The organism is Listeria sp. ILCC792, from assembly GCF_900186135.1.
Taxonomy (GTDB): Bacteria; Bacillota; Bacilli; order Lactobacillales; family Listeriaceae; genus Listeria; species Listeria goaensis.
The window spans coordinates 1-115343 of record NZ_FYBO01000006.1; the positions used below are offsets into that span (position 1 = coordinate 1).

The 115343-nt window shown below is 39.2% G+C and carries 125 protein-coding genes, 1 other RNA gene, 2 pseudogenes and 1 riboswitch (1 of these 129 running past the window's edge); of the genes and pseudogenes, 105 read left to right on the forward strand and 23 right to left on the reverse strand.

Translation table 11 applies throughout. The annotated features are described in order from the left end of the window. Positions 1-599 (forward strand): immunoglobulin-like domain-containing protein (locus tag CFS60_RS07695; RefSeq protein WP_369823188.1); only part of this gene is annotated, 599 nt, incomplete at its 5' end. Between the two features lie 390 nt (positions 600-989). Here the strand turns inward: CFS60_RS07695 and CFS60_RS07700 are convergent. Continuing rightward, the gene (locus tag CFS60_RS07700; protein WP_159458298.1) at positions 990-2678 is read right to left on the reverse strand and encodes a leucine-rich repeat domain-containing protein; all 1689 of its coding nucleotides are present in this window, start codon (positions 2676-2678) and stop codon (positions 990-992) included. Positions 2679-2698: 20 nt separating this feature from the next. Then, positions 2699-3379 (reverse strand): Crp/Fnr family transcriptional regulator, encoded by a 681-nt coding sequence (locus CFS60_RS07705; RefSeq protein WP_088810187.1) that lies wholly within the window; start codon positions 3377-3379, stop codon positions 2699-2701. A gap of 409 nt (positions 3380-3788) precedes the next feature. Between CFS60_RS07705 and CFS60_RS07710 the strand changes: the two genes are divergently transcribed. From CFS60_RS07710 to CFS60_RS07755, 10 genes are all read left to right on the forward strand, one after another. Beyond that, positions 3789-4142: an iron chaperone gene (locus tag CFS60_RS07710; RefSeq protein WP_088810188.1), complete on the forward strand. Its 354-nt coding sequence runs from the start codon at positions 3789-3791 to the stop codon at positions 4140-4142. 66 nt (positions 4143-4208) lie between these two features. After that, positions 4209-4640, forward strand: coding sequence for a universal stress protein (locus tag CFS60_RS07715; RefSeq protein WP_088839047.1), 432 nt, complete (start codon positions 4209-4211; stop codon positions 4638-4640). Between the two features lie 123 nt (positions 4641-4763). Further along, positions 4764-5165 (forward strand): DUF4064 domain-containing protein, encoded by a 402-nt coding sequence (locus tag CFS60_RS07720; RefSeq protein ID WP_088810384.1) that lies wholly within the window; start codon positions 4764-4766, stop codon positions 5163-5165. A gap of 5 nt (positions 5166-5170) precedes the next feature. Beyond that, entirely contained in the window at positions 5171-5581 is a 411-nt protein-coding gene (locus CFS60_RS07725) for a peptidase (protein ID WP_088810190.1), read from the forward strand. A 99-nt stretch (positions 5582-5680) separates the two neighbouring features. Next, complete coding sequence (locus tag CFS60_RS07730; RefSeq protein ID WP_088839048.1) at positions 5681-6685, forward strand: inorganic phosphate transporter; 1005 nt, start codon at positions 5681-5683, stop codon at positions 6683-6685. Positions 6686-6729: 44 nt separating this feature from the next. Further along, positions 6730-7929: a multidrug effflux MFS transporter gene (locus CFS60_RS07735; RefSeq protein ID WP_088815717.1), complete on the forward strand. Its 1200-nt coding sequence runs from the start codon at positions 6730-6732 to the stop codon at positions 7927-7929. Then, positions 7919-8299, forward strand: a complete 381-nt coding sequence (locus CFS60_RS07740; protein ID WP_088815716.1) for a VOC family protein — start codon at positions 7919-7921, stop codon at positions 8297-8299. Before CFS60_RS07735 ends, CFS60_RS07740 begins: the two co-directional genes overlap by 11 nt. A 17-nt stretch (positions 8300-8316) precedes the next feature. Next, positions 8317-8700: a DUF1149 family protein gene (locus CFS60_RS07745; RefSeq protein WP_088810194.1), complete on the forward strand. Its 384-nt coding sequence runs from the start codon at positions 8317-8319 to the stop codon at positions 8698-8700. A gap of 93 nt (positions 8701-8793) precedes the next feature. Next, positions 8794-9021, forward strand: coding sequence for a hypothetical protein (locus CFS60_RS07750; protein WP_088810195.1), 228 nt, complete (start codon positions 8794-8796; stop codon positions 9019-9021). Positions 9022-9084: 63 nt separating this feature from the next. Continuing rightward, positions 9085-9894, forward strand: a complete 810-nt coding sequence (locus CFS60_RS07755) for a ZIP family metal transporter (RefSeq protein ID WP_088810196.1) — start codon at positions 9085-9087, stop codon at positions 9892-9894. 146 nt (positions 9895-10040) lie between these two features. Here the strand turns inward: CFS60_RS07755 and CFS60_RS07760 are convergent, their stop codons facing one another. Further along, the gene (locus CFS60_RS07760; RefSeq protein ID WP_088839049.1) at positions 10041-11291 is read right to left on the reverse strand and encodes a condensation domain-containing protein; all 1251 of its coding nucleotides are present in this window, start codon (positions 11289-11291) and stop codon (positions 10041-10043) included. A gap of 131 nt (positions 11292-11422) precedes the next feature. On the opposite strand from CFS60_RS07760, the gene CFS60_RS07765 reads away from it, so the two are divergent. The 4 genes from CFS60_RS07765 to CFS60_RS07780 all read left to right on the forward strand — a co-directional run bounded on the left by CFS60_RS07765 (position 11423) and on the right by CFS60_RS07780 (position 13642). Next, positions 11423-11785, forward strand: a complete 363-nt coding sequence (locus CFS60_RS07765; RefSeq protein ID WP_088810198.1) for a PadR family transcriptional regulator — start codon at positions 11423-11425, stop codon at positions 11783-11785. After that, complete coding sequence (locus CFS60_RS07770; protein WP_088810199.1) at positions 11782-12192, forward strand: permease prefix domain 1-containing protein; 411 nt, start codon at positions 11782-11784, stop codon at positions 12190-12192. Before CFS60_RS07765 ends, CFS60_RS07770 begins: the two co-directional genes overlap by 4 nt. Then, positions 12192-12980 (forward strand): hypothetical protein, encoded by a 789-nt coding sequence (locus CFS60_RS07775; protein ID WP_088839050.1) that lies wholly within the window; start codon positions 12192-12194, stop codon positions 12978-12980. Before CFS60_RS07770 ends, CFS60_RS07775 begins: the two co-directional genes overlap by 1 nt. A 137-nt stretch (positions 12981-13117) precedes the next feature. Continuing rightward, entirely contained in the window at positions 13118-13642 is a 525-nt protein-coding gene (locus CFS60_RS07780) for a VanZ family protein (protein ID WP_088839051.1), read from the forward strand. 200 nt (positions 13643-13842) lie between these two features. Here CFS60_RS07780 and CFS60_RS07785 read toward each other — a convergent pair whose 3' ends face one another. After that, the gene (locus tag CFS60_RS07785) at positions 13843-15855 is read right to left on the reverse strand and encodes a penicillin-binding transpeptidase domain-containing protein (protein WP_088839052.1); all 2013 of its coding nucleotides are present in this window, start codon (positions 15853-15855) and stop codon (positions 13843-13845) included. 107 nt (positions 15856-15962) lie between these two features. Between CFS60_RS07785 and CFS60_RS07790 the strand changes: the two genes are divergently transcribed. The 7 genes from CFS60_RS07790 to mscL all read left to right on the forward strand — a co-directional run bounded on the left by CFS60_RS07790 (position 15963) and on the right by mscL (position 20934). Continuing rightward, entirely contained in the window at positions 15963-16277 is a 315-nt protein-coding gene (locus CFS60_RS07790) for a hypothetical protein (protein ID WP_088810203.1), read from the forward strand. A gap of 141 nt (positions 16278-16418) precedes the next feature. Further along, complete coding sequence (locus CFS60_RS07795; RefSeq protein WP_088810205.1) at positions 16419-17345, forward strand: LCP family protein; 927 nt, start codon at positions 16419-16421, stop codon at positions 17343-17345. A 9-nt stretch (positions 17346-17354) separates the two neighbouring features. Further along, positions 17355-17837: an ATPase gene (locus CFS60_RS07800; protein ID WP_088815706.1), complete on the forward strand. Its 483-nt coding sequence runs from the start codon at positions 17355-17357 to the stop codon at positions 17835-17837. A gap of 137 nt (positions 17838-17974) precedes the next feature. Then, positions 17975-18679, forward strand: coding sequence for a hypothetical protein (locus CFS60_RS07805; RefSeq protein ID WP_244169936.1), 705 nt, complete (start codon positions 17975-17977; stop codon positions 18677-18679). Positions 18680-18831: 152 nt separating this feature from the next. Continuing rightward, positions 18832-19827, forward strand: coding sequence for an NADP-dependent oxidoreductase (locus tag CFS60_RS07810; RefSeq protein WP_088815705.1), 996 nt, complete (start codon positions 18832-18834; stop codon positions 19825-19827). A gap of 32 nt (positions 19828-19859) precedes the next feature. Then, a complete protein-coding gene (locus tag CFS60_RS07815; RefSeq protein WP_088839053.1) occupies positions 19860-20471 on the forward strand; it encodes a cyclase family protein in 612 nt (203 codons plus the stop codon). Positions 20472-20538: 67 nt separating this feature from the next. Next, complete coding sequence (gene mscL / locus CFS60_RS07820; protein WP_088810213.1) at positions 20539-20934, forward strand: large-conductance mechanosensitive channel protein MscL; 396 nt, start codon at positions 20539-20541, stop codon at positions 20932-20934. A gap of 23 nt (positions 20935-20957) precedes the next feature. Here the strand turns inward: mscL and CFS60_RS07825 are convergent, their stop codons facing one another. The 3 genes from CFS60_RS07825 to CFS60_RS07835 are packed head-to-tail and all read right to left on the reverse strand — an operon-like array spanning position 20958 to position 25184. Beyond that, positions 20958-23108, reverse strand: coding sequence for a transglutaminase domain-containing protein (locus tag CFS60_RS07825; RefSeq protein WP_088839054.1), 2151 nt, complete (start codon positions 23106-23108; stop codon positions 20958-20960). Next, positions 23108-24235, reverse strand: coding sequence for a DUF58 domain-containing protein (locus tag CFS60_RS07830; RefSeq protein ID WP_088815701.1), 1128 nt, complete (start codon positions 24233-24235; stop codon positions 23108-23110). The genes CFS60_RS07825 and CFS60_RS07830 overlap by 1 nt, the downstream gene beginning before the upstream one ends. Further along, entirely contained in the window at positions 24228-25184 is a 957-nt protein-coding gene (locus CFS60_RS07835; protein WP_088810218.1) for a MoxR family ATPase, read from the reverse strand. Before CFS60_RS07835 ends, CFS60_RS07830 begins: the two co-directional genes overlap by 8 nt. 178 nt (positions 25185-25362) lie before the next feature. On the opposite strand from CFS60_RS07835, the gene rlmN reads away from it, so the two are divergent. The 27 genes from rlmN to ssrA all read left to right on the forward strand — a co-directional run bounded on the left by rlmN (position 25363) and on the right by ssrA (position 47421). Continuing rightward, the gene (rlmN, locus tag CFS60_RS07840) at positions 25363-26466 is read left to right on the forward strand and encodes a 23S rRNA (adenine(2503)-C(2))-methyltransferase RlmN (RefSeq protein ID WP_088810220.1); all 1104 of its coding nucleotides are present in this window, start codon (positions 25363-25365) and stop codon (positions 26464-26466) included. Positions 26467-26787: 321 nt separating this feature from the next. Beyond that, positions 26788-27039, forward strand: coding sequence for a hypothetical protein (locus CFS60_RS07845; RefSeq protein WP_088815699.1), 252 nt, complete (start codon positions 26788-26790; stop codon positions 27037-27039). Between the two features lie 13 nt (positions 27040-27052). Then, on the forward strand, positions 27053-27415 hold the full coding sequence (locus tag CFS60_RS07850) for a hypothetical protein (protein ID WP_088815698.1): 363 nt from the start codon (positions 27053-27055) through the stop codon (positions 27413-27415). After that, positions 27406-27900: an LXG domain-containing protein gene (locus tag CFS60_RS13960; RefSeq protein WP_220387235.1), complete on the forward strand. Its 495-nt coding sequence runs from the start codon at positions 27406-27408 to the stop codon at positions 27898-27900. Before CFS60_RS07850 ends, CFS60_RS13960 begins: the two co-directional genes overlap by 10 nt. A 70-nt stretch (positions 27901-27970) precedes the next feature. Then, on the forward strand, positions 27971-29059 hold the full coding sequence (locus tag CFS60_RS07855) for a hypothetical protein (protein ID WP_220387236.1): 1089 nt from the start codon (positions 27971-27973) through the stop codon (positions 29057-29059). Continuing rightward, complete coding sequence (locus CFS60_RS07860) at positions 29056-29880, forward strand: hypothetical protein (RefSeq protein ID WP_088815694.1); 825 nt, start codon at positions 29056-29058, stop codon at positions 29878-29880. Before CFS60_RS07855 ends, CFS60_RS07860 begins: the two co-directional genes overlap by 4 nt. An 80-nt stretch (positions 29881-29960) precedes the next feature. Further along, positions 29961-30824 carry a hypothetical protein gene (locus tag CFS60_RS07865; protein ID WP_088815692.1) on the forward strand — a complete coding sequence of 288 codons (864 nt, stop codon included), beginning with the start codon at positions 29961-29963 and terminating at the stop codon, positions 30822-30824. 904 nt (positions 30825-31728) lie between these two features. Continuing rightward, entirely contained in the window at positions 31729-31893 is a 165-nt protein-coding gene (locus CFS60_RS13845; protein WP_159458299.1) for a hypothetical protein, read from the forward strand. Between the two features lie 14 nt (positions 31894-31907). Beyond that, a complete protein-coding gene (locus CFS60_RS07880; RefSeq protein ID WP_088839057.1) occupies positions 31908-32435 on the forward strand; it encodes a hypothetical protein in 528 nt (175 codons plus the stop codon). A 154-nt stretch (positions 32436-32589) separates the two neighbouring features. Continuing rightward, positions 32590-33009, forward strand: coding sequence for an Imm48 family immunity protein (gene imm48 / locus CFS60_RS07885; protein WP_088810222.1), 420 nt, complete (start codon positions 32590-32592; stop codon positions 33007-33009). 41 nt (positions 33010-33050) lie between these two features. Continuing rightward, on the forward strand, positions 33051-33407 hold the full coding sequence (locus tag CFS60_RS07890) for a DUF488 domain-containing protein (protein WP_088839058.1): 357 nt from the start codon (positions 33051-33053) through the stop codon (positions 33405-33407). Positions 33408-33473: 66 nt separating this feature from the next. Beyond that, entirely contained in the window at positions 33474-33839 is a 366-nt protein-coding gene (gene isdG / locus CFS60_RS07895; protein WP_088825335.1) for a heme oxygenase IsdG, read from the forward strand. An 11-nt stretch (positions 33840-33850) separates the two neighbouring features. Further along, positions 33851-34405 (forward strand): nitroreductase, encoded by a 555-nt coding sequence (locus tag CFS60_RS07900; RefSeq protein ID WP_088815684.1) that lies wholly within the window; start codon positions 33851-33853, stop codon positions 34403-34405. A gap of 17 nt (positions 34406-34422) precedes the next feature. Beyond that, a complete protein-coding gene (gene rpmF, locus CFS60_RS07905; RefSeq protein ID WP_088810228.1) occupies positions 34423-34587 on the forward strand; it encodes a 50S ribosomal protein L32 in 165 nt (54 codons plus the stop codon). A 125-nt stretch (positions 34588-34712) separates the two neighbouring features. Beyond that, entirely contained in the window at positions 34713-35432 is a 720-nt protein-coding gene (locus CFS60_RS07910) for an NUDIX hydrolase (protein ID WP_088810230.1), read from the forward strand. Between the two features lie 12 nt (positions 35433-35444). Continuing rightward, positions 35445-36224 (forward strand): type I 3-dehydroquinate dehydratase, encoded by a 780-nt coding sequence (aroD, locus tag CFS60_RS07915; RefSeq protein WP_088810232.1) that lies wholly within the window; start codon positions 35445-35447, stop codon positions 36222-36224. Between the two features lie 91 nt (positions 36225-36315). Beyond that, the gene (gene secG, locus CFS60_RS07920) at positions 36316-36549 is read left to right on the forward strand and encodes a preprotein translocase subunit SecG (RefSeq protein WP_088810233.1); all 234 of its coding nucleotides are present in this window, start codon (positions 36316-36318) and stop codon (positions 36547-36549) included. A 229-nt stretch (positions 36550-36778) separates the two neighbouring features. Further along, on the forward strand, positions 36779-37525 hold the full coding sequence (locus tag CFS60_RS07925) for a carboxylesterase (RefSeq protein WP_088839059.1): 747 nt from the start codon (positions 36779-36781) through the stop codon (positions 37523-37525). 20 nt (positions 37526-37545) lie between these two features. Then, positions 37546-39915: a ribonuclease R gene (gene rnr, locus CFS60_RS07930; protein ID WP_088810237.1), complete on the forward strand. Its 2370-nt coding sequence runs from the start codon at positions 37546-37548 to the stop codon at positions 39913-39915. 15 nt (positions 39916-39930) lie between these two features. Beyond that, complete coding sequence (gene smpB / locus CFS60_RS07935) at positions 39931-40398, forward strand: SsrA-binding protein SmpB (protein ID WP_088810238.1); 468 nt, start codon at positions 39931-39933, stop codon at positions 40396-40398. Between the two features lie 217 nt (positions 40399-40615). After that, complete coding sequence (locus tag CFS60_RS07940; protein ID WP_088810239.1) at positions 40616-41035, forward strand: PTS sugar transporter subunit IIA; 420 nt, start codon at positions 40616-40618, stop codon at positions 41033-41035. Beyond that, the gene (locus CFS60_RS07945) at positions 41028-41498 is read left to right on the forward strand and encodes a PTS sugar transporter subunit IIB (RefSeq protein WP_088810241.1); all 471 of its coding nucleotides are present in this window, start codon (positions 41028-41030) and stop codon (positions 41496-41498) included. Before CFS60_RS07940 ends, CFS60_RS07945 begins: the two co-directional genes overlap by 8 nt. 21 nt (positions 41499-41519) lie before the next feature. Further along, positions 41520-42272: a PTS sugar transporter subunit IIC gene (locus CFS60_RS07950; protein ID WP_088810243.1), complete on the forward strand. Its 753-nt coding sequence runs from the start codon at positions 41520-41522 to the stop codon at positions 42270-42272. 17 nt (positions 42273-42289) lie between these two features. Next, positions 42290-43111 (forward strand): PTS system mannose/fructose/sorbose family transporter subunit IID, encoded by an 822-nt coding sequence (locus CFS60_RS07955; RefSeq protein ID WP_088839060.1) that lies wholly within the window; start codon positions 42290-42292, stop codon positions 43109-43111. 17 nt (positions 43112-43128) lie between these two features. Then, positions 43129-44097, forward strand: coding sequence for an SIS domain-containing protein (locus tag CFS60_RS07960; RefSeq protein WP_088810246.1), 969 nt, complete (start codon positions 43129-43131; stop codon positions 44095-44097). A gap of 179 nt (positions 44098-44276) precedes the next feature. Further along, entirely contained in the window at positions 44277-46985 is a 2709-nt protein-coding gene (locus CFS60_RS07965) for a sigma 54-interacting transcriptional regulator (protein ID WP_088839061.1), read from the forward strand. Positions 46986-47055: 70 nt separating this feature from the next. Next, positions 47056-47421, forward strand: a transfer-messenger RNA (tmRNA) gene (ssrA, locus tag CFS60_RS07970). 191 nt (positions 47422-47612) lie between these two features. Here the strand turns inward: ssrA and CFS60_RS07975 are convergent. The 7 genes from CFS60_RS07975 to CFS60_RS13850 all read right to left on the reverse strand — a co-directional run bounded on the left by CFS60_RS07975 (position 47613) and on the right by CFS60_RS13850 (position 56160). After that, positions 47613-48344 (reverse strand): hypothetical protein, encoded by a 732-nt coding sequence (locus tag CFS60_RS07975; protein ID WP_088815641.1) that lies wholly within the window; start codon positions 48342-48344, stop codon positions 47613-47615. 616 nt (positions 48345-48960) lie between these two features. Next, the gene (locus CFS60_RS07980) at positions 48961-50286 is read right to left on the reverse strand and encodes an APC family permease (protein ID WP_088839062.1); all 1326 of its coding nucleotides are present in this window, start codon (positions 50284-50286) and stop codon (positions 48961-48963) included. A gap of 87 nt (positions 50287-50373) precedes the next feature. Then, positions 50374-51339, reverse strand: coding sequence for an L-threonine 3-dehydrogenase (locus CFS60_RS07985; RefSeq protein ID WP_088810254.1), 966 nt, complete (start codon positions 51337-51339; stop codon positions 50374-50376). 147 nt (positions 51340-51486) lie between these two features. Next, positions 51487-52677, reverse strand: a complete 1191-nt coding sequence (locus tag CFS60_RS07990; protein ID WP_088839086.1) for a glycine C-acetyltransferase — start codon at positions 52675-52677, stop codon at positions 51487-51489. 84 nt (positions 52678-52761) lie between these two features. Further along, the gene (locus tag CFS60_RS07995) at positions 52762-54870 is read right to left on the reverse strand and encodes a transcription antiterminator (protein WP_088810256.1); all 2109 of its coding nucleotides are present in this window, start codon (positions 54868-54870) and stop codon (positions 52762-52764) included. 659 nt (positions 54871-55529) lie between these two features. Continuing rightward, positions 55530-55934 carry a VOC family protein gene (locus CFS60_RS08000; RefSeq protein ID WP_088810258.1) on the reverse strand — a complete coding sequence of 135 codons (405 nt, stop codon included), beginning with the start codon at positions 55932-55934 and terminating at the stop codon, positions 55530-55532. 58 nt (positions 55935-55992) lie between these two features. After that, positions 55993-56160, reverse strand: a complete 168-nt coding sequence (locus CFS60_RS13850; protein ID WP_159457892.1) for a hypothetical protein — start codon at positions 56158-56160, stop codon at positions 55993-55995. A 300-nt stretch (positions 56161-56460) separates the two neighbouring features. Here CFS60_RS13850 and licT point away from each other — a divergent pair, with 300 nt between their 5' ends. Further along, a complete protein-coding gene (gene licT, locus CFS60_RS08005) occupies positions 56461-57303 on the forward strand; it encodes a BglG family transcription antiterminator LicT (protein WP_088825344.1) in 843 nt (280 codons plus the stop codon). 63 nt (positions 57304-57366) lie between these two features. On the opposite strand, the gene CFS60_RS08010 is transcribed toward licT, so the two are convergent. Beyond that, entirely contained in the window at positions 57367-57690 is a 324-nt protein-coding gene (locus CFS60_RS08010) for a DUF3116 family protein (protein ID WP_159457891.1), read from the reverse strand. 158 nt (positions 57691-57848) lie between these two features. Between CFS60_RS08010 and CFS60_RS08015 the strand changes: the two are divergent. From CFS60_RS08015 to CFS60_RS08120, 19 genes and pseudogenes are all read left to right on the forward strand, one after another. Continuing rightward, positions 57849-59666, forward strand: a pseudogene (locus CFS60_RS08015) (RHS repeat-associated core domain-containing protein); the annotation flags it as partial. A 1786-nt stretch (positions 59667-61452) separates the two neighbouring features. Beyond that, positions 61453-61988, forward strand: a pseudogene (locus CFS60_RS14140) (hypothetical protein); the annotation flags it as partial. Further along, positions 61978-62553, forward strand: coding sequence for a hypothetical protein (locus CFS60_RS08035; RefSeq protein ID WP_088839065.1), 576 nt, complete (start codon positions 61978-61980; stop codon positions 62551-62553). The pseudogene CFS60_RS14140 and the gene CFS60_RS08035, both read left to right, overlap by 11 nt. 79 nt (positions 62554-62632) lie before the next feature. Then, on the forward strand, positions 62633-63055 hold the full coding sequence (locus tag CFS60_RS08040; RefSeq protein ID WP_159458300.1) for a hypothetical protein: 423 nt from the start codon (positions 62633-62635) through the stop codon (positions 63053-63055). 336 nt (positions 63056-63391) lie between these two features. Then, positions 63392-63601 (forward strand): hypothetical protein, encoded by a 210-nt coding sequence (locus CFS60_RS08050; RefSeq protein ID WP_088810278.1) that lies wholly within the window; start codon positions 63392-63394, stop codon positions 63599-63601. A 154-nt stretch (positions 63602-63755) separates the two neighbouring features. After that, positions 63756-63944 carry a hypothetical protein gene (locus tag CFS60_RS08055; protein ID WP_088810279.1) on the forward strand — a complete coding sequence of 63 codons (189 nt, stop codon included), beginning with the start codon at positions 63756-63758 and terminating at the stop codon, positions 63942-63944. 189 nt (positions 63945-64133) lie between these two features. After that, positions 64134-64616: a hypothetical protein gene (locus tag CFS60_RS08060; protein ID WP_088810281.1), complete on the forward strand. Its 483-nt coding sequence runs from the start codon at positions 64134-64136 to the stop codon at positions 64614-64616. Then, positions 64609-65616: a hypothetical protein gene (locus CFS60_RS08065; RefSeq protein WP_088815627.1), complete on the forward strand. Its 1008-nt coding sequence runs from the start codon at positions 64609-64611 to the stop codon at positions 65614-65616. The genes CFS60_RS08060 and CFS60_RS08065 overlap by 8 nt, the downstream gene beginning before the upstream one ends. A 146-nt stretch (positions 65617-65762) precedes the next feature. Continuing rightward, a complete protein-coding gene (locus CFS60_RS08070; RefSeq protein ID WP_244169934.1) occupies positions 65763-66539 on the forward strand; it encodes a Crp/Fnr family transcriptional regulator in 777 nt (258 codons plus the stop codon). Positions 66540-66616: 77 nt separating this feature from the next. Further along, entirely contained in the window at positions 66617-69397 is a 2781-nt protein-coding gene (locus CFS60_RS08075; protein WP_159458301.1) for an immunoglobulin-like domain-containing protein, read from the forward strand. A gap of 610 nt (positions 69398-70007) precedes the next feature. Then, the gene (locus CFS60_RS08080) at positions 70008-70730 is read left to right on the forward strand and encodes a Crp/Fnr family transcriptional regulator (RefSeq protein WP_179946385.1); all 723 of its coding nucleotides are present in this window, start codon (positions 70008-70010) and stop codon (positions 70728-70730) included. Positions 70731-70935: 205 nt separating this feature from the next. Continuing rightward, complete coding sequence (locus CFS60_RS08085; RefSeq protein ID WP_088815624.1) at positions 70936-71433, forward strand: DUF4352 domain-containing protein; 498 nt, start codon at positions 70936-70938, stop codon at positions 71431-71433. Positions 71434-71459: 26 nt separating this feature from the next. After that, positions 71460-72746 carry a nucleotide sugar dehydrogenase gene (locus CFS60_RS08090; protein ID WP_088815623.1) on the forward strand — a complete coding sequence of 429 codons (1287 nt, stop codon included), beginning with the start codon at positions 71460-71462 and terminating at the stop codon, positions 72744-72746. 15 nt (positions 72747-72761) lie between these two features. Continuing rightward, positions 72762-73490, forward strand: coding sequence for a YveK family protein (locus CFS60_RS08095; protein ID WP_088810288.1), 729 nt, complete (start codon positions 72762-72764; stop codon positions 73488-73490). Positions 73491-73496: 6 nt separating this feature from the next. Then, entirely contained in the window at positions 73497-74174 is a 678-nt protein-coding gene (locus CFS60_RS08100) for a CpsD/CapB family tyrosine-protein kinase (RefSeq protein ID WP_088810290.1), read from the forward strand. Between the two features lie 14 nt (positions 74175-74188). Next, positions 74189-74842 carry a sugar transferase gene (locus CFS60_RS08105; protein ID WP_088810292.1) on the forward strand — a complete coding sequence of 218 codons (654 nt, stop codon included), beginning with the start codon at positions 74189-74191 and terminating at the stop codon, positions 74840-74842. Between the two features lie 23 nt (positions 74843-74865). Beyond that, positions 74866-75600 (forward strand): WecB/TagA/CpsF family glycosyltransferase, encoded by a 735-nt coding sequence (locus CFS60_RS08110; protein WP_088810294.1) that lies wholly within the window; start codon positions 74866-74868, stop codon positions 75598-75600. Beyond that, on the forward strand, positions 75600-76109 hold the full coding sequence (locus CFS60_RS08115; RefSeq protein ID WP_088815621.1) for a DapH/DapD/GlmU-related protein: 510 nt from the start codon (positions 75600-75602) through the stop codon (positions 76107-76109). The genes CFS60_RS08110 and CFS60_RS08115 overlap by 1 nt, the downstream gene beginning before the upstream one ends. Before the next feature lie 131 nt (positions 76110-76240). Beyond that, a complete protein-coding gene (locus tag CFS60_RS08120; RefSeq protein ID WP_088810297.1) occupies positions 76241-77317 on the forward strand; it encodes a glycosyltransferase in 1077 nt (358 codons plus the stop codon). Between the two features lie 84 nt (positions 77318-77401). Here CFS60_RS08120 and CFS60_RS08125 read toward each other — a convergent pair whose 3' ends face one another. The 3 genes from CFS60_RS08125 to CFS60_RS08135 form a co-directional block, all read right to left on the reverse strand. Continuing rightward, the gene (locus CFS60_RS08125) at positions 77402-77620 is read right to left on the reverse strand and encodes a helix-turn-helix transcriptional regulator (RefSeq protein ID WP_088810299.1); all 219 of its coding nucleotides are present in this window, start codon (positions 77618-77620) and stop codon (positions 77402-77404) included. Between the two features lie 9 nt (positions 77621-77629). Continuing rightward, positions 77630-78109, reverse strand: coding sequence for a DUF2975 domain-containing protein (locus CFS60_RS08130; protein WP_088810301.1), 480 nt, complete (start codon positions 78107-78109; stop codon positions 77630-77632). 69 nt (positions 78110-78178) lie between these two features. After that, a complete protein-coding gene (locus CFS60_RS08135; protein ID WP_088810303.1) occupies positions 78179-78490 on the reverse strand; it encodes an SdpI family protein in 312 nt (103 codons plus the stop codon). A 101-nt stretch (positions 78491-78591) separates the two neighbouring features. On the opposite strand from CFS60_RS08135, the gene CFS60_RS08140 reads away from it, so the two are divergent. The 22 genes from CFS60_RS08140 to CFS60_RS08240 all read left to right on the forward strand — a co-directional run bounded on the left by CFS60_RS08140 (position 78592) and on the right by CFS60_RS08240 (position 96535). Then, complete coding sequence (locus CFS60_RS08140) at positions 78592-79560, forward strand: ABC transporter substrate-binding protein (RefSeq protein WP_088839068.1); 969 nt, start codon at positions 78592-78594, stop codon at positions 79558-79560. Next, complete coding sequence (locus tag CFS60_RS08145) at positions 79557-80561, forward strand: iron ABC transporter permease (RefSeq protein ID WP_088825361.1); 1005 nt, start codon at positions 79557-79559, stop codon at positions 80559-80561. The genes CFS60_RS08140 and CFS60_RS08145 overlap by 4 nt, the downstream gene beginning before the upstream one ends. Beyond that, entirely contained in the window at positions 80558-81346 is a 789-nt protein-coding gene (locus CFS60_RS08150) for an ABC transporter ATP-binding protein (RefSeq protein ID WP_088825362.1), read from the forward strand. Before CFS60_RS08145 ends, CFS60_RS08150 begins: the two co-directional genes overlap by 4 nt. 160 nt (positions 81347-81506) lie before the next feature. Further along, positions 81507-82679, forward strand: coding sequence for a rod shape-determining protein RodA (gene rodA / locus CFS60_RS08155; protein WP_088810310.1), 1173 nt, complete (start codon positions 81507-81509; stop codon positions 82677-82679). Between the two features lie 59 nt (positions 82680-82738). Then, positions 82739-83137, forward strand: coding sequence for a GFA family protein (locus CFS60_RS08160; RefSeq protein ID WP_088839069.1), 399 nt, complete (start codon positions 82739-82741; stop codon positions 83135-83137). A 136-nt stretch (positions 83138-83273) separates the two neighbouring features. Further along, positions 83274-83627, forward strand: a complete 354-nt coding sequence (locus tag CFS60_RS08165) for an arsenate reductase family protein (protein WP_088810388.1) — start codon at positions 83274-83276, stop codon at positions 83625-83627. 36 nt (positions 83628-83663) lie between these two features. Then, complete coding sequence (gene gcvH / locus CFS60_RS08170) at positions 83664-84044, forward strand: glycine cleavage system protein GcvH (RefSeq protein ID WP_088839070.1); 381 nt, start codon at positions 83664-83666, stop codon at positions 84042-84044. Positions 84045-84090: 46 nt separating this feature from the next. Next, positions 84091-84399 carry a thioredoxin family protein gene (locus CFS60_RS08175; RefSeq protein WP_088825364.1) on the forward strand — a complete coding sequence of 103 codons (309 nt, stop codon included), beginning with the start codon at positions 84091-84093 and terminating at the stop codon, positions 84397-84399. Positions 84400-84520: 121 nt separating this feature from the next. Further along, positions 84521-85399 (forward strand): cation diffusion facilitator family transporter, encoded by an 879-nt coding sequence (locus CFS60_RS08180; RefSeq protein WP_088839071.1) that lies wholly within the window; start codon positions 84521-84523, stop codon positions 85397-85399. Between the two features lie 78 nt (positions 85400-85477). Continuing rightward, complete coding sequence (locus CFS60_RS08185; RefSeq protein ID WP_088810319.1) at positions 85478-86170, forward strand: response regulator transcription factor; 693 nt, start codon at positions 85478-85480, stop codon at positions 86168-86170. After that, positions 86154-87296 carry a cell wall metabolism sensor histidine kinase WalK gene (locus CFS60_RS08190; RefSeq protein WP_240310311.1) on the forward strand — a complete coding sequence of 381 codons (1143 nt, stop codon included), beginning with the start codon at positions 86154-86156 and terminating at the stop codon, positions 87294-87296. The genes CFS60_RS08185 and CFS60_RS08190 overlap by 17 nt, the downstream gene beginning before the upstream one ends. Before the next feature lie 106 nt (positions 87297-87402). Further along, positions 87403-87537: a hypothetical protein gene (locus tag CFS60_RS14055; protein WP_255377318.1), complete on the forward strand. Its 135-nt coding sequence runs from the start codon at positions 87403-87405 to the stop codon at positions 87535-87537. Positions 87538-87604: 67 nt separating this feature from the next. Continuing rightward, positions 87605-87710: riboswitch (SAM riboswitch) on the forward strand. Positions 87711-87789: 79 nt separating this feature from the next. Then, a complete protein-coding gene (locus tag CFS60_RS08195) occupies positions 87790-88812 on the forward strand; it encodes a methionine ABC transporter ATP-binding protein (RefSeq protein WP_088810323.1) in 1023 nt (340 codons plus the stop codon). Beyond that, positions 88809-89474, forward strand: a complete 666-nt coding sequence (locus CFS60_RS08200) for a methionine ABC transporter permease (protein WP_088810325.1) — start codon at positions 88809-88811, stop codon at positions 89472-89474. The genes CFS60_RS08195 and CFS60_RS08200 overlap by 4 nt, the downstream gene beginning before the upstream one ends. A 17-nt stretch (positions 89475-89491) precedes the next feature. Then, the gene (locus tag CFS60_RS08205) at positions 89492-90325 is read left to right on the forward strand and encodes a MetQ/NlpA family ABC transporter substrate-binding protein (protein WP_088810326.1); all 834 of its coding nucleotides are present in this window, start codon (positions 89492-89494) and stop codon (positions 90323-90325) included. 208 nt (positions 90326-90533) lie between these two features. After that, entirely contained in the window at positions 90534-91244 is a 711-nt protein-coding gene (locus tag CFS60_RS08210; protein WP_088815614.1) for an N-acetylmannosamine-6-phosphate 2-epimerase, read from the forward strand. Between the two features lies 1 nt (position 91245). Then, on the forward strand, positions 91246-92247 hold the full coding sequence (locus CFS60_RS08215) for a Gfo/Idh/MocA family protein (protein ID WP_088810330.1): 1002 nt from the start codon (positions 91246-91248) through the stop codon (positions 92245-92247). A gap of 29 nt (positions 92248-92276) precedes the next feature. After that, positions 92277-93683 (forward strand): PTS mannitol transporter subunit IICB, encoded by a 1407-nt coding sequence (locus CFS60_RS08220; RefSeq protein WP_088839072.1) that lies wholly within the window; start codon positions 92277-92279, stop codon positions 93681-93683. Positions 93684-93743: 60 nt separating this feature from the next. Next, positions 93744-94412: an HAD family phosphatase gene (locus CFS60_RS08225; protein ID WP_088839073.1), complete on the forward strand. Its 669-nt coding sequence runs from the start codon at positions 93744-93746 to the stop codon at positions 94410-94412. Beyond that, positions 94399-94842: a PTS sugar transporter subunit IIA gene (locus CFS60_RS08230; RefSeq protein WP_088815610.1), complete on the forward strand. Its 444-nt coding sequence runs from the start codon at positions 94399-94401 to the stop codon at positions 94840-94842. The genes CFS60_RS08225 and CFS60_RS08230 overlap by 14 nt, the downstream gene beginning before the upstream one ends. Before the next feature lie 5 nt (positions 94843-94847). Next, a complete protein-coding gene (locus tag CFS60_RS08235; RefSeq protein ID WP_088810389.1) occupies positions 94848-95729 on the forward strand; it encodes an ROK family protein in 882 nt (293 codons plus the stop codon). Beyond that, on the forward strand, positions 95729-96535 hold the full coding sequence (locus CFS60_RS08240) for a MurR/RpiR family transcriptional regulator (RefSeq protein WP_088810336.1): 807 nt from the start codon (positions 95729-95731) through the stop codon (positions 96533-96535). The genes CFS60_RS08235 and CFS60_RS08240 overlap by 1 nt, the downstream gene beginning before the upstream one ends. Before the next feature lie 43 nt (positions 96536-96578). On the opposite strand, the gene CFS60_RS08245 is transcribed toward CFS60_RS08240, so the two are convergent. Then, positions 96579-97637, reverse strand: coding sequence for a hypothetical protein (locus tag CFS60_RS08245; protein ID WP_088815608.1), 1059 nt, complete (start codon positions 97635-97637; stop codon positions 96579-96581). Positions 97638-97986: 349 nt separating this feature from the next. On the opposite strand from CFS60_RS08245, the gene sufC reads away from it, so the two are divergent. The 12 genes from sufC to CFS60_RS08305 all read left to right on the forward strand — a co-directional run bounded on the left by sufC (position 97987) and on the right by CFS60_RS08305 (position 110737). Beyond that, positions 97987-98772 carry a Fe-S cluster assembly ATPase SufC gene (gene sufC, locus CFS60_RS08250; protein WP_088815607.1) on the forward strand — a complete coding sequence of 262 codons (786 nt, stop codon included), beginning with the start codon at positions 97987-97989 and terminating at the stop codon, positions 98770-98772. Positions 98773-98791: 19 nt separating this feature from the next. Next, complete coding sequence (gene sufD, locus CFS60_RS08255) at positions 98792-100093, forward strand: Fe-S cluster assembly protein SufD (protein ID WP_088810339.1); 1302 nt, start codon at positions 98792-98794, stop codon at positions 100091-100093. Next, positions 100094-101320: a cysteine desulfurase gene (locus tag CFS60_RS08260; protein ID WP_088825366.1), complete on the forward strand. Its 1227-nt coding sequence runs from the start codon at positions 100094-100096 to the stop codon at positions 101318-101320. Beyond that, positions 101317-101757, forward strand: a complete 441-nt coding sequence (gene sufU, locus CFS60_RS08265) for a Fe-S cluster assembly sulfur transfer protein SufU (protein WP_088810341.1) — start codon at positions 101317-101319, stop codon at positions 101755-101757. Before CFS60_RS08260 ends, sufU begins: the two co-directional genes overlap by 4 nt. Before the next feature lie 14 nt (positions 101758-101771). Continuing rightward, the gene (sufB, locus tag CFS60_RS08270) at positions 101772-103166 is read left to right on the forward strand and encodes a Fe-S cluster assembly protein SufB (RefSeq protein ID WP_088810342.1); all 1395 of its coding nucleotides are present in this window, start codon (positions 101772-101774) and stop codon (positions 103164-103166) included. A gap of 166 nt (positions 103167-103332) precedes the next feature. Then, positions 103333-105444 carry a DUF262 domain-containing protein gene (locus tag CFS60_RS08275; protein WP_088839074.1) on the forward strand — a complete coding sequence of 704 codons (2112 nt, stop codon included), beginning with the start codon at positions 103333-103335 and terminating at the stop codon, positions 105442-105444. A 142-nt stretch (positions 105445-105586) separates the two neighbouring features. After that, entirely contained in the window at positions 105587-106966 is a 1380-nt protein-coding gene (locus CFS60_RS08280; protein WP_088839075.1) for a glycosyl hydrolase family 28-related protein, read from the forward strand. A 3-nt stretch (positions 106967-106969) separates the two neighbouring features. Next, complete coding sequence (locus tag CFS60_RS08285) at positions 106970-107509, forward strand: hypothetical protein (protein WP_088839076.1); 540 nt, start codon at positions 106970-106972, stop codon at positions 107507-107509. 114 nt (positions 107510-107623) lie between these two features. Next, positions 107624-108382, forward strand: a complete 759-nt coding sequence (locus CFS60_RS08290) for a polysaccharide deacetylase family protein (RefSeq protein ID WP_088810345.1) — start codon at positions 107624-107626, stop codon at positions 108380-108382. Further along, the gene (locus tag CFS60_RS08295; protein WP_088810346.1) at positions 108379-109332 is read left to right on the forward strand and encodes an ABC transporter substrate-binding protein; all 954 of its coding nucleotides are present in this window, start codon (positions 108379-108381) and stop codon (positions 109330-109332) included. The genes CFS60_RS08290 and CFS60_RS08295 overlap by 4 nt, the downstream gene beginning before the upstream one ends. Before the next feature lie 79 nt (positions 109333-109411). After that, positions 109412-110221: a Cof-type HAD-IIB family hydrolase gene (locus tag CFS60_RS08300; protein ID WP_088810347.1), complete on the forward strand. Its 810-nt coding sequence runs from the start codon at positions 109412-109414 to the stop codon at positions 110219-110221. Positions 110222-110233: 12 nt separating this feature from the next. Beyond that, positions 110234-110737, forward strand: a complete 504-nt coding sequence (locus CFS60_RS08305; RefSeq protein ID WP_088810348.1) for a hypothetical protein — start codon at positions 110234-110236, stop codon at positions 110735-110737. Positions 110738-110744: 7 nt separating this feature from the next. On the opposite strand, the gene CFS60_RS08310 is transcribed toward CFS60_RS08305, so the two are convergent. The 3 genes from CFS60_RS08310 to CFS60_RS08320 all read right to left on the reverse strand — a co-directional run bounded on the left by CFS60_RS08310 (position 110745) and on the right by CFS60_RS08320 (position 112930). Continuing rightward, positions 110745-111470, reverse strand: coding sequence for an ABC transporter permease (locus tag CFS60_RS08310; protein WP_088810349.1), 726 nt, complete (start codon positions 111468-111470; stop codon positions 110745-110747). Beyond that, positions 111467-112207, reverse strand: coding sequence for an ABC transporter ATP-binding protein (locus tag CFS60_RS08315; RefSeq protein ID WP_088839077.1), 741 nt, complete (start codon positions 112205-112207; stop codon positions 111467-111469). Before CFS60_RS08315 ends, CFS60_RS08310 begins: the two co-directional genes overlap by 4 nt. 84 nt (positions 112208-112291) lie before the next feature. Further along, positions 112292-112930 carry a lytic polysaccharide monooxygenase gene (locus CFS60_RS08320; protein WP_088810351.1) on the reverse strand — a complete coding sequence of 213 codons (639 nt, stop codon included), beginning with the start codon at positions 112928-112930 and terminating at the stop codon, positions 112292-112294. 313 nt (positions 112931-113243) lie between these two features. Between CFS60_RS08320 and CFS60_RS08325 the strand changes: the two genes are divergently transcribed. Next, positions 113244-113795 carry a bifunctional transcriptional activator/DNA repair enzyme AdaA gene (locus tag CFS60_RS08325; protein WP_088810352.1) on the forward strand — a complete coding sequence of 184 codons (552 nt, stop codon included), beginning with the start codon at positions 113244-113246 and terminating at the stop codon, positions 113793-113795. Continuing rightward, the gene (locus CFS60_RS08330) at positions 113792-114274 is read left to right on the forward strand and encodes a methylated-DNA--[protein]-cysteine S-methyltransferase (RefSeq protein ID WP_088810353.1); all 483 of its coding nucleotides are present in this window, start codon (positions 113792-113794) and stop codon (positions 114272-114274) included. The genes CFS60_RS08325 and CFS60_RS08330 overlap by 4 nt, the downstream gene beginning before the upstream one ends. Positions 114275-114304: 30 nt before the next feature. Here the strand turns inward: CFS60_RS08330 and CFS60_RS08335 are convergent, their stop codons facing one another. After that, positions 114305-115343, reverse strand: partial view of a lectin like domain-containing protein gene (locus CFS60_RS08335; protein WP_088839078.1) — the 3' portion only. 443 nt of this gene lie beyond the right edge of the window; the window shows 1039 of its 1482 coding nt (coding positions 444-1482); its start codon lies beyond the right edge, outside the window; the stop codon is at positions 114305-114307.

Below are 115343 nucleotides of genomic sequence, written 5' to 3' on the forward strand. Positions count from 1 at the left end.
TCACAAGTGATACAGATCGAATTGTAATGAAAGCCTACAATTCAAGAAATGAAGTTGGAGACACTGTTCAAGTAACCATCAATCCAAGTGGTCCATCAGCGATTACTGCACAGACTTACAACCTTGGTGATAGTTCAGTAGTCGGCACGTATTCTGGAAATGTGAAATATATTTCCGCAACTGTGAATGACACAGAACTATCTAGAATCCCAGTAGACGGTTCAGGCACATATGAATACTATATTCGCCGTTATGTCACAAGTGACCAGGATACTATCGTAATGAAAGCTTACACTGCAGGTGGAGCTGAGGTGGCTTCTAATAGAGTGACGATCCCACCAACTGCTCCAGCAACGTTAACAACAGATATCTTTACGATTGGAACTTCAAGGGAGGTCACAGGAACATCAACAAATGGTGTGAAATATATTGCGCTTAAAGTTGAAGGTGTCGTTAAATCTAAAATTCCAGTAAATGCAGATGGTTCGTTTACGTATTATGCGAAAGCCTTACTGAAAACACCAGGTATGGAAGTTTCGATGATAGGTTATGACGGGGCGAACAATCAGGTTATTGAAACACCGGTAACGGTTCGATAAAATTTAACGTAATAAAGAAAGAGGCTAGGACATAAATTCTTAGCTGAACATGAAAACCGGGTAGAAAATCGAAAAAAGATTTTCTGCCCGGTTTTTTATTGAATAGACGTGTATGGGGGATATTTTTGCCATAATGGGAAGAGGAGAGAAATCATATAGCCATCTTGTTCTCATATAGCTAAACGAGAAAAATTGGTAACACGTTTTTTCTTCTGCAAACTTGTTTTGGAAAATATTCCTAACAACTATGTATTGAAGAATGCATTTTTGGTTTTTCCTCCGAACGCAATATATCAATTTATACAAAAAATCACCGGTTAATTCTAAAGGGGTGAGCAAAATAAAAAAGGTGATGGGAAGGCATATTAGGTGTGGCTTTCCCATCATCTTTTATTTGTTTTTACGAATTAATATGAGTCCGGATAATGTGGTGATAAGTAGTCCAATTAATTGTATTTTTTGTGGTGATTTGTCACCTGTTTTTGGTAGGGGACTAGTTGAAGGTACGGGGACTGGTTTTTGGCTTGCAGTCGGCGGCGTACTATTTTTTGTTGTTTCTTCAAAAGAAGTGTTTGGAATAATGGTTATTTTTAGTGTTAACGGGGAAGCGTTGTTGCCGTTCGGGTCGGTGCTGCTTACAGTGACTTCATAAGTTCCAACTGTGTTCCAATCTACTTGATTTAAGCCAGTGATTGTTAGTTCAGAGCCATCATCTGTATGTATATTTGCCAGTTCTTCGTATTCTGAGATAGTAAGCGGGGGATGACCTGCAACTATACGAATATCAGTACCGCTAATGATTGGAGCATTGCTATCTACTGCTGGCTTGGTCAGGAAAGTGACAGAATATACGAAATTAGGATATGATTTTTTGTAAGTTATGCTGACTTTGTCTGGGATAGAAGTTGAGGTATCCCAAGTATGATTGCCATTTGTGAAAGAATATGTATCACTTGGATAGGGTATGTTTTCAGTTAATGGTTCTTTGTAAAAATCATAAGCGATTGTTTTGGAAGCTGGAAGAGTGACTTTGTTCTGATTGATTTCTGTATTTGATAAATTTATAGTTTGATAGGTTAGTTTAAGTGAGCATCCTGCATCAAAAATATTTTTTAAAGGTGAGATATCACGAATATGGTTAGAACCTAAATCGAGATAAGTTAAGTGGGAGAAGTTTGTAAGCGTTGTGACATCAATAAGGTCATTTGAGACCGCGAATAATTGTTTAAGGTTTGTTGAATTTTTAATATCACTTAGAGAAGACACTCCATTTTCTGAAAAATCGAGATAAAGTAAGTCTTCCATGTTCCTTAGAGCGGACAAATTTGTTACTTGATTAGCGGCAAAGTTCAAGTCAATTAGATTTGTTAATGTTTTAATAGCCGATAAATCAGTAATTTTGTTAGTATGCATCGACAAATCTGTCAACTGTGTTAAATTTTTAAAAACCGAAATATCTGAAATCTTATTGTCCCCGATAAATAAGATTTCTAAGTCATGCATATTTTGAAGAAAGGAGATATCAACAATTTGATTACCTTCAATATTTAAAGTTTTAAGTTTTGTTAGACCAGCTAGAGCAGAAATATTAGTAACCATATTCTGCCCTAAATCCAAGTACTCTAAATTGGTAAGGTATTGAAGGGCTGAAATATCGGATAGTTCAAAGTTACCTTGAAGATTTAAAGAAGTTAAAGCGTTTAAATGAGCTAATGGTGAAATGTCTGTGATGGAATTGACGCTTATATTTAGATCCACTAAATTATTTAAGTACTCGGCGCCTTGAATGGAACGGATGTTACAAAAGTTAGCATATATATCTGTTATTCGATTGAGCTCTTCTTGTGTCACAATGTCTGTACTTGAACTTGCTCCGGTTTCTTCCATGATAACTTCGCGGAAATGAACGTCTGGGAAGATAGATTCATAGGTGGAGTTTGGCAGCAAGTTTGTTGCATTCAAATCATTAGTAGGTTGAGAATCAAATGTTTGTGGGAGATTCTCGTCTGCTGCAAAAACAATGTATGTTGCACATAAATTTGTTGTTACAATAATGAAAGACGCTAATAAACATTTCAACAATTTTAAACACTATTTATTTACTTTAAATAAGATGGGATAGTTGCGGGGTGCAATTCGCGCATTTTAGTAATATCTACAACAATATTTGCGCCATCTTTAAAAATAATTTGATCTTTGTAAAGTAAATCAAGATGTTTATAAAAGCCACCTTGTGATAGCGTGGAATATTCCATCAGGCGTGTATGGGTATATTCTTTTGGAAGTTTAACGAAATGTGCACTTTCAACATTAGAATCCAACAAGTAGCTAAGGTTGAACATACATTGGACGAGTACATTTTCTTTGCTTCGAATGCTTAATAAAGATTTAAGATAGTAGTGCGACGAGAGACGCTTCATGATGTAATAAATGAAGGGAGCGTTATGCGGAAAAGAAAGTAGATACTCTAAATCTTCTTTTTTTATGGCATAGACTTTTGTTGTTGTCAAAGTCTCAAATATCATTCCTTTAAAATCATCAAAAATTTGACCGAATCCGACAATATCTCCTTCTGTGAAAAAGGAGTATACTTGGTCGCTTTTTGTTTCCATTGTTCTTTTAATATATCCCTCTACGATGCCTGATATAATAATGTAACAAACATCCATTTCATCAAAGGAAACAATTGTTCTCGCTGGAACTTCGAGTTCTTTAATTGCTTCCGGAAGTTCAACTTTGATGGCGCGGACGAATTCATTTGTACTAAAGAGAGTATTCATAATTTCACACCTTTCAATTAGCATAATACCATGTGAAACATAAAAGTGCACCCCACTTTAGTGCTGATTTAACCTATAATTTGTCTATTCTGTGAATTTTCTTTCATTAACTTTGAAAATGTGAACAAATTTCGAAAAAATGCATTTAGATAAGTAGAACTAACAACCGTTGTCAAATACTACTACGAAACGAAAACAATAAGATAGAAGAAAGCGAATGGAAATTTAAAAATAGGACTTCAATATAGGACTAAAAAGGATGGCTGGGAATGCTGTTGTATGGAATTAAATGGATAATCAAACTAGGAGGAGCTAATAGATGGGACTTGGACGATATTCGAAAGCGTTATCATGATATTATTGTATTTTCTGCGGGGGAAATGGTATTCTAAAACAAGAGGTGAAGGAAATGGAAGCATATCAAAATATTGATGAGTACATCGCGCAGTTTTCAGGGGAAACGAAAGAACGTCTTGAAAAGATTCGTGCTCTAGTTCATGAGATGGCGCCAGAAGCAACTGAGAAAATTAGTTACGGCATTCCAACATTTTATTTAAATGGTAATTTAGTTCATTTTGCCGGGTACAAAACGCATATTGGCTTTTATCCAGGGGCAAAAGGGGTAGCGACATTTTTAGCTGATGTAGAAGGAAAGTACAAATATTCAAAAGGGACTATTCAATTTCCGCTAAAAGAAGATTTACCTGTAGAATTAATTGAAAAAATTGTCAAATTCCGAACAGAAGAAAATCGCGCAAAATAAGGTTTTAACGAAAGTGAGTACAGGTATAGAAGAGTATAGTCCAAGTTTGAAATTGGAGGAATTAACATGACAAATTATAAACGTATTTTAGTTGCGGTAGATGGTTCAGACCAGTCAGAGGCGGCGTTTTATGAAGCAGTTAATCTAGCCAAAGCATTTGGTTCATCGCTTTCGCTCGCAAGTGTCATTGATGTTCGATCATTCCCAACATTTACAGCAGAAGGCAGGACATGGGAAGCTGAGTTAAGAGCTGATGTGGAAGAAATTCTTGCTAAGTATGTGCAAATCGCAAAAGAAAAAGGTGTAGAATCAGTCGGGACTTTTTTGGAAGTCGGTAACCCGAAAAAACTTTTAACAGAAGAAATTCCTGATTTATATGGTGCAGATTTAATTGTTTGCGGGGCGACGGGACTTAGTCGTTTGGAAAAAGTTTTAATGGGAAGCATTTCATCTTATATTGTGAAACACGCAAAATGCAATGTTTTAATTGCTAGATAATATAAAAAAGAAGGAGATCAGGGCTGATTTCCTTCTTTTTTGTATTTTTTTCATAGAAATTAGAGCATTTTCTTGGAAACCATGCTAAACTATAAAAAGGCGATGAAAAAAGAGGAGGGCGTTATGAACAGACAAGCTGAGTTTATTTTAACCATCATTGGCGCAGCATTTAGTATAGTGACAACTATTTTTATCGTAATCTATGCATTGTTTATGGGAATGGGTATTGCGGCAAGCTTAGAATTCGCGAGTGGAAATACTACAGCATGGTTTTTAGGAATATTTGTTGTCATTTTTGGCATGATTATTCTAATTTCAATTGCATCGGCAGTTTTTGGTTTTATTGCTGCATTTAAAATAAAGGAAGATGTTCCGAAAGTGCAAACGTATGCGATTATGTTAATTGTTCTAGGGGGCTTGCAAATTTCAAGCATTCAAGGGATTTTATTTTTAGTAGCTGGTATTTTAACAGTGACGAAAAAAACGCCGAAAGTCCCTTCTATTGAAAACGAGAGTGAGGAATAGACAGAATGGGTATGATGTTTTTATTTACGATTGGTTTATTATTTTTAGCGTTAGTGTCGCTTGCAGCACGCGCGATTGTAGCGGTCTGGATTTATAAAGATGCAGAAAGACGTGGGATGAATTCATTGCTTTGGTGTTTACTTATCGTATTCACAAGTGTGATTATCGTCTTGCTGGTTTATTTGTTTGTGAAGAAACCTAGCTTTGAACCCAAAAAAGGGTTGGGGCTTTTGATTACGGGTTGTGTTATGACAGGTATAAGCTTCGTTTTGAGCATTTTTGTTATCATTGGCTTTTTCGGTATGTTTGGGATGATGATGGATGGATTTGACGATGGTTATAACTACGATTACGACATGCATGACAATATGTTTGATGATTACGATTATGATTATGACGACGAGTATGATTTTTAAAACAGATGCTGCATCAAAGAACCCCTGCAAATAGTAGGGGTTTTTGTTTTTACTGAAACAGGGTAGGTAGAGAAAAAAGCGTTGTTAGGAGAAATTGTTATGGACACGGTTATTTTGATTACGATATTAATTGTCCTTGTGGGACTTACTTTCGATTTTATTAATGGATTTCATGATATTGCAAACGCTGTTGCGACGTGTATTTCAACGCGAGCTTTGAAGCCGCGCGTCGCGATTTCAATGGCCGCTGTGATGAATTTTTTAGGGGCAATTTCTTTTACAGGTGTGGCAGAAAGTTTGACGAAAAGTATTGTGGATCCTTTCGCATTGCAGCACGGGGAATTTGTTGTTTTGTGCGGGTTAATTGCGGCCGTCATTTGGAATTTGCTTACTTGGCTAATTGGTATGCCGAGCAGTTCCTCTCACGCACTAATTGGGGCGATTGCGGGCGCTTCAGTTGCATCGGCAGGATTTAGCGTTATTAATTTTGGCGGTTTTACGACAATTATTATTGCGCTCATCATTTCGCCAATTATTGGTTTTTCGGTCGGCTATTTGATTTATTCGGCGTTTAAATGGATTTTCAGAAACCGGAAGCGCGCGAAAACAAATCAGCGTTTTAAAGTCGCGCAAATTTTTACAGCGGCCATTCAGGCGTATGCCCACGGGACAAATGATGCGCAAAAAACGATGGGAGTCATTACACTTGCTCTTATTGCAGGAGGGCTCCTAAAAGAAACGGCGGGCGTTCCGTTTTGGGTTCAACTGTCCTGTGCGCTAGCGATGGCGATTGGCTCGTCAGTTGGTGGTTTTCGGATTATCAAAACCGTCGGCACGAAAATCATGCGTATTGAGCCTGTGACAGGCGTGGCAGCCGATATAAGCTCGCTTTCCGTTATCATGACAGCAACGCTCACGCACCTTCCCGTTAGCACGACGCAAGTTATCGATAGCTCGATTATGGGCGTCGGCACCGCGAATCACAAGAAAGAAGTGAACTGGCGGACGGGCAAAAACATGCTTGTTACATGGGTGATTACGCTTCCTATTGCAGGGGTACTCGCAGCGCTCGTTTACTGGGTGGCGGCTTTTCTTTTCTTATAAAAGGGAGTGTCTGCCATATTTTTGATGGACTTAAAGGAGATTCTATGCAGAAAAAAGACAAAATTGTTTTTTCATTAGTGATTATTTTAGGCTTGCTTTCCGCGTTTGGCCCGCTGTCGCTCGACATGTACTTGCCAGCGCTACCAGACATTGCAAACGACATGGGGATTGCAGCATCTATGGCACAGCTTAGCTTGACGGCCTGCATGATTGGACTTGCAACCGGCCAGCTCGTCATCGGCGCGCTTAGTGATGCTGTCGGTCGCCGAAAACCACTTCTCATTGGCGTATTTACATACTTTATCATTTCCTTTCTTTGTATTTTTACAGGCAATATCATTTTATTTATCCTACTCCGTTTTATCCAAGGATTTGCTGGTGGGGCTGGAAGTGTGCTGTCCCGGGCAATTGCGCGCGACTATTACGAAGGGAAAAATTTAACGCGGTTTTTCAGCTTTTTAATGTTAATTAATGGGCTTGGCCCGATTTTAGCGCCGATAATTGGGAGCGGCATGCTGCTTGTGACAGACTGGCATGGGATTTTTATATTATTAACTGCAATCGGACTTGTCCTTTTCGCGTTATCGTTTTTCATGATTAAGGAATCGCTACCGCAAGCAGAACGCGAACAGGGCGGGCTAAAAGGAACGTTAGTGACGTTTGGCAAATTAATTCGCAGCGCTGATTTCATGCAGTTTGCCTTACCACAAGGCCTTTTAACGGGCATGATGTTTGCCTATATTGCGGCCTCGCCATTCGTTTTACAAAGCATTTATGGTTTATCGCCGCAAATGTTCAGCTTATGCTTCGCTTTAAACGGATTAGGTCTTGTTATCGCTTCCCAATTAGCGGGAATGTTCAGCATGCGGTATACTGAAGTTAGCGTTTACAAATTCGGCATCACACTCGCTGTTTTGGCTAGTCTAGCCTTGCTATTTTTACTCGCTTTTTTAGCCCCCGTAATGGTTGTTATTGTCGTGTTGTTCCTTGCAATCTCAAGCGTTGGGATTATTAACACGGTCGGAACCTCGCTCGCAATGCAAAGCCAAACAAAAAATGCAGGGAGTGCATCCGCGCTAATCGGTCTAATGGGTTTCCTTTTCGGCGGGATTGTTTCACCACTTGTAGGGCTTGGTAGTGGGAAAACAGGCCTTCCAATGGGACTTGTTATGCTAGGTTGCGCGCTCGCAGCCGTCTTCGTTTTCCTATTTTATCAGAAGGGACGAATCAAACATGAAAATTGAACACGTTGCAATTTGGGTGAAAGATTTAGAAGTTATGCGCCAATTTTATGAAAAATACTTCGAGGCCACTTCATCTGAAAAATACGTCAATGAAACGAAAGGCTTCGCATCTTATTTTCTGACAATGGCGTCTGATTGCCGAATCGAACTGATGACCCGTCGCGATATTGTTTCAGAAAAAGAAGGGGAACAATTTGGCTACGCACATCTAGCCATCTCACTAGGCAGCAAGGAAAAGGTCGATCAATTTACCGAGATTTTTCAAAACGACGGATTTAAAATTGCAGGCCTGGCCCGAACAACAGGAGATGGTTACTATGAAAGTGTGATTTTGGATCCAGAAGGAAATACGATTGAATTAACGATATAAATTTCGAGGTGAAGAAAATGGAAATTAAAACAAATCCAATTGTTGTTGAAAAGTATAATTTTGAAACGAACGTGACAGAACAGACTAGCGGAGAAAACCAAATTAATGTGCAGCTAAATGAAGTTGAACCAGTTGGCGATGATAAATCGATTTTAGAAGCAGGTAAGATGTTTAAAATTGATGTGCCCTTTATATTAACACTCGACCGCTTCAAAATTGATGGACATATTAGCCGGATTATTCAAATTGTCGACTTTTTTGGTGCGGCAGAAGAGCTTGAAAAGCATTTAATGGCGGAACTTTCTGCGCCTTTAGTTGACTATATTAAACGCTTAACGTATGAAGTGACTGAAATCGCCTTTGATGAACCAGGCTTCCAACTTAAATTTGAATCGAACTGAGCCCGAGCAGGGGTTCAGTTTTTTTAGGAATTGGACTTGAATGTTAAACGTATTTTCGCTATGATGAAGGAAAGACAAGAACGGAGGGATAGTATGACAGAGAACGAAGAGCAAAAATTGTTTGATAAAGAAAAAGTCAAAGAAATTTCTGAAAAAGTCGGAGGAGCAGCAACAGATGCTGCTGGAAAAGCTGGCGAAGTTCTTGGAGATGCTGCCAAAATCGCAGTTTACGGGTCGCTTGAAGCGGCAAAAGTAATCGGTAAAACAAGTGGTTCCTTTCTAAAAGGCGTGAAACGTGGTTTTCAGAAAGATAAAGAATAAACAAGTCATTATGAGGTTTGGGAAATCCTAAACCTCATCGATTTTATTTAGGGAGTTTTTTGTGTGATAGCTTATTTTTCAAGTTTAAATCCTGTCTTATTAGCTCTTTTAGCAGGTTTATTTACATGGGGGTGTACGGCGCTCGGAGCCGCACTCGTTTTTTTCTTTAAAGATCTTAATCAAAAAATGACAAATGTTATGCTCGGTTTTGCTGCTGGTGTCATGCTTGCTGCAAGTTTTTGGTCACTTTTAAGCCCTGCGATTGAACAAAGTGCGGATATGGGACGGTTTTCATTTGTTCCAGCACTTGTCGGTTTTGTTTTAGGTGGCGTATTTTTAAGATTAGTTGACCGCATCATTCCGCATCTCCATCTAGGCTTTCCAGAAACGAGTAAAGAGGGTCCGAAAACAAAACTGCGTAAAAGCATTTTGCTCGTTTTATCGATAACGATACACAATATTCCAGAAGGAGCGGCAGTGGGAGTCGCTTTTGGAGCCGTTTTAGTCGGTGACACAGAAACTTTTGTTACGGCTGTTGTATTAGCTTTAGGAATAGGAATTCAAAATTTCCCAGAAGGAGCAGCTGTGTCTATTCCACTGCGCGGTGAAGGTTTAAGTCGCGCTAAAAGTTTCTGGTATGGACAACTTTCTGCTGTAGTGGAACCAATTTTCGCTGTTATCGGCGCATTGTTAGTCGTTTTTGTGACGCCAATTTTGCCATACGCGTTAGCTTTCGCTGCTGGAGCAATGATTTTTGTTGTGATTGAAGAATTAATTCCAGAGTCGCAAGTGGAAGGTTCAACGGATTTAGCCACTGCAGCAACAATGGCTGGCTTTGCGGTGATGATGGTTTTAGACGTTGCACTCGGATAAAAAAGTTTAAATTAATACTTTTAAAGAAAAATATGGTATACTTAATGATAGTGAACTTGTTCACAAACTATATAGATAGTTTTTTTGGAAACTTTGCTTTCCAATAACTATAAAAACACGAAAAAGCTCCCACTTTTCGTGTTTTTTTATTTGTGTGGCAAAACTGCCTTTAGCTCCTCTAAAATGGCCAATTGGAAACGATAATCTTCTTCAGTGCCGTGCAAGTTTGTCGAAAGTGACAGTTCACCGCGAAAAGTTGTAACCGCAACTTGGAAATAAGGCGCAAATTTGAGTGAACCCGAAATAAAAACGTCAGAAACCGTGATACCCCCAAAATCAAGCAATTTATCATCTATAATTCCCATATTGGTTAAACTCGTTTGTGGAATATTGTACCGCTTTTGCACTTGTTTTTTAAACACACGGTAGGGGAGAAACTTATAAATAAGTTCGAGTAGGTAAAATTTATGGAGTGGTTGCAAATCGCTTTTTTTCGCTTTGAAAATTTCTTTTTTCTTGAGTAAAGTAGTTTCCAAGCTTTCAAAATCGCTACCGCGAAATGAAAAAGTTAAATTGGCCGTTAAATTTGTGATGTCAGGCGTTTTTTTGGTAAACTTTCGCAAATCAATTGGGCAGTCGATGTCAAGTTCTGCGGTGTGCAACTTGTTGTGCAAGGCGATGCTAAACGCGGTGACTAGACAGTCGTTTATTGTCACCCCGTGGTTTTTGGCGTAGGCTTTTAACCGAGAAAATGATTCGTTTGAAACTTTAACGCGTAAAATATATGGGTGCGAATCGTCACCTTTTAGCGGGTAATTTGGATTTTTTGAAGGGCTTGGAGTGATTTTATCTGTTAAAAAATGCCATTTTTGAGCAAGCGAGAAGTTTTGAAAAACTTGATTCAAACTTCTGGACGGGGCTTCTTTTTTTATGGTGAAATCTGGATTTTGAACTAGTTTTGTGTAAAATTCGGCGAGTAAATATAAAAGCTGTTTAAAGCCGGCGCCGTCAGCGAGCATATGATTTAAAATGACGACAAGATTATCTTTTTGTGAAGTACGAATGACCGTCACCCGAATTTGTGGGCCCGTTAAAATATTTAATTTTTTAGTTAGCGCCTGTTGAATGACAGGGTTAGAGTCTTCTGTTTCGATAAGCGAAATGAAATTTTGGGCAGAAAAATCAGCTTCTACCCACTTGGCGCTAGTTTTAGTCTGTTGAAACTTACAAAATAAATGTGGCAATTTATTCCCCAATAAGCGGATTGTTTTTTCAAGAAGCATCAAATCTAGGTGCCCCTCCACTTCTAAATAAGCATGTAAATGATGATCATTTTTATGGTTTTCGCTTGAAATAAGATGTTTAATATCGGAACTTTCCGCTTTGTAATGTGGCATAAATGATTCCCCCTTGTTTGCCAATTTTCCCATTATAGCAAGGCTTTAAACGTTTTTTATAAAATTACTTTGACGCATAGAGTAATTCATGTTAAACTAAGTTTATCAAATTAACTCTATGTGATAGAGTAATGCGTGGTAGAGTAATTTTGGAGGTGTTCAAAATACGAAGCGACATTTTGCGTGGCCACGTGGATTCGATTATTTTACGTATATTAATGGATGGTGATTCTTACGGTTATGAAATCTCAAAAGAAATTAGTGACCGAACGCGTGAGAAATTTCAAATTAAAGAAGCCACTTTATACGCAGTTTTTCAAAGGCTGGAGAAAAAGGGGTTCATCAAAAGTTATTATGGCGATCGAAGTCACGGCGGAAAAAGAAAGTATTACACAATTACAGCTCGTGGAAAAATGTATTTAGACGAAATGATAGTGGAATGGAAAGAAATCAAGGAAATTATGGCAGTATTTTTGGAGGAGAGTGCAAATTGAGAAGAATTTATGAGTTTGTAGACAAGATTTTTGATGACGTACCGAACAGCGACCGAGCTTTACAAGTAAAAGAAGAGATTTTACTAGACATGGAAGAAAAAGTATATGATTTAATGGAGCAAGGAAAATCGCAAGAAGATGCCATCAACAAAGTATTAGTGGACTTTGGCGATATTGATGAAATCAAAGCAGAACTTAAGATCGGCGGCAGTAAAAAGCTAGCTTATGCAAGACTGAACTTAGATTTCGCCATTTGGGGAAGCATTTTATTCATCGCATTATTTATCTTTATTAACGTTTACTATACGCCAAACACAATTTGGTTTGTATACCCGACATTTGGCATTTTATGGTGGCCGCTATCGATGTTTTATTACTGGCACCGTAAGAAGGAGGAATTAAAATAATGGACAAAAGCACAAGAGGCTTCTTATTTATAAGTTGCTGCTTTATCATCGGTTTTCTGATTTTACTAAATTTTCTAGTATTTCCGGGAGAAAACTGGTCAATTTATACAGCCGTTTTACTACTTTCACCAGCATATTTCTTTTTAGCAGACGGAAGCAAGCATTTGAGAAGCTATTCGCTCGTCACGAGTGTACTCATCATTGCCGTTTTAGCACTAACAAACTACTTTGAATCACCCGAATATGCTTGGATTTTATTCGCGATTCCTGCGATTCTCGCGTGGCCAATCATTATTTTTGGAGGAAAATATAGCGCCAAATTTGGTTACTCCTTCCTAATGAGTACGCTACTCGTCTTATGTTACATTGGCTTAAACATTTATTTCGAGCCGCGGTTCCCGTTTAGCATCTTCACCACTTTCGCGATTTACTGGTGGCCGCTATCTGTCGCACTCGCAAGATTCCCGCGTGCCTTTTCAGTTATTGGAACGATTTGGCTAACATTATTTTTTATCGTAACCAATTTTGTGACAACCGATGTGATTTGGTGTGTCTATCCTGTTTTCGCCGTATTATTTTGGCCACTATCGATGTTTTTCGCGCGCCACATCTTTACCTATTCCATTTTATGCACGATGTTAGTTAGCGCGTTCTTCATTGTTGTAAATTGGCTAACTACGCCAGAAGTAATTTGGGCTATTTATCCCATTTTTGCAGTCATCTGGTGGCCGCTATCGATATACTTCTTTGTATATCGGCGCCGAAATGTGAAACAGAAATTTTCATAAGCTACCTAAGAACCGTCCCTTTGGATGGTTTTTATTTTGAAATATCGTGATAAATGAAAAAAACGTTTTTTTTCATTTTCTTCTAATCTTTGAGTGATATACTCAAACGGTAACTATCATGAGAAAGTGAGAAAATTATGTTTAAAAATAAAAAAATTTGGATTGGGATTAGTTTTTTATGTGCGCTCTTTATTATGGCTATTTTATTTAAATCATCATCTGAAACTTACGAACAACAAACGCTTATTCCTTTGTTAGATCAGATTCTAGCAAGGCGACCGTTTGAAAATATTTTATCGCATATTTCATTTACATATGCGGGATCAGAAGTAAGTATTGCTGTAAAAGGCTACAGTGGATTCATTGAGTTTTTCCTTCGAAAAGGGGCTCACTTCTTTACTTATTTTATTATGGGAGGGGCTTTATTTCTCGGCGTGCGCGGCGTGACAAAGCAAAACAAATGGGCTTTTCCAGCTGGTCTCATTATTCCGCTCATTTTTGCCTCAACTGATGAGTACCATCAATATTTAACAGGCGGGCGAACACCGCTTTTGCAAGATGTAATGCTTGATTTTGTAGGGGCAACAATTGGAGTTGTGACCACCTTTTTTGTATCAAAACAATTGGAACATAAACGAAATTTAAAGAAAGAGGCCAACTAAGTTGACCTCACAAACTCTAAATTTAAGTAAAACAAAACGCAATCACACCATACCTGGACTGAGGACAAATGGTAAGATTTTAGGCAAAGCCGAGTACCGCACCGGAGCGTATTTGTATACGTGAGGAGTGGAACGCAGGTTTTAACGACGAAGATTGCCGTTTGTCCTCAGTCAAGAGGCCAACTAAGTTGGCCTCTTTTTTAATACATAGATTCGATGACAGGTTTTAATTTATCGATGACCAAACTGCTGCCACCACGACCTTTAACATCTTCTATCATGCCCAGGATTAAATAGTTGGGATTTTCTGCGTCGAAGGCATATAAAAAGCCGTTTTCAAGGCCATCTTCGCCTTGTTTTTGTTTTAATTCGGCTGTGCCCGTTTTAGCAGCAATTTTATGACTGGAATTTAATTTGTGGGCGGTGCCATTTGGATCCGATACTGTTTTAATAAGCGCATCTTTTACAAGATTTGCCGATTCTGCTTTGATGGCTTGTTTAGATTCAGCTTGTTTTGCATCGCTGGCTAATTTTGGATAGACCATTTTACCGCCATTCGCAATGGCCGTGTAGGCGACCGCTTGTTGAACAGGACTCATGAGCAATTCGCCTTGCCCGTATGAGGTGTCGGCTAATAAAATGTCGGAGTTTAATCCATCATTTGAAATTTGTGCGGGCTCCATTGAAAACGGTAAATCAAATTCTTGGTCAAAATCAAACTTTTTGAGACCAGTCGTCAAGCGATCCTTACCAATTTCAAGGCCTTCTTGCGCAAAATAAATGTTGTCCGAATAGACGAGGGCGTCTGTCATGTTGACCGATGGCTTTTCATGAACGCGTGTCACAAAATAATTGCCCCATGAAGCGTCTTTTTGCCACTTAAGGCCATCAATTTGGCGTGTTTTATCTGGTGTTGTGACACCTAAGTCTAAGCCGATTCCCGCCGTAATCGTTTTAAACGTAGAACCGGGAGCGTAACGTGTCGCATAGCGCGCTAAAAACGGCGTGCGCTTGTCTTCGCTATATTTTTTGTAGTCGCTAGCGGAAATTCCAGCTGCCATTTTGTTTGCATCATATGAAGGTGTGCTAACGAGCGCTAATAAATCGCCACTTTGAGGGTTAATCATCGTGACCGCGCCAGCTTCATTTCCAAGGCTATCAAACGCTTTTTTCTGAATATCAGCGTCGATTGTTAGGTGAACGGGTTCACCGTCTTTACGTGCTACTTTTTGCAGTGTAGATTCTTGTTTGGTGCGGTCGTTAATAATTTTAATTTCGCCACCGTTTTTACCGCGGAGCTTTTTATCATAATAGCGTTCAAGACCCGTTTTTCCAATGATATCGCCAACATTTAACTGCGGATTTTTCTCAATATCTTCGGCGCTCACTTCACCGACGTAACCAATTAGATGGGCAGTCGCTTGGTTTAGCGGATAAGTTCGGAGCTCTTTTTGGGCGTAGGCAAGGCCGGTTGATTCGGGTAAGTTGCCACTCAAAATGGTCTTGATGGGAACGAAACTATCAGCTTTAACCCATTTTTGTTCCAAAGCGTGGTTAATCTCTTCTGCTGGAACGTCAAGTTTTTGGCTAATGGCCATGATATTTTGCGTTTTTTCATCGCCTTCCCCAAGCTTTTCAGGGACCACACCTGCTTCATTGAAGTTGCCGATCGTCGCCAGTTTTTTCTGATTTCGGTCGAGAATATCGCCGCGTTTCGCTTCATCTGTCACGAGTCTAACTTTGTCATCTTTCACCATTCCAGGAAAAACAAGAGCGGGCACCCAGTCCACTTTCCATTCCTCATCTTCCTTAGAAATAGTCGATTTATAACTTTGGGTTTTGAGTTTTCCGAGGCTTGTTTGCATGTTTAAATCATAGGTCAAGTCATAAGTACGACTGTTCTCGCCTGGTGTAACTTGCAAGTTGTCCACTTGAACATCTTTGACCCCAAGACCACCAAAAATCGTGGTGTACTTTGTTTCCAAATCTTTTTTTGTGAAGTCTACGGCTTTTAATGATTTGGAAGTTACATATGTATCAAGCTTCGCATAGTTTTCCCGCGCAATTTGATTGGTGAACGCCACTGCCGCGTCTTTCGCTTTTTTATCCGCTGATTTATTTAACACGATAAAAAATGTGATTCCTCCGGCAATAAGTAACACGGCAAGAGCCGAAATGCCAATTATCCACCATTTCTTTCTACTAGTATTCATTTTTTTATCACCTCTATGAAAATTATTTTACATTTTATTCTTGCTCATGTCATACTTTTTTCTTATTTTATTGATAAATTGGAAGAATAAGAAAGGATGATGACTTTATGGAAGAACAAAATCAGATTACGTACTCTACAAAAACGCCGCAAAACAAATGGAAGATAGCGACGATTATTATTAGTGTATGTTCCATTATTGTAATTGCAATTTTAAGTTATATGCTCGTAACAACAAATACAGGAAATGATATGAACGGAACAATGCAACAACAAAATGGTGGTCCAGGCAACTTTGGTCAACAAAATGGAACGAGCCAAGAAGGCATGACACCGCCTGATGCGAATTCTGGTGCGACGCAAGACGGAGGAAGTTCAGACTCAGGAAATTCGAGTGATAGTAGCGATTCGTCCACATTTTAATATAGCAGAATTGTGCATGAAAAAAGTAGTATTTTCCTAATCTTTAACAATTCTTATATGTTTTCAGTCTCTTTTTTTGATAATTTATTGTAAGATAAGGGTATCAAAGGATACTTGGAGTTAAAAATAGAGGTGAAAAATATGGCAAGACATGCTGAGCATAAGAAAGTTAGGAAAGGTCGCGTTTTTGGCACAATTCTGCTTTTGCTCGTTTTAGTACTATTAGTTTTTGGAGTTGTAGGCTTTTTTCAATATAAATCTAGCTTAAAAGAAGCGGAAGCAGACAATGCGTTAAAGGAATTTACATTTAATGGTGAGAAGCCTTCTGGTGATAGTGTAAACATTCTATTTATCGGTAGTGACTCGCGAGGTGAGGATCAAGGTCGTTCAGATTCACTAATGATTGCGCATTATGACAAAAAGAAGAAAGAGCCTAAAATTGTTTCGCTTATGCGCGATACATATGTAGATATTCCAGGACACGGCAAAAATAAAATCAACGCGGCTTATTCCTACGGTGGGCCAGAACTTGTGCGTCAAACGGTTAAGGAAAACTTCGGAATTGATTGCAATTACTACGTTGTGACAAGTTTTGAAAGCTTCCCGAAAGTCATTGATACGCTTGCGCCAGATGGGATTGAAATTGACGCGGAAAAAGATATGTCGCAAAATATTGACGCTAACATAAAAGCCGGCAAGCAAAAAATGGACGGTCATACACTCCTTCAATATGCTCGCTTTAGAAAAGATGAAGAGGGCGATTTTGGACGGGTAAGACGCCAACAACAAGTGCTTGCGGCTGTGAAAGATCAGGCGATTACGGCAACGAGCGTGTTTAAATTACCGAGCGTGCTCGGCACCGTGCAAGGCTACACTACAACGGATTTACCAACTTCTCTTGTGCTTAAAACGGGGCTGGACTTCGCACTTGGCAGAACGTCTGACTTGGAGACACTCACAGTTCCTGTGAAGGGCACTTGGGAAAATCAGCGCATTTCGGGCGCTGGGGCGGTGCTGCGAATTGATATTGCGAAAAACGCAGCCGCGATTCAAGATTTCATCAAATAGGAGGTTATCATGAAACCTGAAATTGTCAAACAAGGGGATAAATTGATTTTTCGTGCGATGCAAACAATTGATGCGCCGATGACTTCTTGCTTTGAGCTAGTATCTACGACGGAAGGTCTCGGAAAATGGTTTGCTGAACTCGAAATGGGGCAGCTTTCAGCGGACGGCTATTTGCTTTTTAAAATGACGGAAACCGAAAAAATTGAAATGCCTATTTTAGAATTCGAGGAAAATGTGGCGCTTGGTTTTGCTTGGGATAACGATGCGGTCTACTTTCGTTTTGCCCCGTTAAGCGAAAATGAAACGCAGCTTATTTTCACCGAAGAAATCGTACAAGTAACCGATCATACGCCGCGCGACTTGGCTGGCTGGACAATCTGTCTTGATGCGTTCAAAAAAGCGCTTGAAGGTGAAGAATTTACGTTTGATAAAGCCTATTCTGACGTTTTGTATGAAGAATATCGAAAAAAATTAGTGGAGTGGCTTAATTAAGTCGCTTCACTCTTTTTTATTCCCAATCGTTCTCTTCCTATTAGGCGTGTTTATTTTGCAAAGTCCTGCAAAAAATTTAAAAAAGTATTTAAGTTCATGTATAATGGGTAAAGACAACATGAAAGGGAGTGGAAATTTTGAAAAAATGGAACTGGACTAGGATATTAGCCATTTTCGTACTTGTAACTTTATTAGTGTCAATTGTCTACGCTACGGTTAACTTAATTTTAACACCAGCCGACGCTTATCTTGGCGAAGGAGAAAAAACGCGCGGAGATTACACATTAATGATTTTACAATGTATTCTTGGTGTTGTCGTGCTCTTTTTACCATCTATGTTAAGTAAAAGAATGAAGTTCGAAATACCTGATGCGATGTATATTGTCTTTATAATTTTCCTTTATTGCGCTATTTATTTAGGTGAGGTACAAAGTTTTTATTACTTAATTCCAAATTGGGACACGATTTTACACACGTTTAGTGGTGCGATGCTCGGGGGACTTGGTTTTTCTATCGTCAACTTGCTAAACAATAACGAAAATGTTTCGTTAAACATGAGCCCGTTTTTCGTGGCACTGTTCGCGCTTAGTTTTGCAGTATTCCTTGGTGTTTTATGGGAATTCTATGAGTTCGGAGCCGATTCATTAGGCATGAACATGCAAAAAACAATGCTTGAAAATGGGACGCCGCTTGAAGGACATGCTGCAGTTGCGGATACAATGGGTGACCTATTTGTAGACTTCTTAGGTGCGCTCGTCATTTCGATAATTGGCTATATTTCGATACGCAAGAAAAAAGGCTGGATGTCGAAATTTGAATTTAAAAAAGTAGTCAAAAAATAACGGTTAGATGGCAAATGGTGAACTTCAAAATCTCTGAAGTTTACCATTTGCCTATTTTATAATGGGCACCTTTTTATCCGCTTTGCGAAGGATTTTGTTTAGAAATCTTGTTCACGTGGTAGTGATGCAAATAACGAGGGAAGGTGACCAAAATGAAACAAATCGTATTAAAAGCTAGACCTACAGGCAAACTGAGCGCAGATTTATTTGAGACAAAAGAAGTTCGTTTAAATGGCCTGCATGACGGGGAGTTACACTTGCAACTTGTTTACCTTTCTGTTGACCCCTATTTGCGCGGCAGAATGAATGCGGACTCGTCGAATATGCCACCATTTAAAATTGGGCAGCCTATGAAAAGCAGCGGCGTTTTGCGTGTGGTTCGCTCCGCTAGTCGCGATTTTGCGGAAGGCGATTTTGTGGTGGGGCAAGTTCCGTGGCAAGAGGAAGTCATTCTTTCTGAGGGGAAAGTGCGCAAAATTGATACGGGCGTTATTTCGGCGAAAGCGTATCTAGGCGTAATAGGAATGACTGGGCTAACGGCTTATTTTGGCTTACTCGATATTGGACAGCCAGAGAAAGATGAAACGGTTGTTGTGAGTGCGGCGGCGGGGGCAGTTGGGTCTACGGTCGGTCAAATTGCTCAAATTAAGGGCGCTCACGTAATTGGTATTACCGGTACGGACGATAAAGCGCGCTATTTAGTCAAAGAGATTGGGTTTAATGCGGCGGTGAATTATCGTGATCCGAATTTTGCCGAAAACTTGAAGCGGGCGTGTCCGAACGGAATTGATGTTTATTTTGAGAATGTTGGCGGCGAAATTAGTGACACTGTCTGGCCGCTCCTCAACAATTTTGCGCGTATTCCGGTGTGTGGTACGATTTCGAATTACAATTTGCCGGCAGAAGATGATGTGGGGCCTCGCATTCAGCGCTATTTGATTCAAGCGAATGCGCGTATGCAAGCTTTTTCCGTGACAAATTATCAGGCGGATTATAAAGAGGCGACGAAACAGCTTGTTAAGTGGCTTGAGGAAGGGAAACTCACGCATAAGGAAACGGTTTTAAAAGGCTTTGACCAAATTGTTCCGGCATTTCTTTCATTATTTGAAGGGAAAAATATCGGGAAAATCATTGTGGAAATGGCCTAGCGCTTGCTGGGCTTATTTTTAAGGAGGAAATTATGGCTTACGTTGATTTATCGCATACAATTGGGGGGCGCTCGCCTGTTTATCCGGGGGACAGTGCGACAAACATTGTGCAAACTCGTTTTTTTGAAAAAGATGGTTATGTGATTCATGAAGTGGAAACGAATTTGCATGTTGGAACGCATGTTGATATGCCGATGCACCTTGTGCCGGATGCTCGTTTTGCAGCGGCTTTTCCGGTCGAAGCATTTACTGGGAAGGCCGTCTTATTTGATGTGCGCGGGCTGTCAGAAATTGACTGGCAGACTCAATTTGAGTGCGTGAAACCGGGCGACATCGTTTTGTTTTACACGGGATTTGATGCTTATTACGGCGAAGAAAAATATTATACGCAGCATCCGATTTTAACGGAAAATTTGGCGAAGATGCTTGTGGAAAAGCAAATCAAGATGGTCGGAATCGACACCCCCTCGCCTGATTTTGCCCCGTTTATCGTGCATCAAACGCTACTTGCGGCAGGCATTTTTATTTTGGAGAACCTAACAAATTTACACGCCTTACTTTCAGCTCCCGAAGTCGAATTGCATGCGGTCCCGCTCAAAATTGAGGCTGAGGCAAGCATCGTTCGCGCGTACGCAAAAATCTAGTTTTAATCCAAATATATGACAAACCTAAAAATTGATAGTATGCTTTTTAAGAAGGGGGGATGTCAACATGAAGAAATTCGCACAGGAATTTAAAGATTTTGCACTGAAAGGAAATGTGCTCGATTTGGCAGTCGGTGTTGTAATCGGGGCTGCGTTCGGAAAAATTGTGGCTTCGCTTGTCGACAACATTATTATGCCACTTGTTGGGATGATTTTAGGCGGTGTCAGCTTTGAAGACTTGCACGTTGTTGTAGGCTCTGCGGACTTAAAATACGGGTTGTTCATTCAATCTGTTGTTGATTTTGTCATCATTGCGCTCTCACTATTTATTTTTATCAAAGTCCTGATTGGTCTCTCGAAGCGTCGCGGCGAAGAAGAGGCAGAAGCACCAGTAGAAATTACCAAATCGGAAGAATATTTAAAAGAAATTCGCGATTTGTTGCAAAATAAGAAAGAGGTTTAACTTACATAAACGAGGTCACTCCTTTAGGAATGACCTCGTTTTTTAGATTGAATTACATGAATCACACGTTCAAAGTCTTTTTTCGCTACTGGCGTATTTTGGTTGCCGTAAAGCCAATTTTCATAGGTTGTTGTTAGTTCTTGGAAGCCGTCAAGTTTTGTGCGTGCTGCAAAGGCAGATAATGTTTCGCTCGGTTCGCGAATGTATCCGTAATTTTTAAGCAGGTGTAGCAATTTGAGGTAGCTCGTTTCGAAAGTCCATTTTTCTTTTTGAATAGCACGCTTGAACCAGAAAAGCTGAATTTGTTTGCGGAAGATGAAAATCATCAAGGCAATCAAAACGGTTGTGCCAAAAATGCTCCAGAAAATCAGTCGCGGGTTGATGGCTGTTTTTTCAGTAGAAGTCGTATCTTTTTTTGTTTGAGTTTGTCCCGTATCCGTTCCTTGCTCGGCGTTTTTACGTTGTTCAGTGGTTTCTTCTTGAGCGCCTTTTTGCGTGTCCTCAGAACTACTTGGTGCGTCGCTTGTCACTTGACGCTCTTCAGTTGAATCAATGAATTCTTCTGGGTTTTGGAAAGTTGCTGTCGGTTCAAATGGTACCCAGCCTGTTCCCGGGAAATAGACTTCTGGCCAAGAATGGGCGTTATTATTTTTGACGGAATAGAGCGTTTTATTGTTTTCGCTACGAATTTCATCACCAGAAGTAAACCCTTTTGAAAAACGTGCTGGAATGCCGATCGTACGTAGCATAACGACCATTGAGGTAGAAAAATTATCACAGTAACCGACTTTCGTTTCAAACAAAAACTGATCGACATAATCCGCATCTTGCGGTGTTGTTTTGGCATCTTCCGTACTGTATCTGAATCCACCTGTGAAACTTAAATAGTTTTCAATTGCTTTCACTTGGTCATACGTTGTGTCCGCGTTTTTTGTTACTTTTTCCGCTAGATTGCCCACACGTTTTGGCAATTCAGTTGGAAGTTGCGTATAAGCCGCCAAAAATTGGTCGGAAAGCTCGTTGAATTTCGCCGCTTTCATGAATTTTAGATCGTAAACGGGCTCAGCCACGCTCATCGAATAGCTCCTAATTTTCGCCGCAGGAGTCACTTTTTCGGTACTATCGGAAAGGGCAAAAGTCACTTCTTTACTGTTAAAAAAGGAATGTGTTCCATATGTGTAGACGAGATAATCGTTCGCGTTATCAAATTGGACGTCGAGCGTACTTTCCTTTGATTGATACTTGTCCGCTAACGCTAACGGGAAAGCTTCGGCGTCTTTGAAGTTTTCTACGTCAGTACGATTAGAAGTTGCCCAACCACGTCCAGTGTAGGCGCGTTTCGTCTCCACGCGGTAATAATGTTCTTTTTCAGCCCATACTTGGAAAACTTGCGAATGATCAGGCTTTAAAGCGCCGCCAAGTTCGGAGTCGTCCTCACTATAGCCGACCGTCCGTGTTGTATTCATACCAAGTGATTCGCGAATATAGGGAACCGGATCATTAAAAACTGGTTTTTGCTGTGGGAACAGCAAGGCGCTACCTAAAAATACCCCTAAAAGTGCAATAAGGGCCACGTGATAAAATATCGGACGCTTTTTGTCTGTCAATCCGCTTAATCGATTCGGCGTCTCCAGTCGTTTGGACAGCGCAAAATGAAGCAGCAAGAAGCCAATAATGACGGTTCGCACTAAAGCCATTTGACCGGCGTATTCAGTAAATGTGTTGACGACGGCGATGTAGGCCACGGTTAACGCAAGCACGCTCATAATCCGCTGTTTTTTTAAAAGTGTAAAGCTTGTAATGTAGTTAAGAAGCCAAATGGCGACAAAGAAAATGAGTGTGATGAACGCCATGCTAATATCGTAGGCGTTGAAAGCAAATAGGTCGCGGAAGCCAGACTGAATAATTTGCACGAACGTGCCTAAAAAGCCGAGTTCAAATGGATGTCCGTCATTGAAGTAAATCCCCATCAAGAAGTAAATGAGCAAAAGATGGAGCGGCAAGGTCGCATAAAAGCGCCAGCCGAGGAAAAACATGCCAAGTGAAAGCGCGACGTAAATAATCATGTAGAGCGGGTTGGTTAAATTTGTAAGGAAAATGAACGGATAAACCCATTCTGAAATGAGCAAGATGGACAAAATGTAGAGGATAATCGTCAGCAACTTTGCACGCATCACACGCCACCCCCCGACTCAAGCGAATCTTTCCGCAAGTAAATAGCGTTTTGGGAGAGCTCTTGTTTGTCTAAAATGGAGATTAGCGTCATTCGCCAATTGGACTTACTTGCCACCTGAAGTAGCGCATTTGAAATGACTGGCGCAAAAATAAACGCGTCCTTCTGCCATTTTAGTAGCGCCTGCAATTCTTGCATTAAAACCGCTTCATCAAGCGGCTCCAATTCAGCAAACACATGCGACATCTCAGCGATGCGATTTTTATCACGGCTAAAGTCAAACGAACGGCCATTTTCGCCTAAGATGGTGATGCGCACTTCAGCGCCGTCTTCGAGCATTTTACGCGAAAAAGAATAAGCCGCACGTAAGGCGTGTTCAAAATTTTCATGGACGCTACCGAAAAAAATAATTTGCATTTTATGCGCGCTACTATTTTCAAATTCACGTGTCATCATCGTGTTTGTTTTGGCCGTACTTTTCCAGTCAATCCATGTCATTCTGTCACCGGGAATGAATTCGCGCAAACTGTGAAGAGAGTCGTTCTTATGCAAAGTCCAGTACGGCGCGTTTGCATCTCGGTCAGGATTCGCCGCACCAAGTTTTTGCAAAATATTCGGAAAGTAAGTTGGATAAATCGTCACATGCTCTTCCTCACCAATTTGCGAGCTCCGTTCAATTAAACCAAATGCGTCACTTGTTTCAGCTGTGATGGTCGAAAAAGTGTGACGTCCTCGTGTTGCACGAAATGGTTTAATGGCGACTTCAACATTTTTTTTGAAAAAAGGATAGAGGGTTTGTTGGCGCGCATGATGGGCACCAAAAGAAGCTGGTATTTTCTGTTCAATAAGCAAATAGCCAACCGGAAATCGACTTTTACGACTAAAATGAAGCTTCATTTGCACAAAATCCCCGTCAAAATATTCCTTTTTTGGAAAAACACGATGAACGTGCCAATTTTTAAGACGATACACCGCCGAAAAAATTAAAAAGAGCATGACAATTGAAAAGAAATATGTTAAAAACCAGCTCGCTGTATCACCTTGAAATAAAGTGTATGTAATAAGCGTCGCATAGAGGAGGAGAAGCATCAACCACCTAGAAAAAAGCAGCAGCCTAGTTCTAAGCATGAGAAGACCTCTTTTCAACTGGAATTGGAACGGAATTTAGCACATCTTGAATGACATCAGCTTGCTTGACAGCTTGATAAGTCGCTTCAGGCGTGAGTAACAACCGATGTTCAAAAACAAATGGCGCCAAATATTTAATATCATCAGGCATGACAAATTCGCGTCCTTTAAGAAAGGCATAACTTTTAGCTGCCATCATCATCGCAATCGTTCCACGCGGACTAACGCCAAGCGAAACCGCAAAATGAGCACGAGTCGCATGGACCAAATCCACAATATATTGCTTCAATTCCGTACTAATTTGTGTCGCTTGACTTGCTTTTTTTAAACTTAAAAGATCGGTTAAATGAATCACTGCTTCCGCTTCCAGCAGAGTGTCCTCGCTTTGTTTCTCAGAAAGAAGCGCAAGTTCTTCCTCAGCGCTTGGGTAGCCCATTTCAATTTTCAAAAGAAAACGGTCGAGCTGTGCTTCAGGTAGCGTATACGTTCCTTCATATTCAATCGGATTTTGTGTGGCCATAACAAAAAACGGGTCAGCAAGTGGTCTTGTAACCCCATCAACCGTAACGCTTTTTTCAGCCATGCCTTCTAATAGGGCGGCTTGCGTTCTAGGCGCGGTGCGATTAATTTCATCAGCTAAAATGATGTTCCCCGTAATCGGTCCCGGACGAAATTCAAATTCGCGTGTTTCGGGATTAAATACGGAAATACCTGTCACGTCAGAAGGCAACAAATCAGGCGTAAACTGGATGCGCTTGAAATTCACATCTACTGATTTAGCAAGCGTGCGCACAAGCATTGTTTTTCCAACGCCTGGAACATCTTCAATTAAAACATGCCCGCCAGCAAAAAGTGCCGTTAAACTTAATTCAATAACGTGGCGTTTTCCCACGATAACTTTTTCAACTTCGGAAATAATTTGCTCAATTTGATTAAATGGTGAAGTCATTACAAAGGCCCCCATTTCATTTTTACTAATAAAATAAGTATATGCTACTATGATATTGATGTAAAAGAATTTTAATTTAATTTTTTCTAAAGATTTTTTTAAAAAGAATAGGTGTTGCTTGTACGCTTAAAAACCTTTAAAATGGTATAGAAGAAAATGAATGAGAAGAGGCTGAATAATGACGAAGAAATCCATTTACGGATTAACGTTTGATGATTTAACGGAATGGTTTTTAGACAAAGGACAAAAGAAATTCAGAGCGACACAAGTGTGGGAATGGCTTTATCGTAAACGTGTAGGCTCATTTGATGAAATGACGAATGTCCCGAAAGAAAGCATTGAAATTTTGAAAGAAAACTTTGTCTTAAATAATCTAGAAGAACAAATTGTGCAAAAATCAAATGATGGCACAATCAAATATTTATTTAAATTAGAAGATGGCAACTTAATTGAAACGGTGCTTATGAGTCATGAATACGGCTTATCGGTCTGTGTTACGACACAAGTCGGCTGTAATATCGGCTGTACGTTTTGTGCAAGCGGACTTTTAAAGAAGCAACGCGACCTAGACGCAGGGGAAATCGTATCGCAAATTATGAATGTGCAGCGCTACTTAGACGAGCGTGATAATGACGCCCGCGTAAGTCATGTCGTCGTGATGGGAATCGGCGAACCGTTCGATAACTACGACAATGTCATGAGCTTTTTGCGCGTTGTGAATCACGACAAAGGGCTTGCAATTGGCGCGCGCCACATCACCGTTTCAACCAGTGGACTCGCACCGCGCATTAAAGATTTCGCAAACGAGGACTTCCAAGTCAACCTGGCCGTTTCCTTACATGCACCGAACAACGATATTCGGACGAAAATCATGCGAATTAATCGGACGTTCTCGATTGAAACGCTCATGGAAGCAATCGAATATTATATCGAGAAAACCAATCGCAGGGTAACCTACGAGTATATTATGTTGCGTGATGTCAATGACTCCAGACAAGAAGCGCAAGAACTCGCCAATTTACTCAAAAACCATAAAAAGCTCGCCTATGTCAATTTAATCCCGTACAACCCAGTCGATGAGCACAATCAATACGAACGAAGCAAAAAAGAAGACGTCCTCGCTTTCTATGACGTCCTGAAAAAGAACGGCATTAATTGCGTTATCCGCCGTGAACACGGCACCGATATTGATGCTGCATGCGGTCAACTTCGCAGCAAACAAATTAAACGCGTCGGCATTCGCGAACGTATGCGCGAGAAAAAGGCGCTTGAAAACCAATAATTAAGATTACCACCCTTTAAAAGTTGAATTTTGAAGGGTGGTTTTGTTTTGGAGCGGAAGTGACCAACAATTTAAAGTTCATTGTACACCATTTTTAAAAATTCACGAAAAAGACACATTTTAAGTGTTGAAGTATGGTACACTGAACAAGAAAAAAAGGTGGAAAAGTTGTCAAAGTACATTAAAATGAGTACCAATCCAATCAATTAAAGATAAAGTTGACGGATACTGAGAAGAATGCAAGTAACCGATTTCTTGGGGTTTTGTGTGCTTATATTGAAAAGAGTTGTATATAAATAAAAAGAGGAGAATCGATTGAAGATGAGTAAAATTGCTTCCAATACTAGTTCAGCGCAATCAGCAGTATCTGATGTTAAAAATGTTTCGATTGATAAAGGAGACCAAGTTTCTTTCGGGAAAAGTAACTTGGTCAGTATGAAAGCGGGTAAAAACGTTAGTAACCAATTGTTAACAGATTTAGTAGATTTAGTGGAGTGTGTCCAAGAACAAAGTGAAAAATTTCCTAAAATTGCCGAATTGATGGCCTTGCAGGACAGTCATATTAATTTTTAAAGGGTGGGGAAAGTTGAAGGAAACTAGCAATGCTTACGAACGAGTAACGTATAATCAATGCATTATGCAAAAAGAAAATCAGATTGACCTGCTAGGAGAGAACCAAAAAGAAGTAGAAGACTTACTTTATCGATTAGATGAAGATTTACAAACGGGTTTTCGCCGTTTGAGAGATTTAAATGATTCACAGTTGAAAGAGGTACAGAGCGTATTTTATCAGGTTCAACAAAGAAATGAAGACCTAGAGAGAAGATTTCGCCAACAAGTACGAGATACGCAGGAACAATTTACATACCTATTTATAAAAGAGATTCAAAAAATGAATGATGAACGAGAAGCACTATATAAAAAGAGGAGTGAAATCCCTTGGGACTGACTTATTCAAGCGATGATTCAGGGAAACTAATCCGAGCCTTGTCTAAAAATTTGGCAAGTGGGAAAGAAGCCATTACACAATTAAAAGCGGGTAGCCAAATAATTATTCAAGCTATAGATGGACATACATTATCAGGTGCAGCGTATACAGCTGGTAAAGGTTTGTTTACAGATTTAATCCTGCCTACGATTGAAAAAGTAACTGTTGCTTGTGATAGAATTGAAGAAGAGGCTCAAAAATATCAAGTAGCAGATCGGATTGTTGCAAGTGAAGGCTTCTTAGATGAAGACAACTTAACCCAACAATTAGAGATAAAGAAAGGTATGAAGGCATCAATAGATAACGCGGCAAATGTTATGAGTGTCCTGCCGAATACTTATTCGGTACAAGACTTGCTAGATACTGCACAAAGCCGAAAAAGAGAGTTAAATCAGATGTCTGAAACCCTTCAGCAAGATATTGAAGAGCTTCAGAAAAAAAATTAAAAAGTTATATGAATTTGATGGTCAGACGAAAAATCTTTTTAGTAATAGCTTAGATGAGATGAAGTTAGCGATGCAAGGAGTTACGGTTTTAAATAGTACGAAGGTTAATAGTGATGGTACGTATACATTACCTGCTGGGGTGGATAAAAGCTGGTTTTCTGAACTGAAAAGTAAAGATAAACAAGAAGAAATGGCACGCAAGGCAAAAAATGCAGCAATTAAAGAATTAAATAATTTATTTGAGAAAAATCCAATGGCTGCGATAGAGAAAGTTAAAAACAATGATCGTTTATTTAATTATGTAATTGGAGCTTTAGATAAGTTTCCAGAAGGGATTCAAAATGCAGCTTTAGGAGTCTTTATTGCACAAGAAAGCTGGGATAAGTTGCCCAAAAATGTGGCGACAAAAGTATTAAACAGTCCTAAATTTGCAACCTATTTGAGTGAGTCTTCAGTCGCGACACAGGCTCTTGTTTATGGTGGGCTAATCAAACTTAGTGAAAAAGGGTGGAGTGTTTTAGCACCGGTCGGTTACACGACTAAAATTTTATCTCAAACCAGTGAAGGGGCTAAAATCATTGCTGAAACTAAAGTAGGGTTGGAAATGTTTAAGAAACTGAAGCCCGTTTCTGAATTTATTAAAACCCATAAAGTAACGGCTGAAGGTATTGGTTATGTGGGCGATACCTTAAGTGTGACAGCTTACGCATATGATGAATATATTAATCCGCAAAGTCCAGCATACGGAGATACGAGTAAAGCTGTGTATGGAGGAATCAATCTATTTGTATTAAATACTGGTCCAATCGAAGGTGTACAATATGGAGGACCTGTAGGTGCTGGAATAGGAGCAATTAATTATTTTCTACAAGGTGGAGGAGTATCGGATATTCCAATTCTAAATAAAATAAAAGTTATAAAAAACAGTGATAACTGGCATACAACTTTTACTGAAAAAGATAAGAGGAAATGGTTAAATAAACAATATAAAAATTACGGGAAGCATGAAGCGAGTACACCAGATAAAGATTATAGAATCGGCGTACAGCCTTCAAGCGGCAGTATAAATTTTAATCCTGAAACATATGGAAAATCAAAACAAAATATTAGTGGAGTTAATCCTAATAAAGCTCCAAATGAAAGTTGGAATTTGAAATGAGTAAGAAGGATATAGTTGTTACTGGTGTTTCTTTTGAGCAGGCAAGTCGTGTCATCAAAAAGAAAGATATTTATGAGTTAATCCATGGAACTTCTGAGGCGAAATTTTCGATGGGATTAAAGAAGTTTTTATTTCTTATCGTAGGGCTATTCATGCCGATTATGATGTTTGTGACATACTTGCAAGGGCGTGATAATATGCTGGTAACTACTTTTTCTCGTACTATAGCAATTATCGTGTCACTGCTATTTATGGCAGAGATAATCTATTTTTATTTTAAAAGAAATAGCATCTTTGAATATTTTCGATATAAATCGTTTATTTACACAAGTATTAAGACGCTTTTCTTGTCATATGCATGTGGTTCGATAGGACAGGTTGATGAAGGTTATCTTTCAACCTTACTTACCATTGGTATGTTTATACCTGTTTGCTTAGTGTTATATGCACTTGTTGAAAGGAATATGGTCAAAAAAGTCATGAATCAATTACTACAAACAAATTATAAAGTTTCAAAAATTTTATCGATTTTTCTGAAACTTTCAGGAGTAGTGCTTGTTGTTGGGCTTTTCGCTGTAGTATTATACCGATTAAATAAGTGGTGGCTTATGGGAATGAGTTTTAACGGAGATGCGCTAAATATAAATGCTGCAGTATTAGTCATCGCAGGTGTTTTAATAATGCTATTAATTGCCTTGATTCCAACTTACGGCTGTTTTCGTGCAGAATTGTATGTAAAAACCCAATTAATTGAGAAATATTCAGAAGAATTCCGTGGAAAATATGGGTTTAGTGAAGAAGAATGGTATGGAGAAAAATAGTTGAAGTTGTTTTGGAAATTTAAAGGCTATAAGGAATAAATCTATTTTATGGAATACCGATTCATTAGAAGGTTTAAAACATGGTGGACTTGTTGGGGTGTAAAATGAAACTAACACAAATTTTGTTTAATAAACAAATACAAGATATTATTCAAAAGATTGATTTTGATCAAGCAAGTCAAGGATTAAATAGTAAGTATATAAAAAGAATCCTGAAACAAAAGTTGTTATTTGCACGATACACAATTTTTGCTATCGTCATTATCATTGAAATCTTATTAGCAAGTACTTTATCAGGATGGATAGTTAGCAACCCTATATCTGCTCTAGTCGAATGGTTAGTAGTTATATTTACGATTATCTATTTTTTAAAAATTAATTTAAAAAGCTTTTCTGAGAACTACTTAACAAGATTTTATTCTTGCTGTTCAATTATATTTAGCATCATCTCATTGATTTTTTCAGTGGGATTATGGATTGTATTAACGGCTTTTTCCGGGGGATTAAAGGATATTTACATGAACCAAATTTTAATTCAAACAGGCAGTGCTATAGTTGGTGCTGTTCTGGTCTGCTATGCAATTTATAAGTATCTCCTTTATCTAGAAATGAAGGAGCTGGCCGTTTTTGATAAAGGAGTAAAGATTCCTTTAATGGGGAGGATTATCGATAAGTTCATCTTTTATGGAATTATTATTGTAATCCTCGGAATGCAACTTTATCGAATGAATAAATTTTGGTTGTTAAATGACTCATCTTGGGTTTCTACGCTCGTCATACCCATAGGTCAAGTCCTTTTATGGGTTATTATCGCAGTTTTATTGATTGCGCTTCCCCTTCGATTTTTTTATCCAGAATTTGTGAAAAGCTACTTACTTCAGAAGTATAGTGAAAAATTCCGTGTTAAAACTGAGATGACAGAAAAATATTGGTATAGTGAGTGAAAACTAGAAGGGCTACCCAAATTTAGGCATCAGAGAAATGAGCGTGTGAATGGAAATTTAATTCACTAGTTTGGAATTATAGGCAAATATCAAAAAAGAAGATTCATAAGAACGTAAAGGCATTTCCAACTAGTTGGAAATGCCTTTACACTCTATAAATTTTGCATATTAAGAAAGATGAAATTATTGAAGCCGTAAAAATAAATAATAAAATTGGAAATGTTGCTTCTGGATTTATGAAAGGATTAGGCAGTATTTTTTGAATAAGAAAGGATAAAATGATGAAATCACCATGGATACCAGTATTTTATTATGAGGAAGAAAATAAAAATTATTTCTATAATACTCAGCGCAGAGTAATTTTACAACAATTCTTTCTGGGACAGTAAGAGTTGTTTTGTATGCACTTTTCGGATTGTTCATTATAAAAATATCAACACAGTATTTAGTAATTTTAAGTACTGTGCTAGGCATAGCAATTAGTATATTGTTAGTTATCTTGATTGACTTTGCTAGTAAAAAAAGTTTCTTTGGAGAGATAGCTCCGATAGATAAAATAGCTTTCTATTTTAAAGAAGGGGAGAAGCAGTTTTAAAAAATTATGTGGCTTAGCTTTTGGACACTTATGCTGGCCATAGGAAGTACTATAGTTCTTTACGTTTCTAATGGTGAGACCATTATATTTTTTGCTACATCTCTTTTTTGGATGTTACCACTTCCGTTGTTTGTTTTACAAAGACCTTTCAAACGCAGAAAAATATACGAACTTTATAAAAAAATAAATTACCTATTATTGATTAAAGCAGGAGGACACTAGTGCAGGCTTAACGGGAAGTGCGATAGAAACGGCAATAGCTGGACCAATTGGTACAGGGGTTAGATTTGTAATTGGAGTGATGGTTCAATGTTGTTTAATTTTGTGTATGACAACAAAGATGCAATAGTAGATACGGTAAAAGATATTGGGAATTCAATATCCGAAACAGTTGGTGACAGGATAGAAGCTATAAAAAATGCGAGAGGCTCAATTACAGGCTTTTTTGGAAATTTGGGTTCTGCATTTAATTAAAGAGGAAGTGTACTATGAAACATTTTGTTTTTCTATATCGTGAGAAAGAACTTTATTCGATATTTTTTGATGAGGAAAAAAAACAGTTTGTCAAATTAATTCACAAGAAGCGCAACTACTGGGTTTATACGATTCTATTTCTTATAGTGCTTTATGGCAGTCAATATATTAGCTCCATTTATAATTATGAAGATAATCTAGTTATGAAATTACTACTACTCGTTTTAACTCTAGTACTCTCTTTTTTTGTTGCTCGAGTATACTATAAAAATTACTATGATATTACCAGTAAACGTGAAATGAGCTATTCTGATAATAGCATTAAAGACCTTATGAATGATGCCAAGAATCAAAGTGAGAAAGAATGGATAGTTTTAATTACGATAATAGTGATGTCTATCATAGTGAGCCTTTTATTCTTATATTTTGGATATATCATGGCATTAATATTTGATTTTTTATTGTTTTTTTTAGTTTGTACAGGTGTTTTTATGAAACCATTAAAGAAAAGAAAGATTGTATCGAATCATTTAAAGAAATGAGGCAAGAAGATGGAGATTTGGAAGCGTTGTGAGATTGCACAATGGATATATTAAATTGATGATCTTGAATCGAGCAAAATTAACTCTTGAAAGCTGCTGATAAAGTGTTATAATGGATATATTTCAAAAGCAAGTTAATAAGGGAGTGCCAAAAGTGGAAGTAACTTTTTTTGAAGCAGCGAGGAATTGTGCAAGTAAGGTTGCTGAGGTTATTAAATTTGATAAAAATGATGCGTTTGAAGCTAAAGTTGTGACATCTTATTTATTTGGGATGCTTACGATGCTTGGCTCGGAGATGGATGCCGATGGAAGTGAAATTCAGGCGAGCTTAGTCGCGGCGTTAGTTCATAATTTTCATTTTAGCGAGCAAGAAGCAGCTAAATTATCGAGTCACGCGATTCACTGTACAGAGAAAGCGAAACACCCAACGCAGTTTACGGTGATTGGACGCGGTTTAGAGGGTTACGTTGATTACTACAAAACGGGTGAATATAAAGAAATTCAAGAAGATGTTTCAAGCATCTTTGACATCGTGCGAGAGTGTCAACGAGAAAATATACAACAAGCTAGGTGAGGCAATCATCTAGCTTTTTTTGTTTAAAAGGAGCAGGTTTTATGCTGAAATTAAAACGGCTTTATGAACCAGCGGAAACAGAAGATGGTTACCGCATTTTAGTTGACCGACTATGGCCGAGAGGGGTTTCAAAGGAAAAGGCGAAACTAGATGAGTGGGCGAGAAATATGGCGCCGTCAAATGAAATCCGGACAGACTTTCATCATCAGAAGATGGATTTTCAAGCGTTTAAGGAAGGCTATTTGGCGGAGCTTTCAGGGAATCAATTCCGGATGGCTTTTTTAGACAAAGTGAGAAAAGAACTTGAAAAAGGAAATGTGACTTTTTTATTTGCAGCGAAAAGTGAAGAGGAGAACCATGCACGGGTGCTTTTAGAATGGGTTTCTGAAAATCTATAATTGACAATGAGAATCATTATCACTATAATCGAAGTAATGAATCGGCAAATTATAGGAGGAAAATGGATGATTATTGTTACTAACACAATTAAAGTGGAAAAAGGCTACGGGGATCAAGTGATTAAGCAATTTACTGGAGCTGATGGTTCTGGACACCCAACAAAAGATATTGCAGAAGTAGAAGGCTTTTTAGGTTTTGAATTGTGGAAGACGCATCTACCAGGGAGCGATTTTGAAGAGGTTGTGGTGACAAGTAAATGGGTGAGTGAAGCGGCGCAAAAAGTGTGGGTTAAAAGTGATGCTTTCAAAAAAACGCATGGTCGAACAAAAGATTCGCGCGAACAAAAACGTGACCGTAAAGGCATTTTAGGTAATGAGGTTGTCCAATATGAAGTTGTCCACATCCAAGAACCAGCTGCTCAAGTAGAATAGGAGGGCTCGGTATGGGGAAAGTAGCGGAAACCATTCGTGCGCGCCGTTCCATTAAGCAAGCAATTGAGGAACCAATTTCAAAACAATTTGTGCACAGTCTGATTGAAACGGCTTCCTTTGCACCGTTCCACAGCAAGCTTGAACCGTGGGAAGTTTATGTGGTGGAAAGTCCAGCGCAGAAGGAAAAATATGTAGAGGCTGTCGTACGGGCGACTTGTGAAAAACCAGAAGAGGCCCATAAAATTCGCGAAAGTACGATTAAAAAGATTGGAAAAGCACCAATAACACTCATTATTACGTCAAAAATCACGAGTGATGCGAAGAAAGACTTTGAAGCCATTGCGGCGACAAGTGCATTTATTCAAAATCTACAACTACTCGGTTGGGAAGAAAATATTGGCATGATTTGGCGAACGAATAAGTACATTTTCAACCCAACGTTTCAAGAGGTGTTAGGGATAAAACCAGACGAAAAAATCATTGGAACGCTACATTTAACTAAATTTGTTGAGGTTCCAAAGGCGAAAGCAAGGCGAGAAATAGCGTCTTATGTGCATGAATTGTAATTTAGGAGGTGATGAATGTGGCTGTACCTGCTAGAAGAACGTCGAAAGCGAAGAAAAATAAACGACGGACGCATAAAGGTTTAAGCGTACCAGGTTTGACTAAGAATCCTACGACAGGTGAATATCAAATGTCCCACCGGATTGCGCCGGACGGTACGTATAAAAATAAGCAAGTCTTATAAGAGTTCCCATTTTTGCGAAAAAGACGTTTTTTTCTTCGCAAAGATGGGTATTTTTTTTGTGTACGGCATGCTAAAATGGATTTTATAGGAATAGGACAATTCATGTAGAAATGAGGCCAATTGGAATGACAGATAATTTTGTGAAGCAAGAAGAGGCGCTGGAATCCTATGATGCAAAAAAATTTCGGACGCCAGACGGCTATACGAGCGATATTTTACTTTTTACGGTACAGGAGAGCAAATTGCATGTGCTTTTAATTGAAAGAAGCCGTTTGAATGCGGAAGGAAAGCCTAATATTGAAGGCGGAAAATGGGCGTTCCCGGGTGGATTTGTTGATCCGAATGAAGATGCGCATCAAGCGGGCATTCGCGAATTGGAAGAAGAAACGGGTTTAACCGATATTCCACTTACGGCGTTCGGTGTTTATGATAAACCTGGACGCGACCCGCGCGGTTGGATTATTACGCGTGCACATTATGCTTTTGTTCCGAAAGAAGCCCTTTTAAAACGAACTGCTCTAGATGATGCGGCAAACGTGGCGCTCGTTTCGGTAGACGAAGCATTCAAATTACCGCTTGCGTTTGATCATTTGGATATTTTGCGTGATGCCACTCATAAAATCAATCAGGAAATGCTTCTTTCCACGAAGGTCAGCGATTTTTTACCTGAATTTTTTACATCAGAGGAGTTGTATGAAGCTCTTCAGGGGTGTACTTTGAAAGATGCGATGCCGTCTTTTGAGGAATTTAATCATTATATTGAGCTTTTGCCTTTTCTTGAGCAAAGCGAAGATGGAAAATACTTTTTTAGCTCGGAAGCGAATGCGCATAGTATTTTCTTTTAAGGGGGATGCACGATGAACCTTGTAACAATAAATGATGTTGTAATTGGCGAAGGGACGCCCAAAATTTGCGTTTCTCTAATGGGGAAGACGATTGCAGATTTAAAACGCGAAGTGGCGCTTATTAATGAGTTTGACGTGGATATCATTGAATGGCGCGCAGACTATTTTGGTAAGGTGCATGACCTTGAAACGGTCAAATGGGCTCTCCGCGAAATTCGACCTCTTATCAAAACAAAACCGCTTCTTTTTACTTTTAGAACAAAAGGAGAGGGCGGCGAACTGGAAATGAAAGACGATTTCTATTTCGAGTTAAACCGTGTGATGGTGCGTACCGGCGAAGTGGACTTGCTCGATGTGGAACTATTTCATGATGAAACCGCTGTGGCAGAATTAGTAAGTCATGCACATGCGTCAAATGTGAAAGTGCTAATGAGTAGCCATGACTTTGAAAAAACGCCCCCAAGATCAGAAATCCTAGCTCGTTTTGCGCGCATGGAAGCCTTACAAGCTGACATTACAAAAATTGCCGTCATGCCTGAAAACGGAGCCGATGCACTTGTTCTACTAGATGCGATGAATACGCTGAAAAATGAAGCCACAAAACCGTTTGTTGCTATCTCAATGGGAACGCTCGGCGTCATTTCGCGCCTATCTGGCGGCTTTTTCGGTTCAGCGATTACGTATGGAAGCATCGGAAAAGCTTCTGCGCCTGGACAAGTTCCTGTTCAAAATTTACGGCTAATTTTAGATGCTTTAGAAGCGAAATCAAGCGAGGCATTCACAGAATTGTAACAAACAAATTTAGCTACATCTATTGTACGGCGCGCCGTATTATGGTAAGATTATCTTTAGTCAAAATGGACGGTTTTTAGGAGGAAAAAGAATGAGTACATTTTTAACAGCTACGCTAGTTGTTGTGTCTATACTGCTCGTTATCGTAATTATTCTTCAACCAGGTAAAAGCAATGGCCTTTCAGGCGCCATTTCTGGTGGAGCAGAGCAATTATTCGGCAAACAAAAAGCACGTGGCCTTGAATTATATTTGCACCGCGCAACAATCGTATTATCCATCATTTTCTTTGCAATACTCATTGCATTAGGCTTTTTCATTAATTAAGCCGATGATGATAAACCACCTACAACCGTGGGTGGTTTTTGTTTGGGTTCATACAACATATCAGCAACTGTCTAATATAGCGCCTCCTTTTTTTAGCAACTTCCCCCTTCATATTGCGAATACATATCCCATACATTTCAAGTCTCCTCACAAAATTTTTTAATTGCTTGAAACCGTAATTTCACGTACACTAGAGTAGAATCAAAAGTTGCGTGAGGAGCGTTTTAAAATGAAATTTACACCACCAAAACCTTTTTTATTTGAAACAGGGAAAAGAGCGGTTTTGTTACTTCATGGGTTTACGGGAAGTTCGGCGGATGTGCGAATGTTGGGGCGGTTTTTGCAAGACCATCATTATACGTGTTATGCGCCGCAATATAAAGGGCACGGCGTGTCGCCGGATTTGTTGCTTCAGACGGAACCAAGTGATTGGTGGCAAGATGTATTAGATGCTTATGCGCATTTAGAGGAACTAGGCTACAAGGAAATTGCGGTTGCTGGGCTGTCACTAGGCACATTATTTTCTTTAAAACTCGGATTTTCAAAACCTGTGAAAGGGATTGTTTCGATGAGTGCGCCGACGAAAATGGATAGTTCATCGCCGATTATTTCGGGGTATATGGATTATGTACGGAATTATAAGCGGCTTGAGGGCAAGACTCCAGAAGAAATTGATGCGGAAATGGTGCATTACGAAGGGGCATCGATGAGTCAAATTGCCAAATTGAAAGACGAAATTAATGCGGTGGCGAGTGAAATCGATATGATTTATGCACCGATTTTCGTTGTCCAAGGCAAACTTGATGATATGGTGGACGTGGACGGTGCCCAGTGGATTTATGATACAGTCGAATCTGCGGATAAATCGCTTAAGTGGTATGAAAATTCTGGTCACGTCATTACGATAGATAAGGAACGAAAAGAGTTACAAAACGATATTTTAAACTTTTTAGACCGTTTAGATTGGCAAGAATAAATAGTAAGGAGGGATGAATGATGGAAGAACATCAAATGGAGGCGCACATATTAGACGTTTTGCGCGCACAAAAGGATCAAACTTTTTCATTAGATGATTTAGAAGCGGCAACAGGCTTAGCTGACGCAGATGCGTTTAAAGAAATGGTGAAAGCGCTCGTTCGCTTGGAAGATAAAGGGGACATTATTCGGACGAAAAAAAATCGGTATGCGCTACCTGAAAAGATGGATTATATTAAGGGGACTTTCCGGGCGCACGAACGCGGATTTGGTTTCGTTTTACCAGAAGAGAAAGACTTGGACGATATTTTTATCCCCCCGACAGAAGTCAATGACGCAATGAATGGCGACTTAGTGCTCGCGAACATTACGAAACGAAAAGGCGACAACTTGGCCGAAGGTACCATCAGTAAAATTGTGGAGCGAAAAACAACGCAATTAGTTGGTACATACATGGAGGATTTAGTTGGCGACGGAATTGTTATTCCGGACGATAAACGTGTATTTGGTGAAGTGCATGTTGACTTGGCGGATGGCTTAAAACCGGTTGACGGACATAAAGTCATTGTCGAGCTCACGCAGTACGCACATTCGCATAACCGGGCGCGTGGTGTTGTGAAAATGATTATTGGGCATAAAAACGATCCAGGCGTTGATATTTTATCGATTATTCATAAACATGGAATTGAAATGACTTTTTCAGACGCGGTCATGAAAGAAGCGAATGCGGCAGACGATGTTGTGAATCCTGATGAAATTGGTTCGCGGCGCGACTTACGCGATGAAGTCATCATCACAATTGACGGAGCCGATGCGAAGGATTTAGATGACGCGGTTACTGTTTCAAAACTTGAAAATGGGAACTTTAAACTTGGCGTGCATATTGCAGACGTCACACATTATGTGAAGGAAGGTTCTGAACTTGATAAGGAAGCGGCTCTTAGGGCCACGAGTGTTTACTTAGTAGACCGTGTGATTCCGATGTTGCCCCACCGCCTATCAAACGGGATTTGTTCTTTAAACCCGAAAGTGGACCGGTTTACGATGAGCTGTGAAATGGAAATCGATGAAACTGGGCACGTGGTCAGCCATGAGATTTTTGAAAGTATCATCAAAACGACGGAGCGGATGACGTACACGGACGTGAATGCGATTTTAGTGGACGAAGATGCCGAACTGCGCGAAAAATACGCGCATATTGTACCGATGCTAGAAGACATGTTTGCGCTCTCGAAACATCTCCACGAAAAGCGAGAAGCACGAGGAGCCATTGACTTTGATGCAAAAGAAGCGCGGGTTTTTGTGGACGAAAAGGGGCACCCAGAGAAGGTTGTCTTGCGAGAAAGGTCGGCAGGTGAACGCCTGATTGAGGAATTTATGTTGGCGGCAAACGAAACTGTTGCGGAACATTTCCACTGGATGGACGTGCCGTTCATTTATCGTATTCACGAAGATCCAAAAGAGGATAAGCTGGCGCGTTTCTTTGAGTTCATTACGAATTTCGGCTTGGTCGTGAAAGGCACTTCCAATCAAGTCCATCCAGCAGCATTGCAACAAGTTTTGGATGAGGTGAAAGGCAAACCAGAAGAAATGGTCATTTCAACGGTGATGCTACGCTCGATGCAGCAAGCGAAATACGATACGGTTTCAGCAGGCCACTTCGGTCTTGCTACCGATTTTTATACGCACTTCACATCGCCCATTCGCCGTTACCCGGATTTAATGGTCCACCGCCTAATTCGGCAGTACTTCATAAATGGTGACGTATCAGAAGAAACGCTCGCAAAACGTGCAGAAGAGCTACCTGAAATTGCGGATCATTCTTCTAAAATGGAGCGCCGCGCAATTGAAGCCGAACGTGAAACAGACGAGCTTAAGAAAACAGAGTTTATGGTCGACAAAGTTGGCGAGAAATTTATCGGCATCATTAGTTCGGTTACGAATTTTGGCTTATTTGTTGAACTGGAAAACACGATTGAAGGCTTAGTCCATGTGAGTGCGATGAAAGGTGATTATTACCAGTTCCACCAAAACATTTTAGCCATGATTGGCGAGCGTACTGGGCTAGTTTACCGAATCGGGGACGAGGTCGAAGTAGAAGTAACAAAAGTCGACGTTGACGCACGCGAAATTGACTTCACATTAATTAGTGAGGGCAAAGAGGGTGGCAAAGCGAAATTCCAAAAACAAAAACCGGTAAATAAAACCCGCGCTTTTAAAGAAAAAGGAAATCGTAATCAGAAGCGGCGTAAGCCTCATTCGAATAAAGAGGAGAAGCAATCTGACGGCGATTGGTATACGAAACCGAAGAAGAAAAAGAAAAAAGCATTCTATGAGAGTGTGGCCAAAAAAGGCCAGCCTAAAAATAGTAAGAAGAAAAAACGCCGTTAAGGAAGGAGGATAAAGATGCCAAAAGGTGAAGGAAAGCTTATCGCGCAAAACAAAAAGGCGCGTCACGATTTTGCAATCGAAGAAACTTTTGAAGCGGGCATTGTCCTCCAAGGTACGGAAATCAAGTCTGTGCGAGGTGCTCGCGTGAATTTGAAGGACGCTTATGCGCGCGTGGATAAAGGTGAAGTTTTTTTACACAACATGCATATTAGTCCTTATGAACAAGGAAATCGTTATAACCACGACCCGCTTAGAACGCGAAAGCTTTTGCTGCATAAAAAGCAAATCAGTCGTCTAATTGGGGAAACGAAGGAAGCCGGATATTCGATAGTCCCGCTTAAAATGTACTTGAAAGATGGCTACGCGAAAGTTTTAATTGGCGTCGCTAAAGGGAAGAAAAAGTACGATAAGCGCGAAGATTTAAAACGAAAAGAGGCCAAACGAGATATTGAAAGGGCGTTTAAAGAGCGCCAAAAAATGTAATGAATGTGATGTATGAATTTTGTGAATAAAGAAGGACGTAGGCTTGGATTAGTTAATAATCCAAGCTTTTTTTTGTGGGGAAAATGAAATAACACAATTTATCCAGCGCGAAGTTGTGTTATTTGAAAGGGATAAAGCATGTAGTAGAGCCGTTTGTGAGCTGTAACAATTGTTTGGCACGATTATTGCAACTGTAAAAAAAGAAGGGAGGTCAGTTATGAATAGAATTATTTTAGTCAGCCATGGCAAACTTGCGCTTGGAATGAAAGATACACTTGATATGATTATTGGCGAAAAGAATGAGGTTATTGCGTTTGCAGCTTACTCAGATGATGAACCGTTTGAAGAGAAAATCAGAGAAAAAGTTCATGCAGAATATCAGCAAAAAAGTATCATCATTGTTACCGACATTTTAGGTGGAAGCGTAAATAATGAAATGTTAAAACTTATGCAAACATTTCCGAATATTCACTTGCTTGCTGGGATGAATTTACCATTAATTATCGAACTCGCTACATATCCAAACGCTTTTTCTAAACTAGAAATGGCGGAAGTAGTCGCGGCAAGTAAAGCGGCCATTGTTGACTGTCAGGCATTATTAAAAGCTACTCGGAAAGGAGGCGAAGGATTTGATTAAGTTTTCAAGGATTGATCATCGTTTATTACATGGACAAGTGATCTTTTCATGGAGTAAAGCAATGAATATTACGCGAATTATTGTAATTGATAATGCGACAGCAAAAGACGATTTTAAAAAAATGTCTTTGAATCTTTCTAAACCGCCAGATATTACTTTAAATATTTTTTCAGTAGCAGAAGCACTTCAAAAAGTTGAGCAAATTGAGGCTTTAGAGGACCAGATTATGCTTATTTTCGGCGGGACAAAAGATGCGTTAGCGTTTTCTAAAGGGTATCCGAAAATACAAGAAATTAATTATGGTGGAATTGCGAATAAAGAGGGTTCGAAAGCATTTAGTAACGCAATTTATCTAACAGAAGAAGAGGTTACTGAGAGTAAAGAAATGGCGGATGCAGGGATACGACTTTATATGCAACAAGTACCGACTTCGAAATTGGAAGAATTAAACCCTAAATTATAACAGCAGAAGGGAGAGTTTGAGATGTTACTTAAATCCATTCTTTTAGGGCTTGTCGGCGTCATTGGGATTCTCGATTCAAGATTACTTGGGCGATTGAATTTAGAAAGGCCACTCGTGATGAGCACACTGACAGGCATTGTTTTGGGAGATATGACAAAAGGGCTTATGATTGGAGCGGCCTTAGAATTAATCTCGCTTGGATTAGTAAATGTAGGGGCAGCAGCTCCGCCAGATATGACGCTTGGTTCTGTCATTGCTACTGCGTTTGCCGTTCTATCAAATACAGACGCACAGACCGCATTAACAATTGCAATACCAATTGCTGTGCTTGGGCAAATGCTAGGTATCTTTTTACGAACGTTACTTTCACAATTCAGTCATACGGCAGATAAACATATTGAAGCAGGAGAATTTAATAAGGCGAAGCGAATCCATATTTTATGGGGGACCGTGCTTTATTCTCTGATGTATTTCGTGCCGATTTTTTTGGCCATTTATTTTGGAACCGATTTAGTGAAGATGATTGTAGATAGTATTCCAACTTGGTTAACAGATGGCTTAACACTAGCAAGTAAAATATTGCCTGCTTATGGTTTTGCATTACTTCTTACGACGATGCTCACGAAAAAGATGCTGCCATTTCTACTTGCGGGCTTTTTCATAACAGCGTATTCAGGTTTAAGTTTAACAGGTGTTGCCATTTTTGCTTGCTTAATTGCCTTTGTATTTGCCGATATCAAATTTAAAAAAGAGAAGAAAGTCGATACTTTATAAGCTAGGGAGGGAATTTTATGACTGCTACAAAAGAGGAACTTACGAACCAGAAAAAATATTGGCAATTTTTTTGGCGCTCCTGGATGATTCAAACTTCTTGGAATTATGAACGGCAGATGAATATGGGCTTCATGTTTGGTATGGCACCAATTTTGGATGCGATTTATGATAAACCAGAAGAAATAGATCTGAAAAAAGAAGCTTACAGACGCCATATGATTTTCTTTAATTGTACACCGCAAACCTCTTCTTTTGTGATGGGGCTTGCCTCTTCGATGGAAGAACAATATTACCAAGACCGTGATAGTTTTGATCCAGAAACCATTACTGCTGTGAAAACGAGTTTGATGGGTCCACTTTCAGGTATTGGAGATTCTTTCTTTCAGGGAACAATCCGCGTGCTTGCTTTCGGGATCGGAATTACATTGGCTCAGCAAGGAAATATTTTAGGTCCAATTTTAGCTATTTTAATTTCGTTTATACCTGCTTTTTTAGTGACATATTATGGTGGGAAAATCGGTTACACGGCAGGAAACAAATATTTATCCAAGCTGTACAACGAAGGCTTGATGGACAAGGTGATGTATATTTCAACAGTAGTAGGGCTGATGGTTATCGGTTCTATGGTTGCCAGTATGATTGGAATTACAACACCAATTACATTTGGAAAAGCGTTTAATTTACAAGAAGTTTTAGACAATATTGTGCCAGGAATTATTCCGCTCGGTTTAACCTTCTGTATGTACTGGTTACTACAAAAGAAGGTCAAAACAGGATGGATTCTCTTGATTTCTATTGCTGGGGGTATCATTCTCAGCGTGCTTGGAATATTTCAATAAAAATGGAGGAATGAATAATGAATAGTCAAACAATCATTAAAAATATTTTAAAAAAAGCAACAGAGGTTAAAAGTGTTATATTTGTAGGGTGTGGAGCGTCTAAAGCAGACCTTTACCCCGCTAAATATTTTTTGGAAGAAAATACTGAAAACCTGCGTGTAAGTTTGTATACTGCAAATGAATTTAACTTTGCGACACCAAAAGCTTGTAATGAAACAGCTATCGTAATCACTGCATCGCTTGGTGGAGCAACGCCAGAAACGGTGGAAGCTACAACAAGAGCGCGTAAGCAAGGGGCGCATGTTATTTCACTTACACATATAGAAAATTCAGCCATTACAAAAGATGCCGAATATGTTATTGTTCACGGATTTGAAGCAAACTATGCAGCCAAACAAGAGAAAATGACATATGCTCTAGAATTAGCTTTAGAAATTTTGCATCAAACGGAAGGATATGCACATTATGATGCCCTGACGGATAGCATAAGCCAATTACCAGCATTCACCGAAGAAGCTGTGAAAAGCTTAGAACCGCAAGCGAATATTTTTGCTGAGAATTACAAAGATGAAAAAGTCATTTATTTTATGTCTAGTGGGGCAACGCATGAAGTGGCTTATGCAACTTCTATTTGTTTAATGATGGAAATGCAATGGATTCATTCAGGCACTTTCCATGATGGTGAATTTTTCCATGGACCATTTGAAATCGTTGATAAAGATGTGCCATTCGTGCTCTTTATGAATGATGGGAAAACAAGGACAATGGATTCTAGGGCACTAACATTTTTAAATCGTTTTGATGCTAAAACAACTGTACTCGATTCACGCGATTTTGGTCTAGGAAACATTGCAGCTGGTGAAGTCATTGATTATGTAAATCCAATGCTATTAACAGCAGTCATGCGTGTCTATGCTGAAAAATTAGCTGAAAAGCGAAATCATCCGCTAACAAAAAGAAGATATATGTGGAAATTAGAATATTAATAAAATAGCCAAGTCCATGTCTCGAAAATATGGGCTTGGCTTCAATCAATGATGAGTAATGTTTTTGCGTGTTAGACTCATTTTGTGCAGGTTAATGGTTTTTTCTACACTTTCAAAATAATGAAAAACTGCTAAGCTAGAAGGAGAATAACGAGTGATTTTTAACGAGGTGGTTTGTGATGACAGCGAATTTATTAGAATACCTTGCTTCCTTAACAGCGAAGTTATCAAAAGAAAATAGCCATTTATTTACGGCGAGTGCTATTTCTGAAAGCACAGGATTTAGTCGTAGTACAGTAAGTCGCTATTTAAATGAGGGAGTGAAGGAAGGGGTAGTATTAAAAATTAGAGAACGTCCTGTTTTGTTTGTGGATAAGATGAGTTTCAGCAATCATTTTTTTACGCCTACCCAAATCATTTTTGATTCTGTAGAAGAACTACTCAATCCGGAGAAAAAAGATGCACTGGCCAAAATTATTGGGGCGAACGCCAGCTTAAAAGAACAAATTGAGCAAATTAAAACAGCTTCTCTTTATCCAAATAATGGGCTTCCAATTATGTTAGCAGGTCCTAGTGGTTCAGGGAAAACTTTTTTAGCTAGACAGATATACGAATATTGTCTAGAAGAAGGTTTACTTCCTAAGAAAGCACCGTTTGTTTCGCTTAATTGCGCGCAGTACTACCATAATCCTGAACTGCTGTCTAGTTTGTTATTTGGTCATGTAGAAGGGGCCTTTACAGGAGCAGATTATGATAAAGAAGGTCTGCTTGCACATGCAAATGAAGGAGTCTTATTTTTAGACGAAGTTCACCGGCTAACAGAAGAGGGACAGGAAAAATTATTTACATTTATGGACCAAGGCCTCTATTCACCAATCGGAAGTAGTAATGTTGAAAAAAAAGCGACTGTGCGCTTGATTTTCGCAACAACTGAAACTATTCACTCGACCTTCCTGCCTACATTTGTGCGGCGTTTACCTGTTATTGTGAATATTCCGGGTTTTGGCGAACGTACTTGGCAAGAGAAGTTACACTTGATTCATCATTTTTTTATGGAAGAAAGTAAGATTTTAAAACACACAATAGAAGTTTCGAGTCAAGTCATGGGTTATTTACTTTCCAGTCAGTTTGAGGGGAATGTGGGGCGTCTTCGGAATATCATTAAATATGCAGCGGGCAATGGTTATACAAAGCTTGAACGTTCGGAAGTCATACAAGTCAATATACAAGTCTTACCAGCAGATGCACAGACCAACTTCCAAACCACTTTTCCGCGTAAAAATATCGAAAAACAAATTTACGATTACACAAAACCATTTTCCTATCCTAAAGCTGATCGCCTTTTAAAAAGCATTCAGATGGTATATGAAGATTTCGTTCTACAATTTGATAAGGAAACTGATTTTTATATCGTGGAGATGACTAAAAATGTAAATTTGCTACTAGATAAACTCTATTTTGAAAGTAATCTCGACACGGATCAAGCTTCTTTTTCGAGCTTAACCTATCATTTGCGTTCTATTTTTAAATATATGGAAGAAAATTATCGTTTTGAACAAGATGGAAATAAAATATTATCTATGGCGTATTTACTTTATCACAAGGAATCTAGAGCTTTTCTAGCTAATCATCCATTTTGGAATAGTCAAAGGAACCGAATCTTACAGTTTTTGCAAGAAAACTTGAATGAGGCATTTTGGCTGGCAAAACAAGTACTAACCTTGCTTGGCGAGCGAATGGACCAAAAAATTTTAACCGAAGATATTGTTTTTATTTCGTTTTATTTTCACGGAACACATATTCAAAGTTTGTCTTCAAATATGAGGGCTGTCATCTTAGCACATGGATACTCAACAGCGAGTAGCATGGCGAATATTGTCAACCGTATTTTACAAAAAAATATCTTTCAAGCCATTGATATGCCAATTGATACAACGATTACAGATATCGAGACCAGACTTTTAGAATATCTGAATACTGAAATTTCAACAACAAATGGTTTAATTTTACTTGTTGATATGGGGTCGCTAAGTGAATTTGCTAAACGACTAGAAAACAAAAGCAGAGGACCTATTTTGTTAATGGATTATGTGTCGACACCTATTGCGCTTGAAGTAGGACAAGATTTAATTGCAGGTAAACCGATTGATAAAGTGGGAGAGTCGATTCATCAAAAAAAACTGAATCGCGAACTGCTTTTTCCAAGTGTGAAAAAGAAAAAAGCGATTCTTACATGCTGCTACACTGGAATGGGAAGCGCTATACAAATTCAGGAGATTTTGCAAAAGAGTTTACAGAATACACCTTCGAAGCTAGAAATTATCCCATATGATTATAAAAAATTGAGTCAAAATAAGAAAGAAGAGCTTCCGTTTCAGTTGTACGACGTTTTAGCTATTGTAGGCACTGAAAATCCTGGAATTTTGTCTGTTCCTTATATTGGCCTTAATAAATTAATTAGTGGTACGCATATTACGGAGTTTATCCGTCTACTAAAACAACATTTTGAGTTAGATGAAGAAGAACTTCGAAAAGATTTAATTTTTAATTTCTCACTTAAAAAAATCATTCAAAATATGACTGTTCTGGATGCCGAAAAGGTACTACAAAACGTTGAGCGGTCTGTTGAATTCATGGAAGCCAAACTCGACATAATACTTGATAATAACAAGAAATTTTTGCTGTATGTGCATATGTGCTGCATGATTGAACGGATTTTGCGAAAAGAAAAAGTAGATGAACAAACGGATATTGAGGCTTTTTTAGAAAAAAACGAAAAAATGATACAGGTGATTGGTCTGGCAATATCCAATTTAGAAAAAGAATATCATATTGAAATCCCGCTGTTAGAAATCCGTTTGATAGCTGATATTGTGAACACGATTTAAGAGAACAGCCCCTTAAAAAGCTTGTGTTTAGAAAGACATTTCTGTATACTAATGTTAGTGATTTTAAACTGGGGCTGTTACGGATTCGACAGGGATAGTTCGAGCTCGGATGGCGCGTCGAGGGGTCGTCCTCGTTAACAACGCAAAAGCCAATAATAACTGGCAAAGAAAAACAAAACCTAGCTTTCGCTGCGTAATAGTAGCTTAAGCTGATCCTCCGTGCATCGCCCATGTGCTACGGTCAGGGTCTTACTCTAAGTGGGATACGTTTAAAGGCTTCCGTTTGTAGTCTTTAAAAAGAGATTAATCAAGCTAGCTGAAAGGAAGCCGGTTTCGAGGCCGATATTCAAGCGAAATTCTAATATCGAGACTACACGCGTAGAAGTTCGAGTGCCGATATTTCTGGACGCGGGTTCGACTCCCGCCAGCTCCATAAGAAGAAATTGATGAAAAGTGTTGTAAATGGATTTTTGAAGCCATTTACAACACTTTTTATTTTTGAATAAAAGGGTAAAGATCTGCTTTTTGAAAACTTCTGCCACTATTATCTCAAATGTTATTCAATCGCATAAAAAAACACCAATAAAAATTTATTGATGCGAAATTAGAGCTGAAATTGTTTATTGACTAGTCTTCCCAGCCACAAAGTGAGTAGCCACTCGCGATAGCTTCACTTTTACTCATTGAAACTACAGAGTTAGCACTATTTAGACCGCGGCATGATGAATCGTAATGAAACTTCTTTCCTGATTGTGGTGCGACAAAAACAGTTGCTACTGTTTCAGAGGCTTTAGGAGTTGGTGCCGCTTGCTTTGGTTGGGTATTCGGTGCTTGATTGTTATCATCGGTTTGATTTGTTTCTTTTTTTGGAACAGTTGGATTTTCCTCTGCTCGTTTTTTAGCTTCATCTGCTTTTTTCTTGGCAGCTTCCGCTTTTTGATCGATTTTTAGTTGAACAGCATCAATACGATCTGAAAAATTCGAGACAGTTAAAAATTCATTGTTATCAATAAATTTCTTTGCCTTATCTAAGTCTGCAGTATTTAGTGATTTTTCAGCAGAATCAAGCAATTTATTTGCCTCATTTTCTGCTTTTTCGATTTCCTCTTTTTCATATACACTAAGTTTCTCTTGAATTTCTTCTTTTTCGGACTCAACCGAACTTAATTGGTCTTCTGCAGCAGATAAGTCATCATTAAGAGCGTCAATCTTTTTATCTTGTGCTTTAATCTTCGCTTCGAGCTTTTGGTAATCTTCCTTCGCAACAGTGTCATCATTAGAGCAGCTCCCAATTAATCCCAGCCCTAAAACAATAATAAGTGCCCAAAACCACCATCTTTTATGTATCGGTTTTTTCAAAGTAGCTTTCTCCCCTTTTGTAATAAAATTTAAGTCTTCTTTATTTAAAAAGCAAAATGCTTCAGCTCTTTTTGAATGAAAATCGATAATTAATCGGAAAATATATATATACTTATATTATACAATATAAAATTATGTGTGCCAATTGATAATAAAAAGGACTATCGTTTGCCAAGAAGGCTAATTCCTATACTTCCTTTTCTTTGTTTTTCTGCGTTTCCGTTTCGAACTACGCTGGAAAAGCTCTTGAAAAAATTCTCCAATTATATCAACAATAAGCCAAATGAAGAATTCAATTATCCATTCAAAAATAATCATTTTATCCTCCCAGTTTTTAGTTGAATTATGGTGTAAAACATACTAATTTTTTAAAAATAGCGCATAATGGTGTATATTGAAAGAAAAAGATAAAAAATGAGTATCTGGTGCAGGTTCTCATTTTTTAAACAAAAAGCGATTGGGTAAAGGGGCCCAATCGCTTTTCCAGTGATAGCATGATAATCCGTTATTTCTTCTTGCTTTTTCGTTCATCGAGTTCGGAAATGACTATAACGATAATGATGAGGGTGCTTAGGGCTGCCCAGACAATCGTAGACATTTTGTTCACTCCTCAAACTTAGTCTTCGGTCATGTGGCCTTTGCTCTTCTTATAAAAGTAAATGGGTAGGCCGATTGCTGTAAGAAGAAGCCCGATACCAGCATTTATTGGTTGCGTGAATAAAGTATTGAGCACGATAAACAGTCCGCCAACAATCGCGATAATTGGAATGATGGGGTAAAGCGGTACTTTGTACGGGCGTGCCATATCTGGTTCTCGTTTCCGCAAAATGAAGACAGCGATAAATACGAGGGTGTAGAAAATCCAAATAACAAAAATTAACATATCTGTTAATTGATTGAACTGTCCAGAGAAAATCATGATGATGGAAATGATTAAAACAACAATTCCGCTGTTGTAAGGAACAGCCGTTTTACCTAGTTTTGCAAACCAACTGCTGAACGGAAGTTGGTTGCGGATAGCCATCGCATAAGGGATACGAATGCCCGTCATTGTGTAGCCGTTAATCGTACCGAACACGGAAATTAAAATCCCAATCGTAATCAGTTTTCCGCCAATAGAGCCAAAGATGATATTGGCTACGTCAGCTGCTGGAGTTGCAGTCGCTGCTAGGGCTGTTGCAGGCATAACCATTAAGTAGGCAATATTAATTAGTAAGTACACGGCCATAACAACCGTTAAGCCTAAAACAATTGCTTTTGGCAAATCTTTTTTAGGGTTTTTCATTTCGCCGGCAATATTACCGACGTGAATCCAGCCGTCATAAGCGAACATGGTAGCAACTAAACCAGAACCTAGACTTGTTAGGAAAGGGTGGCCTTCCACGCTCATTGGAAATAGTCTAAATGCGACATCTCCTTGATGAAATAAGCCGAAAATAATAATAAGTGCTAAAGGTAACAGCTTACATACAGTTGTAACAGCTTGAAGTGAACCAGCTACTTTGGCCCCTAAAAAGTTCATACACATGATAAATATAGCCGCCGCAATTGCAACAGGAATAATAATTGCGTCACTTGTACCAAAAAGGTTGGCTACTTGAGTTGCAAAAATAATAGAAAGCGCCGCAATGTTTGCCGGGAAATAAATGACAGTTTGCGCCCAGCCAAGCATGTAGGAAGCTAGTTTACCATAGGTCTTTCTTAAATAAACAATCATACCGCCTGTTTCAGGGATTGCAGCGGATAATTCAGCGGCTGTCAAGCCACCGCAGATCGTAATGACGCCACCAAGAATCCATGCAAGCAATCCTAGACCGGCAGTTCCCGTAGCAGAAAACACGGCTTCAGGCTTAAAAAATACGCCAGAACCGATAACTGTACCGATAACGACAGTAAGTGCCGTGAAAAAGCCAATTTCTTTTTTTAATTTCTGATTTTCCATATTTTTCTCCCTACTGTTTGTGAATCTGAAAAAATAGCCTCACAAACATTTTTAGTCATTCTAAAAAGTTGTTTAGAGCGGAATATCTCACTTTGTTACACTATCATTTTCTAATTTTTCTGCAAGCTTTTCAAGCATATCTTTCGTCATTCGGTCTAAATCGAACTTTGGATCAAAGTCCCATTCATTTTTTGCACAGCTAGCATCTAGCGAATCAGGCCAAGAGTCAGCAATACTTTGGCGGACTGGGTCAACGTCGTAGTTCATTTTAAATTCAGGAATCACCTTGCGAATCGAAGCGGCAATTTGTTCTGGATCAAAACTCATCGCGGTGATATTAAAGGCGTTACGGTGAACTAGGCGCGACGGATCAGCTTCAAGCAATTTCACAATCGCATCAATGGCATCTGGCATATACATCATGTCCATGTAAGTGCCTTTCCCAATGAACGACGTATAACTTTTTTTCTTGAGCGCTTCGTAATAAATATCGACCGCATAGTCCGTGGTTCCACCGCCAGGAAGTGTCGTGTAGGAAATTAATCCAGGGAAACGAACGCCACGAGTGTCGACACCGAACTTGGAGTAGTAGTAGTCGCACAATAATTCACCGGCCACTTTTGTTACGCCGTACATGGTCGTCGGACGTTGTAGAGTGTCTTGCGGTGTATTCACAGCAGGCGTACCGGGGCCAAATGAGCCGATGGAGCTAGGCGTGAAAAATTTTAAATTTAGTTCGCGTGCCACTTCAAGCGCGTTGACGAGGCCGCCCATGTTTAAATTCCAAGCAAGTTGCGGTTTCGCTTCCGCTACAGCAGATAAAAGTGCCGCTAAATGAATGAGTGTATCCACATCGTATTTTTTTGCAAGTTCGAGCATGCTTGCTTGGTTGGTGACGTCCAGAATTTCAAAGATACCTTCATTACAAACGGGGCTATCAATGCGGCGGATATCAGTTGCGATGACATTTTCTTCGCCGTAGTCATGACGTAAACGCATCGTAAGTTCAGAACCAATTTGACCTAAGCAACCAGTAATTAGAATTTTTTTCATTGTAAAAACCTCCGGACAAATTATTTTGAAAGATAAATCATTTTGATGATATAATGATAGTGTTAATAATTTTTTATAGGCGGGACTAAGCGCATTTTGGACGATGTAATGCTTAGCCTCGCTTTTTTATTGCAAGGAAATTGTAATTTATGAAATAACGTTTAGTTCTCTACCTACTTTTGCATAAACTTTAAGTACTTCATCTAGCATTTCTTTTGTATGTGCCGCAGTTGGCATGTTGCGAACACGACCAGTGCCTTTTGGAACGGTAGGGAAGACAATGGATTTTGCATAAACGCCTTCTTCAAGCAAGCGACGAGAGAACTTTTGCGTTAAGTTTTCGTCACCGATAATGCAAGGGGTAATAGGCGTTTCAGAATGCCCGATATCAAAGCCTAAATCTTTTAAGCCAGCTTTTAAATATTTGCCGTTATTCCAAAGCTTTTCAATGGTTTCAGGCTCATTTTCCATAATGTTGATGGCTTCGATACATGCAGCAGCCGATGATGGTGTGAGAGATGTCGAAAACAAGAATGGTCTTGCACGCACTTTTAGCCAGTCAATTAGTTGTTTTGAACCGGCAACGTATCCGCCCACCACACCAATCGCTTTGGACAGTGTCCCGATTTGAAAATCAATTTTATCCGAAAGACCGAAATGTTTCACTGTTCCTGCACCGTTTCCCATGACACCAGAACCATGAGCGTCATCCACGTAAGTAATTAAGCCAAATTCTTCGGCAATTTCAACGATTTCAGGGAGTTTGGCGACATCGCCGTCCATTGAGAATACGCCATCGCAAATGTACATTACTTTTTCATATTGACCGCTTTCGGTTGCTTCTTTGGCAAGCTCGCGCAAATGATCCATATCTTGATGGCGGGCACGAATGACTTTAGCTCCGGATAGGCGACAACCGTCGATAATGGATGCGTGATTCAGCTCATCTGAAATGATGGCATCTTTTTTGGTCATAACGGCGGAAATGGCACCCATGTTGCAGTTGAAACCAGATTGGAAAGCAATTGCTGCTTCGGTATGTTTGAACTCTGCGATGCATTTTTCAAGTTCATCGTGAATGGTCATTGTGCCGTTAATTGTGCGGACAGCACCAGCACCGACGCCGTATTCTTTTGTCGCTTCGATGGCTTTTTCTTTTAGGCGCGCATCATTTGAAAAACCAAGATAGTTGTTGGAAGATAAATTAATAAGTTCTTTATCATGGATTTTAACTTTTGCGCCATTCGGGCCTTGAATGGAATCAATTTCATTGTATAAACCTTGTTCACGTAATGCAGCAAGCTGTGGTGTTAGAAAATCATTTAAAACTTTGGACATTTTCATGATTCCTCCTCTTTTTTTTATATTAACATGCCTATTTGCCGAATAAGGTTGGCACGGATAAACATGATAATGACAATTTTAGAATGGAAAACCTAAATTTTCTGTACGATACGTATTTTTATGTTCTAAAAATTCTTCTAAATACGTTGAAAATAGTGATGCGATTTTTTCCTTGTCGCCCGATTCTGCAAGCAAAATCGCGGCATCATCTTCCGTCAAAACGGTCAACAAGTAAGTTGTAATTTCAAGCAGTTCGGCATTAAGTTCGTAAGGTAGCATAAAAATCATCACAGTAGATATGGCGGACTTTAAGCCGTCCTCAATCTGGAAATCGAGCGAATGCTTTAGTGTGAAAACGTGGGTTGAAGCTGTTTTCACGTTATCATTTACAAGAAAGTAGGCAGAATTTGCGCCGCCAGAAATGACTTTTTGCTTCGCCTCGAGGGAGCTCAATTTCTTAAAGATTTTTTCGGGTGAAAGGTCAGGTTCTTTGTTCGCGATGGACTGACTGAACGAACGCAAGTTATCCTCTTTGTTTCGCGTCATGTCACTGCCTTGTTCGATGTAAAGGGACTCCAAGAAGGAAATAATCAGCCCGTAAAATTGATGCATATTTTTTAAGCTAGCAAGCGTTTCAGGTAGCTTTTTTGAGTTGTCTTGAAGACTCGGAAAGTCGACATAATTGCCTTTTGCGCCCACGATTTTTTCAAGTTTATGTTTGAGTTCTTTAATTTCAGCATCAGAAATGAAGATGCTAATTCGTTCGTAGTCCATTTTGAAATCGGTTAAATCCGTTGTGGAAAGGACAATATCATATTTATGTAAATCGGTTTCTTTCACGAGTTCAAGTGGTGTCACAAACTTAATTTTTTGTAATTTTGGCAGACGCTTGCGAAATCTGGCGCGGAGCCATGTGCTAACGCCATTACTTCTAGAGGTCACAATTAGTGCACTGTAGGGTCTTAAATTCTCGGATTGGATGATCGCCGCTTCGAAATGGAGCACGATGAAACCTGTTTCTTCTTCAGGTAGCTTTTTAAACGGATAAAGCTCGGATGCGACGCGTTGTACAATGTTAAACAAGTCACCAAACTCACTTTTAATCAAAGGTAAAAGCGGGTTGCTTAGTGGCATTTTTTTCTTTAAGCGGATAAGCGAATATTGAATGTGTTCCGTTAAGCCTTTTAGCAGGGACATTTGGGACAGCGGCAGTTCGATTTCTCTTGCGACGCGGGAAATGAGTTTTTTTGCGATTCGAATGGCTTGTACTTTTTCGTTGCGATAAAAAACATCTTCGCCATGACGAATTTCTGCTTCGAGAACTTGCATGGTTAACTCGGTAATCTCTGCTTCTGGAATGGTTTGTTCAGGTAAGCAGTCTTTTAAAATGCGTTCAGCGATATCGTATTCGGGATAATCTTGTAGAAATATATGATTGTCGCTTTTTTTAGAAATGATTTTCCCTTTTGAAATTTGCTTCACTGTAATCAGAAGGTAGATGAGCAAATCAACAAGTGAATCATTGTCGACTTCATAAGATAGTTTTTTCATCCAGCGTGTTAAGGTTCGGTCAGCTAATTCAAGCAATTGGAAGTCGATAAAATGGCTTAAAAATTCATCATTATTTTGAGTCGGAACGCCGTCTAACGTATCCACAAAATATTGATAAAGTTTCAGCTTCGGCATGGTCATTAGTAAGAGTTCGCGCAACAATTCGCGCTTTTCAATGACAGAAGCATCTAAATGGACGCCGATGCCGCGCTTTCGCTCGATGCGAATTTTTCCGTCCCACTCTTCTTCAATTTTTGTGAGATCACTTCCGACAGTTGCAACGGTAACCGAAAGTTCACTAGCCAGCGCAATAAGTTTGACAGGCTCGTTCGTCGTTAAAAGCACACGCAAAATAAATTGCTGTCTTTCAAGCGGCGTAAATTCATTTCCGATTAAATCAAGCAAAGTAGAACGAACATGTTCCCGGTCATGAAGCGAGCCGCTAACGGATAATTTACTACCTTTCCGAATAAGCGAAAGCCCAAAGCTTTCAAGGGTTTGCTTGACTTCATCCAAATCACGGCGCACAGTTCGCTCGCTGACATCAAGGTCATTTGCAAGCTGCTGAATCGAAATGTCACCTTTTTCAGGAAGTATTTTTTCTAAAATAATGCGAGATCTAGCAGATAGGTACATATATTTTCTTCCTTTCGCAGAACTTCATTCGCAGTTTCTTTCAAAGGGTAAATAAATGTAACCCGATAAAACGCTTTTTGAATAAAACGGAAATTTTATTCGCGCTTCTGGAATAATTTACCTTACACCTTTATCCTATGACTCCGCTTACAGATAAGCAATATAAACAAATCTCTAATTTGTCCAGTTTTTTTTGCCAAAGTTTGGACAAAGTTTTATCAAACGTTGAAAATGAAGCTCAAAAGGATTTAAAATTCCTTCAAAGAGGAAGGATTTTCAATTTTGTGAATTTGTTATCAAATCCAAATTAGTTAATGAGCAAACTATTTTAGTATGCCTGTAAAATCTTTCTATCTAACTAGCATAACAGGTGCAGACGCATATTTAAAGCTTGAAAATATACATCAATTAAATTTTTCGGAGCATTCAGTAACCCTCCGGCTTTAGTTCAAGAGGACTGTAATCGCTTTCGTTACATGCGTTTAAAAGATTGAAATAAAAGTGTGAGAATAACGAGCTCATCTGTAAGGCTGCTATAAATTGAAAGCAAGGGGAAAAATGGTTTTCGTGATCCATTATGGAAAGTTATCCCTTAAAATGGCATGCAACAGAAATGATTAATAATAAAAAAAACGTCCGAGCATGGCTCGGACGTTTTTTTACTGTGGATTCATTTCCATATGGAAAAGTTCGAAAATGTGACCATTGATATCGTAAAAGCTTTTCGAATACATGCCTTGTTCGTCCATGAGATATCCCTTTTTAGCCCCAGCATTGACAGCTTTTTCGTAAAGTTCATCCACTTCAGCCCGTGTGTCAAATGTAAGTGCGTTGATGACAGCCGTTGTTTTTCTGTAATCAGGAAGTTCTGACGCAGGCAGGAACTGTTTGAAGAATGGTTCCACTAGTAACATAACGAAAGTCGTTTCGTTCAGAATCATGCAAGTCGCGTTTTCATCGGTAAAATCCGCATTAAATTTGAAACCTAGTTCCGTGTAAAAAGCAATGGATTCATTTAAATCCTTCACAGGTAAATTAATGAAAGTCATTTTTACATTTGGCATTCTCTTTTCCTCCTAAAAAAGCACCTAGCGTATTGCCGGGTGCTTTGATTTATTTTGCTCAATCTAAAATTCTCCGATGGAATTGTTGCTTTTGTTCCGTGGCTGGCTTATTGTTTACATGGTTTTTTTCAGCAAACTGATGGTGGGAATTTTCTTTTGGCAAGGCATCACTCATTTTGGGTGCTTTCTTCGCTGTCCGAACTGAATTCGTTTTAATATCTGCCATTCTGGAAATCCTCCTTTTCAAAGCGCTTTGATTACTCATTTTCCCGATTTCCCTGTTTCAAAACGTTACGTTTTAAAGTATAATGAGTTACAAATGCAACTAAAATTTAAAACACTCAATATAATGTAGACAAATTGCAAATAGGTATTGCAAACGTTTTCTTTATATACTATAATAAAACAAGAATTGTAGGATTGTTACTGTTCGGCAGGCAAAACCTGAATTAATTCGAAGACTATTGTTTTTTTGTAGTTTTGGAATTAGTTTGGGTTTTTTCTTTTGAAAGGATGGTTAAGACAAATGGAGATCATAAAAATCTTAAACAATAATGTTGTCGTTGCCGAAGACGGAGAGGCCAAGGAAATTGTTGTTATGGGGCGTGGATTAGCTTTTCAAAAGAAAGTCGGAGATGAAGTTGACGAGACGAAAATTGAAAAGACCTTTGTAATGGAGTCACATGAGCTTTCCGAAAAGCTTTCTGAATTACTAAGCGAAATATCCGCCAAACATTTGCGAGTCGCTGATGACATCGTACAGTATGCAAAGGAAAAACTAGGCGCCGAACTTAGCGCCAACATTTACTTGACACTTACCGATCACATTAATTTTGCGCTGTCCCGCTATAAACAAGGCATTAACCTGAAAAACGCATTACTTTGGGAAATCAAACGCTTTTATCAACCCGAATACCAAGTTGGTTTAAAAGCACTTGGCATTATCCAAGAAGAGTTCGGTTATTTGCTAGATGAAGATGAAGCCGGCTTCATCGCACTGCATATCGTGAACGCACGCCAAGACGGCCAACAAATGACCACCACAGTCACAATGACGCAAATTGTTCAAGATATTTTAAACATCGTAACGTATCATTATGGTATGGTCTTAGATGAAACCTCGCTCAATTACACACGTTTTGTGACGCACCTTCAATATTTTGCTCAAAGAATGCTGCTGGACGAAGTCGTTGATTCTGGCGATGATTTTCTGTTTGAACAAGTCCAAATCAAATATCCAGGAGCATTTAAATGCACCAAAAAAATTGATGCCTATTTAAAAAATACCCATCATGCCTCCTTAACGCGTGATGAACAAGTTTATTTAACGATTCATATTTATCGCGTAACAGAACGCAACTCCCTTTAAGTCATATGTAATGCATTACATTAAAAAAAGCAGCGATTAAACACCGCCGCCTGACGCAGAATGCTAGTCAAAAATAAGTGGACTCTTACTTTTGATAGGAATAACCTTACAATTGTTTGGTATATTTCGACTAGCGTTCTTTTTGATATGTAACATTAAGTTACGCCCTTTTGTAGTAATGTGATAGCTTGTATTTGTCTGTCCATATGCTCGAAGTACATACCCGTATTCTTCCAGTTTATACAATACTTCAAGAATATGATTTTTGTTTAAATCTGTTTCGCGCTCTATTTTTGGTAATTCTTGTTGCAAATAATCCATCTCCAGACAATGAGAATCTAAGAAATGTAAAATTTTAAAAATCTGCACGTAAACATAGCCGTTCATTTTGTCACCCCATTAAAGTCTATGAGTACCTCAACTTCTTTATCCCGTACGCCTTTTATTCAACGAAAGCAAAGTTACAATCCTATCAATTTTAGTATACAACATTTATGGATATAAAACTAATTATATAATTTACAGATTTTTATAAAACGAATGCATACGGCAACAAAACTTCAGAAACGGACGAAAAAGGCAACAAAAAAACGCTCACCTACGATGCCGACAACGCTCTAACGAACACAACACTCGCAAACGGCACATCAGTCGCGTACAAATATGACGACAACGGCAACACCACAGAGAAAAATGTTACCGCTTCTGGGAAAACGCAAAAGAATAGTTATGCCTACGACGTAGACAACAAGATTACAGCGTTCACCGATGCACTTGGGCGGACAATTCAGTACGAATATGATGCAAGCGGCAATGAGACAAAGGCTATCATGCCAAATGGGCGCGTAACCGAAAGTACGTACGATTCAGCGGACCGCACGAACGGCATCAATTGGAACAACGAACCAGCGTTTAAATTCCAGTACGATCCAAACGGCAACCAAACAAAAGTCACCGACGAAATTAATGGTATCGTCACGGACAAAACATACGACGATGCAGACCGTATCACAAAAGTGGCCGAACGCGGCGGTCAAATCAGCTATTCCTACAAAGACAAGCCAACACAAGACAACAAAGGCAAAACCGACAAAGTGGCCGACGTTTCCATTAGCCACGGCGACTATACCGCCAAAACAAGCTACACGTACAACGATTTAGACCAAAATACCCGCGTGAACGACGGCAACAAAAACGCCTATTTTGAGTTCGATGAGTTCGGCAACATTGGCCTATACACAGCAGGTAACGGCACAGCCGCAAACTATGTGTATGATAGCACCCAAAAAGTAACGAATGTGGCAATTGGCGATGCAGAAGGCGACCTCATTTTAGACGAGAGCTATACGTACGATGCAGCAAGCAACCGTACAAGTATCGACAACAAAAAAAGTGGAAAAACTACCTATGAATACGATGCCGTTAATCAATTGACGAAAGAAAGCTTGCCAGACGGCACCGTCAAATCCTACACGTATGATGGTTTTGGAAACCGCACGCAAGTTCAAATAACTGGTTCAGAATCGAAGACCACTGCCGCCACGTTCAATGACGGCAACCAGCTTGTGCAATTTGGTGGCGATAGACTGACTTATGATACTAATGGCAACCGAACGAGTGACGGAAAATTCAATTATACGTGGGACACAGGCGACCGTTTAATCAGCATTACAAAAAAAGGTGAAAATAGTCCGTTTGTCCGTTATACTTATGATGATGACAACCGCCGCTTATCCAAAACAGTGGACGGTGTGACAACCAATTATCATTATGATGGTGACAGCATCGATGTGCTGTATGAAACGGATAGCGCGGGAAAAGTGCTCCGCCAATATGTCTATTCCGACAGCAATATCCGCCTAGCCATGAAAATGAATGGCAAAACACTGTACTATCACTACAATGCACATGGTGACGTCATTGCCATGACCGATGAAAACGGCAAAGTGGTCGCGGAATACGCCTACGATGCATGGGGCGTTGTTCTTAAAAACACAGCCACAACAACCGAGACAAAAGCCAATCCATATCTATATGCAGGTTATACGTATGACAAAGAAATCGAACAGTATTACTTGATGGCGCGCTACTATGAGCCAGAACAAGGCGTGTTCACCGCCTACGATCCAGACCCAGGCGACGAAGACGACCCGCAAACGATGAATGGGTATAACTATACGAATAATAATCCTGTGATGATGATTGATCCAGATGGAAATATTGCATGGTGGGCTGTAGCCGCTGCGGCAGGATCAGCTTATGAGGTAGGTAAATATTTGTATAAGAATAGGAACAAAGGCTATTCTGCTAACGGTGTATTTGGCGCTGTAGTAAAAGGTGGATTAAATGGTGTTTGGAAGACAGGCGTTGGACGAGTTTTTGGGCTTGGTGGAATGACTAGAGTGGGAATGAAAATTATAAAGAAGAAAAAATTATATAAATCAGTTTGGACAAATGCTAACAGTTTATACAGAAATCCAGGGAAGCATTGAAAAGAACTTTAATCAATAAAAATGTTACTAAAAAAATCAAAAGAAACTATTCAAGATTAAGAAGCTGTATTAATAATGATAAATTGAACCGTTTTTACAAAAAGAAAAAATTTTACAAAGGCAAAGCTGTTAAAAAAGAAGGAAGTGATTAGAATTACCTTTTTGACGAAAATAATGATAAGTTTGTTGTGTACAGTGGTCACCTTATATAGTGGCTATATATATATAGTTATCGGAGAGGGAAAACTAGGTATTTCCAAATGGAGTTATAGGACTTTTTCCGCTCTTAGTTTCCTGTCATTTCTCTATTTATCTGTCATGTCTTTTATATTTTTTGTTACTTGGGATGTGCGAGACGATAAAATACTCTATCAATCCGTGATATTCGTGATTCTAACGATATTATTAAACCTTCTTTTTTTTAAGAAGCCGAAAAGTAAACTGTTATTAGTGATTTCGATATTATGGTGCCTGGGCATTGTTTTCTATGCTGTGTATGTATTCAATGTGAAATTTTTGCTAGAAGGAATTTTTGAATTTAAATTTGGGAGTATAAATATTGAATTGGCTTTATTGTGTATGATGGTGGTTTTAGCTTCAGCTTATTTGATAAAGTTAAATACTGATGTATCACGTTGGATGGTAAAAGTATTGTTTGTCATCAATTTGGGTACTCTCGTATGTGGTTTGACTTTGTCATTTGCAGTATTATTTGTTAAAGAAAATCGAATTTGGTTACCGCTATTTAGTTTGTTGATAACAATTCTATTTTTACTTTTAGTTTATCGAATAAAAAATAAAAAAATTTTTATAATGGTAACCACTTGGAATTTAATAATGAGTGTGTATTTTTTGTCTTTAATTTTTGTATCTTTTGACAACTAATTCATTGAAAACGACTTCTCTGAATGATAATAAGGGTTGATTCGCATAAAAACCATTATAATTAAACATTTTTTATTTCAAAAATCAAATTCCTGGTGCACCTGCTAAATCCACTCATGCATCGGGAATTTGAAACAAGTTATTGAAAAGGCAAAACTATAGAATTTTCCATCAAGATAAAGGAAGTGTTGATAGATATGGGAGGTATAGTAATAACAGGGATGTAACTTTAATTGAATATCATAGTATCGATATTCAAAAAAATCAAATCAAATTCCACTTAGTGTATCCAGATTTTAATAAGAAAATAGAGCTAATTTTTAATAAAGTTTGTGGTTTTTATTTTGTAAATGGATATGAAACAAGCCGATATTCTACAGAAGATTATGAATACGGAGAGAAAAGGGAATTATTATCAGTAGTATATGATAACTCAAAGGAATAAAAATTAATAATTAAATCCAGAGATACTTTTTATAATGGTTTTGATGCTAACTTTAATTTTACTTTAGAATTTATGGAGGGGCTTTTGCTAATTGAAGCCGATGAAATAAAAGTTGATGGCGAAGAATACAATAATCTACTTGAGCATATTGAATTGTAGAGTGCTTTTGGTGCCTAGGAAGTTGTCCTGAAAGGTATAGCTAGAACAACCTAGGCACATGCTAACCCGCATCTGTACGTACTACAAGGAAACAAATAATATTGCTTAGCGCGTTACTATGAGTCAGAATAAGATTTGTTTATCACCACACCTCAGACTCAGGCGATGAATGGGTACGATTATGGTCAAAATAACCCCGTTATGCACGTTGACCCTGATGAACATTGGGTTTGGCTCGCAATAAATGCCGGTTTTGCAGCTTATGACGGCTATAAAGCTTATAAAAAGACGAAAAGTTGGAAAAAAGCATTAATTGCAGGTAGAAAAGGTGCGCTTAGTGGTAAGTTTAAGCTGGCTAAGAGAGCAGTAAAAGCCACTAGATATATAGGTAATTTAAAGTTAAAATAAACTACCTATATGCAAAAGGATCAATAAAAGCTACAAGCAGAAGCTCTAGGTTAAACAAAGTCCCAAGAGCAAAGCTCAATAAAATTGGCAATCGAAACGGATGCCACAGTTGTGGTGTCAGACGTCCAGGAACAAAGTCAGGGAATTGGATTGCAGACCATCAACTCCCTACAGCTTTGGCAAGAGGGAGGTCACAACGTTTGTATCCACACTGTACCCGGTGTTCATCGAGACAAGGTGCACAGGTAAGAGTTCTGAAAAAAAGCGGAGGTAGGGTGATTCAATTTGGAAAATAACTTTTTGAAAATATTAGATGAGAGCGCAATAAATTATGATTTCCCGATGCTAGATAATGAGAACATTCCTATGATAGCTTGCAAGCTATCTTTATATTCAGATACAATTGAGTGGATACTTTTTATTGAAATACTTTCTATAAGACAAAGTGTCGAAAATAATGTTTATGCGTATGGCTCTAATATTGACTTTCAAGGATTACAGTTTTGTTATGATGACTATTTGAAAGTTTATTCAAATGGGCAGATTCTTGGGCTAGGAGAGCTAATAAAAAAAGAAATCGAAGGAAAAAATCTTAAAATATGCATAAATGAAAGAAAAAATATTGATCTAAGCGCTCAGTATATGTCATTTAATAAACTTGATGAAAATTATCTTTTAAGAAGCATTTATGAAGAACATTCAGAAGAGTTTTGGTTGGATAAAGAGGAGCTGTTTAAAACTATCTCAAAACCTATATTAGGGCTTCTTTTTGAAACAGAAGCATGGGAGCATCCTGATATAGCTAATGAAAAGCTGCCAAGTACTTCTCCATTTTTTCAATCTTTGGCTAAAAAATCCTGATGTAACTGTTGCCTTAGGTGATATTAATACGCACTGGCTGAATTGGTATTTTAAAAGAGAGCAACAAGTTCAAAATGGATTGTTTGAAGAACAAGAAGTATCTTTAAATCAGTTGAAAGATAAATATCACTTAGTAAGAATTAAAAAAGCATGTTATTTAACTTTTTCAAGCATGGTAGATCGAAGTTCGCTTGTTTATAAACAATATAAAGATAGTATAATTAACGGATTTATTTTAAATGAACTAGATGAGGCAGAGGAAGATTTAGTAGAACTTGGAATAAACTTTAGCAAAAAAGGAGGAATTATTTGTATTCCTGAAGTAGATGAAGATGTTATAGAGTTATTTGAAATAGATGCTGATCAAGGTGGATTGAGGTATATTTTCATTAATGAAGCAGGCGTTTATGACGAGAATGAACAACTTATTGAAATGCTTGTGGGAGGAAAATGCTTCATTTGGGAAATTTATGGAGATGGAGCATTCCTTGTAGAGTGGTAAATTTAAAGTTTCTTGAATGTTGTTGTACAGAGATTGTAGTGATGAGACTGGGACTTTTTGCCAGCTTCATCACTAATCTCCCTTTACAGATCACTGGATATACTAACCAAGGGATAAACCAAGCTATTTCTAGAAACAATAGAGGGGTAAAACCCTCTGCTATTTTGCATACTATTAAATATCCTAAAAAAACTTCTGTAAGGCGAGGGGGGAAAGGGATGGCATATAAGTTAAGTGGCAAGAAAAGTACAGTAGTGGTTAGCAAACGAGGAAAGATAATAACAACATATGGAAAGGGAAAGGGAAATACAAGGTTAAGGAAGGCGAAAAAATAATATGAAAATAGAAGACCGAGAATTGTTAGATTTAATTCTATCTGAGTATCATGTGAGATTGAAGTGGGGAGAGATTGAGAGGTTAAATGAAAAGGAAAAAGAACAAATAAAAGAAATCCTTTTAGAGTATTTTATCAAGTATGGTTTAGACGAAAATGATGAGGCAACTAAGTATGGAAAGCAAATAGATAATTTGATTGATTATTTTTAAATTTGGACGAAATCATTCAGTAGGAACAGATTCTTAAAAATTATTTGAGTGTAAATAATAAATCCTAGTTTTTTTATTTATACAGTTTTTCTTTTTGGAATCATGAATAGAATATAAAAAAAGCCTATACTCAAGTTGATGGGGGACGCAAGCTGTGAAACTTGGTTTAGTAGTAATTGACAAAAAAGGAGATTTTCTATTAAAAGAAAGTATCCCAGTAAAGCAACCGGGAAGTATGGGGTTAGATATACTAGAAAATATTAACTATTATGTTGAGGACTATGAATCTCAATCCATTAGATTTTATTGCAGGGAAATTGAAGTTATGGGATCGGTTGGATAAATAATGCCCAGCTTAGAAGCTAATACGAGTAACTATATCTAATGAACGTAGCTATCTTTTTCAGACAAGAAAAAGTAGATTCTAATTTAAAAGTTGTAGTCCATTATGCGTACTTTTACTCAAAGTTTTAGATGCACTTGTTATCCCATGTATCTAAAACTTCAGATTAACAATTAAAAAGGAGAAGTTATGAAAAAATATCCGCACATTCATTTGTCATTTGCACATGTTTTTACAGCTGATGAGTATTACCGGGTTTATTTTTACGAAAATACACTTGTTTTTGTAAAACTAGGCGGGCAGTTTCATCATGAAAATTTACTTGAACAGGCAGGGCTTTTTGGCGCCATTTTATTCTATATTCCGTACAAAATAGCTAGAAGGCGACAGGAAAAACGAGAGGCTCATGTGGATGCTGTTTTAGTGAAAAAAGGAATGAAAGCTTTACTTAGCGAACGGAAAAGTTTTCAGTTGAAGCAATCTGAAATCAACAAAATTATTTTCCGAACAAATTGGAAGACGCAAATTTTTTCAAACTACGACAAGCACTTACTACTTTTAAAAAATGATGGAACTTGCCTAAAGGCAGCCATTTCATTTGGGCAATCGAAGAATTATGTTATCGGAAAATTGATGAAAAACGGCTTTTTAGTGGAGGAAGAAGATGAATAAAGAGGAGTTTTTGGAATACCAACCAATTCAAAATCAAGGTTTCGTAGGAGATATTTCGTTTGAAGACTGGGAATATGGTCAGGACGTTTTTAGTGATATGCAAAAAATCGTTGCCAGTGACGCGGCAACCATAATTTTTCCAGAGAAAAGAAGTGTGAAACAATTTTTGCGAGAGGAAAATATTCCTTTTAAAGTGCATATGGCAGAAGTTTATTTACACTCGCCAAGCCCTTTTCATGTGGTTAAAATCCTTGAAGAGTATTGCGTTTACGGCTTTTGTAAATATATGACACTATTTTTAGGTAACCCATGTGAATTTCGTTTAGAGCAATTTGGGAAAAAAGGAGGATGGGACATTGGCCGATATTTAAACGGCCATTCAGTTGGGCTAACGTTACTTGAAAATGAGCCAACACTTTATGTGTCCGCCCAAAATGAACAGGACTGCGAAAACTTTATTCAGCTAATCGAACAACGTTTAGATGATAAAATCGTTCCGTTTATGGACTATAAGGAAACTAATTTAGGCGGCATTTTAGTCCCGCCGGCATTTTTAAAAGAGTTTAATTTGCCGGTTGAAAAATTTCGTATTTCTGCGCGGCTTTTAAATAGCCCCAATGCAGGAAATGATGATGCGCTTTCCCAATTGTTTGCAGGCGATAATCTTCAAATGATTGCGATTGCTAGTTCGTACGATGACACATTGGATGAGTTGGGAATTGATTATCATTTGGATAATAGAATGTTACTTTCGGAACCTATAGCGGCTGAAAGGCGTGAAGCAACAATTAATCAGCTGCATAAAGAAAGCTTTTTAGAGCGGGTTTATCTTTTTTATGGGAATAATCCGGATGTTAAAGTAAGGAAAAATCAAACGAATTCTTTTTTGAAAAAATTGTTTTCATATAAATCGTTTTTGGATTTTAATTTAGAAGAAGGCGGGAAAGCCGTTATTCTTTTGTTTGATGGTGAACTTGCGGTTATGTTTGAAAATGTATAAAAAGGAGTCTAACCTCACCTTGAAAGTGGGGTTTTTTTGTTTCTTTCGGGTTTTCGTAACAGAAAGTACACAAAAAAAGAATAAAAAGTTACAAAATTGACCACTTTTTCAGTCGCAACCTGATATGATATTAAGTGAAAATAGGCTTGTTTGCAGCATATATTGACTTTTTCTATATAAAAAAAGAAGATGGAAAGAAGGGAAAAAGTCAAAAAAATACACCAAAGGAAGGAACGGGGCATATGTCTTCAGAGATAAAGGAGTTTTATTCTAATGAAACTGTAGAGTTGGAGTTTAGTCATGAAAACTTGATTGAATTGCTTATTCATTCACCGCGAGTTAGTTGCGAGTATCGGAAGCTCAGAAAAAGAAATATAGTCAATCCGATTGCAAACAACGAAGTGTATTTTTTATCGTCAGGCATAATGGTTTTAACAAAAACAGATTTTCCCATTAATATTAGAAAAGCTAGTGAATTTGTTGGGTTAGAGAGAATCATTTTACAAGAGGACGGTATAAGTGAATACAGGGCAATTGTAGATTGTGAAGTTATCGTTTTTCAAGTTGGAGAAGTTTTGATGGAATTGTTTAGCCATCAGGAAGGTTGGTTATTTTTAGCAGTAGAAATGCAGAAACAAATTAAGTTTCTAACGAATCGGTATTTACTAATGCAGGAAGATAGTTTTTCAAGGTTAAAAGCAACCTTTTTTGATTTGGCTTCAAGATTTGGAACAAAGCAAGATGAAACCTACATACTACCAAAACAATTTAATAAAAAATTTATTGCAGAATATGCTGGCCTCAGCCCTAGTTCAGTCAAAAATGTAGAAGTTAGTTTGAAATCAGAGGGATTTATTGAAATTGCAGACAAATTTTATATTGTCAACTTAGAAAAATACTGCTCAAAAAATGTGTTTTCTTAGGGGGATATAAATGGCTGATGTAAGCAAATTGATTGATTCGAGTTGAGTCAATCAGAAATAAAAAATAGGGAGGAAAAATGTTAATGGTAGTAAAGGGATTTTTAAAAAGAAGTGGGAAAATTGTTTTAGCGACGGTGTTAATTGGGAGCTCGTTAATTGCTTTTTCGCCTGTTTCAGCGTTTGCTGATGAAGCAGTAGCGAATAGAGTGGCATTGACAGCAATACCGGCTGATGCAACTGAGGTAGCGACATTTGGGGAATTAAGAGCAGCGCTACTAGATGCAAATGTTACAAATATCAAGCTTACAGCAGATATTAAAGTAACTTCAAGCTTTAACTTTTCTTCACAAAAGAATTTGTATGGTGACGGGCATACGATCGACATGAACAACTACCGAATTGGAATTTCCAAAACTAAATTACTGAATCGTGTTGAAGGGATAACGATTACAAATCAAAACATCTATCCGCTATTTTGGTCCGAAAGTTCTGAAGTAACTGTGACGTATAAAGACGTCAACTCTTCAGGGGCGCAATTTATTTATAATGCGCATGGAACAACCATTTTGGAGGGGAAAATTACGGCAAATTCTACGAGGGAAGAAGTATATCAAGGGGATAAACTTCTTGTTAAATCAGGAGCGACTGTTAATTTCACTTCCCAAACGAGTTCTCCAGCATTACGAGTATACGATAGCGTAAATCAAGAGGCAAATTCTGATTTTAAAGTGACTTCAAAAGATATTTCGCTTTACGGACATGACAGCGATACAAAAATCATCGTTGCTGGAAGCATGGTATTAAAATCCACAGATGAACAAGCGATTTATACAGCATGGTCAAATGCCGAAATGACGGTTGTAACAGGTGGTAAATTTCAGGCTACATCAGGGGAATTAACTGAAGAAGGAATTTCACTTACAAATGGAAACTTAACTGTACAGACAGGTGCAGACTTTGTTGTAACCTCTCCGGGTAGGCAAGGGACCGTACAAACAAGTGGTAAATTAGTATTTGAGAATGGTTCTAACTTTCTAATCACAAATACAAATGCTGTAGGGTCTGTTTTTGCCAACTATTCTAGAAGTTCGACAAATATCAACATTAATTCCGATAACGGATTATCAACTTGGGATGTGGGATTAATTAATAGTGCAAAACCGACTCATAATTACTATGATTTTAAAACAGCAACTTTTGATTTGTCTGGATGGGATCGAAGTAATCTTAACCAGAAGAATTTGACTTCGAACAGCTCGGACTTCAAGGCGCAATTTGTCAGTAAGACAACCGCTAAAATTAGTGGTGGTAGTTATGCTTTAACAAATATCGCAGCAACGACTATTGACAGACTGACAACGGATTCTACAAATATATCAGGCACAGCAGAGCCAAATGCAACTATTGAAATTAGAGTAAACGGTGAAGTAATTGGAACAGGAAACTCTGACTCAGAAGGAAAATATAATCTTGTAATTCCTAGACAAGTTATTGGAACTGAAGTTACAGTAGAGGCTGTGGCAAAAGGTAAAACATCTAGTGCTTCAACAAATGTTCAGCAAGGTAGAGTGTTAGCAGAAACAACCATTGATGATGTGACAAATAAATCTACAGTTGTTTCCGGAACAGCAGAGCCAAATGCAACTATTGAAGCAAAAGTAGGCGCGGAAGTAATTGCTACAGGAACAGTTAATGCGGATGGACAATATAGTTTAACTATTCCAGCGCAAAAAGTAGGCGTTGTTGTTACGGTAACCGCTATGGTTGACTGGCTTACATCTTCTGCATCTACAACAGTAACGAAAGAAACAGAAGGGACGATAACCATTACAGATCCTTTCTATATTGGTTATGATGAGGCTATTAAATCCACAGTTAGTGGTGATGTAGCGAAAGTGTATCTTCAAGTTGATGGTACAGACTACAAAGCCATTTCAGCTGAAGGAAGTTTTGAATACTTGGTCGAACATGAAATTACAAGTTTGTCACAAGAAGTATACCTTGTGGCAATAGATGAGTCAGGCAAAGAGTTATCTCGTGCAAAAGTAGAGCTTAAAGATGGCGATTTATTAAGGGGCTCTGTTTCAGCTGATGCATTTATTGTTGGAGTGAGCAATTATGTAGCGGGTACTTACGAAGGTTCAATCGCAAAAGTGGCGCTTGTTGTTAATGGAACGGTTTATCCAGCGGTAGGTGTAGTCGGAGAAGATACTTTCCAATATTATGCAAAAGATAAAATTACAAGTCTCACTGATAATGTGGAGGTACTCGGCTATAATCCAGAAGGGAAATTAATTTACAGGACAGCTGTTTTAATAAACGGTCCCGGTAGCATTCAAGGGACAATCACAGAAGATTCTAGTGATTACATTATGATAACAGATTCCTATATTAGGGGAACTTTCACAGGAGGAGTTAAATATATTTCGCTTGTTGTGAACAATATGGAATATGCAAAAGTGGGAGTAATTGATAGCATAAACTGGCAATACTATGCAAAAGACAAAATTACAAGCCCAAATGATACTGTTGTTATAAGAGCATATAATGCGGCGGGGGCGCTCGTTGATGAGGAAAGAATCAATGTTTTACAAGAACCAAGAAAAGAAACAACGATTACTCCAGATGCTTTTACACTAAAAATTGATAGCTATGTGAAGGGAAAATTTACTGGAGATGTAAAATATGTTGCACTAAAAGTTGGCGACAAAACATATAGTAAAATTGGTGTCATGGATGATTCTAACTGGAGATATTATGCGAAAGATAAGATTCTAAGTACAGATGACCAAGTTACTATTATAGGTTACGGTTTGATGGGGGAAATAATCGTACAAAATGATGTGGAAGTAGAATAAAAATTAGTAAGAGAAGCATAAATTGTACAGGATTTATGCTTCTTTTTATCTGTAATTTGCTTTATATACACATCCGATGTAATTATGGACATTTGTAACGAATTTGTGAACTCAAGAAATTTCGAATAATCAAAAACCGGATTATTCGTAGAGAATTTTACGAAAAAAATAAAAAGGCACAATTTTCCGTGCAAAGCAAGAAAATACGCCGAAAGATCAAGGTTGAAAAAACAATTAGAAGCGGTTTTTAGCAGATGATTTTCAATATAAATATTGCTTTTTAGTAATTAGTAGATAAGAAAACTTGTAACAGAAAATACACAAAAAACAAAGGTTAATCGATAAAAATAGCTTTTTTTCTGATTTTAAACTGATATGATAATTAGTGAATTAAGAATTGCTAAAAGAAGTACTCGATTTTAGGAAAAGTATTAGCTTAGTTTTGAGTATGTTAATTCAGAAAGGATTTGAGTTGTACGATTTTCATTTAGGTAGCTTTGTTAAAGTAAGAACATGTCGATTAAAGCACTTTCACTAATAGATGATAACGTTCAAGTTACTGAAAAAAACGAAAATTCTGAAAAGCGTTCTGGTTAGGAGGGTGAGAAAAATGCTTACTGAGATTAAAGAACTGTACTCCAATGATGCTGTAGAATCAAATTTTAATCAACAAAATTTGATGAAATTGCTCATTCAATCTCCACAAGTGAAACATGAATATCGGAAAATGAAGAAGAACCATGTGATTAATCCAATAAAGAGCAATGAAATTTATTTTTTAACATCAGGGATTATAGTTTCACAACATCAGGATTTCCCCATTAGTTTACAGCAGACAAATGAGTTTATTGGGTTGGATACTATTATTTTGCAAGGGGATTACGTCGATAATTATCGACCAATTATAGATTGTGAGGTAATTGTCTTTCAAAAGTCTGAAGTACTACTGGAATTGTTAAGTCATCAAGAAGGTTGGCTCTTCCTAGCATTAGAAATGCAAAAGCAGAATAATGTTTTAACGAATCGATATCTATTAATGAACGAAAATAGCTTTTCAAGACTTTCAGCTACTTTTTTTGAATTAGCTTCAAAATTTGGTGTTAAGCAAGATGATGCTTATATTCTTCCAAAGTATTTTAGCAAAAAATTCATTTCGGAATACGCAGGTCTAAGTCCCAGTTCTTTAAAGAAAATGGAAAGCCTTTTAAAAGAGGAAGGGATAGTAGACTTTGTAGACAAAATTTACATTGTTTATTTAGAGAGATATGCGAACTCCGAAAAAGCGATTTACAACCCAAAGGTTTTACAAAAGTGGTTGGAAAAAGAACAGTAGAATGCAGTTGCGTAAGCAGTTTTTTTATTTTAGTTATGAGTTTTAAATGTTTTGTGCAAGTGGGCTACTAATCAAATAGTTGCCGCTTGCAAACAATCTATCAAAATTTTTGATGGATTCTACAAGTCACTAGAGTATTTGGATGATGAAGTTTTCATCACTCGTTTTAGGAAATAATTTAGAATTGAAGGAGTTAATTTAAACTATGAAAAAAGTTTTACTAGCAGTTTTATCAGGCACATGTGCGTTATCTTTGGTAGCTTGTAGTGCACCTGCAAAAGATGAAGGTAAGGAAAATAACAAACAAGAGTCAGTGGAAAAGAAAGCTTCTGCAACTTATCCAGTGAAAACAGTAGATAATGTAGAAATGAAAATTGAAAGTATTGAAACAACAGAGAACGGTAAGGGCGATAAAAATATTGTTCAAATCAATATGAACTTTAAAAATGAAAATGCTACGCCGTGGGGTGTTGGTGGTAGCGAATTTATTATAAAAGACGGCGATAAAACTTACACAGTTATTCCTGATGCAAATAATATCGGAACAGATATCGAAGCGAATAAATCTGTTAGTGGTGCAATAAATTTTGAATTGCCAAAAAGTGTGAAATCAGGCGATTTATCCTATAAACCAGTTACTTTTGGCAAAGAAAAGCCTAAAGTACTTGCAACTTGGGAAATTTCCATTCCAGACAACAAATGAGATTAAATCTATGAGGAGATGATCGTTTGAAAATCGCAGTAATTGGTCTTGGCTATATTGGTTTGCCCACCGCGATAATGTTTGCTAATCACGGACAAGAAGTGGTTGGAGTAGATGTTAAAAAAGAAGCTGTAGATATGTTAAATGAAGGGCGTCTTCACCTTGAAGAACCAGGGCTTCAAGAAGAGCTAGATAAGGCATTATTATCCAAGCGTTTTAAGGCTAAGCTGGAACCAGAGGCAGCAGATGTTTTCATCATTTCAGTTCCAACACCGAATATTCCTGATGAATATCTTTCTTGTGATTTAACACATGTGAAAGACGCGGTAAATAATATTCTTCCTTTTCTTGAAAAAGGAAATGTGGTTATTTTAGAATCTACAATTGCCCCGCGTACGACAGAAGATGTAGTAAAGCCGATGCTAGAGGAGGCTGGATTCATTGTTGGTGCAGATGTGTTTTTAGTTCACTGCCCAGAACGCGTTTTACCAGGGAAAATTATTCATGAATTGGTATATAACAATCGTATTATTGGTGGGCTTACACCTGCTTGCATAGAAGCAGGAAAACACGTGTATGGTTTGTTTGTTCAAGGGGAACTTATCGAGGCTACAGCAGGTGCTGCGGAGCTCTCGAAACTCATGGAAAACACGTATCGTGATGTAAATATTGCTCTTGCTAATGAACTTGCAAAAATTGGTGATGCACTTCAAATAGATGCGCTTGAAGTTATTCAAATGGCGAATAAGCACCCGCGTGTTAATCTACATTCACCAGGTCCAGGCGTCGGAGGGCATTGCTTAGCGGTGGATCCATACTTTATTGTAGCGGCAACACCTGAAAACACACCACTTATTCAAAAGGCGCGCGAAATTAATAATCAGATGCCGCACTTTATTTTAGAAAAAGTGAAAGAGTTTATGAACTTAATTGACGGTCGAAAAATAGTCGTATGTGGAGTCACTTATAAAGGTGATGTGGACGATATTCGTGAAAGTCCAGCTATTGAAATTGTTCAATTATTAAAAGATGAAACCGATTTTGAAATGACTATTTTTGATCCACATGTGCATAAGCCGTGGATTGAACCAAACTTTGAGGAAGCTATTTCAGGAGCTGATTTAATGCTTGTTTTAGCCGATCATAGTGAGTTTAGAATGATAGTAGCTGAACAGCTTGACGGAATGAATCAGAAAAATATTTTTGATACGAAAAACATCATTTCAGAGATGGCTGATGCAAGGGTTTATAACATGGGAAGCTTATATAAGATGAAAAGGGATAATAAAAAGTTAGTTTCAATTGTTGAATAAAGACAGGAGGAAACAATGGAAGATACATTAAGCCTAAAGCAGCTATGGGACCTTTTGAAAAAAAATAAGTGGCAAATTTTTATTAGTACTTGCGTATGCACACTTTTGATGACAGGCTACCTTTACTTTTTAGCAATCCCAGTCTATAAGAGCGAAACAGAAATATTAATTAATCAATCAGTTCCGGAGAACTCACTTGTAGAGTCGAAAGACGTTCAGGCAAACTTGCAACTTGTAAATACGTATGCCTCGATTATAACGAGTCCACGTATTTTATCAGAGGTTTCTCAAAAAATGGACGGAAAATATTCGGAAAAAAAATTGGAACAAATGATTACAGTTAACAGCACGGCGGAGTCACAAGTTATTCAAATTAATGTCGAAGGAGAAAATGCAAAAGATAACGTCAAAATTGCAAATGCGACAGTTCAAATTGTCAATAAGGAAATCCCTGAAATAATGAATATTGACAATACTTATATTTTGTCACCTGCCGTTTACGATTCAGACGCTGCTCCTATAAAACCGCATAAGAGTTTATTAATTGCTATTTCAGCAGCTGTTGGAATGATTATTGGTGTCATTATTATGTTTGTCCGCAATCTCTTTGATCGTTCTATTAAAACAACTGAAGATGTAGAGCAAATTTTGGAGCTTTCAGTTTTAACTGTTATCACTGAAATGAAAGAAGAAGATTTACGAGAACGAAGCAATACTAGAAATAGACGCAAGAGGAAAGGATAATGTCTGATGCACAATAATCAAATGAACAGAAGAAAATTGATTGTTGAAACAAATCCTAATTCGCCGATTACGGAACAATTTAAAACTCTTCGTACGGGTATTCATTTTTCATCTGTAGATAAAGAATATAAGTCGATTTTAGTTACTTCTCCGGAGCCTGAAAGTGGAAAATCTACCATATCTGCTAACCTAGCAATTTGTTATGCGAAGCAAGGAAGTAAAACGCTTTTAATTGATGCAGATATGCGGAAACCAACGGGACATAAAACGTTTGGAATTAGATTTAATATTGGCTTATCGGACTTGTTAACGGATAACGAAATCCAGCCAGAGAATGTTTTTCATGAAACTGAAATTGAAAATTTAATGATTTTAACGAGCGGAACGATACCGCCGAACCCAAATGAATTACTAGCTTCTAAAAAAATGGGGCAATTATTAGCAAGTTTTGCTGAGGAATTCGATCAAATTATTATTGATACGCCTCCAATTTTAGCTTCATCAGACGCGTTAGTTTTAACCCCTTATGTAGATGGCGCAATTCTTGTTCTTCGTAGTGACAAAACGCTTAAAGAACATGCGAAATTGGCGGTACAACAGCTTAAAAACACCCAAGTATCAATTATTGGATCGGTCTTAAATTATGTGAAAAGCAACAAGAATAATTATTACTATTATAGTTAATGAAAGGAATCGAGATGGAGTCAATTAAAACAGTGGCAAAGCCCACTACAAAAACAACTATGAGATTTTATCCAATTGCCAAGCGAGTTATAGATTTTCTTGGTGCAAGCTGCGGTCTGTTTCTGTTAACACCACTCTTTATTTTATTATTTATCCTCATTAAACTAAGCGATTTAAGAGCACCTGTTTTTTTTAAGCAAGAACGTATTGGTAAAGATGGTAATCGCTTCATGATGTATAAATTTCGTACGATGATTCCGAATGCCGAAGAAAAATTAGCCGAGTTACTTGAACATAACGAGGTTGAAGGCGCGATGTTTAAAATGAAACATGATCCGCGAATCACTAAATTAGGAAGATTTTTACGTAAAACAAGCATTGATGAATTACCACAATTAGTAAATGTTTTAAAAGGCGACATGTCTTTAGTTGGACCACGTCCGCCGCTTGAACGAGAGGTTGAGGAGTATTCAAAAAGGGATTTAGGACGTTTAGCGATCACGCCAGGTTGTACAGGATTATGGCAGGTCAGTGGACGTAATGATGTTAGCTTTTCTGAAATGGTGAATTTAGATTTGCACTACATTCAACATGTCAGTTTTTCACTAGATATGAAGATTTTGCTGAAAACGGTACGCGTGATTTTTGTGCCGAATAGTGCTTATTAATTCAAGAGGAGAAGCAGAAATTTATGACTCGTATGTTTTTATTAGGAAGCTACGTGGATGCTCTAACAATGCAAGAAACTTTGGATAAAATTGAAGAGATTGTCCACGAAAAAAGACCAGTGCAGCATGTTGTTATTAATGCCAGTAAAATTAATTTAATGGCGGAAAATAGCGAACTTGCAAAAATTATAAATGATTCGCCGCTTATCAATGCAGACGGACAGTCAATTGTCTGGGCGGCAAACTTTTTAGGAAAACATATACCTGAAAGAGTTACGGGTATCGATTTATTTGAAAAATTAGTTGAGAAAAGCGCAGAAAAGGGATACCGAGTTTTTTACTTTGGTGCAACCGAAGAAGTGGTGCAAAACGTTGTGCGGATTCATCAAGAGAAGTTTCCAGCACTACAAATTGCGGGGTGCCGAAATGGTTATTTTGATGATGCTGAGTCGGAACAAATTGCGCTTGATATTCAAAAATCACAAGCAGATATTGTATTTGTTGCTTTTTCAAGTCCAAAAAAAGAATTTTGGATCCGGGAGCATATTGATACGATGAAGGCTCCTTTTGTTATGGGCGTGGGAGGAAGTTTTGACGTTATTTCGGGTTTGACAAAGCGGGCACCGGAGTGGATGCAGAAAACTGGCTTGGAATGGTTTTACCGTTTTGCTCAGGAACCGCGTCGCATGTTTAAGCGTTATTTTGTGGGAAATTTAAGCTTCATGAAGAAAGTGCTGAAAGAAAGGCGGCATAAGTAATGCTTGCAATTGTATTTTCAATACTTAACTGCCTTCCGATGCCTAATCGACTTGCAGCTGGACGCTTATTGCGCAAGCTTAAGAACAAAGTTGCTAAATCGCTATTTGGAAGTTGTGCAGAAAATAGTAACTTACGACCAAATTTAAAATTAAGATATACGAAAAATATTCATATTGGAACGCGTTCATCAATTGGTGATAACTCGCGGATCATTGCTGCGGCACCAGTTTATATTGGTGATGATGTTTTAATGGCACCTGAAGTAGTCATTTTAACGGAAACGCATTGTATTGACGGGACGCAGAAAATTCTAGATAGTGGAACAGAAAAAAAATCTGTTTCTATCGGCAATGATGTTTGGATTGGCACTCGTGTCACGATTTTAGCGGGTGCAGAAATTCCGAATGGTTGTGTTGTAGCCGCTGGGGCAGTGGTTCCGGCGAAGAAATATCCACCATATAGTATTATTGGCGGAGTTCCGGCGAGAGTGATTCGTGAAGAGAGATAAAAAGGGAGTGAGGCACATTGAAAGTGATTCGAAAAATCGATGTGCCTTCTTGTTAGTGTGCAGTTTTCTAAAATTTAAAATAAAAAAGATTACTAAGTTGTTGCAAAAATATTTTGAAAAGGAAATTAGACATGAAAATACTTGTTATCGCCAACATGTTTCCATCTAAAGAATACCCGTCATACGGCATTTTTGTGAAAAATCATGTGCATATACTTGAAAATGCATCAAGTGAAATTGATACGGTTACAATGAATAAAGAGTTAAACAAGTGGAAAAAGCTTTGGAATTATATTGTTTTTTACTTCCGTATTTTCTTTACTTTATTGTTTAAAAAATATGATGTAGTTTACTTGCATTACGCTTCTCATAGTGCGATCCCCATTTTATGTGCGAAAGCTTTAAACCGTAAAATTAATCTTACTGTGAATGTTCATGGTAGTGATGTGTTTCCGGAAACCCGGATTCAAGAACGGTTGCAATCATGGGTGGCAAGGTTATTAAAACAGGCGAATCATGTTGTTGTGCCGTCTGATTATTTCAAACAAGTGGTTATAAAACGATACAAAATTGTATCTAGTGATATTTTGATTTCGCCGTCTGGTGGAGTGAATCGCACGCTTTTTGCACCTCAAAAAATAGATAAGGACGCGGACGTTTGTTGTGTTGGCTACGTGGGACGTATTGATATTGATAAAGGATGGGACGATGCTCTTCGAGGTTTTGCGCAATTTAAGCGCGTATCGAATCGGCCTGTGCGGCTTATTATGGTGGGGAATGGTAAGGAAAACGAGCAAAAAGAAGCGCTTATTCAGGAGCTCGGGCTTCAAGATGATGTGCGTTGCTATACTTTACTGCCGCAAGAGGACTTGGCCGCACTTTATAACGAAATGGATGTTTTTGTATTTCCTAGTCGGAGAAAAGGGGAGAGCTTGGGACTTGTTGGCATCGAAGCGATGGCGTGTGGAGTTCCGGTGATTGGTAGTCGTATTGCGGGAATTCAAGGGTATTTGATTGAGGGAGAAAACGGTTATTTCACGGAGGTTGGTAGTGCTAGTTCGATTGCTGAAAAATTGGTGCAATTTAGTTCAATCAGTGAAGCAGAAAAACAGGTATTGAAGCGCAATGCCTTTCATTCTGCGACAGCATATGATCAACAACTGGTTCAAGAGGAAATGGTGAAATTGTTGCCAATCCTAGCGAATTAACGGTCAGGCGGATGACAAAGGTAATCTTTGCTATCCGCCTGATTTTTTATTTCGTGTAAGTTCATAATTTGCTACAGTTACCTGCTAAAGTGTTTCGTCGTCTTTTTGATACTCTAAAATGTCGCCGGGTTGGCAGTCGAGTGCTTTACATATAGCTTCTAAGGTTGAGAAGCGGACGGCTTTTGCTTTGCCGTTTTTTAGAATGGATAAATTTGCCATTGTAATGCCGACTTTTTCGGATAGTTCTGTAACGGACATTTTTCGTTTGGCGAGCATAACATCTACATTTATAATAATGGCCATAAAATCACCTCATATCGTTAAATCATTTTCAGATTTGATGGAAATCGCGTTTTGTAGTAGCTTCTCAAGAACAGCCGAAAAAATGGCGATAATAAATGCGGCGAAAATGACCACGATTCCGATGAAAATAATTCCGGGCGCATCTGTGATGTTGGCTGCCATGTAGAATAGTGGTAAGGTGAGTAAATATAGGCCACTAATTAGGAAAGCAGAAAACTTGATTTTAGTTAGATTTTTAACTGCAAGGGTTGAAAAAGCCTTGTTTTTATCAATTAAAAGTAGCAGTTTGAATGCTTGAACTACGGCAATGAAAAATGGAATGGCACTCAAATAAATGCTGATGAAAGCCATATAAACAAAAATTTGATTGTTTGGAAAGGTCTGAAGTGCCCCGATAATCAGGCGAGGCAGACCGACAAATGCAAGCGCCAATACTGGAATACAGAGAACAATAATGACGAGCTTTAAAAGTAAAGTTTCTCTTTTCATACTAAATACCTCACTACTTTTAGGATTAGTTTTAGTATAAAATAAAATTTGTTGTTTTTCAACAAAAAATTATTGTTTTATTTTACGTTCGGTTAATAAAATGGATAGGCATAATAAAATTAAAAGGATGACGAAAAACAAGCTACTGCGTATGAAAAATTGGATGGGGACAAAACTTAGTGCAACGTAAAGGAAAAATGTGGCGGTACCGAGTATTAGCCAAAGCTTGCCTAAGTAGCGATGCGCTCGTTTGAAGGCTTCTGGTGATTTTAAACTCGCTTTTGTCCGGTAGCTGAGGGCTTGGTTTTGATTGGTTGGGGTGAAAAAATAAAAATAGGCGCCTAAACCGATGAGTAGCAAGGGGACTACAAAGTCTAACATGTGATCGCTCCGTTCTTAATGAAAATGATTCTCAATTAACCTTTGAATTAAAAGGGATTTTCTAGTACAATAAATATACCAGAAAACACGGGGAGGAAACTATGAAAAAGGCATATTTTGGACTGGTTTTTATCGCGATTTTATTTCTTTCTGCTTGTTCGGGGGCTCCTGAGTCGGCGGAAAAAGAGACTCCTAGCGAGGCGAAAGCGGAAAAAGCAGTTTTAACGATACATGATATGGCGGGGCGGACTGTCACGTTTGATACATTACCGAAGCGAATTATTACGCTCACAAATTCAGATATGAACATTGTTTATGCGCTTGGCGGGAAAGTGGTTGGGCGGCAAACGCAAGATGCGAGTGGTGTGGAACCGGACGAAGCGAAAAACGCTACGGAAGTTGGGAATACACATGATTTAAATTTGGAAAAAATTGCGGCGCTTGCGCCTGATGTGATTGTGGCAAGTTCGGAGCAAAATTTGAAGGATGTACCAGCGCTTGAAGCAATTGGGGCGAAGGTTATTTTGACGGGCGCGAATTCGGTTGATGAAATTAAAACGCAAACGGAAGTGCTGGGGAAATTGCTTTCTGCGGAGGCGAAAGCGAAGGAATTGAATCAGATGCTAACCGAGAAGGAAGAGGCAATTCAAACGGCGCAAGCGGGGAAGAGTGTCCGGGCGCTTATGATTTTAGGGGCACCGGGAAGCAATTATGCGGCTTTGCCGACATCGCTTAGCGGAGATACTTTGCGAATTGCTGGTGGAATTAATGTTGCCGAAAACTTAAAGGGCGTGGAGAATTTTCCACAGTACGCGGCACTTAATATTGAAAAAATTGTTGCAGAAGATCCGGAAGTGATTTTCTTAATGATTCACGGTGGGGATGAAAAAGAAACGGAAGCGGCTTTTCGAAAAGAAATGGAACAAAATGACGCTTGGAATTCGACTACGGCGGTAAAAAACGGCCATGTCATGGTGCTCCCGGCTGATTTGTTTGGAACGAATCCGGGTGTCCGAATTGACGAGGCGCTTGATTATATGACTCAGAAATTAAATCAGGTGGCGAAATGAGTGCGGCGCATGATCCTAGACGAAGACGCCGTTTGATTTCGCTTGCTGTTGTTCTAGTCCTTCTAATTGTGGTTTTCTTTTACGGTTTGACGACTGGTTCGGTGGGTCTTTCGTATTCGCAAGTTTGGCATGTTTTAACGGGTGACGGCGACACGCTTTCCAACCAGCTCGTATGGAATTTACGCTTGCCACGAATGCTAATTGCCTTTTTAGTTGGGGCGGCGCTTGCGATTTCAGGCTGCCTACTTCAAGGCGTTATGCGAAATCCGCTTGCTGATCCAGGCGTTATCGGTGTATCGGCGGGCGGAGGCCTTGTTGCCATCATCTTGACAATCGTTTTCCCTACCTTATCAGGTTTCGTCCCGCTTGGTGCATTTTTAGGCGCATTTGGAACAGCCCTTTTAATCTACATCGTGGCTTGGGATAAAGGGGTTTCACCGCTGCGCGTGATTCTATCGGGTGTGGCGATTAACGCGTTTATTACGGCGATGACCTCTGGCATTATGGTGCTTTACTCGAATCGTGTGCAGAGTGTGATTTCATGGATGACGGGCACAATTTCGGGGAAAAGTTGGTATCACTTGGAGATGATATTTCCCTACATGGTGGTCGGATTTATCCTTAGCATTTTTGCCATCCGCTCGTCCAATGTGCTCATGCTCGGCGACGACGCGGCGAAATTGTTAGGCTATGCGGTTGAAAAGCATCGTTTCTTCATTATCATGTTGGCGGCATTTTTGAGCGGCGTGGCAGTCAGTGTGGCGGGCCTAATTGGCTTTGTCGGCCTAGTTGTCCCACACATTTTTAGATTGATTATTGGGAATGATTATAAATATTTACTGCCGATGTCGGCGCTAGGCGGTGCCGTTTTGGTGGGCTTTGCGGATACGGCGGCGCGAAGCTGGTTTGGCTCGATTGAGCTCCCAGTGGGGATTTTACTTGCGATGATTGGCGCGCCGTTCTTCCTCATTCTATTACAGAGAGGGCGTGTCACTTCATGAAAATAGACATTGAAAACCTTTCTTTTTCGAGAAAAAAGGATTTTGCGATTCGCGATTTGTCGCTGCAAATTGAAGAAGGAAAAATAACGACGCTTGTTGGACCGAATGGGTCGGGAAAATCGACTATCCTTCGACTAATGATGCGCCTTCTCGAACCTAAAAGCGGCTGTGTTATGCTTGATGGAACTGATTTGGCGGCGATTAGCGCGAAAAAATTGGCGAAGGAAATGACGATGCTTTCGCAGGCACCAGACGGCCTTTTAGATGTGGTGGTGCACGATTTAATTGCCTACGGGCGGATGCCGCATAAAGCATGGCTGAGTACTGGGCTTACTACGGAAGATGAAACGGTAATTCGTTGGGCGCTTCAGGTATGCAATTTGGAGCACCTCGCTTATCGGCCGCTTCACACGTTGTCAGGCGGCGAGCGGCAGCGAGCGTGGCTTGGTATGGCTTTGGCGCAAAAGACGCCAATTTTATTGTTAGATGAGCCGACGACATATCTTGATATCGCGCATCAATTGGAACTTTTAGATTTGCTTACGAAATTAAATCGCGAGTACGGAATGACGATAGTGCTTGTTTTGCATGATTTGAATCAAGCTGCACTTTATAGTGATCAAATTTTTGCTTGTACAGATGGTGCGATTGCTAAAACTGGTACGCCTCATGAGGTGTTTACGACGGCACTTTTGGAAGAAATTTTTCACATAAAAGCAGATGTTTCAGAAGTTGGTGATAAACTATCGATTCGGCCGGTTTCGTCTACGCGTTTCTCATCATAATTTTAGATTAGAATTTCGTGAAAAAGCTTCCTATCTGTTAAAAACTTGATATAATGAAGAGAGAAATTTTATGTTATAATATATAAATTGGGTTTTACGGGAGTGTTTGGGGGCAAAGTAAGGGATTGTTTTGTTAACCAACCAGTTAGGAGCGTAAAGAATGAACCAGCAAAATAAAATGGCAGGGCGAATTGACTACGGTATTATTTTAACTTTAATGTTGCTCTGCTTAATTAGTTTAATATCGATTTATAGTGCGCAGATTACGAATGAGCAGTATGATACGAACTTTGTGATGAAGCAAATCGTTTGGTACGCGGTGACAACATTTGCGATTGTTGTGATGATGCAACTTGATTATGATAGGCTGACAAAATGGGCGTATTATTATTATGCGCTTGGTATTTTCCTGCTTGTGTTTGTGCTTGTTTTTGGTAAAGAAGTAAAAGGTGCGAAAAGTTGGATTATCATTCCATTTTTGGGAAGCTTACAGCCGTCGGAAGTTGTTAAAGTTATTATTATTATCGTTTTAGCGAAGGTTATTATGGATCATAACAACAAGTTTAAGGTACATACGATTAAGTATGATTTTTGGTTGATTGTGAAGATAGGACTTTTTGCAGCGGTCCCGCTAGTGCTTATTATGATGCAACCGGATTTAGGGACGACACTTGTTTTTATTGCGATTATTGCAGGAATGATTCTCGTTTCGGGGATTAGTTGGAAGATTATCGTACCACTGTATGGTGGGATTATCGCGCTTGGAACAGCTGCGATTTGGATGGTTATTTATCATCAAAATTGGCTCGTTAAGATTGGCTTTAAGCCATACCAATTTGATCGTATTACAACATGGATTAATCCAGAAACTGATCCGCAAGGTGGCGGTTATCAAGTGCTGCGTGCGATGACGGCCATTGGTTCTGGGCAGATTACCGGGAACGGCGCGGGATATGATGCGATTGCGATTCCAGAAAACCATAATGATTTTATTTTTACGATTATCGGTGGTGACTATGGTTTTGTAGGCGCCAGCATTTTACTTGCGCTATATTTCCTGCTCATTTATCAAATTATTCGGGTGGCACTTGATATTAATGTTCCTTACTATTCTTATATTTGTACGGGTGTTGTCATGATGATTATGTTCCACGTTCTTGAAAATGTTGGAATGAATATCGGTTTACTGCCTATTACAGGGATTCCGTTACCATTTATAAGTTACGGAGGAAGTGCACTACTCGGAAATATGATGGCGATAGGCCTCATTTTATCCATTCGTTTTAACTATCAAAAATCGATGTTTGAAATCGAAAGTAAGATGGTAAATTAAGCTGAATCATTTAGATTCAGCTTTTTTCTTAAATATAATAGTAAAAAGGAGCGGTTTTGATGGGGGAATTAGATGGGAGATGTCTTTGTGGGGCTGTGAATGTGTCAGTGAATTCTAAGGATCATGACATTCATGCGTGTCATTGCGAAATGTGTCGGAAATGGACAGCTGGACCGTTTTTGAGCATTAGTGGTGGTTTGGACGTGATTTTTTCGGGGGAGGAAAATATGACGCGCTTTTCTTCGTCGGAACTTGGTGAACGTGGGTTTTGCAAGACGTGCGGTTCGACTTTGTTTTGGCATAATGTGAAATCAGGCGAGTATTTTATGAACTCGGAACTTTTTGTTTTGGAGGACTTTAGGCTTGTAAGTGAGATTTATATTGACTGTAAGCCGGATTATTATAGCTTTAGCGAGGACACGAAAAAGTGGACGGAAGAAGAGGTACTAAAAAGTTAAGGGGATTTCTCTGTATGCGCTTTCTTTTTTGCGCTGCTTTTAGCCAAAAGTTGTGTTGGACTTGCTTTTTTATTTGTGCTTTTGGGGAAAATGGACTATGATAGAAGTAGATTTAGGTGGGAAGGGAGTAGCGATTGTGATAGATTTTTATTGGTACCCGAAGTGTTCGACATGCAGAAAAGCAAAGGCTTGGATTGAGGAAAACAAGGTGGAGGTTAACCAAATTGATTTAATCGAAAATCCGCCGACAGCGAATGAATTAAAAGCACTGTTTGAAAAAAGTGGTTTGCCGCTTCGCCGTTTCTTTAATACAAGTGGAATCAAATACCGTGAACTCGGTTTGAAAGATAAGTTAGATGAGATGTCTGAAGAGGAAGCGTTCAAATTGCTTGCTTCTGATGGAAAATTAATTAAGCGTCCGCTTACGACGGACGGGAATAAGGTAACACTCGGCTTTAAAGAAGAAGAATTTGAAGCTGCTTGGAAATAAAATTGCGCTGTTTTATTAAAAGGAGGAGTTTTTAAAATGAGTTTACCAAAAGATTTATTGTATACGGAAGAACATGAATGGGTGAAACAAGACGGTGATACGTATATCATTGGCATTACAGACTTTGCGCAAGACCAATTGGGCGATATTGTTTTTGTTGAATTGCCAGAAGTTGGCGATAAAATAGAGCAAGGTGACTCTATTGGAAGTGTTGAGTCTGTTAAAACGGTTTCTGATTTTTATGCACCGGTAACGGGGGAAGTTGTAGAGGTTAACGAAGGCTTAGAAGATGAACCAGAACTTTTAAACAGTGATACATATGAAAAAGGTTGGATTTTGAAAGTGAAAAATGTATCTGCTGAACAAATTGATGCGCTATTATCAAGCGAAGATTATGAAAAAGTGATTGAGGATTAAATTTTCGAGCCAACCTTGTATGAGGTTGGCTTTTTAGGAGGTAAATATGATTCAGTTTGATAAGAACGACTTGGCGCGCTTTTTGGAGGAAAAGAAAAGTGGCTTTTTTTATTTTTATACGCCTTTATGTGGTTCTTGCGGGCTTGCTGGGCAGATGATTGAGCTTGCGGAAAAAAGTGCGGGTATCGAAACGTATGCGTTAGATTTAAATCTTTCGAAAGAATATGCGCCATGCTTTGAAATTGAAGCGGTACCGGTTTTAGTGCGGATTGAACGTGGTGAATTTGTGGATAAAACGTATACTTTGCATAGTGTTGTCCCAGTTTTTAACTTTTTAGAAAGTTTCCTAGAGTAAAAAAAGTTTCATCTCTGATATAGAACTGGTTAACACTAAAAAGGTTGCTGTAGACCCATTTAACTTCGATATGATACACTTATTCAGGTGTTTGATAAGTGAGTGTTTGGGGGCAGATAAGATGAGTCACAATAATTTAACAATTTTATCCGTTATAAGTAATTTTATTATTGTTGTTTTAAAATTAATCGTTGGTTTTTTGACGGGATCGGTGGCTGTTATTTCGGAGGCGGTCCATTCATCGATGGATCTTTTTGCTTCTGTCATTACATTTTTCTCAATTCGGATTGCGGGGAGACCTGCTGATGATGACCATCCGTATGGGCACGGCAAAGCGGAAAATATTGCGGGTACAATTGAAACGCTGCTAATTTTTGTTGCGGGGATTTGGATTATTATAGAATCGATTAATAAATTTACGAATCCGCATGAAATTCGTCTTCCTGCGCTCGGAATTGCTGTAATGCTTTTCGGTGCAGCGGTAAATATGATTATTTCTCGGGTGATTAAACGCGCGGCTGATAAGGCGAATTCTGTAGCAATGAAATCAAACGCGCTACATCTTTATACGGACGTTTTTACATCGCTTGGTATTGCAGGAAGTCTGCTACTCGTTTATTTGACTGGCTGGACTTGGCTCGATCCAACGATTGCGATTATAACCGCAATTTACATTATGTATGAGGCTTGGAAGTTGCTCAAAGAATCGTTTCCACCACTTATGGATCAACGTTTGAATAAAAAAGAGGAAGAAGAAATCAAACGTATTATTTTAGCTCACAAAGAGGATTTTATTGAGTTTCATGATTTTCGTTCACGAAGAGCGGGTGCGGAGGAGTACATTGATTTTCATCTTGTTGTGTCGAGTGAGATGACGGTGACGGAGGCTCATGCGCTTTGTGACAAGATTGAACGGGAAATTGGTGAGTTTTATTCGAAGGCACAGGTGTTGATTCATTTGGAACCGGAGGAAGAGCGACAAATGTTTAATATTTATTAAAGAAATCTCAACTGATTTCTTTTTTTTTCGTTGTGATGGTACAATGAGGGTAATAAAAATGAGAAGAGGTAAGGGACGATGACATCTATTTTAATTGCAGATGATGATAAGGAAATTGTCGACTTGGTCAAGCTTTACCTGCAAAATGAAGGGTATGATATCCATCAGGCTTATGACGGGGCTGAGGTTTGGAGTTTGGTGAATAAAATTGATTTTTCACTGATTATTTTAGATATTATGATGCCGGAAATGGACGGCTTAGAAGTTTGTCGCATGATGCGCAGTGAGGGGATTTTAACGCCAATTTTAATGTTGAGTGCGAAAGCGGAGGACAACGATAAAATTATGGGACTTTTAACAGGTGCGGATGATTATATGATTAAACCGTTTAATCCGCTCGAACTTTCTGTGCGCGTGAAGGCGATTTTAAGGCGGATTCAAAATATGCAGTCGGTTGCAGCGGACGAAACGAATAATTTAGTCATTGGTCCAATTGAAATTAATCGGGATCAGCATATTGTGACGGTTAACCAAAAGGAACTTCATTTGACGACGTCGGAGTTTGATATTTTACATTTACTTGCGAGTGAACCAGGCCGGGTTTTTAGTTCAGAATATATCTTTGAAAAAATTTGGCAGGAGCAGGCATTTGGCGCGAGTAAAACGGTCATGGTGCATATTAGTAACTTACGCGATAAATTGCGGGAAGCGCTAGACGGGGAGAACGTGATTAAAACGATTTGGGGAGTAGGGTATAAAATTGAAATTTAAACAAATGATTGAGCGGCTCGCGCATGTAATGGGTCCTTGGCAAGTTGCTTTTTTTGCGATAATTTCATGGCTTCTAGCGGGCGTTGCGCTCCAGACGATTTTTTTGTGGGTGCAGTCGATTCGCGATGAGTCGGTGGTGCTTCGTGGTTTAAGCGATTCATTTATGGATTTATTTGGACGAGGAAAGTATAACAATGTGGTGGAGTCGCCGGTGGTGCTGTTGGCGAAATATATCATTACGCTCATCATGGCGTTACTTATTTTCTATATTTTTTACCGGTTAATGCGTCAACGGAAATTAAAGAAGCAACTGCGCACAATTAACTATGCGCTCGGGCTTGACCGTCCAGTTGATACGAAGAGTCTTGTTCCAGAAATTCGCGAGTTGGAAATGAACATTGAGAAAATGCGCTCACGTCAAGAAAATTTAATGAAACAGGAGCAAGAAGCGCAGCAAGCGAAAAACGATTTGATCACGAATGTATCACATGATTTGAGGACGCCACTCACTTCAATTTTAGGCTATTTAAGTTATATTCACGATGATCGTTACCGTGATGAAGTCGAACTCAAATACTATACCGAGCTCGTTTATGATAAAGCAAAGCACTTGCATAAGCTTATCGATGATTTATTTTCTTATACACGCTTAGAAAGTGCTGAATATACGTTGGAAAATGATCGGTTAGATATGGTCGAGCTGCTCCGCCAACTTGTCGCAGAATTTGATGGACTTGCACGTGATAAGGGCATGGAAATCATTGAAACTTATGAGGCGGACAATTTAGTTGTGAGCGGTGACGGCAATCAGATTATGCGCCTCTTTGAAAACTTGTTTTCAAATGCCCTTAGATACGGGGAAGGCAATCAACATATCGATTTAGTTGCCCGAAAAGAAGAAGACTTTGCGGTGATTGATGTCATTAATTACGGTGAGGAAATTCCCGCGCTTGATTTGCCACATTTGTTCGACCGCTTTTATAAAGTCGATAAAAATCGTACGACGACAGGCACGGGTCTTGGCCTTGCGATTGCAAAATCAATCGTGGAACGCCACGGCGGCCTTGTGATGGCGACAAGTAAACATCATAAGACAACATTTACCGTGAAATTACCATTAATTTAAACGAGCAATTTCAAGCTCATATTGATTCAATCTTTAGCTTTTCTTTCCCATTTCTTTCCCGCGTTTTTAGCTTAAGGAAGTAAAATTTAAGCTAGGAGGGGAAAAAATGACAAAGAAAAGCTTTTTTATTATGTCGATTGCTATTTTAACGGTCATTGCTGTCTTTTATTATACTTATCAAACGAGCCCCGGATTATCCGAAAGCATTTCCTCGATACATAAATCTGAAATTTACTGTTGACAAAACAGCGTTCTAAATGTAATATGAAAAAACAGGACGCGTTTCAAGCGCGCCAATTATAATTTAATTCTTATCCAGAGTGGTGGAGGGATATGCCCGACGAAGCCCAGCAACCTAAGTAAACACTTAAGGTGCTAATTCATACAGAACAGATTGGTTCTGAAAGATGAGAAGAAAGTCGTACAACGCTAAATTCGTGCCTTTCTGCTCATGCAGGAAGGCTTTTTACATTGAGAGAAAAAGGTGAAGCGAATGATAACACTCCAAAATGTGGTAAAAGATTATGCGACAAGAAAAAATAAAGTGCGGGCGGTCGATGACGTTAGCTTGGAAATTGCAGAAGGCGAGATTTTCGGTGTCATCGGTTACTCTGGCGCGGGGAAAAGTAGTCTGATTCGACTGTTCAATGGTTTGGAACTTCCAACAGCAGGACAAGTTGACGTAAACGGCAAGGTAGTAAGCCAAATCCGCGGGAGAGAACTTCGGAAGGCTCGGCAAAAAATTGGGATGATTTTTCAGCATTTCAATTTGCTATGGTCGCGAACCGTTTTTGACAACATTGCGTTCCCACTAGAAATTGCAGGCGTACGCGGACAAAAACGAAAAAATCGTGTGAACGAACTTATCCGTTTAGTCGGACTTGAGGGTAAAGAAGATGCTTACCCGTCGGAACTGAGCGGTGGACAAAAACAGCGCGTTGGAATTGCGAGGGCACTGGCTAACGACCCAACTGTACTACTTTGTGATGAAGCGACAAGCGCACTTGATCCGCAAACGACTGATGAAGTCTTAGAGCTCCTACTAGATATTAACAAGCGTTTAAATTTGACGATTATCGTTATTACACATGAAATGCACGTTATTCGTAAAATTTGTAACCGAGTTGCCGTTATGGAGGCTGGGAAAGTGGTTGAGTTAGGCGACGTTTTAGACGTTTTCAAACATCCGAAACAGCCTGTGACGAAGCGGTTCATTGAACAAGTCACAGAATCAGATGAAACGGAAGAATTAATTCACCTACTGCTTGAAAACTATTCGGAAGGCAAGCTCGTTAAACTGCTCTTCATGAGTGAAAATGCGACAAGGCCGGTCATTTCGGAAGTCGCAAAACAACATGATGTGTCGCTAAACGTGCTTCACGGAAGCTTAACGCAAACGCAAAACGGCGCTTACGGGACGCTTTACGTGCAAATTGAAGGTAGCGACGCGGAAATTGAAAATACGATTCAGCATTTACGCGACTTGAAGATTGAAACAGAGGTGATTGAAGGATGAAGGAACTCTTCCCAGACGTTGACTGGCAACTGATGTGGGGCTACACGCAAGAAACGCTCTACATGACACTTTATTCTTTAGTTGCTGTTTTCATACTTGGTATTTTACTCGGCTTATTGCTCTTTTTAACGAATCGAAATGAAGGAATGCCTGCCAAAATTTTATATTGGATTACAGCAATACTCGTAAACGTATTCCGATCGATTCCATTCATTATCCTAATCGTGCTACTTTTACCAATGACAAAAACGCTCGTTGGAACGATTATTGGACCAAAAGCCGCACTACCCGCTTTAATTATTTCTGCTGCACCATTCTATGCCCGCATGGTAGAAATTGCTTTTAGAGAAGTAGATAAAGGTGTAATTGAGGCAGCTAAAGCGATGGGCGCAAATCTTTTCACCATCATCGGTAAAGTTTTAATTCCGGAAGCTTTGCCAGCTATCGTTTCAGGTATTACCGTCACAGCGATTTCGCTTGTTGGTTTTACGGCGATGGCAGGTGTAATCGGAGCAGGCGGACTTGGAAACGCCGCATACTTAGAAGGTTTCCAGCGAAATCAACCTGATGTCACGATAGTTGCGACAATTATCATTTTAATCATCGTATTCATCTTCCAAATCATCGGCGATTTACTCACGAAGGCAGTCGATAAAAGATAAAAAAAGGAGAGTTTAACATGAAAAAAATCTTTGGTGCAATTTTTGTTTTTAGCTTAGTTTTAGTTTTAGCCGCTTGCGGCAGTGGTTCTTCTGATAAAAAGTCATCTAGTTCTGATGGTAAGGAGTTAATCGTTGGTGCTTCCAACACGCCTCATGCGCAAATTTTGGAGCAAGCGAAGCCAATTTTGAAGAAAGAAGGAATTGAGCTTAAAATCGTCAAGTATACCGACTACGTAATGCCAAATAAAGCACTCGATGAAGGTGAACTTGATGCCAATTATTTCCAACATAAACCTTACTTAGAACTTGAAGAAAAAGAAAAAGGTTATAAATTTGCTGATGTTGGTGCAATTCATATTGAGCCAATGGGCATTTATTCCAAAAAAGTAAAAGACTTAAAAGATTTAAAAGACGGCGCGCAAATTTTACTTTCTAACAGTCAATCTGACTGGCCACGTGTTATCGGCATTTTTGTTGATGAAGGCTTGTTGACGTTAAAAGATGGCGTAAAAGCGCAAGATGCAACATTTGATGATATTAAGGACAATCCGAAAAACTTGAAATTCAAATATGATTTAGATCCAGCTTACTTGATGACTGCGTATAACAATGAGGAAGGCGATGCGGTTGCAATCAACTCAAACTTTGTAGTTGACCAAGGCTTAAACCCTACAAAAGATGCGATTGCAATTGAAAGCAAAGATTCGCCTTATGCAAATATCGTGGTAACACAAGAAAAAAATAAAGACAACAAAAACGTGAAAAAACTTGTTGAAGTTCTCCACTCAAAAGAAATCCAAGATTGGATTACAAAAGAATGGGACGGCGCTGTAGTTCCTGTTGATAAATAAACGTTAAAAGGCATTGCCAATTTGGCAATGCCTTTTTTATAAAAAATTTTAAATTTTTTTAGCCCAACTAGGGCCATTCTTTTTAAAGTGAAATGAAAATTATTTTCGTTTTATGATATTGATAAAATTATTTTTCTATAGTATATTCTATTTGAAAGCGCATACTTTATATAAAAAGAAGCAGAAGACCGAGAAGGAGGAGAATACCATGATGAATGATTTTTTACAACAAGTTAAAGGAGGATTGATTGTTTCCTGTCAAGCTCTAAAAGGAGAGCCCCTTTATAGCTCATATATCATGTCAAAAATGGCACAAGCCGCGTTAGAAGGTGGAGCAGTAGGGATTCGAGCAAACACAGTATCAGACATTAAAGCGATTCAGAAAGAAGTAGACTTACCAATTATCGGTATTTTTAAACAAGATTATCCAAATTCTGAAGTTTTTATTACACCAACTTTAAAAGAAGCACGCGCGATTTGTGAACTCGGCGTAGCAGTTCTTGCCCTAGATGCAACCACGCGAAAACGCCCACAAAGCGAAACCCTTAAAGACATCATTCAGGTGGTTAAAAGGGAGTTTCCAGACGTACTTATTATGGGCGATACCGCAAGCTTGCAAGATGTTGCTTTTGCAGAACAAGCAGGTGTAGACATCATTGGGACTACGCTGCATGGCTATACGCAAGAAACAGCAGGCTGTAACATTAGCCACAATGAATTTGCCTATTTAAAAAGCGTCTTGTCGCATACCCAATTGCCTGTTATCGCAGAAGGGAAGATAGACACGCCAGAAAAAGCGGAAAAAGTGCTCGAACTTGGCGCAAGAGCAGTCGTTGTCGGCGGGGCCATCACGCGTCCAAAAGAAATTACAGAACGATTCATTGCATCCATTAAACAAGTAAAAGGAGAGGAAGTTTAAAATGGAACAAAAAGTAAAAGTTGCCGTAATCGGGATTGGTCAAATGGGAAGTTATCACGCGGAAATTTACCAGAAGTTACCACAAGTCGAATTGGTTGCCATCTGCGAGTATAACGATGAGAAACGCGCTGAAGCTGAAAAGAAATTCAACTGCAAAGGCTACAAAGAATACCGCGATTTATTAGAAAACCCGGAAATTGATGCAGTGAGTATCGTCCTACCAGATAACATGCACCGGGAATGTGTTGAATTAGCAGTTAAAAACAACAAACATATTTTGCTTGAGAAGCCAATTGCAAAAGAACTCGAAGACGGGGAAGCCATTTATGAAATTACGAAAGATTACGATAAAGTATTTACAGTTGGTTTCTTACTAAGATTTGATCCACGCTTCAATATGGTCAAACAGCGCCTAGATAGCGGGGAACTAGGCGATATTATCCATCTTTATTGTCGCCGTAACAGTCCGATAACGGGACCTAAACGTTACATAGGTGCATCTGACCTTAGTATGCATGTTATGATTCATGACATTGACTATATTAACTGGTATATGAATGCTAATCCGGTCAAAGTTTTTGCCAAAAGTCGTAGTGTGCTTTTAAAAGAAAGTGGTATGAATGATGTTATTTATGCGATTGTCACGTATGAAAATGGCGCCATTGCGTGTCTAGAAGCCTGTTGGGTGTTGCCAGAAAACTCGCCAACGATTATTGATGATAAATTAGAGTTAGTTGGGACAAAAGGAGTTGCTTACATCGATTCTTGTGATCAAGGTGTGAAATTTGTAAGCGGTGAAGGTGTTTCCTATCCTGATTCAAGACATTGGTACTACACGAACGGAGAAGTTAGCGGCGATTTGGCAGAGGAAGTCATGGCTTTTGTAAACAATGTTGTTAGCGGTACAAAATCCATTATTACACCAAAAGAAGCGCTTGACTCACTGCGCGTAGTAGATGCAATCGAAAGGTCTATCAAAGAAGGAAAAGAAGTAGAACTTTAAGAAAGGTACGTTTGGAAAGGGGGATTTAAATGTCCATTCATATGAAAGTTCAAAAGTTTGGAAGTAAGCTGAGCGGCATGGTGATTCCGAATCTCGGGGCATTTATGGCTTGGGGGATTTTAACCGCTATCGGCGTTGCAACCGGAAGTGAAATGCTCAAAAGCTTTATCGCACCAATGCTTAATTTCTTGCTACCATTACTCATTGCTTTCGCAGGTGGTCGTGCTGTTCATGGCTACCGTGGTGGTGTTATCGCAACTGTAGCAACGATGGGAGCAATTATTAGTTCAGATATTACAATGTTCATTGGCGCAATGATTATGGGACCACTTTCAGCTTGGATTCTCAAAAAATTTGATGAAAAAATTGACGGGAAAATTCCAACCGGTTTTGAACTATTAATCAATAACTTTTCAATTGGAATTATCGGAGCCGCTCTTGCTTTATTTGCATACGTGGTGGTGGCGCCAGCCGTAGCAAGCGTGACAACAGTTTTAGCAGAAGGTGTGGATTACCTTATCAACTATCACCTCTTGCCACTAACCGCACTCATTATCGAGCCGGCCAAAATATTATTCTTAAACAACGCCATCGGTCAAGGTATATTAAGTCCACTCGCAACCTTACAATTAGCCGAAACAGGAAAATCAGTCTTATATCTACTGGAGTCTAATCCAGGACCAGGTTTAGGCATTTTACTAGGCTATATGTTTTTTGGAAAAGGGAGTTCGCGAGCATCGTCTTACGGGGCAAGTGTCATCCACTTCTTCGGCGGGATTCACGAAATTTATTTCCCGTTCGTCCTAATGAATCCCGTTCTTATCCTGCCGCTCATTTTAGGTGGCATGACGGGGACTTTCATTTTAACGATGACAAATGCTGGCCTTGTTGGTGTCGCTTCGCCTGGAAGTATCATCACCATCATGATGATGGCAGCGCCTGGTGACCATATTAAAATCATTATTGCGGTTCTAGCGGCGGCGCTTGTCACATTCTTAACTGCTATTCCGTTCATCAAACGCGCGAAAAACAGTGAAGAAGCCTTGCAAGAAGCAGCTGTGCAAATGGAAAGCTTGAAAGGTAAAAAAAGCAGTATTTCATCCGTGTTTGCCGAAAAAGAACCAGCAAGTTTTGATTTTAGTAAGGTGAAAAGGATCGCTTATGCATGTGATGCCGGCTTGGGTTCTAGCGCAATGGGAGCCTCTGTTCTACAGAAAAAAGTGAAAAATGCAGGTTTAGATGACATCAAAGTATTCCATATTGCGGTAAATGAATTGCCGACAGAGTGTGATATCATCGTGACACATAAATCACTGATGGAACGAGTGCGCGAGAAACAGCCGGGCGTTTATTATGTGGAAATAGTGGACTACTTGAACGCGCCAGAATATGCGGAACTCATTCAAAACTTAGTAGATAGTCGCAAAGAAAAATAACTGATTTGGGAGGAAAATACGTTTTCCTTCCAAATTTTATCTGTTTCTAGGAGGGAAATTATGCTAAAAGCGGTCATTATGGATTTTGACGGGGTAATCGTTGATACAGAAGTAATCTGGTATGAGATTTTTCAAGAATGGTTCAAAAAAGAGCTCGATTATGATGTATCTGTTGAGGAATTTTTAATTTGTGTAGGCGCAAATGATCAAGCGTTCTTTCAAAAACTTGCACATGAAAAAAATATGACGGTAAATCAAGAGGTATTCGCCAAAGAAACAAGCGCGCTTTTTTTGGAAAGAAGTAAAGCATTGCCGCCTAAAGAAGGGGTGGGTGCTTTTATTGAAGCGGTGAAAGAGTACGGCTTGAAATTGGCTTTAGCTACATCATCTAAGCGGGCAAAGCCGACTTCGCATTTGACGCGTTTGGGCTTAATCGATTATTTTGATGTCATTGTTACGGCGGAGGATGTGGAGCGAATTAAGCCGGCGCCTGACTTGTTTTTAGAGGCGTCTAGGCAGCTCGCGGTTGAACCTGGCGAGGCGGTTATCATTGAGGATTCGAAAAATGGACTTATTGCGGGAAATCAGGCGGGTATGCCGGTCATTGTTGTGCCAAATGAGGTGACCAAATACAGTGATTTAACTCCCCATTATCAAATCATTGATTCTTTAGCACAATTACATGTAGGTCAGTTGAAAAAAGAGGTGGATAAAATTGTTAATGGATAATGTAAAGCTTGAGGATATTGAAATTGGTGTTTCGGCAGAAAACTTTGAAGAGGCAATCCGAAAATCTGCTGAAAAACTTTTAGCAAGAGGCGCCATTGAAGCTTCGTACGTCGAAGCAATGATTCGTTCAATGCACGAAAACGGACCTTATATTGTGATTGCCAAAAATGTCGCTCTCGCACATGCTAGGCCGGAATTTGGGGTGAATGAAGCAGGACTCACTTTTTCTACAATGAAAGAAGGGGTTGTGTTTGGCAGTGAAATGTTTGATCCGGTAAAACTTGTGATTACGCTTGCGGCAACGAGTGCGGACGACCATTTGGAGCTGCTCGGGGAACTTGCGGAGGTGCTTATGGAGGAGGAGCGTGTTTTGCGGTTAATTGATGCCAAAACGGAAGCGGCCTTTTATGAGGTGCTTACAGAGGGGTGACGATTGTGGCGGAATATTTGTGTATGGATATTGGTGGTACGGCTATTAAGTTTGCGAAGTTTAGTGAGTCGGGTGAGCGTCTTACGCCGGTTCAAATGGTGCAAACGAGACTGACGAAGACGGAAAATTTTATTATGGAAGCTGTGCTAGACATTGTGGCTAAAAATAAGGTCGGGATTTCGGGCGTTGCGGTTTCGTCTGCAGGCGTTGTGGATACGGAGCGCGGCGAAATTAGTTATGCGGGCTACACGATTCCGGGGTATACGGGGACGAAAATAAAAGAGCGAATTGAAGAGGCGTATCAATTGTCATGCCAAGTTGAAAATGATGTGAATTGTGCGGCGCTTGGTGAGTTTTATTTAGGGGGCGCTAAAAATTTCAAGTCCGTTTTATGTTTGACGATTGGCACGGGTATTGGCGGCGCCTTTTTAGCAGACGGCAAATTGCTTCGCGGCGCTTCAAACCGTGCTCTCGAAATTGGATATATGGGCGTTAATGGCAAGCATTTCCAAGAACTTGCGGCAACAAGCGAACTCATTCGGCAAGCGAGTTTGGTAACGGGTGAGGTTAATTTGACGGGGAAATCAATTATGAAACGCGCGCTAAACGGCGATAGTGAAATTCAAAAGATTGTCGATGTTTGGATTTGCAATCTGGCAGCGGGTCTTGTAAATTTAATTTATGTTTTAAATCCTGAAGTTATCATTTTAGGCGGTGGCATTATGGAACAAAAAACATATTTTAAACCTCGAATTGAAACGGCCGTTTTAGACCAGTTAGTGTCTGATTCATTTAACACGGCAAAAATCGAGTTTGCAACGCTTGGGAATGAAGCGGGCATGGTCGGGGCGCTTTACCATTTTTTAAGTAGAGAAGGTCGTGTGTGATGAATATTTTGCAGAAAATCCAGCAAATGTATAATGTTTTACCTTTAAAAGAGCGGAAAATTGCTAAATATATTTTGGAGGAAAGCAACTCGATTAAAAATATTACGATTACGAATTTGTCGAAGAAAACGGGAGCGTCAAGCGCGACAATTACACGTTTTTGTAAGCGGCTTGGCTGTGAAAGTTTTGTTGATTTGAAAATAAAAATCAACACGGCGACAACAGATTTGCCACCAGCGGGTTATGAAGATATTTTTGAAGATGTGTATTCGTTTTATCATAAAGTGATTGACAATACAGTGAAAATGATTGATAAAGCTGAAATTCGCAAAGTCGTTAATTTAATTCGTGAAGCTGGACGTGTCTATATTTGTGGCTTAGGTAGCTCCGGACTTACGGCCATCGAAATGTCGCAACGCTTCATTCGCATGGGGTTAAACGCAACAGGTCTCAATGAGTCACACATGATGATTATTACGGGCGCGATTACGAAGCCTTCCGATATTGTAATCGGGATTTCAAATTCCGGCAACACGAGCGAACTCATTAGCACGCTAAAAAAAGCAAAAGAAAACGGCAGCAAGATCATTACGTTCACGAGTTTTGAAAAAAATGAAATGGTCGAGCTTAGCGACATTAACATTCCAGTCTACAACAGCCTTTTTGTGAGCAACCAATATTTTGTCAATAGTCAGTTTTCGCTTATGTATGTGATGGACATTATTTCCCTTATGCTACTCGAAGACCATAAAATGCATGAAAATATGGAAAAAACAATCCATACCGTCAACAAAGAGTTCTATTAAAAAAAAACGCGCTTTCGTAAAATCGAAAGCGCGTTTTTTAGTGCTATTTATTATTTTCAATTTGCAAATACGATTTTAATCCATCTGAGATGACTTTATCAAGCTCTTTCTTTGTGACGATTTCATCGCTTGACGGAATGGCAGGTACTTTTTCGTATGGTAACCAATTTAATTCAGTCGTTATATTAAAATGATCATTGTTCGCTTTGTTTTCATAATCCGTGTCGAGCGTTAGTTTGCTAATCCCATAGTCCGAGTCGGGTACAAGTTTCATACGAATGTCTAGTTTGCGATTTTTGTCAGCATTTAGCTTTTTAAAATAAGCGCGCACGCTATTTTGATAGTTTTGCCATTCTTTTTTTGCAGTGATTGTCGACTCATCGTTTTGTCCCGAGAGAAGGTTTACAATGGCGTTGTTTTTATCCCAAGCTGTAAGTAGCTTATCGGATAAGGTGACGAAATCTTCTTTATGGATAGAAATTTCAACCGTACCATCTTCATTTGTTTTAAAGCGGTCATCATCCAGTTGGTTCATAAATTCATATAAAGCAATACCGGTTTCTTTTTCCAACTCATTGATTTGTTTCGCTTGTTTTTGAACCGTTTTTTTATCAATTGGTTGGTTGGAAATATTTTGTAGAGCAGAGTAAAAATCAAGATATTTTCCTTGCAAATCTTCATTTTTATCCAAAACAGTGTGATAGACTTGTTTAGACGTTTGGCCTAGCGCATCTTCAATATTTGGGTCGATTGTGTAGAAAATATCAACTGGAATATAAATGAGTCCGTTACGGTTATTTTGGAGCGACTGAACATGCAGTGAATAATTGCTCCAGTGCACATTGGCGTCCATTCCAGAAGTTTGAAGCATTGTATCAGCAGAAATTTTTAAGTCTACTTCTGTTGTATTTAAGTCGTTTATCCCAAGCTTCTCCGTGTAGTTGGAAGATACTTCATTAACTTTGACCTTGGTATCTATTGTAAATTGTTTATTTGCACTTAGTTTTTTCATGGCATTTGTAAAGTCTGACTTGGGAGAGCTGCACCCTTGTAACGAGAGAAATAGCAATAGTAGGCCGATACCTATTATTACTTTTTTCATAAAAAATCTCCTCCGATGAATAATATTACAGAATTAAAGTATTGTTTCAAAAATATTACGTTAGCTTAACGATAACATATCACACCCTATTAGACAACCTCTTTTTTCTGATGAAATTGAAATTTTGTGTAGGTAGAATGAATTTCCGACTAAAAGATAAGGAATAAATTCTCAAATAAGAAGTAAAAAATGATAATTTAAACCGAGGTGGAAAAATTGCCTTGTTCATAGTAAAATGAAGGATAGAAGATAAACTGTGCAGTTTTTTATAGTTGTAATCAAATTAGAATTATACTAAACTAGGACTATGCGAGATTGCATGTAAAACAAACTGGGGAGGGTATTTTGAATGTCAACACTTAAGATTGAAGATTTATACGTTGAAATAGAAGGAAAAGAAATTTTAAAAGGTGTTAACCTTGAAATTTCAACTGGAGAAATTCATGCCATAATGGGGCCAAACGGTACAGGGAAGTCGACACTTTCGGCTGCGATTATGGGGCATCCTAAATATGAAGTAACAAAAGGACGTATTACGCTAGACGGAGAAGATGTGCTCGAAATGGAAGTCGATGAGCGCGCACGTGCTGGTCTGTTTTTAGCGATGCAATACCCAAGTGAAATTAGCGGCGTTACAAATGCTGAATTTATTCGCGCAGCGATTAACAGCAGACGTGAAGAAGGAAAAGAAATTCCACTTATGCAGTTTATTCGTAAACTAGATGAGAAGATGGAACTTTTAGATATGGACGAAGAAATGGCTGAACGCTATTTAAATGAAGGATTTTCTGGCGGTGAAAAGAAACGCAATGAAATTCTCCAACTCCTTATGATTGAACCTGAAATTGCGATTTTAGATGAGATTGACTCGGGCCTTGATATTGATGCACTTAAAGTCGTTTCAAAAGGCGTCAATGCAATGCGCGGCGAAGGTTTTGGCTGCCTGATTATCACGCATTATCAGCGCTTACTAAACTATATCGAGCCTGATTTTGTGCATGTAATGATGCAAGGAAAAGTCGTGAAAGAAGGCGGCGCTGAACTTGCTAAACGTTTAGAAGCAGAGGGTTATGATTGGATTAAGCAAGAGCTTGGCATTGAATTCGAAGAGGAAGAAGACGTAGTCGAAAAATAAGGAAAGTGGGGTTAAAATCATGACAGAAAATGTAATTGTAAAGGATGATTTTATCCGCGCCTTTTCTGAACATGCTAGCGAACCAGCTTTTTTAACCGAAAGTCGCTTGGCAGCTTGGAAATTAGCAAGTGAACTTGACTTGCCATTTGTGGATAAAACGAAGATTGAACGCTGGAATTTTACGGAGTTTGATACGTTTGAAGGAGCTAGTACGGGGCTTTCAAACGAAGCTTTAGCTGAAAAGGTAACCAACTTGGTTGATTTAAATAAAGCGGATGCGAACTATTATGTGCAAGTGGATGCGCGTCCGGCAAGATTACAACTTAGCAAGGAGCTGCAAGAACAAGGCGTTATTTTAACGGACATTGTGACGGCAGCCAAAGAACACCCAGATCTTTTTAAACAATATTTTATGAACGAAGCGGTTCAAGTAGACGAACATAAGTTGACGGCGTTTCATGCGGCACTTGTGAATGGCGGTGTATTTTTATACGTGCCGAAGAACGTGGAAATCAGTGAGCCAATTCAAACGATTTTTGTGCAACAAGATGCGAAAAAACCGCTCGTTAATCACGTTTTAGTTGTGGCGGACGACAATAGTTCGGTGACTTACGTGGAAAACTATGTTTCGCTTGACGCGGAAGGCACTGGAATTGCAAATATTGTGGAGGAAGTCATCGCGAATCGCAATGCGCGAATTACATTTGGTGCGGTAGACAACCTTTCAAAAGGTGTTACGACGTATATGAATCGTCGCGGTCATATTGGTGCGGATTCAACCATTGAATGGGCACTTGGTCTAATGAATGACGGCGACACCATCAATGAAAATATCACGAATTTGATGGGTGATGGCTCAACTGGCGATGTGAAGACGGTGACGGTTGGTCGTTTCAAGCAGACCCAAAACGTGACGACAAGAGTGACTCATTACGGGAAAGCCTCCACTGGGACTATTTTATCCCACGGTGTCATGAAAGATAAGGCGACGACGATTTTTAATGGTATTGGACATATTAAGCACGGCGCTTCGAAGTCTGATGCGCAGCAAGAGTCGCGTGTTCTGATGCTGAGTAAAGGTGCGCGTGGTGACGCGAATCCGATTCTCCTAATTGATGAGAATGACGTTGTCGCGGGGCACGCTGCTTCGGTTGGTCGTGTTGACCCAGTTCAACTGTTCTATTTGATGAGCCGCGGCATTTCGAAGCAGGAAGCGGAGCGCCTTGTAATTCACGGGTTCCTTGATCCTGTTGTAAAGCAATTGCCAATTGAAGGCGTGAAAGTGATGCTGAAGGAAGTTATCGAAGGGAAAGTGCGCTAAATGAAAGATTTCGCCAAAATTCGTTCTGACTTTAAAATTCTTGAGCAGGAAGTGAATGGAAAACCGCTTGTTTACTTTGATAATGCGGCGACTGCGCAAAAGCCGAAACAGGTTATTGACGCGCTCACGCATTATTATGAAGCAGACAATGCGAACGTTCATCGCGGTGTGCATACGCTTGCTGGCCGGGCAACGGATGCTTACGAGGGTGCGCGTGAGAAAGTGCGGGCATTCATTGGGGCGAGCCATGTGCAGGAAATTATTTTTACGCGTGGTACGACGACGGCACTTAATTTGGTAGCGGATAGCTACGGGGCGGCGAATGTTTCTAGCGGGGACGAGATTGTTATTTCACATCTTGAACACCACAGCAACTTCATTCCGTGGCAGCAGCTTGCAAAGCGCACAGGTGCGACACTGAAATTTATCGAACTCGAACAAGATGGAACCATTTCTGTTGAAAAAGCGGCTTCCGTGATTGGCGCTAAAACGAAAATTGTCGCCTTGGCGCATGTTTCAAACGTGCTCGGTACGGTGACGCCGATTTCTGAAATCGCTCAAATCGCGCATCGTCACGGGGCAGTCATCGTGGTTGACGGGGCGCAAGCCGTTCCGCACATGGCCGTCGATGTAGGTGCGCTCGATGTGGATTTCTATGCGTTCTCAGGGCATAAAATGATGGCGCCAACTGGAACCGGCGTTTTATACGGGAAAAAAGCACTTTTAGAAAAAATGGCGCCGACTGAATTTGGTGGCGAAATGATTGATTTCGTTGAACTGTATGATTCGACGTGGAAAGAGTTGCCGTGGAAATTTGAAGCCGGCACACCAACGATTGGCGGACAAATTGCGCTTGGTGCGGCGGTGGATTATTTGACAGAAATCGGCATGGATGCGGTTCATGCATATGAGCAGGAGCTTGTCAGCTATGCGCTCACCGAAATGCAAAAAATTTCTGGCATTACCATTTACGGCTCGCTAGATGCGCATAAGCGCGCAGGTCTTGTGACGTTCAATTTGGACGGCGTTCATCCACACGACCTTGCCACAGTCCTTGACGAAGAAGGTATCGCCGTTCGGGCCGGGCACCACTGTGCACAACCACTCATGAAATGGCTTGGCGTGAACTCAACGGCTCGCGCAAGTTTCTATATTTATAACACAAAAGAAGAAATTGATCTTTTCATTCAAGGATTAAAGTTAACGAAGGAGTATTTTGGCTTATGAGCAGTCGCAAATTAGACGGTCTATACAGACAAGTGATTATGGATCACTACAAGAACCCTCGGAATAAAGGGGAGTTAGCCGGGTCAAACGTCACAATAGACTTAAACAACCCGACATGTGGTGATGAAATTCATTTGCACTTGAAAATAGATGACAATAAAATTACAGCTGCCAGCTTTACGGGAAGTGGATGTTCCATTTCGATGGCAAGTGCTTCCATGATGACAGAAAGTGTCATTGGGCATACGGAAGACGAAGCGCTTGAAATGTCTCACCAGTTTTCCGAAATGGTCCAAGGACACGAACATGAAGCGATAGATGAATTTGGTGACGTGGAAGCCCTAGCAGGCGTCGCAAAATTTCCAGCACGAATTAAATGTGCAACCCTAGCATGGAAAGCCATGGAGCGGGCCATTCACGAAAGCGAAAATCGTTAAAGGAGGAACTTAATATGACTGAAATTCCAGATATTGGCGAATACCAATACGGATTCCATGATAAAGATACGTCCGTTTTCCGTACAGAACGCGGTTTAACGGAAGATGTTGTACGTGAAATTTCCAAAATTAAAGAAGAGCCCGAATGGATGCTCGACTTCCGTTTGAAATCGCTCGAACAGTTTTACAAAATGCCGATGCCAACTTGGGGCGGAGACCTTTCAGAACTAGACTTCGAGGACATCACGTATTACGTGAAACCTTCTGAACAAACCGTTCAATCTTGGGACGAGGTTCCAGAAGAAATTAAACGTACATTCGACAAACTTGGCATTCCAGAAGCCGAACAGAAATATTTGGCAGGTGCATCCGCACAGTATGAATCCGAAGTTGTTTACCACAATATGAAAAAAGATTTGGAAGAACTCGGCATCGTCTTTAAAGATACTGATACCGCGCTAAAAGAAAACGAAGACATCTTCAAGGAATACTTCGCGAAAGTCATTCCACCATCTGACAATAAATTTGCTGCATTAAACTCCGCCGTTTGGTCGGGAGGTTCGTTCATCTATGTACCACCTGGCGTTAAAATCGACACGCCACTACAAGCCTACTTCCGAATTAATTCCCCGAACATGGGACAATTCGAGCGGACGCTTATAATCGTCGACGAAAACGCAAGCGTCAACTACGTGGAAGGCTGTACAGCCCCCGTTTATACGACCAACTCGCTTCACTCGGCCGTTGTTGAAATCGTCGTAAAACCAGGTGCTTATTGCCGTTACACTACCATTCAAAACTGGGCAAATAACGTCTACAACCTCGTAACGAAACGGACGTTTGTTGAAGAAAATGGCACGATGGAATGGATTGATGGCAACATCGGTTCCAAGCTGACAATGAAATACCCGTCTTGTTACCTTAGAGGAGAAGGCGCACGTGGTATGACACTTTCCATCGCCATCGCCGGTCGTGGCCAACGCCAAGATGCCGGTGCAAAAATGATGCACATGGCACCAAACACATCGAGCACAATCGTTTCAAAATCCATCTCGAAACACGGTGGTAACGTAACGTATCGCGGCATCGTCCATTTCGGCCGTAACGCGGACGGCGCTCGTTCAAATATCGAATGTGACACGCTCATCATGGACAACGCATCGACATCCGATACGATTCCATACAACGAAATTTTAAACAATAATATTTCCCTTGAGCACGAAGCAAAAGTATCCAAAGTATCCGAAGAACAACTTTTCTATCTCATGAGCCGCGGCGTTTCAGAAGTCGAAGCAACCGAAATGATCGTCATGGGCTTCATCGAACCATTCACAAAAGAACTGCCAATGGAATACGCAGTTGAAATGAACCGTTTGATTAAGTTTGAGATGGAAGGATCGATTGGTTAAGGTAATATTGAAACGGAAATGAAGCGACTTTCGCTTTATTTCCGTTTTTTTTCATAGATAGAATTCTTATTTCACTTGAAATATACTTCATGCTATACTTTTATCATATAGACAATTAAACAACAGCTTCGCGAAACCTAGCGAAAGCGGAGGAGGACATGAAAATATGGAAGGTAATGTAAGGCATCTGACAGAATATTTGCGCGGTGCCTCAAAACTGATAATTCCAGTATATCAGCGGAATTATGATTGGAAGATAGAAAACTGCAAACGGCTCATGGAAGATTTAATGATGTTAGAGAAAGAACATAGACAGACGCATTTTTTTGGAAGTATGGTCGTAAAACCGGGAAATTTATCACAGGAAATTATTGTTATCGACGGGCAACAGCGACTTACAACCATATCACTGCTTCTTTTGGCGTTGAAAAACTGGATGGAAGCACACCAATTGACAGGGGAACGGGTGAACCCGGCCAATATTGAAAATGCATTTTTGATGGACGCGTTCAGTCGCGATGTAGATAAATATAAATTGATACCGAATTCTAGAGATTTTCATACATATAAAAAGTTATTTGGTGACGAAAAATTCTTTGTGAAGCATTCAAATTTAACGATAAACTATGAATACTTTTATCATGAGCTGGAAAAGGAAAGCATTTCTCTCGACGAACTTATGAATGCGATAGAAAAATTACAAGTGATGATTGTCAATTTGAATTCACCAGATGATGACCCGCAACTCATTTTTGAAAGTTTAAATTCAACAGGTGTGGACTTGACCGATGCCGATAAAATTCGGAATTTTCTTTTGATGAATGAAAAGCAAGAACTGCAATTGGCGCATTTCCAAAATTACTGGGAACCAATTGAAGAGCGGACACAATTTCAGCTAAGCTCGTTTTTTCGAGACTACTTAACCGTTAAAAATAGCAAATATCCGAATATCTCGAAGGTATATGAAACGTTTACGGAATTTTATAGTAGCAAATTTAATAATAAGACGGTCTTTTTCGATGAGCTTTCAGAATATTCGCTAGCCTATCAGCAAATTTTGGAAGGCAACACGGAAAACAAAGAAATCAATGCCATTTTGAGACGCTTCAATGAATTGCAATCAACCGTTGTACGCCCGTTCCTAATGGCGGTTCTTTATGATTACAACCAAAATGACTTGCAAGATTTTGAAGTTGTCGATGTTTTCACTATTTTAGAAAACTACATCGCAAGAAGAATGATTGCTAAAATACCGTCTAATTCTCTTAACAAAGTTATTGAAACTTTGTACCGCGACTTAAAACGGTTGAGAGCAGAGTCAAATGACACGCCCACGCTAAAAGATTTATTTAGTTACCTAATTTTAACCAAAACGAGTACTGCAAAAATTCCGGACGATTTCGTTATCAACGACCATTTACGCGCAAATGATTTTTACAATATGAACGCTGCTTTTAGAACTTATTTTTTTGAGCGGTTGGAAAATTTTGGGCATGCCGAAGAACTGCAGATTTATGAAGGCGTTAGCGCGCGAAAATATTCGATTGAGCACATTATGCCGCGGCGGCTGACGCTCGCATGGCAACAAGAGTTGGGGCAAGATTACAAGCAAATCCACGAAATGTACTTAAACAGGCTCGGAAATTTAACACTGACGGGCTATAACTCAAAATACAGCAACAAATCTTTTTTGGAAAAACAAAATATGGAAAAAGGATTTAAAGAGAGCCATTTCGTCAATCTAAATAAACTTCCCGCTCACGCTGAAAATTGGGGCGAGCAAGAAATCAATCAACGAACAGAAGAACTAATTGAAATCGCGCTTAAAATTTGGACGTACCCGCAAACAGAATTTTTGCCAACCATTCCAGAAAATGAAATGATCGTTTATAACGGCGAACAAACTTTCACTGGTTATAAAATAAAAGGCTATCGTTTCAAGGATGAAGACTATCAATTTGTGACAACATGGAAAGAGTTCTATGTCCATTTCGTAAAAGAGTTAACGGAAATATCCAGCATGCCCATTATCGAGCTAATGAAAGCAGAAGGCCAAACTGGTTTAGAGTCAATGTTTTCAGGCGAAGCAACGGTAACAAATAGCGAGGTAATGTCTGGCGTATATGTGTATATTGATCTTTCGAACTCACGAAAGATGAACTATATTAAGGAACTGATGGATTTATATAATTTGGAGTACAGTACTTTGTTAGTGGATGCAATTAAGTACGAAGGCAAAAATGTTGAGGATAGAAAGTTAAGTAATGTAAGTTATTAAATTGAAAATCCCCGCTGCGGAATGTGGCGGGGATTTTCATTTTTAGATGAGTGTATACCTTTCTTGAGAGAATGTTGAACATGTGCTAAATTTTAGGTGCTAATAGAAATATTAGCAAATTTGAATAAAGGAGAGGATTAAAATGACTTATGCAACTATTGTCGATGACATTATTGATATCCGTGATTATAATGTTGCGCTAGATGGTGTGACGGATGACTCAGCAGGAATTAATAGAGCTTTTGAAGAAGCTGCGAGACGTGGTGGGGCGAGTGTTTATTTTCCAAAAGCAAAAGGAATTGCTATTAAATCTCCAATTATTGTTCAAACAACAGCGATTAAAATTTTAACAGAAACATCATATAAAACAAGAATTACAGCATTAACGGGATTTGAAGGAGCGGCGTTACTTTATTTTAAGCAATCTACCGCAGATCCGAATACAATATTTAATACAGGGATAAATATTGATGGAGGGATTGATATTAATTGTAATAACGCGAATGCTGACGGTATTTTAGTGGAAAACGGATATGACAAAGTTTCGTTTCGCAATGTCAGCATTATGAACCTTCATTACAATCATAGTGGATTTAATTTTGTAACAGAGCCTAATAAATTAGGGCAAACTATTTTGCTAGAAAATAGTACCGTTACCCGTGTGAAAAAAGAAACGGCACTAAAGGAAAGCCATGTAAGCGAGAATGACTTGCTTGGAAAAGCTTGTTACTACTTTAAGAAATATCAGGAAATTAATTTAATTGGCTGCAAGGGGTTTGCTAATCATCCAAATGATACGATTGAACCTAACATACCTCGAATTGGAACTGCATTTGAATATGAAGATTGCCGAGGTGTGAATATGGTAGGCTGTTCGGCTGCATTTGCTAATACGGCAATTTCATTTAAAGCGGTTACTAGAGAGGCAATCGGATTAACTGTTTCCGCTCAAACGAATGAACGGATTACAGGGAATGCACTTATCACAGAAGGAAGCGGTAACCTTAAATGTAAAGAAATTATGGTGTTGCCGATTCGCGGGGAAGCTGCTATGAATGACGGAGGTTCAGGAGAGTTCCATTTGAAAAATACGATAATGTCAACCATTTATAGCTTAACTCAAAAAGTAGCTTTGGAAGAAATGGCTATACAAAATTTAGTTATTTCTGATGATATGACAAAAGTATCGATGGTAGAGAACAATAATAGTGTTCTTGGCGTTTCAAGTTATCCAGATTATATTTTTAAAATCCGTGATGCGGCTCAAATTGAGGGGAATTTAAATCCAAAACTAGCTTTAAAAAGTGATAAACAAAAGTATCGGATGGCTTTGGAGGATTCTACCAACGCACTGAATTTGGATAGACATACGGAAGGTACGGCTTGGAAAACACACTTGTCAATCAATTCAGTAGAAACAAAGCTTAATAATGAGAATATTACTTTGACAGCGGACGGCATTATGCGAATTAAACGTGCAACTAATCCCGATTTAACTTTAGAAAGCAATAGGCAGCAGTAGCGCATGATGCTAATGGATGATGCTGAGAAGTTTAAATTGGAAAAATTAAATGAGGAGAGCGGAGGGCGATGGGACGAGTATTTGTCTGTTGCGCCAAATGATACAACGCTTACTAATGTCGAACTTGTTTTAAATGGACATGTTCAAGCGAAGGAAGGTATCGCTATAAATGCCGACCAAGCGAAGGGAAAAGGGGTAGTCTTAGAAGGTGAGGATCATAAATATCGCTTATCTGTCTCAAAAGATGGCTTAAATGTTGAACAGCAAGTCCCAATAGGTGACCAATTATTTAGCTGGAAACCAATTTTTGAGCTCAATGATAAAAATATAAAAATTATTAATCAGACTGTTAAAACAACTGATTTTAATTTACAAAGTGTTGATGGCGAATATTTAGCACGTCTACTTTCAAATCCAGCGAATAGCTATACGGGACTAGCAATTCGTTACCGCGCAGATGGACAATCGGGATTTGCTCAAGTGCAGGTTGGGCAGAGAGATTCAGCAGGGCTCGGGAAACGTGCTTTGTATATTCCAAACTAAACGCTCCTATAAAATATAAGCGTTAAAATTCACATCACGCATTTACAAACCCCTTTCATTCCGCTAAAATGAAAGGGGTTCTTGTGAGTGTTTTCACGAAAAGGAGAGGGGAAAATGAGTTTTCATGTTTTAATGTATCACGAACTGCGCGAGCGGGGAGCAATTGGGGAGAGCGCGCCTTCGGTGGTTGAAGTGGCGACAAATTGTGATGCCGCACTTCCAAAAATGCTTTTTGCTTATGTGGATGACTTCGAAAAGCAAATGGATATGTTGCAAAGCGGGGGATTTAATGTAATTTCGATGCAGGATGTTCGGGATTTTTATGAAAAAGGTAAAACTTTGCCTGAAAATGCCGTACTAATTACATTTGATGATGCATTCCAATCCGTTTTACGGTACGCTTACCCGGTGTTAAAAAAACGTGGTTTACACGCGACTTTATTTGTTGTGCGTGGCTGGCTAGCTAAAACCGCCAAGCGCTTTAATCCAGAAAAATCAGTGGTTATGAGTGTGAGCGAGGTGAACGAAATGCGTGACGTGTTCACGTTTGCCAACCATACGACCGATTTGCATGATCAAGATGGTGCGAAAAGCACATTTCAAACGGCGACGACAGCCGAACTTTTGGCGGATTTAAAAACGTGTGCGGAATTTGTCGATGAGCCGGATATTTTCGCGTACCCATTTGGGGCTTACGGCGAGGCTGATTTGGAACGCCTGCAACAAGCAGGAATTAAACTAGCTTTTACGACAAAACCAGGGCGAAATGAGCGCGAAACGCCTCCACTCGAACTTCACCGCCAAGTTGTTGCACTCGGCATGACAGCGGAAGAATTGAAACAAATTTTACATAAGGATGGTAAGGAAAATTGAAAAAATGGCTTGGAATTTTAATGTTGCTTTTAGTTGGTGTAGTGGTTGTAGGGTGTTCAAATTCGGAACCAGAAAAGGCTGCGGAGACAAAAACGGAAACGACGAACAAACCGTTGCGTTTTGGGACGCTGCCAGCAGAATCTGCTATTCCGATTATTTTAGCCAAAGAAAAAGGCTTTTTTGAGGAAGAAAAAGTGAATGTGGAGATTACCCCGTTTAATGCGCCGAACGACCGCAATGTCGCGGCTCAAGCTGGGAAAATCGACGGTATGATTGGCGATGTGATGACGGCACTTTCGATGCGTGACGGTGGTATGGATTTCACGATTACGTCCGATATTAATGAAGATTTCAAATTGCTCTCCTCGCCTGATTCAGGGATTACGGATATCAAACAGCTTGATGGCAAGGAAGTTTCGCTCGTGCCGAAGTTTTTACTAGAATACATCATGGACGAAATGGCCGCGGAAAATGATATTAGCTACAAAATCGTACAAATTCCGTCGATTTCTGCGCGATATGAAGCGCTTTTGAATAATCAAGTGGATTCTGTGATTTTTACAGAACCTCAAGCCACTCTTCTTGAAAAAAATGGCGCCCATGTTCTCGGAAGCTCCGCAGAATACGGGATTAAAGGTGGCACAATTAGTTTTGCAAGCGATGTTGTGAAATCCCGCGAAGCGGATATTTCTGCGTTTTACCGGGCGTATAACAAAGGTGTTGCGTATATGAATGAGCATGATGCGGCTGATTACGCGGATATTTTAAAGACGTATAAATTCCCAGATGCGATGACAAGTTACTTAGAAAATAAAGAAGAAGACTATACAAAAGCTCAAAAAGTCAGCAAAAAACAATTTGATAGCATTGAAAAATGGACGAAAGAAAAAGAAATGATTCAAAAGGATTATTCTTATGACGAAATGACCGATTTTTCGATGTTGGATTGACTTAAAACCGCAAGTTCATCTTGCGGTTTTTATGGACTTCGCTATAATTAAAGGTAAAGGTTTGGAAAGGGAGAAAGTTGTGGAGAAATACTTGATTTGTACCGATTTAGATGGTACGTTGCTTGGGAAAAATCATAAGGTGCCGAGAAAAACACGGCGACTTTTGAGGAAATTAATAAAAGAAGGCCATTATTTTTCGGTGGCAACTGGGCGGATGTTTCATGCGGCGAATGAATTTGCGAAAAATATTCATGAAGAAGCATTTGTAATCGCTTCAAATGGCTCAATTGCGGCGAACAAAGAGGGGATTTTCCACCACGTGAAAACGGATAATGATGCGCTCACAAAAATTTACGAGATTTGCCAGGCTGAAAAGGTAAGGGCGTTCTTTTTTTCGACGGATACGGTGTTCTATATTGGTGAAGTCCCGTCCCATTTTAAACAAGAAGATGATAAAGAGCGCGTTCAGGCGGTGAAACATGTTTCGGTGAATGAGCGAGATGTATTCGAGCGGTTTGTCGATGAGATGGTGAACGGTTTAATTGTAGAGGAGCAGGATTTTTCGCGGATTCAGGAGTTGCGTACGGAGCTTGAAGTGCTCCCAAATGTGCACTTTTTGTCCTCTCATATGAACAATATTGAGATTTTGCCGGAGCAAATTGATAAGGCGGTGGCCGTGCGGAATTTGGCTGAGCGCCTTTCTGTGAAGCAAGAAAATGTGATTGCTTTTGGTGATGGTGAAAATGATTTAGGGATGATTGAATTTGCTGGAATCGGTGTCGCGATGGGGAATGCGAACAATGAATTGAAAGAAAAAGCTGATTTTGTGACGGAAACGAATGAAAGAGAAGGCATTTATAAGTTTTTAAAGCAGAGAAAATTACGATAAGGGGTTATTTTTATGAGTATTGACGCAAAAATGAATATTGCTATCCTGCTTACCATTTTTTCTTTTATAGGTGGTATACTGTCACTAAATATACAAACTGAGCCTTACTGGAAGGTATTATTAGCAATAAGTGCCATTATTTTTGTCAGTATGATTATTGTGATTATCATTTTAAATAAGCAAGCAAATAAATCAATTGAAGCTTGTACAATTCCGATAGAAGCCACATTGAAATGGTTTGAAACAGGAAGTGGTAAATCTATCATGCTGTTTTTAGTGTTAGAAATGGAACATAAAGGGCGAGTTATCCGAAAAGGTTACTCCCAAAGAGGTGGAGTGGGCGTTGTCGAGTTAACGCAGTTCTTTATTCAACATCCAGTTGGCTCCAAAATAAAGATTTTAACAAACGGTAAGAATTTTTCAGCCGTTAAAATTGCTGAGATTAATCTTTTTGTGACAGATACAGGGGAAAAACTAATTTTAAAAAGAGCTGCAAATAAAAAAACGTTCATTTGAACGTTTTTTATTTGATTAGCCTTTTTCCTAATAAATCGGTCAATTTAAATAAGAAAAAACCGAGAAATGCAAGTGCTAAAATACCGCAAAACATGTCAGGATAGTCAATTACTGACCACGCATTCATAATGTAGTAACCAAGTCCATATGTAGTTGCATAATTTTCCGCAAAAAAGAGTGAGGCGAGCGAAATGCCGATAGCGATGCGAAGCCCGCTAATGATGTGCGGTGAAATGGCTGGTAAAAGTAGGTGCTTAAACCTCATAAAAGGCGTAGCTTGGAAGGAAAACATGATTTTCTCCCAGTTTGGGTCCATTTGTTTCACACCATCACGCGCGGATAAAATAATTTGAAAAATGATAATCCAGATTACGAGCATGATTTTTGATAAATCGCCAAGCCCATATAAAATCATGAATACGGGTAAAAAGGCAACCTTTGGGATCGGATAGATGTAATAAAGTATCGGCGAGAGCCATTTGTCGGCCAGCTGGTTCGCGCCAATGAAAATGCCGAGTGGAATTCCGATGAGAAGCGAAACAAGAATGGCGACGACAATTCTGTACAGGCTCATTAGCGTATGCGGAATCAGTTCGGGGATTTTTTCGAAAAATAAGACGCACGTTGCAAGCGGCGCTGGTATGACGGGGCTACTAATAAAAAGGTAAAGCAACTCCCAAATGAGTAGCAAGCCTAAAATGCCGATGAGGCTGTTTGCGATTTTGATTTTCATTTCGCTACCTCATTTCCGAGCGCGGAACGAATTGTTCGGCACATGTCATAGAATTCTTTTCGCATACGGAGCTCGCTTTGTCCAAAAAAAGGGTTGGCGATTTCTTGTTTAATGTTGCCTGTGCCCATGACGATGATTTTCTGGCCGAGAAAAACGGCCTCTTCAATGGAGTGGGTGACCTGAACCATTGTGGTGGCGCGTTTTTGCTGGATTTCTAGCAGCCTATTTTGCAAACTTTCCTTCGTCATCGCGTCAAGCGCGCTCGTGGCCTCATCGAGCAATAAAATTTTCGGATTAAGCGCGAGGCTTCTCCCAATTGCGGTGCGCTGTTTTTGCCCACCACTAAGTTCTGGCGGATATTTATTTTGGCACGCCTCAAGGCCAAGTTCCGCTAAAAGTGTTTGCGTGCGGTCATTTATTTCGGCCTTAGATTGTTTTTTGATTTTTAAACCTAAAGCGATGTTTTCAAAAACAGTTTTCCAAGGAAATAACGCGTAATCTTGTAGGATTATCCCAGTTTCATCAGGAAAACCGATTTTTTGTTCCCCGAAAAAGCGAATTTCGCCTTCTGTTGGTGCGACAAAACCCGCCATTGCGTGGAGAAGTGTTGTTTTCCCGCAGCCAGATGGTCCAATAATGGCGCAAGTTGATTTTTCAGGCACTTCAAGCGAAATCTTATTTAAGGCGATAGTTTCTTGATATTCACATGTTACGTTTTTCACTTGTATGGCGTTCATTCGTTTACTCCTCTCCTAAAATCATTATAAACGAAGCCGTAACACAAGAAAAGAGCAGGAAATTTTCCCGCTCTCATTTTTTGTTTAAAACTGGATAGAAGTCGGTACAAATTGTAACGGGGAACTGCCCGATGTCCCGTTGTTCGATAAATTCACGTCAACCACTTGATAAAAGGCATTCCCAGTGTCTGCAATTTCCCACACGCCAAGAAGGACGTAATAGCCTGAACGATCAGTTGGGAGATTTACCGTTTGAGTGACTTTTGTCGTTGGAATCGTATTGCCGGCATCAATTGTTTGCAGATGCTCAAGCGATGCCCGTGTAATCGGCTCATTTGGATTCCAATCTTTTTTCGTCATATAATATTTCCATTCAGAAGTACGGTGCAGCGCCGTTAGCGTCCATTCAATTGTATTTGCGCCACCGGTTAAGTTTACTTTACTCCATCTCGAATCGGTTTGCACATCCATGTCGCTAAATTTCCCCCCGCCAGCAATTTGGCCATCGGCTGGTCCGCCAGTTGGGAAGTTTCCCGTTGCTTCCACACTTTGCGGCTCATATTGAATTGGCCCCGCATTTTGATTTACGCCAAGTTTCGCTAAATAAGCGCGACTCTCAGGCTTTGAAATGTACCCGTGTGCGGATACGCCAACCGTTGCCCCCGAAACAGTTAGCGCAATAGCCCCTAAAAATACAGCCGACTTTCCAAAAAAATTCTTCATCTCTATTCCTCCTTTTTGGTACACATAAATAACATTCGCCCGCTTTTCTTTTCCCTAGCCCATCAAAGATAATCACGAAAATCAAAAAATGAGAGCTTCCTCCTGTAAACTAGACCATTCAAACGAGGAGTTTTCTGAAAAACCTCATGAAAAGAACTTTTTGGGAAGAAAATAGCTAGTCAAATTTTCATAGAAAGGGGAAAACCATACAATGACGAACGTTTAGCAAGCAATGTTTCAATTCTTGCTTTTTCATTCCTGAAACCGTTATTTTATGCCCGATTGCGTTATAATAAAAGTGGAGGTGGGCACGATGCAAAAACCAACGAAAAAAGAATGGACGGCTATTACCGATTGCGATGCTAATTTTGATGGCGTATTCTATTATGCTGTTCAAACGACAGGCATTTTTTGTCGGCCGTCTTGCAAATCAAAAGCGCCAAATTATGAGAATGTGGTCATTTTCAAATCAAGTGGTGCCGCGATAAAAGCGGGTTTTAGGCCATGCAAAAGATGTAAATCAGGCGGCGAGCGCGTGCCAGATGCCGAATGGGTGATGGACATTAAACGCTTTGTGGCGAGTAATTTAGCGGAACCGCTTTCGCTCGAACAAATTGCTGCTGCTTGCCACGGTAGTGAAAGTCATTTGCATCGCACGTTTAAAAAGGTGACGGGCGAAACGATTCATCATTATGTTATCCGCAAAAAGCTAATTTTAGCGCAGGAAATGCTGCGAAAGGAAAACTTGGAAATCAAACAAATTGCGCGCGCTGTCGGTTTTAATAACGCCGCACAATTTGCCACTCTTTTTAAGAAACAAATGGGCATGACGCCATCCAAATACCGAAATGAGGTGCTGAAATGATTTATGATTTTATTGACGATGTAGGTTTATATGTTGCGAAAACGAAACGCGGTGTTTGCTTTATTGGCGCCGACTACGACGAATTGATCGCGTTTTATGAAAAGAAGTACAAAAATGAGGAATTTAGGCGTTCTGCAGAATTTTCAAGGGAAGCGGAGGACTTAAAAGCCTATTTTAACGGCGAAAAAATATCTTTTGACTGGCCTTTAGATTTTTCTGTTGGCGATTTTACAGAAAGCGTGTTTAAAGCTTTGCGCGAAATCCCGTACGGTGTGACTTCTTCCTACTCAGAAATTGCCACACAAATTGGCAACCCAAAAGCAGTTAGAGCAGTAGGGCGAGCAATCGGATCCAACCCGATTTTAATCGCCATCCCGTGTCACCGAGTCATCGGTAAGTCCGGTAAACTAACGGGTTACCGAGGCGGATTACCATTAAAAGAACAGCTACTAAAACTAGAAAATCGCCAAAGAAGTTAGTTTCTTTGGCGATTTTTAGGAGTTAATGGTTTATAAATTTTTCGTATAAACATTGGTATAGAACTTATAAGCTACATTACTTGACCAGTTACTCGGTGTGGAAGCCTCCCGCCAAGACATGCTTGCTTGATTTGTGGAGGTGGAATAAAAACTTGTTCCAGATTTCACAGAATCACGCGGATAATTTACTTCTTCGTGTTTAAACATTGGGATTGGCATTTTTGAAACGCCGTTTGGTAACGAGAATTTAATTACAACCGCATACTTATCTGTACTTGTGATAGGGATAGATTCATTTAATTTAATCGTTTCATAACCAGCGTCCGTTTTTACCCCTCTTGCAACTAGTTTTAGGTTGGAAAAGGATTTATCAGAGCTGTTTGGATTAATATAAATTTCGTAAGGTGTGTCGTATTGTGTGGTATTAATTGCAATTGCTTCAATGCTTTCTTTTGAATCTTTTGGAGCATCAAAGATATTAGCAATATACGTATTCGCTGTTGCAGGATATGTGGATAAAGAAGCAAATGGTGCCATGGCATACATATTATCGTAGTTTTGGACGGTTTCCATTTGTTTCGCACCGTACATAGCAGAAGTTAGTATATATGCATCTTCATAAGACACATAGTAGTAGCCTTTATCACCCCAAGTTGATCCCCAACTATTTTTCACGATGAAAGCGCCGTCATTTTGGGGCTGGTACGCCAATCGGAAATTTTCTTTGCTGTATGTGTCATCATACCCAATAATGAGAGAAGAATGTGAAATGGTTGTATAGTTATCTTTCGGTACATACATCGCATTTGTTGTTGGATTCATATATGTGTTTCTGTAAGCAGAGCTTGCAGTCCATTGATATGTAAGACCACCATTTTTCACAAGATGCTCCTTTATTTTTTTCACTTTTTGTGCTTGCTCAGTCTCGCTTGCTGTTATTGGGAGCTTCACAATATTATTCATTCCTTGCTGATGAGCAACTGGTTTTTTAGATAAAACGTTTAAAGAAGGTAGATAGGTAGCATATTGATCAAATGGCATTTCACTTTCAAGGACAGGTAATTCCCAA

Excerpts from the sequence above, each read along its gene's own strand:
- CFS60_RS07705 (WP_088810187.1), bottom strand. The coding sequence starts at position 3,379 with ATGAATACTCTCTTTAGTACAAATGAATTCGTCCGCGCCATCAAAGTT.
- CFS60_RS07710 (WP_088810188.1), top strand. The coding sequence starts at position 3,789 with ATGGAAGCATATCAAAATATTGATGAGTACATCGCGCAGTTTTCAGGG.
- CFS60_RS07715 (WP_088839047.1), top strand. The coding sequence starts at position 4,209 with ATGACAAATTATAAACGTATTTTAGTTGCGGTAGATGGTTCAGACCAG.
- CFS60_RS07720 (WP_088810384.1), top strand. The coding sequence starts at position 4,764 with ATGAACAGACAAGCTGAGTTTATTTTAACCATCATTGGCGCAGCATTT.
- CFS60_RS07725 (WP_088810190.1), top strand. The coding sequence starts at position 5,171 with ATGGGTATGATGTTTTTATTTACGATTGGTTTATTATTTTTAGCGTTA.
- CFS60_RS07730 (WP_088839048.1), top strand. The coding sequence starts at position 5,681 with ATGGACACGGTTATTTTGATTACGATATTAATTGTCCTTGTGGGACTT.
- CFS60_RS07735 (WP_088815717.1), top strand. The coding sequence starts at position 6,730 with ATGCAGAAAAAAGACAAAATTGTTTTTTCATTAGTGATTATTTTAGGC.
- CFS60_RS07740 (WP_088815716.1), top strand. The coding sequence starts at position 7,919 with ATGAAAATTGAACACGTTGCAATTTGGGTGAAAGATTTAGAAGTTATG.
- CFS60_RS07745 (WP_088810194.1), top strand. The coding sequence starts at position 8,317 with ATGGAAATTAAAACAAATCCAATTGTTGTTGAAAAGTATAATTTTGAA.
- CFS60_RS07750 (WP_088810195.1), top strand. The coding sequence starts at position 8,794 with ATGACAGAGAACGAAGAGCAAAAATTGTTTGATAAAGAAAAAGTCAAA.
- CFS60_RS07760 (WP_088839049.1), bottom strand. The coding sequence starts at position 11,291 with ATGCCACATTACAAAGCGGAAAGTTCCGATATTAAACATCTTATTTCA.
- CFS60_RS07765 (WP_088810198.1), top strand. The coding sequence starts at position 11,423 with ATGCGTGGTAGAGTAATTTTGGAGGTGTTCAAAATACGAAGCGACATT.
- CFS60_RS07775 (WP_088839050.1), top strand. The coding sequence starts at position 12,192 with ATGGACAAAAGCACAAGAGGCTTCTTATTTATAAGTTGCTGCTTTATC.
- CFS60_RS07780 (WP_088839051.1), top strand. The coding sequence starts at position 13,118 with ATGTTTAAAAATAAAAAAATTTGGATTGGGATTAGTTTTTTATGTGCG.
- CFS60_RS07785 (WP_088839052.1), bottom strand. The coding sequence starts at position 15,855 with ATGAATACTAGTAGAAAGAAATGGTGGATAATTGGCATTTCGGCTCTT.
- CFS60_RS07790 (WP_088810203.1), top strand. The coding sequence starts at position 15,963 with ATGGAAGAACAAAATCAGATTACGTACTCTACAAAAACGCCGCAAAAC.
- CFS60_RS07795 (WP_088810205.1), top strand. The coding sequence starts at position 16,419 with ATGGCAAGACATGCTGAGCATAAGAAAGTTAGGAAAGGTCGCGTTTTT.
- CFS60_RS07800 (WP_088815706.1), top strand. The coding sequence starts at position 17,355 with ATGAAACCTGAAATTGTCAAACAAGGGGATAAATTGATTTTTCGTGCG.
- CFS60_RS07810 (WP_088815705.1), top strand. The coding sequence starts at position 18,832 with ATGAAACAAATCGTATTAAAAGCTAGACCTACAGGCAAACTGAGCGCA.
- CFS60_RS07815 (WP_088839053.1), top strand. The coding sequence starts at position 19,860 with ATGGCTTACGTTGATTTATCGCATACAATTGGGGGGCGCTCGCCTGTT.
- mscL (WP_088810213.1), top strand. The coding sequence starts at position 20,539 with ATGAAGAAATTCGCACAGGAATTTAAAGATTTTGCACTGAAAGGAAAT.
- CFS60_RS07825 (WP_088839054.1), bottom strand. The coding sequence starts at position 23,108 with ATGCGTGCAAAGTTGCTGACGATTATCCTCTACATTTTGTCCATCTTG.
- CFS60_RS07830 (WP_088815701.1), bottom strand. The coding sequence starts at position 24,235 with ATGCTTAGAACTAGGCTGCTGCTTTTTTCTAGGTGGTTGATGCTTCTC.
- CFS60_RS07835 (WP_088810218.1), bottom strand. The coding sequence starts at position 25,184 with ATGACTTCACCATTTAATCAAATTGAGCAAATTATTTCCGAAGTTGAA.
- rlmN (WP_088810220.1), top strand. The coding sequence starts at position 25,363 with ATGACGAAGAAATCCATTTACGGATTAACGTTTGATGATTTAACGGAA.
- CFS60_RS07845 (WP_088815699.1), top strand. The coding sequence starts at position 26,788 with ATGAGTAAAATTGCTTCCAATACTAGTTCAGCGCAATCAGCAGTATCT.
- CFS60_RS07855 (WP_220387236.1), top strand. The coding sequence starts at position 27,971 with ATGCAAGGAGTTACGGTTTTAAATAGTACGAAGGTTAATAGTGATGGT.
- CFS60_RS07860 (WP_088815694.1), top strand. The coding sequence starts at position 29,056 with ATGAGTAAGAAGGATATAGTTGTTACTGGTGTTTCTTTTGAGCAGGCA.
- CFS60_RS07865 (WP_088815692.1), top strand. The coding sequence starts at position 29,961 with ATGGTGGACTTGTTGGGGTGTAAAATGAAACTAACACAAATTTTGTTT.
- CFS60_RS13845 (WP_159458299.1), top strand. The coding sequence starts at position 31,729 with ATGTTGTTTAATTTTGTGTATGACAACAAAGATGCAATAGTAGATACG.
- CFS60_RS07880 (WP_088839057.1), top strand. The coding sequence starts at position 31,908 with ATGAAACATTTTGTTTTTCTATATCGTGAGAAAGAACTTTATTCGATA.
- CFS60_RS07890 (WP_088839058.1), top strand. The coding sequence starts at position 33,051 with ATGCTGAAATTAAAACGGCTTTATGAACCAGCGGAAACAGAAGATGGT.
- isdG (WP_088825335.1), top strand. The coding sequence starts at position 33,474 with ATGATTATTGTTACTAACACAATTAAAGTGGAAAAAGGCTACGGGGAT.
- CFS60_RS07900 (WP_088815684.1), top strand. The coding sequence starts at position 33,851 with ATGGGGAAAGTAGCGGAAACCATTCGTGCGCGCCGTTCCATTAAGCAA.
- CFS60_RS07910 (WP_088810230.1), top strand. The coding sequence starts at position 34,713 with ATGACAGATAATTTTGTGAAGCAAGAAGAGGCGCTGGAATCCTATGAT.
- aroD (WP_088810232.1), top strand. The coding sequence starts at position 35,445 with ATGAACCTTGTAACAATAAATGATGTTGTAATTGGCGAAGGGACGCCC.
- secG (WP_088810233.1), top strand. The coding sequence starts at position 36,316 with ATGAGTACATTTTTAACAGCTACGCTAGTTGTTGTGTCTATACTGCTC.
- CFS60_RS07925 (WP_088839059.1), top strand. The coding sequence starts at position 36,779 with ATGAAATTTACACCACCAAAACCTTTTTTATTTGAAACAGGGAAAAGA.
- rnr (WP_088810237.1), top strand. The coding sequence starts at position 37,546 with ATGGAAGAACATCAAATGGAGGCGCACATATTAGACGTTTTGCGCGCA.
- smpB (WP_088810238.1), top strand. The coding sequence starts at position 39,931 with ATGCCAAAAGGTGAAGGAAAGCTTATCGCGCAAAACAAAAAGGCGCGT.
- CFS60_RS07940 (WP_088810239.1), top strand. The coding sequence starts at position 40,616 with ATGAATAGAATTATTTTAGTCAGCCATGGCAAACTTGCGCTTGGAATG.
- CFS60_RS07950 (WP_088810243.1), top strand. The coding sequence starts at position 41,520 with ATGTTACTTAAATCCATTCTTTTAGGGCTTGTCGGCGTCATTGGGATT.
- CFS60_RS07955 (WP_088839060.1), top strand. The coding sequence starts at position 42,290 with ATGACTGCTACAAAAGAGGAACTTACGAACCAGAAAAAATATTGGCAA.
- CFS60_RS07960 (WP_088810246.1), top strand. The coding sequence starts at position 43,129 with ATGAATAGTCAAACAATCATTAAAAATATTTTAAAAAAAGCAACAGAG.
- CFS60_RS07965 (WP_088839061.1), top strand. The coding sequence starts at position 44,277 with ATGACAGCGAATTTATTAGAATACCTTGCTTCCTTAACAGCGAAGTTA.
- CFS60_RS07980 (WP_088839062.1), bottom strand. The coding sequence starts at position 50,286 with ATGGAAAATCAGAAATTAAAAAAAGAAATTGGCTTTTTCACGGCACTT.
- CFS60_RS07985 (WP_088810254.1), bottom strand. The coding sequence starts at position 51,339 with ATGAAAAAAATTCTAATTACTGGTTGCTTAGGTCAAATTGGTTCTGAA.
- CFS60_RS07990 (WP_088839086.1), bottom strand. The coding sequence starts at position 52,677 with ATGTCCAAAGTTTTAAATGATTTTCTAACACCACAGCTTGCTGCATTA.
- CFS60_RS07995 (WP_088810256.1), bottom strand. The coding sequence starts at position 54,870 with ATGTACCTATCTGCTAGATCTCGCATTATTTTAGAAAAAATACTTCCT.
- CFS60_RS08000 (WP_088810258.1), bottom strand. The coding sequence starts at position 55,934 with ATGCCAAATGTAAAAATGACTTTCATTAATTTACCTGTGAAGGATTTA.
- CFS60_RS13850 (WP_159457892.1), bottom strand. The coding sequence starts at position 56,160 with ATGGCAGATATTAAAACGAATTCAGTTCGGACAGCGAAGAAAGCACCC.
- licT (WP_088825344.1), top strand. The coding sequence starts at position 56,461 with ATGGAGATCATAAAAATCTTAAACAATAATGTTGTCGTTGCCGAAGAC.
- CFS60_RS08010 (WP_159457891.1), bottom strand. The coding sequence starts at position 57,690 with ATGAACGGCTATGTTTACGTGCAGATTTTTAAAATTTTACATTTCTTA.
- CFS60_RS08050 (WP_088810278.1), top strand. The coding sequence starts at position 63,392 with ATGAAAATAGAAGACCGAGAATTGTTAGATTTAATTCTATCTGAGTAT.
- CFS60_RS08060 (WP_088810281.1), top strand. The coding sequence starts at position 64,134 with ATGAAAAAATATCCGCACATTCATTTGTCATTTGCACATGTTTTTACA.
- CFS60_RS08065 (WP_088815627.1), top strand. The coding sequence starts at position 64,609 with ATGAATAAAGAGGAGTTTTTGGAATACCAACCAATTCAAAATCAAGGT.
- CFS60_RS08075 (WP_159458301.1), top strand. The coding sequence starts at position 66,617 with ATGTTAATGGTAGTAAAGGGATTTTTAAAAAGAAGTGGGAAAATTGTT.
- CFS60_RS08080 (WP_179946385.1), top strand. The coding sequence starts at position 70,008 with ATGCTTACTGAGATTAAAGAACTGTACTCCAATGATGCTGTAGAATCA.
- CFS60_RS08085 (WP_088815624.1), top strand. The coding sequence starts at position 70,936 with ATGAAAAAAGTTTTACTAGCAGTTTTATCAGGCACATGTGCGTTATCT.
- CFS60_RS08095 (WP_088810288.1), top strand. The coding sequence starts at position 72,762 with ATGGAAGATACATTAAGCCTAAAGCAGCTATGGGACCTTTTGAAAAAA.
- CFS60_RS08100 (WP_088810290.1), top strand. The coding sequence starts at position 73,497 with ATGCACAATAATCAAATGAACAGAAGAAAATTGATTGTTGAAACAAAT.
- CFS60_RS08105 (WP_088810292.1), top strand. The coding sequence starts at position 74,189 with ATGGAGTCAATTAAAACAGTGGCAAAGCCCACTACAAAAACAACTATG.
- CFS60_RS08110 (WP_088810294.1), top strand. The coding sequence starts at position 74,866 with ATGACTCGTATGTTTTTATTAGGAAGCTACGTGGATGCTCTAACAATG.
- CFS60_RS08115 (WP_088815621.1), top strand. The coding sequence starts at position 75,600 with ATGCTTGCAATTGTATTTTCAATACTTAACTGCCTTCCGATGCCTAAT.
- CFS60_RS08120 (WP_088810297.1), top strand. The coding sequence starts at position 76,241 with ATGAAAATACTTGTTATCGCCAACATGTTTCCATCTAAAGAATACCCG.
- CFS60_RS08125 (WP_088810299.1), bottom strand. The coding sequence starts at position 77,620 with ATGGCCATTATTATAAATGTAGATGTTATGCTCGCCAAACGAAAAATG.
- CFS60_RS08130 (WP_088810301.1), bottom strand. The coding sequence starts at position 78,109 with ATGAAAAGAGAAACTTTACTTTTAAAGCTCGTCATTATTGTTCTCTGT.
- CFS60_RS08135 (WP_088810303.1), bottom strand. The coding sequence starts at position 78,490 with ATGTTAGACTTTGTAGTCCCCTTGCTACTCATCGGTTTAGGCGCCTAT.
- CFS60_RS08140 (WP_088839068.1), top strand. The coding sequence starts at position 78,592 with ATGAAAAAGGCATATTTTGGACTGGTTTTTATCGCGATTTTATTTCTT.
- CFS60_RS08145 (WP_088825361.1), top strand. The coding sequence starts at position 79,557 with ATGAGTGCGGCGCATGATCCTAGACGAAGACGCCGTTTGATTTCGCTT.
- CFS60_RS08150 (WP_088825362.1), top strand. The coding sequence starts at position 80,558 with ATGAAAATAGACATTGAAAACCTTTCTTTTTCGAGAAAAAAGGATTTT.
- rodA (WP_088810310.1), top strand. The coding sequence starts at position 81,507 with ATGAACCAGCAAAATAAAATGGCAGGGCGAATTGACTACGGTATTATT.
- CFS60_RS08160 (WP_088839069.1), top strand. The coding sequence starts at position 82,739 with ATGGGGGAATTAGATGGGAGATGTCTTTGTGGGGCTGTGAATGTGTCA.
- gcvH (WP_088839070.1), top strand. The coding sequence starts at position 83,664 with ATGAGTTTACCAAAAGATTTATTGTATACGGAAGAACATGAATGGGTG.
- CFS60_RS08175 (WP_088825364.1), top strand. The coding sequence starts at position 84,091 with ATGATTCAGTTTGATAAGAACGACTTGGCGCGCTTTTTGGAGGAAAAG.
- CFS60_RS08180 (WP_088839071.1), top strand. The coding sequence starts at position 84,521 with ATGAGTCACAATAATTTAACAATTTTATCCGTTATAAGTAATTTTATT.
- CFS60_RS08185 (WP_088810319.1), top strand. The coding sequence starts at position 85,478 with ATGACATCTATTTTAATTGCAGATGATGATAAGGAAATTGTCGACTTG.
- CFS60_RS14055 (WP_255377318.1), top strand. The coding sequence starts at position 87,403 with ATGACAAAGAAAAGCTTTTTTATTATGTCGATTGCTATTTTAACGGTC.
- CFS60_RS08195 (WP_088810323.1), top strand. The coding sequence starts at position 87,790 with ATGATAACACTCCAAAATGTGGTAAAAGATTATGCGACAAGAAAAAAT.
- CFS60_RS08200 (WP_088810325.1), top strand. The coding sequence starts at position 88,809 with ATGAAGGAACTCTTCCCAGACGTTGACTGGCAACTGATGTGGGGCTAC.
- CFS60_RS08205 (WP_088810326.1), top strand. The coding sequence starts at position 89,492 with ATGAAAAAAATCTTTGGTGCAATTTTTGTTTTTAGCTTAGTTTTAGTT.
- CFS60_RS08210 (WP_088815614.1), top strand. The coding sequence starts at position 90,534 with ATGATGAATGATTTTTTACAACAAGTTAAAGGAGGATTGATTGTTTCC.
- CFS60_RS08215 (WP_088810330.1), top strand. The coding sequence starts at position 91,246 with ATGGAACAAAAAGTAAAAGTTGCCGTAATCGGGATTGGTCAAATGGGA.
- CFS60_RS08220 (WP_088839072.1), top strand. The coding sequence starts at position 92,277 with ATGTCCATTCATATGAAAGTTCAAAAGTTTGGAAGTAAGCTGAGCGGC.
- CFS60_RS08225 (WP_088839073.1), top strand. The coding sequence starts at position 93,744 with ATGCTAAAAGCGGTCATTATGGATTTTGACGGGGTAATCGTTGATACA.
- CFS60_RS08240 (WP_088810336.1), top strand. The coding sequence starts at position 95,729 with ATGAATATTTTGCAGAAAATCCAGCAAATGTATAATGTTTTACCTTTA.
- CFS60_RS08245 (WP_088815608.1), bottom strand. The coding sequence starts at position 97,637 with ATGAAAAAAGTAATAATAGGTATCGGCCTACTATTGCTATTTCTCTCG.
- sufC (WP_088815607.1), top strand. The coding sequence starts at position 97,987 with ATGTCAACACTTAAGATTGAAGATTTATACGTTGAAATAGAAGGAAAA.
- sufD (WP_088810339.1), top strand. The coding sequence starts at position 98,792 with ATGACAGAAAATGTAATTGTAAAGGATGATTTTATCCGCGCCTTTTCT.
- CFS60_RS08260 (WP_088825366.1), top strand. The coding sequence starts at position 100,094 with ATGAAAGATTTCGCCAAAATTCGTTCTGACTTTAAAATTCTTGAGCAG.
- sufU (WP_088810341.1), top strand. The coding sequence starts at position 101,317 with ATGAGCAGTCGCAAATTAGACGGTCTATACAGACAAGTGATTATGGAT.
- sufB (WP_088810342.1), top strand. The coding sequence starts at position 101,772 with ATGACTGAAATTCCAGATATTGGCGAATACCAATACGGATTCCATGAT.
- CFS60_RS08275 (WP_088839074.1), top strand. The coding sequence starts at position 103,333 with ATGGAAGGTAATGTAAGGCATCTGACAGAATATTTGCGCGGTGCCTCA.
- CFS60_RS08280 (WP_088839075.1), top strand. The coding sequence starts at position 105,587 with ATGACTTATGCAACTATTGTCGATGACATTATTGATATCCGTGATTAT.
- CFS60_RS08285 (WP_088839076.1), top strand. The coding sequence starts at position 106,970 with ATGATGCTAATGGATGATGCTGAGAAGTTTAAATTGGAAAAATTAAAT.
- CFS60_RS08290 (WP_088810345.1), top strand. The coding sequence starts at position 107,624 with ATGAGTTTTCATGTTTTAATGTATCACGAACTGCGCGAGCGGGGAGCA.
- CFS60_RS08305 (WP_088810348.1), top strand. The coding sequence starts at position 110,234 with ATGAGTATTGACGCAAAAATGAATATTGCTATCCTGCTTACCATTTTT.
- CFS60_RS08310 (WP_088810349.1), bottom strand. The coding sequence starts at position 111,470 with ATGAAAATCAAAATCGCAAACAGCCTCATCGGCATTTTAGGCTTGCTA.
- CFS60_RS08315 (WP_088839077.1), bottom strand. The coding sequence starts at position 112,207 with ATGAACGCCATACAAGTGAAAAACGTAACATGTGAATATCAAGAAACT.
- CFS60_RS08320 (WP_088810351.1), bottom strand. The coding sequence starts at position 112,930 with ATGAAGAATTTTTTTGGAAAGTCGGCTGTATTTTTAGGGGCTATTGCG.
- CFS60_RS08325 (WP_088810352.1), top strand. The coding sequence starts at position 113,244 with ATGCAAAAACCAACGAAAAAAGAATGGACGGCTATTACCGATTGCGAT.
- CFS60_RS08330 (WP_088810353.1), top strand. The coding sequence starts at position 113,792 with ATGATTTATGATTTTATTGACGATGTAGGTTTATATGTTGCGAAAACG.